At 67.5% G+C, this 109961-nt stretch carries 115 protein-coding genes and 3 pseudogenes (1 of these 118 running past the window's edge); 61 read left to right on the top strand and 57 right to left on the bottom strand.

The features are described from left to right. The 16 genes from AB7E83_RS04155 to AB7E83_RS04080 all read right to left on the bottom strand — a co-directional run. Positions 1-123: the 5' portion of a TraU family protein gene (locus AB7E83_RS04155; protein ID WP_428565661.1), read on the bottom strand. It extends 900 nt beyond the left edge of the window; only the first 123 of its 1023 coding nucleotides appear in the window; it begins with the start codon at positions 121-123; the stop codon falls past the left edge of the window. Further along, complete coding sequence (gene traW, locus AB7E83_RS04150; RefSeq protein WP_428565659.1) at positions 120-728, bottom strand: type-F conjugative transfer system protein TraW; 609 nt, start codon at positions 726-728, stop codon at positions 120-122. The genes AB7E83_RS04155 and traW overlap by 4 nt, the downstream gene beginning before the upstream one ends. A gap of 17 nt (positions 729-745) precedes the next feature. Continuing rightward, complete coding sequence (locus tag AB7E83_RS04145) at positions 746-997, bottom strand: hypothetical protein (protein ID WP_428565657.1); 252 nt, start codon at positions 995-997, stop codon at positions 746-748. A gap of 135 nt (positions 998-1132) precedes the next feature. After that, positions 1133-1684, bottom strand: coding sequence for a conjugative transfer signal peptidase TraF (gene traF / locus AB7E83_RS04140; protein WP_428565655.1), 552 nt, complete (start codon positions 1682-1684; stop codon positions 1133-1135). After that, positions 1681-2049: a hypothetical protein gene (locus tag AB7E83_RS04135; protein WP_428565653.1), complete on the bottom strand. Its 369-nt coding sequence runs from the start codon at positions 2047-2049 to the stop codon at positions 1681-1683. Before AB7E83_RS04135 ends, traF begins: the two co-directional genes overlap by 4 nt. Further along, on the bottom strand, positions 2046-4598 hold the full coding sequence (traC, locus tag AB7E83_RS04130) for a type IV secretion system protein TraC (RefSeq protein ID WP_428565651.1): 2553 nt from the start codon (positions 4596-4598) through the stop codon (positions 2046-2048). The genes AB7E83_RS04135 and traC overlap by 4 nt, the downstream gene beginning before the upstream one ends. 7 nt (positions 4599-4605) lie before the next feature. Next, entirely contained in the window at positions 4606-5196 is a 591-nt protein-coding gene (locus AB7E83_RS04125) for a TraV family lipoprotein (protein WP_428565649.1), read from the bottom strand. Continuing rightward, a complete protein-coding gene (locus AB7E83_RS04120; RefSeq protein ID WP_428565647.1) occupies positions 5193-6005 on the bottom strand; it encodes a DsbC family protein in 813 nt (270 codons plus the stop codon). Before AB7E83_RS04120 ends, AB7E83_RS04125 begins: the two co-directional genes overlap by 4 nt. Continuing rightward, positions 5992-7338 (bottom strand): TraB/VirB10 family protein, encoded by a 1347-nt coding sequence (locus tag AB7E83_RS04115; protein ID WP_428565645.1) that lies wholly within the window; start codon positions 7336-7338, stop codon positions 5992-5994. Before AB7E83_RS04115 ends, AB7E83_RS04120 begins: the two co-directional genes overlap by 14 nt. Continuing rightward, positions 7335-8204 (bottom strand): type-F conjugative transfer system secretin TraK, encoded by an 870-nt coding sequence (locus tag AB7E83_RS04110; RefSeq protein WP_428565643.1) that lies wholly within the window; start codon positions 8202-8204, stop codon positions 7335-7337. Before AB7E83_RS04110 ends, AB7E83_RS04115 begins: the two co-directional genes overlap by 4 nt. Further along, the gene (gene traE / locus AB7E83_RS04105; protein ID WP_112184188.1) at positions 8191-8757 is read right to left on the bottom strand and encodes a type IV conjugative transfer system protein TraE; all 567 of its coding nucleotides are present in this window, start codon (positions 8755-8757) and stop codon (positions 8191-8193) included. The genes AB7E83_RS04110 and traE overlap by 14 nt, the downstream gene beginning before the upstream one ends. 19 nt (positions 8758-8776) lie before the next feature. After that, positions 8777-9076, bottom strand: coding sequence for a type IV conjugative transfer system protein TraL (traL, locus tag AB7E83_RS04100; RefSeq protein WP_112184186.1), 300 nt, complete (start codon positions 9074-9076; stop codon positions 8777-8779). Positions 9077-9115: 39 nt separating this feature from the next. Beyond that, positions 9116-9472 (bottom strand): hypothetical protein, encoded by a 357-nt coding sequence (locus AB7E83_RS04095; protein WP_295637437.1) that lies wholly within the window; start codon positions 9470-9472, stop codon positions 9116-9118. 147 nt (positions 9473-9619) lie between these two features. Further along, a complete protein-coding gene (locus AB7E83_RS04090) occupies positions 9620-10330 on the bottom strand; it encodes an OmpA family protein (RefSeq protein ID WP_428565640.1) in 711 nt (236 codons plus the stop codon). Next, positions 10327-10851 carry a lytic transglycosylase domain-containing protein gene (locus AB7E83_RS04085; protein ID WP_428565638.1) on the bottom strand — a complete coding sequence of 175 codons (525 nt, stop codon included), beginning with the start codon at positions 10849-10851 and terminating at the stop codon, positions 10327-10329. Before AB7E83_RS04085 ends, AB7E83_RS04090 begins: the two co-directional genes overlap by 4 nt. A gap of 148 nt (positions 10852-10999) precedes the next feature. Then, positions 11000-11494, bottom strand: coding sequence for a hypothetical protein (locus AB7E83_RS04080; protein ID WP_428565636.1), 495 nt, complete (start codon positions 11492-11494; stop codon positions 11000-11002). Between the two features lie 326 nt (positions 11495-11820). On the opposite strand from AB7E83_RS04080, the gene AB7E83_RS04075 reads away from it, so the two are divergent. Genes AB7E83_RS04075 through AB7E83_RS04050 form a run of 6 tightly spaced genes read left to right on the top strand, consistent with a single transcriptional unit; the run spans position 11821 to position 21947 of the window. After that, positions 11821-14781 carry an SNF2-related protein gene (locus AB7E83_RS04075; protein ID WP_428565635.1) on the top strand — a complete coding sequence of 987 codons (2961 nt, stop codon included), beginning with the start codon at positions 11821-11823 and terminating at the stop codon, positions 14779-14781. Beyond that, complete coding sequence (locus tag AB7E83_RS04070; protein WP_428565633.1) at positions 14778-15377, top strand: hypothetical protein; 600 nt, start codon at positions 14778-14780, stop codon at positions 15375-15377. Before AB7E83_RS04075 ends, AB7E83_RS04070 begins: the two co-directional genes overlap by 4 nt. After that, complete coding sequence (locus AB7E83_RS04065) at positions 15367-16320, top strand: Kiwa anti-phage protein KwaB-like domain-containing protein (RefSeq protein ID WP_428565631.1); 954 nt, start codon at positions 15367-15369, stop codon at positions 16318-16320. Before AB7E83_RS04070 ends, AB7E83_RS04065 begins: the two co-directional genes overlap by 11 nt. Beyond that, the gene (locus tag AB7E83_RS04060) at positions 16317-17993 is read left to right on the top strand and encodes a site-specific DNA-methyltransferase (RefSeq protein ID WP_428565629.1); all 1677 of its coding nucleotides are present in this window, start codon (positions 16317-16319) and stop codon (positions 17991-17993) included. The genes AB7E83_RS04065 and AB7E83_RS04060 overlap by 4 nt, the downstream gene beginning before the upstream one ends. Then, positions 17953-19167, top strand: coding sequence for a PDDEXK nuclease domain-containing protein (locus AB7E83_RS04055; RefSeq protein ID WP_428565628.1), 1215 nt, complete (start codon positions 17953-17955; stop codon positions 19165-19167). Before AB7E83_RS04060 ends, AB7E83_RS04055 begins: the two co-directional genes overlap by 41 nt. After that, on the top strand, positions 19164-21947 hold the full coding sequence (locus AB7E83_RS04050) for a DEAD/DEAH box helicase (protein ID WP_428565626.1): 2784 nt from the start codon (positions 19164-19166) through the stop codon (positions 21945-21947). Before AB7E83_RS04055 ends, AB7E83_RS04050 begins: the two co-directional genes overlap by 4 nt. A 31-nt stretch (positions 21948-21978) precedes the next feature. Here AB7E83_RS04050 and AB7E83_RS04045 read toward each other — a convergent pair whose 3' ends face one another. From AB7E83_RS04045 to AB7E83_RS04030, 4 genes are all read right to left on the bottom strand, one after another. Next, positions 21979-22602, bottom strand: coding sequence for a DUF4400 domain-containing protein (locus AB7E83_RS04045; RefSeq protein ID WP_428565624.1), 624 nt, complete (start codon positions 22600-22602; stop codon positions 21979-21981). Next, the gene (traD, locus tag AB7E83_RS04040) at positions 22599-24518 is read right to left on the bottom strand and encodes a conjugative transfer system coupling protein TraD (protein WP_428565622.1); all 1920 of its coding nucleotides are present in this window, start codon (positions 24516-24518) and stop codon (positions 22599-22601) included. The genes AB7E83_RS04045 and traD overlap by 4 nt, the downstream gene beginning before the upstream one ends. Positions 24519-24520: 2 nt before the next feature. Then, positions 24521-26107 carry a MobH family relaxase gene (gene mobH, locus AB7E83_RS04035; RefSeq protein ID WP_428565620.1) on the bottom strand — a complete coding sequence of 529 codons (1587 nt, stop codon included), beginning with the start codon at positions 26105-26107 and terminating at the stop codon, positions 24521-24523. Between the two features lie 286 nt (positions 26108-26393). Then, complete coding sequence (locus AB7E83_RS04030) at positions 26394-27839, bottom strand: RES domain-containing protein (RefSeq protein ID WP_428565618.1); 1446 nt, start codon at positions 27837-27839, stop codon at positions 26394-26396. Between the two features lie 140 nt (positions 27840-27979). On the opposite strand from AB7E83_RS04030, the gene AB7E83_RS04025 reads away from it, so the two are divergent. The 5 genes from AB7E83_RS04025 (at position 27980) to AB7E83_RS04005 (ending at position 33064) form a co-directional block, all read left to right on the top strand. Then, the gene (locus AB7E83_RS04025; protein ID WP_428565616.1) at positions 27980-28555 is read left to right on the top strand and encodes a hypothetical protein; all 576 of its coding nucleotides are present in this window, start codon (positions 27980-27982) and stop codon (positions 28553-28555) included. Continuing rightward, complete coding sequence (locus AB7E83_RS04020; RefSeq protein WP_428565614.1) at positions 28552-29934, top strand: 7-cyano-7-deazaguanine synthase; 1383 nt, start codon at positions 28552-28554, stop codon at positions 29932-29934. Before AB7E83_RS04025 ends, AB7E83_RS04020 begins: the two co-directional genes overlap by 4 nt. Then, positions 29931-31118 (top strand): ImmA/IrrE family metallo-endopeptidase, encoded by a 1188-nt coding sequence (locus AB7E83_RS04015; protein WP_428565612.1) that lies wholly within the window; start codon positions 29931-29933, stop codon positions 31116-31118. Before AB7E83_RS04020 ends, AB7E83_RS04015 begins: the two co-directional genes overlap by 4 nt. Continuing rightward, entirely contained in the window at positions 31093-31749 is a 657-nt protein-coding gene (locus AB7E83_RS04010; protein ID WP_428565610.1) for a hypothetical protein, read from the top strand. The genes AB7E83_RS04015 and AB7E83_RS04010 overlap by 26 nt, the downstream gene beginning before the upstream one ends. Positions 31750-31819: 70 nt before the next feature. Beyond that, complete coding sequence (locus AB7E83_RS04005) at positions 31820-33064, top strand: hypothetical protein (protein ID WP_428565608.1); 1245 nt, start codon at positions 31820-31822, stop codon at positions 33062-33064. 348 nt (positions 33065-33412) lie between these two features. Here the strand turns inward: AB7E83_RS04005 and AB7E83_RS04000 are convergent, their stop codons facing one another. The 8 genes from AB7E83_RS04000 to AB7E83_RS03965 all read right to left on the bottom strand — a co-directional run bounded on the left by AB7E83_RS04000 (position 33413) and on the right by AB7E83_RS03965 (position 39909). Beyond that, positions 33413-34042 (bottom strand): FlhC family transcriptional regulator, encoded by a 630-nt coding sequence (locus tag AB7E83_RS04000; protein WP_428565606.1) that lies wholly within the window; start codon positions 34040-34042, stop codon positions 33413-33415. Positions 34043-34062: 20 nt separating this feature from the next. Continuing rightward, complete coding sequence (locus AB7E83_RS03995; RefSeq protein ID WP_112184160.1) at positions 34063-34356, bottom strand: hypothetical protein; 294 nt, start codon at positions 34354-34356, stop codon at positions 34063-34065. 235 nt (positions 34357-34591) lie between these two features. Then, positions 34592-35656: a DUF932 domain-containing protein gene (locus AB7E83_RS03990; protein WP_428565604.1), complete on the bottom strand. Its 1065-nt coding sequence runs from the start codon at positions 35654-35656 to the stop codon at positions 34592-34594. A 207-nt stretch (positions 35657-35863) separates the two neighbouring features. Next, on the bottom strand, positions 35864-36880 hold the full coding sequence (locus tag AB7E83_RS03985; protein ID WP_428565602.1) for a DUF7146 domain-containing protein: 1017 nt from the start codon (positions 36878-36880) through the stop codon (positions 35864-35866). 289 nt (positions 36881-37169) lie between these two features. Further along, positions 37170-38762 (bottom strand): ATP-binding protein, encoded by a 1593-nt coding sequence (locus AB7E83_RS03980; protein ID WP_428565601.1) that lies wholly within the window; start codon positions 38760-38762, stop codon positions 37170-37172. A 71-nt stretch (positions 38763-38833) separates the two neighbouring features. Next, positions 38834-39160, bottom strand: coding sequence for a hypothetical protein (locus tag AB7E83_RS03975; protein WP_428565599.1), 327 nt, complete (start codon positions 39158-39160; stop codon positions 38834-38836). Between the two features lie 9 nt (positions 39161-39169). Beyond that, the gene (locus AB7E83_RS03970) at positions 39170-39313 is read right to left on the bottom strand and encodes a hypothetical protein (protein ID WP_428565597.1); all 144 of its coding nucleotides are present in this window, start codon (positions 39311-39313) and stop codon (positions 39170-39172) included. Between the two features lie 53 nt (positions 39314-39366). Then, positions 39367-39909 (bottom strand): hypothetical protein, encoded by a 543-nt coding sequence (locus AB7E83_RS03965; protein WP_428565595.1) that lies wholly within the window; start codon positions 39907-39909, stop codon positions 39367-39369. A gap of 477 nt (positions 39910-40386) precedes the next feature. Between AB7E83_RS03965 and AB7E83_RS03960 the strand changes: the two genes are divergently transcribed. Together AB7E83_RS03960 and AB7E83_RS03955 are read left to right on the top strand one after the other, a co-directional pair. Beyond that, positions 40387-41181: a DUF1845 domain-containing protein gene (locus AB7E83_RS03960; protein WP_428565593.1), complete on the top strand. Its 795-nt coding sequence runs from the start codon at positions 40387-40389 to the stop codon at positions 41179-41181. 382 nt (positions 41182-41563) lie between these two features. Continuing rightward, complete coding sequence (locus tag AB7E83_RS03955) at positions 41564-41839, top strand: helix-turn-helix transcriptional regulator (protein ID WP_428565591.1); 276 nt, start codon at positions 41564-41566, stop codon at positions 41837-41839. Here AB7E83_RS03955 and AB7E83_RS03950 read toward each other — a convergent pair. Continuing rightward, the gene (locus AB7E83_RS03950) at positions 41836-42258 is read right to left on the bottom strand and encodes an ACT domain-containing protein (RefSeq protein WP_428565589.1); all 423 of its coding nucleotides are present in this window, start codon (positions 42256-42258) and stop codon (positions 41836-41838) included. The genes AB7E83_RS03955 and AB7E83_RS03950 overlap by 4 nt on opposite strands. Before the next feature lie 247 nt (positions 42259-42505). Between AB7E83_RS03950 and AB7E83_RS03945 the strand changes: the two genes are divergently transcribed. Both AB7E83_RS03945 and AB7E83_RS03940 read left to right on the top strand, forming a co-directional pair. Further along, positions 42506-43450, top strand: coding sequence for a fatty acid desaturase (locus AB7E83_RS03945; protein ID WP_428565587.1), 945 nt, complete (start codon positions 42506-42508; stop codon positions 43448-43450). Continuing rightward, a complete protein-coding gene (locus AB7E83_RS03940) occupies positions 43447-44715 on the top strand; it encodes a hypothetical protein (RefSeq protein ID WP_428565585.1) in 1269 nt (422 codons plus the stop codon). The genes AB7E83_RS03945 and AB7E83_RS03940 overlap by 4 nt, the downstream gene beginning before the upstream one ends. Here AB7E83_RS03940 and AB7E83_RS03935 read toward each other — a convergent pair. Continuing rightward, entirely contained in the window at positions 44686-45639 is a 954-nt protein-coding gene (locus tag AB7E83_RS03935) for an HTH-type transcriptional regulator ArgP (protein ID WP_428565584.1), read from the bottom strand. The two genes, AB7E83_RS03940 and AB7E83_RS03935, sit on opposite strands and share 30 nt — an antisense overlap. Before the next feature lie 325 nt (positions 45640-45964). Between AB7E83_RS03935 and AB7E83_RS03930 the strand changes: the two genes are divergently transcribed. After that, on the top strand, positions 45965-46903 hold the full coding sequence (locus AB7E83_RS03930) for a site-specific integrase (RefSeq protein WP_428565583.1): 939 nt from the start codon (positions 45965-45967) through the stop codon (positions 46901-46903). A 472-nt stretch (positions 46904-47375) separates the two neighbouring features. Here the strand turns inward: AB7E83_RS03930 and AB7E83_RS03925 are convergent, their stop codons facing one another. Further along, on the bottom strand, positions 47376-48014 hold the full coding sequence (locus tag AB7E83_RS03925) for a thiol:disulfide interchange protein DsbA/DsbL (protein ID WP_295637335.1): 639 nt from the start codon (positions 48012-48014) through the stop codon (positions 47376-47378). A gap of 430 nt (positions 48015-48444) precedes the next feature. Beyond that, a complete protein-coding gene (gene cadR / locus AB7E83_RS03920) occupies positions 48445-48945 on the bottom strand; it encodes a Cd(II)/Pb(II)-responsive transcriptional regulator (RefSeq protein WP_295637331.1) in 501 nt (166 codons plus the stop codon). 132 nt (positions 48946-49077) lie between these two features. Between cadR (AB7E83_RS03920) and AB7E83_RS03915 the strand changes: the two genes are divergently transcribed. From AB7E83_RS03915 to AB7E83_RS03890, 6 genes are all read left to right on the top strand, one after another. Next, entirely contained in the window at positions 49078-49308 is a 231-nt protein-coding gene (locus AB7E83_RS03915; protein WP_295637328.1) for a hypothetical protein, read from the top strand. 320 nt (positions 49309-49628) lie between these two features. Further along, entirely contained in the window at positions 49629-50195 is a 567-nt protein-coding gene (locus AB7E83_RS03910; protein ID WP_295637304.1) for a TRAP transporter small permease subunit, read from the top strand. 16 nt (positions 50196-50211) lie between these two features. Then, on the top strand, positions 50212-51576 hold the full coding sequence (locus tag AB7E83_RS03905; protein ID WP_428565580.1) for a TRAP transporter large permease: 1365 nt from the start codon (positions 50212-50214) through the stop codon (positions 51574-51576). Positions 51577-51583: 7 nt separating this feature from the next. Continuing rightward, positions 51584-52159, top strand: a complete 576-nt coding sequence (locus AB7E83_RS03900) for a TlpA family protein disulfide reductase (protein WP_295637296.1) — start codon at positions 51584-51586, stop codon at positions 52157-52159. After that, positions 52156-54306: a protein-disulfide reductase DsbD family protein gene (locus AB7E83_RS03895; RefSeq protein WP_428565577.1), complete on the top strand. Its 2151-nt coding sequence runs from the start codon at positions 52156-52158 to the stop codon at positions 54304-54306. Before AB7E83_RS03900 ends, AB7E83_RS03895 begins: the two co-directional genes overlap by 4 nt. After that, the gene (locus AB7E83_RS03890) at positions 54303-54827 is read left to right on the top strand and encodes a DsbE family thiol:disulfide interchange protein (RefSeq protein ID WP_295637290.1); all 525 of its coding nucleotides are present in this window, start codon (positions 54303-54305) and stop codon (positions 54825-54827) included. The genes AB7E83_RS03895 and AB7E83_RS03890 overlap by 4 nt, the downstream gene beginning before the upstream one ends. Positions 54828-54956: 129 nt before the next feature. On the opposite strand, the gene AB7E83_RS03885 is transcribed toward AB7E83_RS03890, so the two are convergent. The 7 genes and pseudogenes from AB7E83_RS03885 to AB7E83_RS03855 all read right to left on the bottom strand — a co-directional run bounded on the left by AB7E83_RS03885 (position 54957) and on the right by AB7E83_RS03855 (position 61448). Continuing rightward, positions 54957-55463 (bottom strand): TlpA family protein disulfide reductase, encoded by a 507-nt coding sequence (locus AB7E83_RS03885; protein ID WP_428565575.1) that lies wholly within the window; start codon positions 55461-55463, stop codon positions 54957-54959. Positions 55464-55601: 138 nt separating this feature from the next. Next, positions 55602-56447, bottom strand: a complete 846-nt coding sequence (locus tag AB7E83_RS03880; protein WP_295637285.1) for an undecaprenyl-diphosphate phosphatase — start codon at positions 56445-56447, stop codon at positions 55602-55604. Between the two features lie 18 nt (positions 56448-56465). After that, entirely contained in the window at positions 56466-57248 is a 783-nt protein-coding gene (locus AB7E83_RS03875) for a helix-turn-helix transcriptional regulator (RefSeq protein ID WP_295637281.1), read from the bottom strand. Then, positions 57241-57735 (bottom strand): signal peptidase II, encoded by a 495-nt coding sequence (gene lspA / locus AB7E83_RS03870; RefSeq protein ID WP_428565572.1) that lies wholly within the window; start codon positions 57733-57735, stop codon positions 57241-57243. The genes AB7E83_RS03875 and lspA (AB7E83_RS03870) overlap by 8 nt, the downstream gene beginning before the upstream one ends. Beyond that, complete coding sequence (locus AB7E83_RS03865; RefSeq protein ID WP_428566147.1) at positions 57725-60391, bottom strand: heavy metal translocating P-type ATPase; 2667 nt, start codon at positions 60389-60391, stop codon at positions 57725-57727. The genes lspA (AB7E83_RS03870) and AB7E83_RS03865 overlap by 11 nt, the downstream gene beginning before the upstream one ends. A gap of 138 nt (positions 60392-60529) precedes the next feature. Further along, a pseudogene (locus tag AB7E83_RS03860) lies at positions 60530-60742 on the bottom strand (heavy-metal-associated domain-containing protein); the annotation flags it as partial. 85 nt (positions 60743-60827) lie between these two features. Next, on the bottom strand, positions 60828-61448 hold the full coding sequence (locus AB7E83_RS03855) for a cation transporter (protein WP_295637270.1): 621 nt from the start codon (positions 61446-61448) through the stop codon (positions 60828-60830). Between the two features lie 166 nt (positions 61449-61614). Between AB7E83_RS03855 and AB7E83_RS03850 the strand changes: the two genes are divergently transcribed. The 10 genes from AB7E83_RS03850 (at position 61615) to AB7E83_RS03805 (ending at position 68920) form a co-directional block, all read left to right on the top strand. Further along, positions 61615-62475 carry a sterol desaturase family protein gene (locus tag AB7E83_RS03850; RefSeq protein ID WP_428565570.1) on the top strand — a complete coding sequence of 287 codons (861 nt, stop codon included), beginning with the start codon at positions 61615-61617 and terminating at the stop codon, positions 62473-62475. A gap of 15 nt (positions 62476-62490) precedes the next feature. Further along, positions 62491-62652 (top strand): DUF3703 domain-containing protein, encoded by a 162-nt coding sequence (locus AB7E83_RS03845; protein WP_428565568.1) that lies wholly within the window; start codon positions 62491-62493, stop codon positions 62650-62652. 55 nt (positions 62653-62707) lie between these two features. Beyond that, positions 62708-62869, top strand: coding sequence for a DUF3703 domain-containing protein (locus tag AB7E83_RS03840; protein ID WP_428565566.1), 162 nt, complete (start codon positions 62708-62710; stop codon positions 62867-62869). Between the two features lie 99 nt (positions 62870-62968). Further along, positions 62969-64963 carry a heme lyase CcmF/NrfE family subunit gene (locus AB7E83_RS03835; protein WP_295637264.1) on the top strand — a complete coding sequence of 665 codons (1995 nt, stop codon included), beginning with the start codon at positions 62969-62971 and terminating at the stop codon, positions 64961-64963. Continuing rightward, positions 64960-65481, top strand: coding sequence for a cytochrome c-type biogenesis protein (locus AB7E83_RS03830; RefSeq protein WP_428565563.1), 522 nt, complete (start codon positions 64960-64962; stop codon positions 65479-65481). The genes AB7E83_RS03835 and AB7E83_RS03830 overlap by 4 nt, the downstream gene beginning before the upstream one ends. Then, on the top strand, positions 65478-66755 hold the full coding sequence (gene ccmI, locus AB7E83_RS03825) for a c-type cytochrome biogenesis protein CcmI (RefSeq protein WP_428565561.1): 1278 nt from the start codon (positions 65478-65480) through the stop codon (positions 66753-66755). Before AB7E83_RS03830 ends, ccmI begins: the two co-directional genes overlap by 4 nt. Positions 66756-66894: 139 nt before the next feature. Next, complete coding sequence (locus AB7E83_RS03820) at positions 66895-67533, top strand: thiol:disulfide interchange protein DsbA/DsbL (protein WP_428566144.1); 639 nt, start codon at positions 66895-66897, stop codon at positions 67531-67533. Positions 67534-67749: 216 nt separating this feature from the next. Then, entirely contained in the window at positions 67750-67926 is a 177-nt protein-coding gene (locus AB7E83_RS03815) for a hypothetical protein (protein WP_428565559.1), read from the top strand. A 238-nt stretch (positions 67927-68164) separates the two neighbouring features. Beyond that, on the top strand, positions 68165-68506 hold the full coding sequence (locus tag AB7E83_RS03810; RefSeq protein WP_295637251.1) for a DUF411 domain-containing protein: 342 nt from the start codon (positions 68165-68167) through the stop codon (positions 68504-68506). Positions 68507-68623: 117 nt separating this feature from the next. After that, positions 68624-68920 carry a hypothetical protein gene (locus AB7E83_RS03805; protein ID WP_428565557.1) on the top strand — a complete coding sequence of 99 codons (297 nt, stop codon included), beginning with the start codon at positions 68624-68626 and terminating at the stop codon, positions 68918-68920. Positions 68921-68940: 20 nt separating this feature from the next. Here the strand turns inward: AB7E83_RS03805 and AB7E83_RS03800 are convergent, their stop codons facing one another. Together AB7E83_RS03800 and cadR (AB7E83_RS03795) are read right to left on the bottom strand one after the other, a co-directional pair. Continuing rightward, positions 68941-69285, bottom strand: coding sequence for a CzcE family metal-binding protein (locus AB7E83_RS03800; protein ID WP_428565556.1), 345 nt, complete (start codon positions 69283-69285; stop codon positions 68941-68943). A 142-nt stretch (positions 69286-69427) separates the two neighbouring features. Then, positions 69428-69871 (bottom strand): Cd(II)/Pb(II)-responsive transcriptional regulator, encoded by a 444-nt coding sequence (cadR, locus tag AB7E83_RS03795; protein WP_428565555.1) that lies wholly within the window; start codon positions 69869-69871, stop codon positions 69428-69430. Between the two features lie 85 nt (positions 69872-69956). On the opposite strand from cadR (AB7E83_RS03795), the gene AB7E83_RS03790 reads away from it, so the two are divergent. The 6 genes from AB7E83_RS03790 (at position 69957) to AB7E83_RS03765 (ending at position 74738) form a co-directional block, all read left to right on the top strand. Further along, the gene (locus tag AB7E83_RS03790; protein WP_428565554.1) at positions 69957-72218 is read left to right on the top strand and encodes a heavy metal translocating P-type ATPase; all 2262 of its coding nucleotides are present in this window, start codon (positions 69957-69959) and stop codon (positions 72216-72218) included. Then, positions 72215-72577, top strand: coding sequence for a DUF3703 domain-containing protein (locus AB7E83_RS03785; RefSeq protein ID WP_428565553.1), 363 nt, complete (start codon positions 72215-72217; stop codon positions 72575-72577). The genes AB7E83_RS03790 and AB7E83_RS03785 overlap by 4 nt, the downstream gene beginning before the upstream one ends. Further along, on the top strand, positions 72574-73125 hold the full coding sequence (gene lspA, locus AB7E83_RS03780) for a signal peptidase II (protein ID WP_428565551.1): 552 nt from the start codon (positions 72574-72576) through the stop codon (positions 73123-73125). The genes AB7E83_RS03785 and lspA (AB7E83_RS03780) overlap by 4 nt, the downstream gene beginning before the upstream one ends. Before the next feature lie 70 nt (positions 73126-73195). Further along, positions 73196-73630 carry a copper chaperone PCu(A)C gene (locus AB7E83_RS03775; protein ID WP_428565549.1) on the top strand — a complete coding sequence of 145 codons (435 nt, stop codon included), beginning with the start codon at positions 73196-73198 and terminating at the stop codon, positions 73628-73630. Beyond that, positions 73627-74085 (top strand): disulfide bond formation protein B, encoded by a 459-nt coding sequence (locus AB7E83_RS03770; protein WP_428565548.1) that lies wholly within the window; start codon positions 73627-73629, stop codon positions 74083-74085. The genes AB7E83_RS03775 and AB7E83_RS03770 overlap by 4 nt, the downstream gene beginning before the upstream one ends. Then, the gene (locus AB7E83_RS03765; protein ID WP_428565546.1) at positions 74082-74738 is read left to right on the top strand and encodes a DsbA family protein; all 657 of its coding nucleotides are present in this window, start codon (positions 74082-74084) and stop codon (positions 74736-74738) included. Before AB7E83_RS03770 ends, AB7E83_RS03765 begins: the two co-directional genes overlap by 4 nt. 12 nt (positions 74739-74750) lie before the next feature. Here the strand turns inward: AB7E83_RS03765 and AB7E83_RS03760 are convergent, their stop codons facing one another. Genes AB7E83_RS03760 through AB7E83_RS03750 form a run of 3 tightly spaced genes read right to left on the bottom strand, consistent with a single transcriptional unit; the run spans position 74751 to position 77295 of the window. Beyond that, on the bottom strand, positions 74751-75215 hold the full coding sequence (locus AB7E83_RS03760; RefSeq protein ID WP_428565545.1) for a hypothetical protein: 465 nt from the start codon (positions 75213-75215) through the stop codon (positions 74751-74753). Continuing rightward, positions 75212-76612 carry a heavy metal sensor histidine kinase gene (locus AB7E83_RS03755; protein WP_428565543.1) on the bottom strand — a complete coding sequence of 467 codons (1401 nt, stop codon included), beginning with the start codon at positions 76610-76612 and terminating at the stop codon, positions 75212-75214. Before AB7E83_RS03755 ends, AB7E83_RS03760 begins: the two co-directional genes overlap by 4 nt. Then, complete coding sequence (locus AB7E83_RS03750) at positions 76609-77295, bottom strand: heavy metal response regulator transcription factor (protein ID WP_428565541.1); 687 nt, start codon at positions 77293-77295, stop codon at positions 76609-76611. Before AB7E83_RS03750 ends, AB7E83_RS03755 begins: the two co-directional genes overlap by 4 nt. Positions 77296-77452: 157 nt before the next feature. On the opposite strand from AB7E83_RS03750, the gene AB7E83_RS03745 reads away from it, so the two are divergent. Beyond that, positions 77453-77791, top strand: coding sequence for a DUF4148 domain-containing protein (locus AB7E83_RS03745; protein ID WP_428565540.1), 339 nt, complete (start codon positions 77453-77455; stop codon positions 77789-77791). 10 nt (positions 77792-77801) lie between these two features. On the opposite strand, the gene AB7E83_RS03740 is transcribed toward AB7E83_RS03745, so the two are convergent. The 10 genes from AB7E83_RS03740 to AB7E83_RS03695 all read right to left on the bottom strand — a co-directional run bounded on the left by AB7E83_RS03740 (position 77802) and on the right by AB7E83_RS03695 (position 86666). Then, positions 77802-78002 carry a hypothetical protein gene (locus AB7E83_RS03740; RefSeq protein WP_428565538.1) on the bottom strand — a complete coding sequence of 67 codons (201 nt, stop codon included), beginning with the start codon at positions 78000-78002 and terminating at the stop codon, positions 77802-77804. A 116-nt stretch (positions 78003-78118) separates the two neighbouring features. Further along, complete coding sequence (locus AB7E83_RS03735; RefSeq protein ID WP_428565537.1) at positions 78119-78661, bottom strand: hypothetical protein; 543 nt, start codon at positions 78659-78661, stop codon at positions 78119-78121. Positions 78662-78699: 38 nt separating this feature from the next. Then, complete coding sequence (locus AB7E83_RS03730) at positions 78700-79251, bottom strand: hypothetical protein (RefSeq protein WP_428565536.1); 552 nt, start codon at positions 79249-79251, stop codon at positions 78700-78702. 78 nt (positions 79252-79329) lie between these two features. Further along, the gene (locus AB7E83_RS03725) at positions 79330-79698 is read right to left on the bottom strand and encodes a hypothetical protein (protein WP_428565534.1); all 369 of its coding nucleotides are present in this window, start codon (positions 79696-79698) and stop codon (positions 79330-79332) included. A 35-nt stretch (positions 79699-79733) separates the two neighbouring features. Further along, positions 79734-80072: a P-II family nitrogen regulator gene (locus AB7E83_RS03720; protein WP_287984500.1), complete on the bottom strand. Its 339-nt coding sequence runs from the start codon at positions 80070-80072 to the stop codon at positions 79734-79736. Continuing rightward, the gene (locus AB7E83_RS03715) at positions 80069-83233 is read right to left on the bottom strand and encodes an efflux RND transporter permease subunit (protein ID WP_428565532.1); all 3165 of its coding nucleotides are present in this window, start codon (positions 83231-83233) and stop codon (positions 80069-80071) included. Before AB7E83_RS03715 ends, AB7E83_RS03720 begins: the two co-directional genes overlap by 4 nt. Before the next feature lie 15 nt (positions 83234-83248). Then, the gene (locus AB7E83_RS03710) at positions 83249-84481 is read right to left on the bottom strand and encodes an efflux RND transporter periplasmic adaptor subunit (RefSeq protein ID WP_428565530.1); all 1233 of its coding nucleotides are present in this window, start codon (positions 84479-84481) and stop codon (positions 83249-83251) included. Then, the gene (locus AB7E83_RS03705; RefSeq protein WP_428565528.1) at positions 84478-85752 is read right to left on the bottom strand and encodes a TolC family protein; all 1275 of its coding nucleotides are present in this window, start codon (positions 85750-85752) and stop codon (positions 84478-84480) included. Before AB7E83_RS03705 ends, AB7E83_RS03710 begins: the two co-directional genes overlap by 4 nt. 61 nt (positions 85753-85813) lie before the next feature. Continuing rightward, positions 85814-86224, bottom strand: a complete 411-nt coding sequence (czcI, locus tag AB7E83_RS03700; RefSeq protein ID WP_428565526.1) for a cation efflux protein, CzcI family — start codon at positions 86222-86224, stop codon at positions 85814-85816. 148 nt (positions 86225-86372) lie between these two features. Continuing rightward, on the bottom strand, positions 86373-86666 hold the full coding sequence (locus AB7E83_RS03695; RefSeq protein WP_428565524.1) for a hypothetical protein: 294 nt from the start codon (positions 86664-86666) through the stop codon (positions 86373-86375). A gap of 246 nt (positions 86667-86912) precedes the next feature. On the opposite strand from AB7E83_RS03695, the gene AB7E83_RS03690 reads away from it, so the two are divergent. The 9 genes from AB7E83_RS03690 to AB7E83_RS03650 all read left to right on the top strand — a co-directional run bounded on the left by AB7E83_RS03690 (position 86913) and on the right by AB7E83_RS03650 (position 93135). Beyond that, positions 86913-87353 (top strand): hypothetical protein, encoded by a 441-nt coding sequence (locus AB7E83_RS03690; RefSeq protein ID WP_428565522.1) that lies wholly within the window; start codon positions 86913-86915, stop codon positions 87351-87353. Between the two features lie 164 nt (positions 87354-87517). Beyond that, a complete protein-coding gene (locus AB7E83_RS03685) occupies positions 87518-87856 on the top strand; it encodes a hypothetical protein (protein WP_428565520.1) in 339 nt (112 codons plus the stop codon). 11 nt (positions 87857-87867) lie between these two features. Beyond that, positions 87868-89310, top strand: coding sequence for a TolC family protein (locus tag AB7E83_RS03680; RefSeq protein ID WP_428565518.1), 1443 nt, complete (start codon positions 87868-87870; stop codon positions 89308-89310). A 17-nt stretch (positions 89311-89327) separates the two neighbouring features. Further along, on the top strand, positions 89328-90752 hold the full coding sequence (locus AB7E83_RS03675; RefSeq protein ID WP_428565516.1) for a multicopper oxidase family protein: 1425 nt from the start codon (positions 89328-89330) through the stop codon (positions 90750-90752). A 155-nt stretch (positions 90753-90907) separates the two neighbouring features. Beyond that, entirely contained in the window at positions 90908-91366 is a 459-nt protein-coding gene (locus tag AB7E83_RS03670; RefSeq protein ID WP_428566141.1) for a cupredoxin domain-containing protein, read from the top strand. Next, complete coding sequence (locus tag AB7E83_RS03665) at positions 91363-91845, top strand: DUF411 domain-containing protein (RefSeq protein ID WP_428565514.1); 483 nt, start codon at positions 91363-91365, stop codon at positions 91843-91845. The genes AB7E83_RS03670 and AB7E83_RS03665 overlap by 4 nt, the downstream gene beginning before the upstream one ends. Next, the gene (locus tag AB7E83_RS03660; RefSeq protein WP_428565512.1) at positions 91842-92195 is read left to right on the top strand and encodes a copper-binding protein; all 354 of its coding nucleotides are present in this window, start codon (positions 91842-91844) and stop codon (positions 92193-92195) included. Before AB7E83_RS03665 ends, AB7E83_RS03660 begins: the two co-directional genes overlap by 4 nt. Before the next feature lie 21 nt (positions 92196-92216). Next, complete coding sequence (locus tag AB7E83_RS03655) at positions 92217-92720, top strand: hypothetical protein (protein ID WP_428565510.1); 504 nt, start codon at positions 92217-92219, stop codon at positions 92718-92720. Positions 92721-92754: 34 nt separating this feature from the next. After that, positions 92755-93135 carry a hypothetical protein gene (locus tag AB7E83_RS03650; RefSeq protein ID WP_428565508.1) on the top strand — a complete coding sequence of 127 codons (381 nt, stop codon included), beginning with the start codon at positions 92755-92757 and terminating at the stop codon, positions 93133-93135. A gap of 29 nt (positions 93136-93164) precedes the next feature. Here the strand turns inward: AB7E83_RS03650 and cueR are convergent, their stop codons facing one another. Further along, a complete protein-coding gene (gene cueR / locus AB7E83_RS03645) occupies positions 93165-93638 on the bottom strand; it encodes a Cu(I)-responsive transcriptional regulator (protein WP_428566139.1) in 474 nt (157 codons plus the stop codon). A 2-nt stretch (positions 93639-93640) separates the two neighbouring features. Continuing rightward, a complete protein-coding gene (locus AB7E83_RS03640; RefSeq protein ID WP_428565506.1) occupies positions 93641-96094 on the bottom strand; it encodes a heavy metal translocating P-type ATPase in 2454 nt (817 codons plus the stop codon). Here AB7E83_RS03640 and AB7E83_RS03635 point away from each other — a divergent pair. The 9 genes and pseudogenes from AB7E83_RS03635 (at position 96006) to AB7E83_RS03595 (ending at position 105176) form a co-directional block, all read left to right on the top strand. Then, positions 96006-96191, top strand: coding sequence for a hypothetical protein (locus AB7E83_RS03635; protein WP_428566173.1), 186 nt, complete (start codon positions 96006-96008; stop codon positions 96189-96191). The two genes, AB7E83_RS03640 and AB7E83_RS03635, sit on opposite strands and share 89 nt — an antisense overlap. Before the next feature lie 77 nt (positions 96192-96268). Continuing rightward, positions 96269-96481 carry a heavy-metal-associated domain-containing protein gene (locus AB7E83_RS03630; RefSeq protein WP_428565504.1) on the top strand — a complete coding sequence of 71 codons (213 nt, stop codon included), beginning with the start codon at positions 96269-96271 and terminating at the stop codon, positions 96479-96481. A 637-nt stretch (positions 96482-97118) separates the two neighbouring features. Further along, entirely contained in the window at positions 97119-97448 is a 330-nt protein-coding gene (locus AB7E83_RS03625) for a four-helix bundle copper-binding protein (RefSeq protein WP_428565502.1), read from the top strand. 79 nt (positions 97449-97527) lie between these two features. Next, positions 97528-97884: a DUF305 domain-containing protein gene (locus tag AB7E83_RS03620; protein ID WP_428565501.1), complete on the top strand. Its 357-nt coding sequence runs from the start codon at positions 97528-97530 to the stop codon at positions 97882-97884. A gap of 170 nt (positions 97885-98054) precedes the next feature. Further along, positions 98055-98301 (top strand): annotated as a pseudogene (locus tag AB7E83_RS03615) (hypothetical protein); the annotation flags it as partial. Positions 98302-98456: 155 nt separating this feature from the next. Continuing rightward, on the top strand, positions 98457-98864 hold the full coding sequence (locus AB7E83_RS03610; protein WP_428565499.1) for a hypothetical protein: 408 nt from the start codon (positions 98457-98459) through the stop codon (positions 98862-98864). A 140-nt stretch (positions 98865-99004) separates the two neighbouring features. Further along, positions 99005-100372, top strand: coding sequence for a TolC family protein (locus AB7E83_RS03605; RefSeq protein ID WP_428565497.1), 1368 nt, complete (start codon positions 99005-99007; stop codon positions 100370-100372). Continuing rightward, entirely contained in the window at positions 100369-102018 is a 1650-nt protein-coding gene (locus AB7E83_RS03600) for an efflux RND transporter periplasmic adaptor subunit (RefSeq protein ID WP_428565495.1), read from the top strand. The genes AB7E83_RS03605 and AB7E83_RS03600 overlap by 4 nt, the downstream gene beginning before the upstream one ends. Next, a pseudogene (locus AB7E83_RS03595) lies at positions 102015-105176 on the top strand (efflux RND transporter permease subunit). Before AB7E83_RS03600 ends, AB7E83_RS03595 begins: the two are co-directional and overlap by 4 nt. A 52-nt stretch (positions 105177-105228) precedes the next feature. Here the strand turns inward: AB7E83_RS03595 and AB7E83_RS03590 are convergent. Next, on the bottom strand, positions 105229-105624 hold the full coding sequence (locus tag AB7E83_RS03590) for a YkvA family protein (protein WP_428565493.1): 396 nt from the start codon (positions 105622-105624) through the stop codon (positions 105229-105231). Between the two features lie 119 nt (positions 105625-105743). Between AB7E83_RS03590 and AB7E83_RS03585 the strand changes: the two genes are divergently transcribed. The 4 genes from AB7E83_RS03585 to AB7E83_RS03570 all read left to right on the top strand — a co-directional run bounded on the left by AB7E83_RS03585 (position 105744) and on the right by AB7E83_RS03570 (position 109843). Further along, positions 105744-106952 (top strand): DUF1173 family protein, encoded by a 1209-nt coding sequence (locus AB7E83_RS03585; RefSeq protein ID WP_428565491.1) that lies wholly within the window; start codon positions 105744-105746, stop codon positions 106950-106952. A gap of 100 nt (positions 106953-107052) precedes the next feature. Then, the gene (locus AB7E83_RS03580; protein WP_428565489.1) at positions 107053-108321 is read left to right on the top strand and encodes a hypothetical protein; all 1269 of its coding nucleotides are present in this window, start codon (positions 107053-107055) and stop codon (positions 108319-108321) included. Further along, positions 108318-109670 (top strand): metallophosphoesterase family protein, encoded by a 1353-nt coding sequence (locus AB7E83_RS03575; RefSeq protein WP_428565487.1) that lies wholly within the window; start codon positions 108318-108320, stop codon positions 109668-109670. The genes AB7E83_RS03580 and AB7E83_RS03575 overlap by 4 nt, the downstream gene beginning before the upstream one ends. Beyond that, positions 109667-109843: a hypothetical protein gene (locus AB7E83_RS03570; RefSeq protein ID WP_428565485.1), complete on the top strand. Its 177-nt coding sequence runs from the start codon at positions 109667-109669 to the stop codon at positions 109841-109843. Before AB7E83_RS03575 ends, AB7E83_RS03570 begins: the two co-directional genes overlap by 4 nt. Positions 109844-109961 lie beyond the last annotated feature (118 nt).

Raw genomic sequence — 109961 nt, 5'->3', positions numbered from 1 at the left:
GTCGGTGATGGGGTTCGGGAACCGGCCGGTGCAAGTCAGGCTGTCGCCGGCCATGGCGGGTGCGGTTGCGAACACGGCGGCCAGCGTCGCAGTCCATGCGCGCAGGTGTCGGCCGAGGTTCATGGCAGCCCCAGTTCGTCGATGCGCAGGCGCAGCCCGTCCTGCGAAACCAGCGCGGGCACCTGGCGGATGCCGAAGCGGCGGGTCAGAGTCCCGGCCTGGTCGTAGTACACGGGCACACGCCAGGCCTTCATCAGGTCGAGGTAGGAGCCTCCCGTCAGGATCGGCTTGATGCGGCCCGCATAGCGCCCGCTGAGCTCGCGGGCGTGCTTCACCTGCCGCGGATCGCGAGCGTCGAAGAACAGCAGATGCCGTGACAGCGACACCACTTCGAGCGGATTCTTGCGCGTGCCTGCTGCGAACATCAGGCGGCCCTGCGGGTCGATGATGTTGCGATCGAGCGTGAAGCTCGGATCGACGTAGAAGGTGCGCGGGCGCTCGGTGGTGCGCAAGCCTTCGACCGGCGGCGGCTGGCGGACGGTGTCGATGCCGCGAGTCCGCGCCGCTTCCGCGAGCCGCTGCAGCTCACCTCTGCGCTCCTTCTCGCGAAGCCGCCGCTCGATAAAGGCCAGCAAGTGCGGCTCGGCGATCTCGTATGTTGGCCCGATCGTGCCGAGGTCGACCGCGCCGGCCTTGCTACCGACGATCAACAAGGCCGCGACCAGCAACGACGTGGCGGCCCGACTCATCGCGCACCCCGCGTGCAGTCGATCTGGGAGGCCAGAGCGGCAAGTGCCGCAGGGTCACGCAGATGGCTCGCCCGGATCATCCCCATCAGCACCGGGTTGCCGTCTCCCACCGCCATCGCCACGCGCAGTTCCGCGGTCGTCAACGAACGGCCGCAGCGCTGCAACCAGGCCTGCCGGTACGCACGCGCACCGTCATGAGCGGCCGGCGCGATGCGCGCCAGCAGTGCCAGGTAGTCCTCGATCGGCATCTCGCCGGTCCCGGGAGTACCTGGCTGTGCGGGTGAGGTTTGAGCGCGTACAGAACCGAGTCCAGCCGCTGCGAGAGCGAACAGGGCCACCAGGGTGACGGCAAGGTGTCGAGCGTGTTGCATCGCCGTGCCTCGTCAGAACAGCGGGATCACAGTGCCGAGCACTTGGTCTGCGCGCACGAGGCCACTGGCCCGGTAGCGCGAGTCGAAGGAGTCCGGACTGGTGCCCTGCACGTAGTAGTGGCCGGCGGGAATCACGGCGGCAAGGATCGGCTCGAGCGCTTGCCGGTCGTGGGTGTGGGTCTTGGCCTGGCCGACGATCTCGCCGTTGATCGCGACGGCGCGACCCTCGACGGTGATGCGGTCGCCGGGCAAGCCGCGCACGATCTTGAAGAAAGGCTGCCCGCGCAGACCCGGATAGCGCGCCTGGGCCTCGCCGTCGAAAGCGAACACCACGTAGTCGCCGCGCTTGAGCGCATTCGGGCCGTACTGCAGCAGCGCCACCCGGCAGGGCAGGCTCGGTGTCCAGTTGAAGAGCACCGGCAGCCGCGGCGTCGGGTCGATGAACAGGCGCGTGTAGGCGAAGCCCCAGATCGCGAAGACCGGCAGGTACAGGTACCAGCGCTGGCGCAGGTGCGCGCCGAAGTCGCGGGCGCTTGCGCGGAGGCGGTCGATATGGCGGGTCATGGCGCCTCCACCTTGCGACGCAGGTGCGCCGTCAGGTCGACGGTCCGCGGCGCGGGCGCAGCGACGGCGGTCTTCAGAACCACCAGGCAGCCACAGTCGCGCGGCAGTTCCTCCAGCGCCAGCGGCAGGCGCTGCGCGAAGCTGCGTGCCATGCGCATCGCCTGTTCGCGCTCGCCGTCGCTCGCGGCGCGCGTCAGGATCAGCGTGAACTCGGCTTCCTTCTGCCGGTAGACCTCGGCGACATCGACCACGCCGATCAGCTGCGCCGGTCGCACCACGACGCGGTCATAGGCGGCCAGCGTGCCGAGCACGATCGCGCAGGCCATGCCCGCGTTCAGCAGCGCAGACTTCAGGCCCGGGCTCATGACGCATGACCCCGGCGACGCAGCAGCTCCGCGATCGCCTCGTCGATCGACAAGCCCTGTGCACGCAGTTCGTCGATCGGTGCGTTGTCCTCGAGCTTGTTCGAGAACAGCAGGTGGGTCGCCGGATCGAGGATGTTGCGCGCCACACCCTCGCCAACGGGCGACGAGATGTAGACCTCGGAGAACACGCCCGGCTCGGTGCGCAGCGAGTTCAGCAGCCGCTTCTTCGGCTCGTCCATCGACAGCCGCCCCTGGCGGTCCAGCATCTCGATCGACTCGGGTTTCTGGCGCAGCAGGAACACCCAGTCCGAGCAGTTGAAGGCCGCTTCCATCTGCGCCGAGCCGTAGTAGTCGTCGGCGCTCTGCGTCGCGGTGCCCAGCGAGCCGCCGTACTTGCGGGCGCGCCGCGCGGCCTCTTCGACGACGGCGGCCTTGACCGGGTCGTCGGCACCGATGTCGCCCAGCTGCTGTTTCAGCTCGTCGATGAAGAGCACCTTGCGCCGGTTGCGTGTCAGGTACATCTCGCCGGTGATCTGGTGCAGCAGCAGGATGTTGACCACCGCGTGCAGGTCGGGCCGGCGCTTGAGCTCCTCGTTTTCGATGACGACGAAGTCGTTCTCGAAGTCGATGCTGTTGCGGCCCTCGAAGAAGCGCTCGTACTGGCCGCCCCGCGCATAGGGGTTCAGCATGATCGCGAGGTCCTTGATGCGCGGGTCCTCGCGCACGCCCAGCTCCTCGATCGTGCCGGCCTTGAAGGCGTCGCGCAGCGCGGTGACGGTCAGCTCGTTGCCATGTGCGCGGAACAGCTTGAGCACCATCGCCGAGATGGCCTTGTACTGAACCTCGTCCAGAGGTCGCGACATCGAGGCCATCTTCGAGATGGCCGGCACCAGCATGTCGATGTCTTCGTTGATGTCGACGATGTGGGTGAAGGGGTTCAGGCAGATGGCGACATCGGGCTTGAACTCGATGTAGGTGCCCTTGGCCTTGCGGCACAGCTTCTCGAACGAGCGGCCCAGGTCCAGCATCCAGACCTTGGCGTCGATGGCGCGGTAGGACCAGGCCATCTCGTTCATCAGCACCGACTTGCCCGAACCCGGCGCGCCGATGATCGCGAAGTTGTAGTTGCCGAGGTCGTTGTCGAAGATGTCCAGCGTCATCAGCTGGCCGCGCCGGCCGCCGAACACCAGCGCCGGCGTGCGCGTGCCGCGCCACTCGGCGATCAGCGGCGCGAGGTGGATGGCATTGGCCATCGTCTTGCGCGAGACGCGGCGCATCTTGGCCAGGTCGCGGTGGAAGCGCTCGGACAGCGTCATCGGCAGGCTGGCCAGCAGCGCCTGCCGGTGCATGTAGACATCCGCGTTGAGCTGGAAGCCGCGGCCGCGCCAGATCGCGTTCGCCGTCTCCTGCGCGGCGACCGACTTGCCGGGTGGCGAGAAGATCGCGAGCTGGTGGTACAGGCTCACCAGGCTGCTGCCGACGTCGATCGCGTTGGCCGCAGCGGTCCAGTCTTGCAGCTTCTTGCCCACGTCGGGCATCACCTCGGCCATCTTGCTGCGTGCGTTCTGTGTCGCGCGCACATGGTTGGCCGTGACCACCGACTTGGTGACGTTCGGGTCGAGCACGTGCACACCCATCGTCAGCAGGAAGGGCGCGCTGTACTGCAGCGCCGGCTGCATCAGGTCGCCGATCAACGAGCCCATCTGCCAGAGCGCAAAGCGTTCGGGGAAGGACTTGATCGAGTAGAAGCGCGCTTCGAGCCGATGCTCGCTGCCTTCCTTCCACAGCATCAGGCCGCCGGGCTGCGGGTCCTGGATGGTGTCGAAGTCGACAATCTGGTCGCGGATCTCGCGGCCGTCGTCGTAATGCAGGTTCGGTGCGTCGGCCTGCGAGATGCGGTCCGGGTTGGTGAACAGCGCGCACCAGTTGATCAGGTCGGCAGCGTCGCACACACGGTTCGGCAGCGAGGCCGAGCGCAGCGTGGAAGCCATCGACTCGCGCAGCGCCACCAGTTCGTCGCGGCGGTTCAGCTGACCGGCATCGCCCGGCAGCGCCACGCTCATCATCAGTCGGAAGTCGCGGATCGTGTAGTGGAAGCCCGACGTCAGCGACCGCTGGGCGCCGCCCAGCAGATGGCCGACGCGCTGGCGCGCCAGGCGGTGGAACAGGTTGTCGTTGCGCGCGGGCCGGCCCCAATGCTTGGCCTTCTCGGCCTGGTCCGTGTCCTCGAGGCGCAGGTTGGCATAGCGGCACAACTGCTCGCGGATGTGAGGTGAGGCAAACAGGTGAAACTGAACCCCGGTACCCGGCGGGAGGGTCGCGTAGAGCGACACCAGCACCTCGGCCATGCGTTCGTCGGCGCCTGACTGCGGCATCAGCTCCAGCAGGAAGCCGAGGCCGTCGCGGTTGACGAACAGCTTCTCGTCGGTCAGATAGGCCGAGTAGGGCAGCCAGGCGGCGAATTGTTCGGCGGGCGAGTCGGCTTCGGCGCCGAAGGGTAGCCAGTCCGCGAGGCCGGCGCGTTCGACATGGGGGAGGCGGGCGTTCATCGCGGCCTCAGTCGAGGTTGTCGCCACTGGCTGGCGCGGCGGGCCGCAGTCCAGGGATCAACTGGTCGAGACCGGGCGGACGCTGGACACCCGCGGCGGGCGCTCGGGGTGCGGGGTCCGCGGCTGCGCGTCCGGCGGGTGCGCGTACGGGTGCGTAGGCTTCGCGGATCGCCCGCTGGGCGTGGTCGACGAGCCAACGGCCGCCATCGACCTGCACATACACATAGCCCTGGTCGTAGAGATCGCGGTCGGCGTCCTCCCAGGGCTTGAACCACAGCCGCAGGATGCGCGGTGCGGAGCGCAACGGGAATACCTGCGCGGCGACGGCTGGTGCGTTGCGCGCGGTCGGTGTGCTGGCTGCCGCCGCAGGGGGTGCCAAGTCGGGCGCAGCGGCAGGCGTGGCGCGAGCACGCTGTGCCGGCAGGTTGTTCGCCACCGCGTTGGCATAGGTGCCGGACACGGACTGGCAGGTCACGCCGTCCGGGGCCTTGCAGGCGTAGCTGGAATTGCCGCTCAGGCCGGACAGGCTCATGCAACCCGAGAGCGACGCCACGCCGCCGAGCAGGGCCGCCAGGCGACTCATGTGGTGGGCATTCATGGCCTGGCCTCCGGCGAGGTGCGCGCCAGATGGTCCTCGATCACCGGCCGGGTGACGAAACCTTCGGTGCGCGTCCCGTCGGCCCAGAAGAGGGTCGGCGTTCCGTTGACGCCCAACTGGCGGGCGAGTGCGAGGTTGCGGTCGATCGGGTGCTCGCAGGAGGACGCTGATGCAGCAGTCGGCGCAACGCCGTCGTGCATCGCCTGCCGCCACGCCTGTGTCCTATCCGGCGCGCACCAGATCGCGACCGGTCGCGCCATGCCCTGGAAGGGCAGCAGGAAGGTGTGGATCGTGACGTCGTCGAGGCCGTCGAGTTCGGGCTCGAGCCGGCGGCAGAAGCCGCAGCCCGGGTCACTGAAGACCGCGAGCTGGCGGCGGCCATTACCGCGCACCGTCGTGATCGCATCCGCGACGGGCAGCGAACCGAATGCGATGGTCGCCGTGGAAGTGGCCTCGGCCGTCACCGGCTCGGCGCGCGCAGCCGCTAGCAGGCGCGGCCCGGTCAGGTCGGTCATCGTGCGCGTGTCGAAGAGGCGACCGAAGATGAAGTAGCGCGGGTCGCGGGCGGCGACGAAGGCGACGTTGCCGTTCATCCAGACCTCGTAGACGCCGGGCACCGGCGAGCGCGCGACCTCGGTGAAGCGCGTGCCGGGGTGGGCCTTGCGCAGTGCACCGAGCAGTCGGGCTTCGTCGGCGGTCGGTCCGGCCGCCACCGCCGAGGCCAGCGGCGACAGCAGCGCAATGCACAGCGTAGCGAGTGCCGCGGGCCGTATCAGCGGCCTGCAGCGGAGCGGGTCAGTAGGAGCCATCGTCGTCGGCCTCCGTGCTGCGGTTGGTTGAAGACGGATTCGCTCCGGCGCGCTGCTCGGAGCCGGACGGCGGCAGGTCGATGCGCACGCCCTTGGTGATGACGACGTCGATCTCGCGGCCGGCATCGACCTCGATCACCGGAAAGGTGTTCTCGGCGAGCTTGATGTAGTACTGCGCCAGCCGGTCGAGGGCGCGCCCGACGCCGGTGCCCAGGCCGGCGCGGTAGGCGTCGGCACCCGAGGCGGTGGCGATGGTGCCGAGGGCCGAGGTGCTGTAGCTGGTCGACGAGGTGGCCAGGCCTTGGCCGATGCCGCTGACCACGCCGGCCAGCAGCGCGTTGGCCAACATCTGCCCCTGCTTGGTGACCAGGCGGCCGCGCATGCCGACCTTGCCGTCTTCGCCGTACACGCTGCCCTGGATGCGAACCTCCAGCGCCGCGCCGTCGGCGCGCACGCAAGAGAGGTTCTCGGTGCGCAGGTAGGCGCGTTCGGAACTGATGTCGCCATAGCCCGCCGCGATCACGAAGCAGTCGCGGTACTCGCCGCGGAAGCGGTTGGGCAGCACCGAGTTGTCCGAGAGGCGGATCAGCACCGGGTGCGGGTTGGATTGCGACTGGCCGCCGGTGGGCGCGTCCAGGCCGCCGAGCAGCGTGCCGCGCGTGAAGCTCACGGGCAGGAAGGTCGACACCGTGCGTGCGTCCGCGGTCGCGGGAGGCTGCGCGCTGGTGGCAGCGCGATCGGCCACCGCGATGTGCATCAGGACCGGCGCGGCCGGTGCCTGAAGCGGCAGTGCCGAAGAGAGCGGCGCCGGCGGCACGCCGGGCGGCATCGCCGGCACCGCCCCCGCAGTTGGCCCGCGTGGCGCGGGGGGCGGCGGAGGCAGGGCCGAAGGCGGCGGCAGCGACGGTGCCGGCGCAGCCGGAGCGTGCGCCGGCACAGGTGTTTGCACCGCCTGCGTGGTTGCGGTGAGCCGCTGCTCGAGTTCCGCGAAGCGCTGCATCGTGCGCGCCTCGAAAGCCTGGCGGTCCTTGTTGAGCCGGCCCTGCTCTTCGCGCTCGCTCTCGTACTGTGCGAGCTTGCTGCCGGCGGTACCGACCCACTGGTCCACCGGGTTGACCTGCTGGCCTGGCGGCATCACGCCGATGTTGGTGACCGGGCCGGGCGCCGCGCCGTTGGCCTTGCCGGCCTGGCTCGAGGGCGCGCTTTCGGCGAAGGCGAAGACCAGCCACAGCAGGCCCACGCCGCCGAGCAGGATCGCGCCGAGCATGGCGTACTGGCGCTGCCGGGGCGTCAGGCGCTCGACAAGCGAGCGCATCGGGGCGGGCAGGTTCATCGTTCGCCTCCGCGGCGGATCACGTAGACGCTGGTGCTCTCGCCGGGCCGCAGCTGGTGATGCTCGACCGCGACGCCCAGCACCTGGCCGCCGGCCTTGCTGTCGGGGCGGTCGAACTCCTGTTCGGCGAGCACCATCACGGCCCCGCTGACGTTCTGCAGCAGGTACTTCTCGCCGGTCAGGCCGCGGCCTTCGTAGCGGCGCATCAGCGCGAAGCGCGCCTCGGCCCACAGTTGCACCGGCTGGTTGAGTTCGTCCACGCGCACGTCCGGTGGCACGCGGTCCGACGCCATCGCGACCAGCAACGCCTTCATGGCGCGCACGTGGTGGGCCGAAGGGCCCGACGGGCTTGACGGGGCGCGGCCATCCACGGGTGCCGACGGGACGCTGCGATCTCGGATCAGGATGGTGTCGGCCGGCGTGTCGGCCCGGCGCAGGATCAGCGTGTAGGTGGCGTGCGCCGACGAGATGAACAGGTTGACCGGCTTGCCCGCGGCGGCGCTGCCATCGCTGGCGGTGGCGACAGGCCGCACGTAGATCTCGCCCTTGTCGCGGTCGCACTCGACGACGATCTCGCCGGCGGGGTTGACCACCGGTGAGAGTGGTGCCACCGGTGAGCCGGGCGAGCCGGACGTACCAGCGGCCATGCCGCCGCAAGCGCTGGAGTGGATGTTGCCGAAGACATCCGTGATCGGCGCACCCTCGATGCGGATGCGCGTCGGCTCCTTGACCGACAGGATGGCTTCCACCGCCACGCCATCGCGCGCGTCGACGATCTGCAGCGCGTGGCTCGCCGAAGTGCAGGCCAGCACGATCAGCGCAGCCGCGACGTGTCTCCGCGTGCCGGTGAGGCTACGAGGCCGCATGGGGCAGCTCCTTGAAGGTCTTGAGATGCACGCGGCCACCGGCGTAACTGAACTCCACCAGGTAGGCCTTCAGGTCGTTCGCGGTCTCGACGCCGTTGACGAGCGTGCGCAGCCGTCCGCGCACGACCACCGACTGGCCTTCCTCGCTGGGCACCAGCTGCTGCGGTGCGAACGCAGTGCTGGCGTTGATGCGCTTGAGCCGCGCCGCCTCGAGCTCTTGCCGGGTCTTCAGGCCGCCGTGCTGCTCGGGCTCGACGTAGCCGAGCAGGATGTCTTTCTTCCAGTCGATGGACGCGGGTGTCACGTCGAGCACCAGCCAGGCGACGAAGCTGCCCATCTGTTCCAGGTACTCGCCGCTGGCCTTGTCGCGCGTGACCCAGAACGACTTGTTGATCGACGGCGGCACGACCACCGTGCGCACGGCACCCAGCAGGTTCAGCACCACGGCCAGCGCCAGCACATGGCCGGCCGCCAGCAGGCCGACGGCCGCGCCGAGCGTGCGGTTGCGGCGCCGCAGTTCCTTGAGGTCGCCGCTGAGTCGTTCGAAGTCCATGGTGGGCGCGCTCCGGCTGTCAGCCGACCATGCGGCGGATGTGCGAGGGCGGGGTCGCGCGCATCGCGGTCAGCGGGCTGGTCGGCAGGTGCCAGTAGAGCCAGTGGATCGCGAAGGCCGGGTGCTTGTCGGCCTTGATGCGAGCGATCCAGCGCGAGGTGAAGAGCCCCGCGGCGAAGCACAGCGCAAACGAAAGCTTCGAGCCCGACATGTAGCCCATGAACAGGCCCAGCAGCGCAGGCGCAGCGACGTCGACGTCCCAGAAACCGATCTTCCATTGGTCGTCGAGACGCCGCGGGATGTAGGTGTCGGCGTGCATGGAGCCTCCGGGCGGTGCGTGCAGCGGGGCCGCGGCGGCTCAGACAACCGCGCCCATGATGGCGCCAGCGATCACCAGGCCGACGGCGGCGAAGATGGCCAGGCCGACGTAGAACAGCACCGGCCCGAAGTTGCGCAGCGCCGCCAGCGAGATCAGCGCGACGACGAAGCCCACGAAGCCGACCAGCGCCTTGATGCCGGGGCCGAGGCTCGCGATGGCGGTGAGCGCGGAAGTCAGCGGGCCGGTGATGCCGGTGAAGGCGACCAGGTCGAGCGCATGGCCGGGGAAGGCGATGCCCAGGCCGAGCGCGATTAGGCACAGCAGGGCGGCGATGGTCCACGGCCGGCGTGCTGCGCGGCGGGTGAGCGGGGGAACGGCAAGGGTGGTGGTGGTCATGGAAACCTCATCGGTTGAGCGTGGAAAGAGGAACGCGGGTTGGCGGATGACGTGACGGCTTGGGCGTGCGAGCGCCGGCCGGCGGTGCCCGGCAGCTGGACCAGCGCCATGCGGGCCGGACTGCGCCGCAGGAGAGCACCCTCGGCCTCACAACACGCCTCCGTCACGTTCAAAGATGACCTCGACACGCCGGTTGGCTGCCCGGCCCGAAGCGCTGTCGTTGCCGGCGGCGTAGCAGCACGTCCCTTGCGACTGCACGCGCATTTCGGCGCCGGCCAGCAGGCGCGAGTGGCGCGCCGTCAAGTAGCGCTGCACCGCCTCGGCGCGGGCCTGCGCCAGGTACTCGTTCGCTGCAGCGGATCCGATGCTGTCGGTGCGGCCGGCGATGAGCACGCGGCGAACCGGCAGCGGCTGCGTGGCCGCGAGGTCGAGTGCGTCTCGGCCAGCGGCGTCGAGGTCCGAGCGACCGAAGCCGAAGTGCACGACGACCTTCAGCGGCGCCGGGTCTTCGATCACCTCGGACTTCGAAGCTCGCAGTGACCTGTGCGAGACCGTCGGCGTCAGCGCGAATGCGTCTTGCGCGAGGGGCGCGCGCGAAGGCGACGGTTCCCCGGCGACTGGGGTCGAAGCGGGAGCAGGGAGCGACTTGGCACTGGGGCGTGGGCAGGCTGGCGGCTGGCACAGCGCGAAGCGGGCGTCGCCACCGAAGCCGGACTGCGCGATACGTGCTGCGCCCATGCCGGCCGCCGCAGGTGCCGGTGACACCGACGGATTGGGCCCAGCCAGTTTGATCGAACTGCAGGCCGCCAAGCTGAACGCAATCCACGTCAGCAGCGAGCGAACGGCAGGGTGCTTCACGGCCTGACTCCCACAGCCGCTGGCAGCTTGCGAAAGACCTGCCAGGCATAGCGCGACCGGGCTTCGGCGCAGCGGGCACCCTTCAACTGCGAGCAGGCGGCGTTGTAGGCACCGACCCCATTCCAGGTGGCGCCATGACGCGAGAACGTGTCCGCGAGCAGCCAGGCGCCGACCTGGATGTTGGTGCAGGGGTCGAACAGGTGCGCTTCGGCGATGCCGTGGCGGGCAAGCCGCGGCAGGTGCGAGCTGTTGATCTGCATGAGGCCGATGTCGTAGGAGCCCGTGCGTGCCACGTGCGACCGGTTGACTGCGCGCGGATTGAGGTTCGACTCGACGCGGGCGATCGCATAGAGCAGTTCGGCGGCGACGCCGTAGCGCTGCGCCGCTTGTTCCCAGCAGGCCTTCGCCGGCAGGGCCCCGAGCGCCACGAGCCCGAGCGCAGCCCACTGCACGACACGCGCCAAAGCCGACCGCGAGGCGGACGAGGCGCAAGTCAGCGGGGTGTGCAGAGTGGCGGACATAACAGCTCCGAAGACAGGTCGGCACGCTCGCTGGCCAGCAGGCCGCGAGGCAAGGCTGGCGATGCCAGCGAGGGTCGGGTTCGGGTGGGCCGGCGTTGGGGCCGGCAGGGTGCTCAGCGGGTCGGCGCGCTCGCGAGCGAGGGCCGCATCACCCGGGGCGTGGCAGTCGCCATCGGGACGAGCGATCGGCCATGTTCAGCCGGGCCTGGCGCAGCACGCGCGTGTCGGCGTCGTCGATCTGGCGGGCGAGGGCGACGCAGGCGGTCGTCAGCTGGTCGAGCTGGAACTTGGGGTTCGGGTGCCGGTTGGCCGGCGAGCGCTGCACGGCCTGCAGCAGCTCGTACTGCGGACGCCACATCGACTCGCGCCGGCGCGGCGTGTTCGGTGCGCGCAACACGAGCTGGGTGCCGAGGAAGCCGAAGATGCGACCGGGCGCGTCGTCCGCCTCGAAGACCAGCGACACGCAGGCGCTGATCAGATCCGGGAAGCGGAAGGTGGGCGACGTGTTGTCGTCACTGCGCAGCAGGCCGTACAGCCACTCGTGCTCGTCGAGGAAGAGCCGTGTCTCGACGGTGTCTGCGTGCTCGCCGGGCGAGCTGCCGTGGGCACTGGCGTCGGGGGCGTTGTGCGAAGCGGAGATCATGGGCGCATCCCTGGGTCATCGACTGCGGGCGGTGCTCTTTGGAGCGGGTGACCGGAAGGGTAGGCAGGGTGCGGCGATGCGGCCGGCGGGAATGCCGCCAATGAGAGGGGGGTTTCGGCACTGAAAGCCCGCACCCTGCAAGGCCGGTCGTTCTTTAGCGCGGCGCGACCCGCAATGCCGCGCGGCTGATGTTTTATACAGTATGCTGCTTCGGTCCATTTAGTCGGCAGCAGACGCCGCGGCATGGTCGATCGACACCTCGATGTTGTTGACGATCTGGTGCTGACGGCCCAGCGCCGACAATCAAACTGGAAACACCTGACGCCATGACCTACAGCCCCCATCAACTCGCCTATTTCGCGCATCGGCTCACGCTGCGCGGCGCGGCGGGCTCGATGGATCGCATGGCGGGCGCGCTCTTCGACGCCCAGGTCGATCTGAATCCGCACCAGGTGGACGCGGCGCTTTTCGCCGCAGGAAACCCTTTGTCCAAGGGCGTGATCCTGGCTGACGAAGTGGGCCTGGGAAAGACCATCGAGGCGGGCCTGTTGCTGGCACAGCGATGGGCCGAGCGCCGACGCCGCCTGCTGATCATTGCGCCCGCAAATCTGCGAAAGCAGTGGCACCAGGAACTGGCCGACAAGTTCGCCTTGCCGGCCATCATCCTGGAGGCCCGCTCATTCCGTTTGGCCTTGAAAGAAGGTTGCACCAACCCGTTCGATGTCGCGGCAGGCCGTGATGGCAACGGCCCGGGCGCCGCGAGCATCGTCATCTGCTCCTACCAGTTCGCCGCAGGCAAGGCGCGCGAGCTGGCCGCGGTGCCTTGGGATCTGGTGGTCATTGACGAGGCGCACCGGCTGCGCAACGTCTACAAGCCTGAAAACAAGACTGCCAACGTGCTGCGCGACGCACTCGCGGCATCGCGCAAGGTGCTGCTCACGGCCACACCGCTGCAGAACACGCTGCTGGAGCTGTACGGGCTCGTCAGCTTCATCGACGACCGCGTGTTCGGTGATCTGGACAGCTTCCGCCAACAGTTCGGCGCGTTGCGGGACGAAGCCAGCTTCGCGGCGCTGAAGCATCGCATCGGGCCGGTCTGCAAACGCACCCTGCGCCGGCAGGTCGAGGCCTATGTCAAGTACACGCGGCGCATTCCGCTGCTCGAGGAATTTAAGCCCGGCGCCGACGAGGTGCGCCTGTACGAACTGGTATCCGAGTACCTGCAGCGCGACCACCTCTACGCCCTGCCCAACGCTCAGCGGCAGCTCATCACCCTGGTGTTGCGCAAGCTGCTGGCATCCAGTTCATTCGCCATTGGCGGGGCGCTCGACACGCTCATCCGCCGGCTGAAGGAATCTCTGCACGACCAGCCGGCGGCACCCCAGTCCGAGACCCTGAGCGAAGCGCTCGACGCCGACTACGAAAGCCTGGACGAGACAGCCGACGAAACAGCAGCCTCTGAATCGGCAGAAGATGCCGGCATCGCAGCCGAACGTGCCAAGACGGCGCAGGAGCGCGCTGCCGTCCAAGCCGAGATTGCCGATCTCGAAGGGTTTCGCGACCTGGCCTTATCGATCACCGACAACGCCAAGGGCCAGGCCTTGCTGAAAGCGCTCGACGTGGCCTTCGGCCGGCTGCAAGAGCTGGGCGCAGCGCAGAAGGCCATCATCTTCACCGAGTCGCGCCGCACACAGGACTACTTGCTTGCCCTGTTGGGGCAAACCGAACACGCCGACGGGGTGGTGCTCTTCAACGGCAGCAACAGCGACCCGCTGGCGCGCCGCCTGCATGCCGAGTGGGTGGAGCAGCACCGCGGCACCAGCCGCATCACCGGCTCGCGCGCAGCAGACACCCGCGCTGCACTGGTGGACCACTTCCGCGACAACGGCAAGATCATGATCGCCACCGAGGCCGGCGCCGAGGGCATTAACCTGCAGTTCTGCTCGCTGGTCATCAACTACGACCTGCCGTGGAACCCGCAACGCATCGAGCAGCGCATCGGCCGCTGTCACCGCTACGGCCAGAAGCACGACGTGGTGGTGGTGAACTTCGTCAACCGCGACAACGAAGCCGACCGCCGTGTTTTCCAGCTGCTGGACCAGAAGTTCAAGCTCTTCGACGGCGTGTTCGGCGCCAGCGACGAGGTGCTCGGTGCGCTGGAGTCGGGCGTGGACTTCGAACGCCGCATCGCCGACATCTACCAGAACTGCCGCCACCCCAACGAGATTCACACCGCATTCGAGCAGTTGCAGCTGGACCTGGCCGGCGAGATCAGCGATGCGATGCTCGGCGCGCGGCGCGCGCTGTTGGAGAACTTCGACGAAGAGGTGCAGGAGCGCCTGAAGGTGGCCCAGGCTGACGCGACCGCGGCGCTCGGTCGGATGGAACGGCTGCTGATGCGCCTGACCCGCGGCATGCTCGGCAGCCACGCGCAGTTCGATCCGGAGGGCAACGGGTTCACCTTGCACGCCTTGCCGGGCGGGCAGGTGGGCGATGCAAGCCAGACGGGCATCGCTGGCACCGAGGCAGCAATCCCGCTCGGGCGCTACGAGTTGCCGCGCCGCAGCGAAGAGGCCCATGTCTACCGCCTGCAGCATCCGCTGGCACAGCACCTGATCGACCTTGCCAAGCGGTCCTCCCTGGCGCCGCAGCGCCTTCGGCTGGACTACGCGGCCTACAACGCCAAGGTGTCGGTGCTGGAAGCGCTGCGTGGCGAGCAGGGGCACTGCGTGGTGCAGTGCCTGCGGGTGGAGTCCCTGGGCAGCGCCGAAGAGCACCTTCTGGTGGCTGCCACGGTTGGCGGCACGGTGTTGGAACCGGATGTCGCCGACCGACTGCTGGCGCTGCCGGGCGCGGCCGAACCGTGCCTGTCCCAGGACTCCGCCCTCACTGAAGCACTGACGGCCGAGCTGGCGCGCCAGCAGGCCCAGGTCTTGGGGGTCGTGGAGGCGCGCAACCTGAAGCTCTTCACGGCCGAGACCGAAAAGCTGGACGCCTGGGCCGACGACCAGCGCGCCAGTCTCGAGCAACAACTGGCTGACTTGCAGCGGCGCATCAAGGAGGTGCGCACGCGCAGCAAGGGGGCGGCGACGCTGGCGGAAAAGCTGGCCGTGCAGCGTGAGCAGCGCGACCTGGAGGCGGCCCGCGACAGGCGCCGCCGTGAACTGTTTGCGCGGCAGGACGAAATCCAGGCCAAACGCGACGGGCTCATCGACGCACTGGAACTGCAGCTCGAGCAACAGGTGAGCACCCAGACACTGCTGCGCTGCGAGTGGGCCATGCAATGAGCACGCCGGATCCGTCGCTGCGGCTGCGCCCCTGGGTGGCGTTGGTGGTGTTCATCAGTGCCTATGCGCCGCTGCTGCTGATCTTGGCCATCAAAGACCTGGACGTCAGCGGCAACCTGCCGGTGCCCAAGAACCCCTGGTGGTTCGGCGGGCTTCTGGTGATGGCGGTCTTGAGTTGCGTGGTGGTATTGCGAACCATGAGCAGCGTTCGCGAGGGCCTGCAGGTGCAGGTGAGCAAGGCCGCCAACAAGTCGGGCGAGATGTTCGGCTACACCATTCCCTATGTGCTTTCCGTGGTGCGCATCGACCTCGCCGACTGGCCCATCGTGGCCAGCCTGTTGATCTTCATGGGCATGATGTTCGTGATGGCCTACCGCACGCAGACGGTGCTGGTCAACCCCGTGCTGGCGATGGCGGGCTACATGCTGATCGACGCCACCTTCAAACGCGGCACCACGGAATTGCAGGCGATGGTGATCACGCGCATTCCGTTGAAAATAGGTGGCACATATACGTTCGAGCGGCTGGCCCATTACCTTTATGTGGCGGCCGAGCCCGAAACCGCAGGTGAGGCAGGGAGTGAGCATGAGCGGTAAAGAAGCCCAACGGCTCAAGAAGCTGAAGGCGACAGACCTGGCGCCTTGGGCCACCAGCTTCTGGGTGGTGCACCGCAAGCCGGCGCAGGCCCCGTTTGTCTACAACGTGTTGCGGGTCAGCATCGACAAGAAGCTGGAGCGGCGGCTGAAGCGCTACGTGAAGACCCAGGTGCAGGACCGCGAGTTCCGCCTGGAGCCCTACGACTTCAGCAACGCCGACCCCGGCGAATCATTGCTGACCCTGGATGCCGACACCACCGACTTCACGAAGGTTCGCGACGCCATCGGCCAGGGCTTCGACAACCCGCGCGCCAAGAGCCACGCCGAGTTGCTGGGCTCGTTTGCCTACGTGGTGCTGTTCGAGAAGGACGGCGAGCACCTCTACGCGTGGAGCAAGATCAACACGCTGAACAGCCCGCGCAAGGCTGTCAGGACCAAGACGCTGTACTTCCAGGATCAGAAGCTCGTCGATGTCGAAGACGAAGAGGTCTTCATGATCGACCCGCGCTTCGATTTCTTCGTCTTCGCGGGCACCACCTTCATCGCCAGCAAGTCGGCCTTCGAATCGTCGATGAACTTCCGCGAGGGCATGAAGGCCAAGAGCCGCGAACTGCTGGAAGAGTTTGCGTCGATGGCATTTCTGAGCGACGTGGAACCCATCCGGGCCTACGTCGGCGAGAACCAGCACCACCTGCGCAAGCTGGCGGCGATCAAGAGCGCCGGCTACTACAGCAGCCCCACCTACATCGAGCGCCTGATGCGCGTGTGTCGCGACGAGGGCTGGAACCTCAAGATCGAAGGCGGCAAGATCGTCGTCGAAGAAGAAACCATGGACCTGTTGCTGAAACTGCTGAACAACGACCGCCTGCGCTCGCCCATCAACGACGAGGTGTTCGATTCATCGGCCAAGAAGGCCGTGTCTCAGCCGGGCGCCGGCGCATGAGCAAGAAGCAGCGGCTGGAACTGACCTGGATTGGCAAGGATGCGCGCCCGAAGCTGGAGCCGCGTGTCCTGCTCGAAGACCCGGCCCGCAGCCACCACGCTGCGCAGCGGGTGACCGACCACGACATCTTCGACAACCGCCTGATCTTCGGCGACAACCTGCTGGCGCTCAAGGCGTTGGAGCAGGAGTTTTCGGGCAAGGTGAAGTGCGTCTTCATCGATCCGCCGTACAACACAGGTAGCGCGTTCACGCACTACGACGATGGCTTGGAGCACTCGATCTGGTTGGGTTTGATGCGTGATCGCCTAGAACTCATACGCCGCCTCCTGTCTGCTGACGGTTCTTTGTGGATAACGATTGACGATAACGAAGCGCACTACTTGAAGGTTTTGTGCGATGAGGTGTTCGGTCGACGAAACTTCATTGCCAGCGCTGTTTGGCAAAAGGTCCTGTCCGTCAAGAACTCGGCACGGCACTTCTCGGTGGACCACGACTACATCTTGGTGTATGCGCAGGATGCGGACAAGTGGGTCCCCAACCGAGTCCCCGCAAGCGACAAGCAGAGGGCGGCATACAAGAATCCTGACAGCGATCCGCGCGGAGCATGGCAGTCAGTTTCGCTTTCGGCGAGGAACTACTACAGCAAGGGAACGTACGCCATCGCCACGCCGGGTGGCCGCGTTATTGAGGGGCCGCCAGCCGGTCGCTACTGGTCAATCTCGGAAGAGTCACTTCGCGAGCTATCGCGCGAGAACAGAATCTGGTGGGGCAAGGACGGTGACGGTGTTCCGCGCAGAAAGGTCTTCCTCAGCGAGCAAGGTGAATTGACCAAGGTTCCACAGACGTTGTGGTTCTTTGACGATGTGGGGCATACGCAAGACGCGAAGAAGGAAGCGATAGCGTTCAACGCGGAGAGTGTGTTCCCAACGCCGAAGCCAGAGCGATTGATGCAGCGAGTTCTTGAAATTGCGTCAAATGCCGGCGACTTGATCTTGGACTCTTTCGCCGGTTCTGGCACCACCGGCGCCGTCGCTCACAAAATGGGCCGACGTTGGATCATGGTCGAACTGGGTGAGCACTGCCATACCCATGTCATTCCGCGCCTAAAGAAGGTCATTGACGGCGACGACCACGGCGGCGTCTCCGAGTCAAATGACTGGAAGGGCGGCGGCGGCTTCCGCTACTACCGCTTGGCGCCAAGCCTGTTGCAGCAGGATCGCTTCGGCCAGTGGGTGATCAACCGCGAGTACAACGCCGAGATGCTGGCTGCGGCCGTGGCGAAGCTCGAAGGCTTTACCTACGCGCCGAGCGCCGATGCCTACTGGCAGCATGGTCACAGCACCGAGACCGATTTCATCTACGTCACAACGCAGACGCTCAGTGCCGAGGCCTTGCAGGCCCTGTCCGATGAGGTCGGCCCGAAGCGCACGCTGCTGGTGTGTTGCGGCGCATTCCGCTTGAGTGCCGAAGCCATCGCCAACCGCTTCCCGAACCTGACGGTGAAGAAGATTCCGAAGATGGTGCTGCAGAAGTGCGAGTGGGGGCACGACGACTACAGCCTGAACGTCGAGAACCTGCCGCAAGCTCGCCAGGAAGCCGGCCGGCCTGCCGGCGCACGGGCCGGCAAGGTGGATGCGCGGCAGACCGGCCTGTTCGACCCGGCCGACAGCTGACATGCCGCAAGCCCCAGGCGACCCGAAGGCAAACAAGGCGACGCCGGCCCTGTATGGCCGCGTGCGCGAGATTCTGGATGCCGCCCGTACGGGCATCGCGCGCACCGTCAACACCACGCAGGTGCTGGCCAATTGGCTGGTGGGCCGCGAGATCGTCGAAGAGGAGCAGCGTGGCCAGCGCCGCGCGGGCTACGGTGCCCGCTTGCTGGCCCAGCTGTCGTTGCGTTTGACGCGCAACTACGGGCGCGGCTATTCCGTAGACAACCTCGAAGCCTTTCGGCAGTTCTACCTGGCCTACCCGCAACTCATTTCCGAGACAGTGCTTCGGAAATCGGCACTGCCGGCCATTTCCGAGACGGTGTCTCGGAAATCGGCTGCCACGAGCGGGGCAGCACCGCCGCGGCCGGGCCGCTTGCACCCCGATCTTTCATGGAGCCACTACCGCTGCCTGCTGCGCGTGGGCCACCAGGGCGCGCGCGACTTCTACGAGATCGAAGCCCTCAAGCAGGGCTGGTCGGTGCGTGAACTGTCGCGGCAGGCGGGCAGCCTGTTGTTCGAACGCTTGGCCAAGAGCCGCGACAAGGCCGGTGTGCTGCGACTGGCAAGCCGCGGGCACGAAGTGACGAAGCCTCTGGATGTGCTGCGCGACCCGCTGGTGATGGAGTTCCTGGGGTTGCCGGAGTCGCACCGGCTTGTCGAGTCGCAGCTCGAGCAGGCGCTGATCGAGAACCTGCAGCAGTTTCTGCTGGAGCTGGGTACGGGCTTCGCATTCGTCGCGCGGCAGCAGCGCATCACGCTCGACGGCGACCACTTCTTCATCGACCTGGTTTTCTATCACGCAGTGCTGAAGTGCTACGTGCTGGTCGACCTGAAGGTGGGCAAGCTGACGCACGCCGACCTAGGGCAGATCCAGTTCTACGTCAACTACTACGACCGCGAGCGCCGCACCGAGGGCGACAACCCGACCGTCGGCCTGGTGCTGTGCCCCGACAAGAACGACGCCGTCGTGAAGTACACCCTGGGTGAACAGCAGGAGCGCAACATCTTCGCCACCCGCTACCAACTGCACCTGCCGACCGAGAAGCAGCTGCAGCAGGAACTGAAGCGCGAGCTGCGGCAGTTGTTGCCCGCGGCAGCGCCCGCCAAGAAGAAGCCGAGGGAAGGGAAAGAATGAGTCTGGAGCAAACCCTGCGAGCGGTGGCCGGCCGCCTGAGCCTGCGTGAGCCCCAGGCCGAGAGCCTGCGCCGGCTGGCTGCGGCCCTGGATGCCGTGCCGGCGTTGCGTGACCACAAGGCGCGCGATGCCAGCGACCTGGCCGCGATGGTCGAAGCGCTGAAGGGCCGGTTTCCTAACCTGAGCGACTTCGAACGCGACTTCCCGTCGCTGTGCTTCGCGCTGGCCACGGGCGTGGGCAAGACGCGGCTGATGGGTGCCTTCATCAGCTACTTGAATGCGGCCTATGGCTACAAGCACTTCTTCGTGCTGGCGCCCAACCTGACGATCTACGACAAGCTGATCCGCGACTTCACGCCGGGCACACCGAAGTACGTGTTCAAGGGCATCGCCGAGTTCTCGGTCGCGGCGCCGGAGGTGATCACCGGCGAAACCTACGAGCAGCGCGGCGACCTGGTCTCGCAGGCCATCGACGCGCCGGTGCAGATCAACATCTTCAACATCTCGAAGATCAACACCGAGGTGCGCGGCGGCCGGGCGCCGCGCATCAAGCGCTTGTCAGAGTACCTGGGCCAAAGCTACTTCGACTACCTGGCGAGCCTGCCCGACCTGGTGCTGCTGATGGACGAGTCGCACCGCTACCGCGCCAGTGCCGGTGTGCGCGCGTTGAACGAGCTGAAGCCACTGCTGGCCATGGAGTTGACGGCCACGCCGTTCACCGAAGGCGGGTCGGGCAACAAGGGCCCGGTGCCGTTCAAGAACGTGGTGATGGACTACCCGCTGGCGCAGGCCATCGAGGACGGCTTCGTCAAGGAGCCGGCTGTTGTGACGCAGCAGAACTTCGACGCCGCGGCGCACAGCGCCGAGCAGTTGGAGCGCATCAAGTTGATGGACGGTGTTCGGGTGCACGAAGAGACCAAGGTGCACCTGCTGACCTATGCCCAGCAGAAGGGCGCCTCTGGTGAAGTGAAGCCGGTGAAGCCCTTCATGCTGGTGATTGCGCGCGACACCACGCATGCCGCCGCGCTGAGCAAGCTGCTGTCGACCGAGCTGTTTGACGGGCGCTACGCCGGCAAGGTGATCCAGGTGGACAGCGGCACCACCAGCGGCGCCGAGGGCGACGAGATCGTGCAAAGGCTGCTGGCGGTGGAGAGCTACGACGAGCCGACCGAGATCGTCATCCACGTCAACATGCTCAAGGAAGGCTGGGACGTCACCAACCTCTACACCATCGTGCCGTTGCGGGCGGCCAATGCGCGCACGCTGATCGAGCAGTCCATCGGCCGTGGCCTGCGGCTGCCGTATGGGCGCAAGACCGGTGTCGAGGCCGTGGACCGGCTGAACATCATCGCGCACGACAAGTTCCAGGAGGTGGTGGACGAGGCCGGGCGCGGCGATTCGCCGATCCGGCTGAAGCAGCTCAAGCTGGCGCCGCCAGAAGGTGCAGGGCCTGGCCTTCGCAGCGTGGCGGTCACGCCCACGCTGCACACGATGCTGGGTATCACTGCGCCGGTGGCCCCGGCCGCTGGCACGCCTTACGTTGCGCCGCCGGCTGCGACGGTGCTGTACACCGGTGAACAGGCACAGGTGGCGGCCATCGCGATGGATGTCATCAACGACATGAGCCGGTTGGCCACCTCGCCTGGCGTGCCCGGCGCGCCGGCAGTTGCGGCGCCGGCCGGTGGAGTGACGGCCCCCACCACGGCGTCTTTGGCCTTGCCGGAGGTGCAGGCCGAACTGGTGCGGCGGGTGCAGGCGAGGGTGACGCCGGCCCAGGGCCAGCTGCTGCCGCCCGCCGGCCCCAGTGTCGAAGAAATCGTCAAGCAGACGGCAGCCTTGGTGGCACAGCACACCATCGACATACCTCGCATACTGGTCAAACCCAAGGGCGCGGTGAGCAGCGGCTACCGGGTGTTCAGCCTGGACGTGAGCCGCATGAACTTTCAGCCGCAGGACCAGCAGTTGGTGGGGCGTGGGCTGCAGACGGGCAAGGAGCTGCTGTACGGACAATCGTCGTTCGTGGCCGAACGACGACCCGAGGACTACATCGTCCGCGAGCTGATCGGCTTCGACGACATCGCTTACGACCAACACGGCGAGCTGCTGTACGAGCTGGCAGCCCAGGCGGTGGTGCACTTCCGCAGCTACCTGGGCGACGACGAGAAGCTGCACAACGTGCTGGCCAACCAGGGCAGGGCCATCGCCGACAACATCCACGCGCAGATGACGTTGCACTACTTCGAGGACCCGGGTGAGTCAGAAGTGGTGGTCAGCCAGGGCTTTACGCCGCTGAAGCCCGGCGCCGTGACTGCCGACGGTGACGTGCTGCCGCTGCACCAGGCGCCACCGGACAAGAGCCGGATTGCGACCTTGGTCTATGGTGGCTTTACCAAGTGCGCCTACAGCTACCAGAAGTTCCAGTCCGACACCGAGAGGGTGCTGGCCGTCATCCTCGAACGTGACGCGCGCAAGTGGCTGCGCCCCGTGGCCGGCCAGTTCAACATCTACTACCGGCGAGGTGCGGACCAGCCGGAGTACGTACCGGACTTCGTGGCGGCGACCGACGGTCTGAACCTGCTCATCGAGACCAAGAAGGCCGCCGACATGCAGACCGACGAAGTGCAGGCAAAGGCAAGAGCGGCGGCCGCATGGTGCGAGCATGCATCCGCGTTCGCCGCGGCGAACGGGTCAGAGGGCTGGAAGTACCTGCTCATTCCTCACGACGCGGTGACGGTTAGCGCCACCTTGTCTGCGTTGACCGCGACCTATTGGTTCAGGTGAGTTGGCCGACGCAGGGCGCAGGGAAGTCGATCTACGCTCTTCGATGAAAGCTCGCCAGCGCGAGTCCGAGCATCAGGCTGGCTGTCAGTGGCAGCAGAGGAAGCACTGCCGGATGCAGCGTGATCGGTACGACGAACGCGACCATGGCGCCGCACGCCACGACGATTGCACCGCAGATGGCGAGAGCGAACACTTCGGGATCGTGGTGCCGGAATTCCTTCGCCTTCACGGCGCGAACGATGTAGCCGTCGACCAGCGTCGCCGCTGTGAAGGCCAGTAGCCACGGCAGCCACTCGGCCAGCAGCGCTAGCCGAAACATGGCAAGCAGCAGAAGCGCATCGATCGCGCGGAAGTAAGCGTTGTCGAACAGCCGCCGATTCACCGACGCCATCTCGTGCGCCACGGCGCTGTCGACAGCGCTGGTCGACGGTGCGCTCGCCGGCGATGGAAGCGGCGCGGCTTCTCGCGCCGTGTCCTGCATCGTGAGTGCGCGCGCGAGCATCCGCGCTGCGGCGTCCGCGCCCCAGTAGGCCGCGGTGGCTGCATGTTCCATGCGCAATTGCGCCAAGAACCGCTCGGGTGGATGCGCCGAGGGCAGCCAGAGCACCAGTACCAGTAAGCCCAGCAACGACACGATGGCCACCGCACGGATCATGTCGTCAACTCCGCCGGCCGGCGAGCACTCGATGTCGTGCTGGGGCAATCCGGATCCAGGATCGGAAACCGCCCCTTGATGATCCGCCCGCCCGACACCGACGCGAAGTACTGCAGGTTCGGCAGCTTGCCCAGCACGTCGGCCGGCACCATCTCCTCGAAGCTCTCGGTGAGCAGCGTCGAGTAGCTCGACGAGAAGTCGCCCAGGTGCGCGTCGGCGCCGCTGCTCAGGCCCACGCGCACGGTGTGGATGGCGGTCTTGCCGAAGGTCTCGACCACGAAGTCCTGCGTCGGCCGGTCCTTCGAGCGCAGCGCGATCAGGTTGTTGAGGTTGCCCAGCGCCATGCGCGCGGCGTCCTCGCTGCCCAGGCGCTTGGCCAGGTCGGCCAGCGTCTGCATGGCGCAGGTGGTGAAGATGCCGCCCTCGGCGCCCTTGTTGAGGATCTCGATCAACGGCTGGTTGATGACGTTCGAGACCTCGTCGACAAAAAGCGAGATGCGTCGGTAGCCGCCGAGGTTGTATCGCATGCCGGCACGCGCGGCCAAGTCGGCGAGGGCCAGCGCGCCGATGGCCGTGGCCACCGACGGGTCGGGCAGCGAGTCCAGGCACATGTAGAGCACGTGGCCGGCGCGCTCGATCTTCTCGAAGTTCATGATCGGGCGCGTGTCGTCGGCATCAAACGGCTCTGGCGACAGGCTAGGGCCGAGGTCGCCCGATGTGAGCATGGACAGCACGGGCAGCAGGTTGGCGGTGATCTTCTGGTAGTGCTCGCGGTTGTGGCGGAAGGTGCGCACCTGCGCATCGAGCACCTTGTTGCGCTGCGACTGCGCGACGTGGTGCTCGTAGTAGGCGACGAAGGCCAGCAGGTCGGCGCTGGCCGCTTCCGACGGGCGCTTGAGGTTGCCGCGGTGCGCGTCGTGCAGCAGCTTCTTCATCTCGGGCAGCTCGCGCCAGTTGGCGCCCAGGGCGCGCTCATAGTGGCGGCGCAGCGTGCCTTCGAGCACCGGCTCGATACCGCCTTCGATGTACTTGGTCAGCTTCACGAGGTTGGGCCGCTCCTCAAGCTCGATCAGGCCCTGGACGACGACGTTGACCGCGTCCCAGCCGAAGGCCGAGAACGCGCCGGCCGTGTCGGGCGGCATGATCGACTGGATGCGCGAGGCGATCTCGGTCGGCTTCTGCCAGTTGAAAGTGAAGTCCAGCCGCACGCCGGTCTCGGGGAAGGCGGGGTGGAACTCAAGGAAGGTGTCGGGCGCGCGCCAGTCTTCGCAGGCGCGCTGCGTCACTCGCTTCAGTCGGCGGCTGTTCTTCGGGTCGATGACGATGACCACGTCACCGCGCCGCACCGCCTGCGTGATGAGGTTGGCCAGCGCCACGCCTTTGCCCGACTGCGTGGTGCCGACGAGCAGCGTGCCGCCCTCGAAGTTCTGCAGCGGCCGGTGCAGCGGTACTTCCGTCGGCTCGACGCCATGGATGTAAGGCAGGCCGATCTCCGCGTCGGGCTGCGGGTGGCTGTCGTAGCCCAGCCAGGCCAGCAGGCGTGGAGAGACGGTGAACTGCCGGTAGTCCACCTTGGCCAGCTCGTACAGGCGCTGGGCGTGGACCGGCCGCCAGTCGAAGCCGAAGCCGAGAAACACCTGGTCGGGCTGTTGGCACCAGCGCGCCAGCTCAGCGGTGGTGATGGTCTGCACGCCGCGCCCACCGAGCGAGGCGCGCAGCACCAGGGTCCGCAGCGCTTGGGCGCCTCGGAAGATGCCCCAGACGAAGCAGCAGAGCGCAAGCGGCAGCGCCAGACGGCGTGGCAGATGCCCGAGGACGCCGACCGTTGCGAAGAATGCTGTTGCCAGCAGCCAGGTTGCCGCGGCATAGGCTTCGTAGGCCGGCCGCCAGGGCATTTCGTACTGGCGGACCAGCATGCTCAGGCCTGCGGCGATTCCGGGATCGCAAAGGTGGCGAGGTCGAGGCCGGCGACGAAGCGCGGATCGAGGATCAAGCCCACGGTGGTGACGCCGCCGAAGTCCCTCGATGTGGTGGGTGGCCGATTTGCATCGGCCTGGACCAGCATGCGCAAGTCGCCGAGCGCCCGCATCGCGAGCGCGGGCTGCAGACCGCGACGTTCCAGTTCGGCGAGCGGCACGAAGATGCCGTTCGCCACCGTACACGCGGCCGCGGAGCGCGCGTCGCCGTTCAGCGTGGTCACGATGGAGCCCAGCGCGTCGCGCACGGCGGGGTTCAAGCGCATGGGAGCCTTCAGCGCGATCGACGCGGCCGCGGCTTCTTCGGTTGCGGGCGAGACTCTCGCCGGTGCGTTCGGCGGCGGCGACACGACTGCTGCAGTGTCTGGGGCGACGGCTTCGAGCAGCGACAACTGGCCCCGCGGGGATGGCGGCGGTGCGGGTGCAGCCGCGGCGGCCATCGCTCTTGCCGGCTCGAGACTCGTCACCAGCGTGCCGTCGAGCGCATGCGGGCTTGCCTCCGGGCCGGACCAGAGGATTGCAGCAGAGGTCAGCTTGATGGCGTCCAACGGGCCCTTGGCGCCGGGGGGCTGGATCAGCCACGTGTTGTGAGAACTGTCGCGGGGCTCCGCCACGCCCGCAGCGAGTAGCAGATCGAGGACGGTATCGGCTGATTTCGGTATGCCGGGCAACTGGTCGGCCTCCAGCAAGGCCTGTGCGTCGGCAGCGCATTGCGGCCAGAGCAGGAACAGACCGTCGCTGCTGTACCAGACGCGCGACTTCTCGCGGTTGGGCACCCAGGCCGACTCGGCCGAGGCCAGACGACGCAGCGCATCCACCAGATAGCGTTCAAGGTGCGAGCCGAACTGCGGCGATCCGTAGCGGTCGGCGCTGGCCTTGAGGTTACGGTCAATGACCAGGGCGAGCGAGCGGCGGACAAGGCTGTCGAGGACATTGGGCTCGCGATACACCGGGAGGCCGCCGACGCTGGCAAGCAGGTGCGGAACGATGACCGTGTTGCCGGCGCTGAGGTTCTGCAGCACGGCGGACTGCACGACGTGAGGCAGCGCGAACAGCCCAAGGCTGCGGGCCTCGGGTGCTTGGGCGCGCCAGCGCACGAAGTAGCGCTCCACGCGGCGTTCGGCGAGCCAGGTGGCCAAGGGCGTGAGGTAGGCGGGCCATTCGTTGCCGTCGGCGTCGACGACGATCAATGACGCCAAGGCCCGGTGCAGTTCACAGCACAAGCCACCGATGAAGGTAGCGTGCCGCCATCGCGGCTCGAGCTGACGGCGCGTGCTGATGGTCGATTGGCCGGAGAAGATGTGCGCGTCCGTGCCCTGCAGGGCATAGAAGGCCACCTCAAGCCCCAACTGCAGCAAGCCGCCGGGCTGACGGAAGTAGTTGTCGGGTGTGGCGGGGAGCAGGTGAACATAGCCGGCGTAAGCTTCGATCAGTGCCAATGCGTCGCGCGCAAACATCTCTTGGTCCACGCCGAAGCACAGGCGGATGCGGGCGAGCAGGTTGTCGTGGTCGGCGAGGATGTCGCTCACGGTTGCACAGACGAACCCGGGATCCGCCGATGGATAGGGATGTCCGGATGACTCGGCGCGCGGCGATGGGGCGAGGCCATGCATGGCCGCACTTTCCGGGGCGAGACCAAGCAAGGCGACCTTGAAAGATCAGCAAGATCGAGGGGTTTCGGCGTTGTCTCGATGGATCAACTCCTAGGGTGGCGCCGCTGCGACGTGGCCCGGCGCCGAAATGCATGGAGCCCGGCCCTCGGTGCGCAGAACGGAGGTTCGCCCGCCCTTTTGGTCGACCCTGCCAGTGACAGGGTCAGAACTTCCAATCCTGCTTCTCGTGCCGGTGACGGCTCACGGCAAAGCCCTTGCTGTTCACCTTCACCCACTCGACGTGGTGCACCTCGACTGAACTTCCATCGACGCGCAAGGCAGCGTCCCGAAAGTCGCCGTCTGACCTATAGGGTTCGTATGGCTGCGGCAAGAGTCCAGCCAACAGGCCGTCATCCTTCGGGGGTGCAGGAGCCTTTGGTTTTGGCACCTCTTCACTGACCCCGTAGTCGATCTCCCAGCCCTCTTCGGTGTCGTAGCCCGTGTGTGCCGTTAGGTCAGTCCCTAGCGGGAGCTGCATCTCTTCCACGCGCGCGGCCTTGTGGAAGAGGACGACGTTGCGCCCGGTCTTGGCTTGCGCGGAACCGAAGATGATTCCGTCCAGGCGGGGCTCGTTCTCCGTCGCCAGGAAGTCGGCGACAGCCTGCGTCGCGAGGTAGTCGAAGGCCTCATCGTCCGGCATGACGGGACGGGTCATGCGCTCGCGCAGGGTCTGGAGGAACGCGACCCGTTCGAGTCGACCTTTGAGGCTGGGATCGAAGATGCTGCCGCCGTCCTGCACGCCATCGAGTGCGGTGAGATCGAGAAGACGCAAGCGGCGCGTGATCTCGAAGTTCGCGATGGCGACCTTGCTTCCCACCGGCGGACGCACTTCGGCGAGGGCGACGGCAGCATTGGTCGCCCCATAGAACACGGAGATTCCGCGCGCGTTCATGCGGCCGGCGCTTGCAAGACGGGCTGGGGGTGATCCCAGATGCAAGTCGGGGCGACATAGTGCCTCTTCGAGCCTGCCTTCCGACTGGAACACGCGGGCGCGGTAGAGATGAGTCAGCTTGCGGCCCGGACCGACTTCAACGACAAGGGGATGACGCGGCTTGGTCTTGAGGGTATCGACCTGACCGAACACCCGTGCGAGAAGCTCCGCCGCAGAGCGACTGAAGAACCGCGCCTCGGTCTTGAGGGACTGCTCGAAGTTGCGCCACTCCTCGTGCCAGGCCTGCGCGCTGGCGCCCTTCTCCTCATAGTAGGTTTCGCCGGAGAACTCGGTCTCCTCGCCCATGGCGGCAGAGTCGAAGTCGCCGTACCGGTTGTCGAGAATCTCTAGAACGTCGGCGACGGCTTCGCTCGGGATCGAAGTGGCCGCCTCGACGGCGTCGTGCACAGGCTGGCCCTCGCGTTCCCACACGTAGCTGGACTCGCGATCAGCCATGGCCCGCTCCTGCCAGGATTCCGGGTAGTTCGCCGTTCGCACGTAGTGATCGGCGAAGGCTGTCTCGATGCGGTCCGCAAGCTCCTCGATGGGGATGGAGGCCAGCGTCTCACCGCAGTAGGAGCACTCTCCTGCTTGCCCTTCCTTCTCGATCTGCTTCGACAGGAAGGCCTCTCTGACGCATTCGCAGCAGATGCGCTTATGTTCGTCGTCCTCGCTCATGGTGTCCCCTGTCTGCTGTTTCCTCTCGCCAACGACTTGAGCATTGCCAGCGCTGGCCCTCAAGGGCGGTCGTGGGCTTGACAGCTACTTGTTGACATTGTCAGTCTCAGGATGCAGTATATCTGACATTGGAGATGCCCATGAGCGACGGCCCATACAGAAGCCTGCCCATGCCGCGGGGATGGAAGCGACTGGCGGAGTACGCGGAGAACGCGAACTTCGACGGTGCTGACGCCTGCGCGGCGGCAAGCCATGCACTGGGGACCACGTGGCGCGATGAGGTCCCAGCGGTAGTCGTCAACGGTCTCCGGGACGTGTTCCTGGACCGGGAGCCCGGCCTCTTTCCCGACGCGCGCCTCGCAAAGATCGATGCGGTGGCCGCGGCAGCAGCGGGCTACGGGCTTGGACGCCAGCTCGCTGGACATGCCTCCTCTGTACTGGCTGAGGGCCTCACCGGCGAGGCGGGCCTTGCGGAAGCGACGAGGCGGGCGCTCGATGCATACGCAGCGCGCGCCGCGCGGCAGATCGAGGAGCACTACTGCCGCAGGGCATCGACCAAGCTCACTCAGCAGGTGCGCAACCGGATCTCCAGCGCCATCGGTGCTGCCGACTTCGACACGCTGGCGCGGCAGTGCTCTGGGCTGGAGCCGCGCGCCGGGAGGCGCGGCGGGGTGCGCAAGCACGTCGACATCGACGATGGAGTGCCACTGTCATGAGGCGCGACGAACATCGGCTTGCTGCAACGTCCTTGCGTGTTGATGTCGTCGAGGCCGGGAGCCGCGCGCGACGTGGCTGCCGTCCCTGCGAGATCGGCTCGGACCTGACGTTCTCGACGAGCCATCTGGAGAGCTACTGCCTGGCGCAGTGGGAGCCGGTCATCTTTGACGCGATGGTCGTCGCGGCGGCAGTCGAGTTCTGCGACCGCATTCAGCGGCGGCAGACGCAGCACTGGGGCCGCAACATCGAGTTGCGCCTCCCCGTCCACGATCCGGAGCGCTGGAGTGCGCCCGCGGTCGGCGGGTCCCTCAAGGATGCGCTCGACTTTCTGACTGGGGACTGCTGGCTGATCTCCTTTGCAGCGCGGAAAGCGCCAGCCTACGTCCCTCACCAGTTTCCGTTCGACCTGCCCAGCGATGCACGGGCTGTCATCCCGTTCAGCGAGGGGCTTGATTCGCGCGCGGTTGCGGGCCTCATGCATCGCGAACTGGGGGATGGGTTGATCCGCGTGCGTCTCGGCACGAAAGAGTTCCTGCCTGCCATAGAGCCCTCCGGGAAGAAGCAACCCTTCACGTCCGTGCCCTACCGGGTCAAGCCGAAGACGGGCGAGTTCGTCGAATCGAGCGCCCGCTCGCGCGGCTTCAAGTTCGCAACGACCAGCGGGATCGCCGCGTACATGGTTAGGGCTGAGCGGGTCATCGTGACCGAGAGCGGCCAGGGCTCCATCGGGCCGGTGCTGGTACCGGTGGGCCAAGGCTACGAGGACTACCGTTCCTACCCGCTCTTTACGGACCGCATGGAGACCTTTCTCCACGCGCTGTTCGGCCACCGTGTGCGCTTCGACTTCCCCCGTCTGTGGAGCACGAAGGGGGAGACGCTCGCGGCCTTCGTCAAGGAGTGCACCGACGGCGCTTCATGGAAGACCACGTGGTCGTGCTGGCAGCAGAACCGGCACTCGTCGGTAGCCGGACACAAGCGCCAGTGCGGCATCTGCGCGGCCTGCATGCTCCGGCGCTTGAGTGTTCATGCCGCTGGGCTGACCGAAGCGCCGGACACCTACGTCTGGGAGAACCTCGCGGCGTCCACCTTCGAGGGTGGCGCCTGCCCGGACTTCGAGCGCATCACCATGGCGCAGCGCGAGTACGCGATCGCGGGCGCGCTGCATCTCGACCATCTGGCGACCCTCCAGAAGTCGCCGATGAACAAGGGAACGATTGACCTGGCCATCGCGCAGCTCAGCCGTTCCCGCGGTGTCCCGCAGGACACGATCCGGACCTCGATGAACCGTCTACTGAATCAGCATGAAAGTGAATGGATGAATTTTCTTGATGCCCTCGGGCCTGCCTCGTTCATCGCAAACTGGGTTGCTCGGCCATGAGCGACTCCTCTTTGAGCCAGACCTCGCCTGTCGACATCGGTGAGCGGCTCCGTCTTGCACGCGAAAACGCGAACATCACGCAGAAGCACGCCGCCGACGCGATCTCGGTCGCGCGCACGACCCTCGTTGCGATCGAGCAAGGACAACGGCGCTTGCGGATCGAGGAGTTGCAGCAGCTCGCGAAGCTCTACCGTGTGTCGGTGAACGCCGTCCTGCGCCGCGAAGCGGTGCATGTGGACCTGATCCCGCGCTTCCGCAAGCTCGTCGACGCCAAGGACTATGCAGCGGCGGCAGCGACCGAGCTGCTCGCGAACCTCGCGCGCGCAGAAGTCGAGCTAGAGAACTTGCTCGGCGTCAAGCGCGCGCGCAACTACCCGCCCGAGCGCCCGATCCTGCCGGGCGATGTCCGGATGCAGGCAGAACAGGATGCGCTGGAGCTGCGCCAGCGCCTCGGGCTCGGGTTCGCGCCAATCGCCGACATCGTGACCCTGCTCGAAATGGAGCTTGGCATACGGGTGTATGTGCGGCGCTTTGACGGATCGGTCTCTGGTGTGTTCGCCTATGACGACACGCTCGGCGCCTGCATGCTTCTCAACGCCAACCACCCGCGCGAACGCCGCAATCAGACCGGTGGACATGAGGTAGGACACTTCGTCTCCGTCCGGCATGAGCCGGAGGTCCTTCACGCGGATGAGCCCGAGAACTCACGCCAGGAGCGCTACGCCAATGCATTCGGACGTTCGTTCCTGACGCCCGCCGGTGCGATCCGGCAGAAGTTCCAGGAGGTGACGGCGGGCTCCACCCACCTCACGCGCCGTCACATCATCGTGATGGCGCACTTCTTCGGTGTCTCGCGTGAAGCGATGGTACGGCGCCTTGAAGAGCTCGGCCTGACGAAGAAGGGCACGTGGGACTGGTTCACCGCCAATGGCGGCATCACCGACGAGCAAGCCGCGCAGGTGCTCGGCGACCTGCGCACGCCCGATCGCCACAAGCAGGAGGCCGACAAACCCACGACGATCAGGCTCAACCTGCTGGCCGCCGAAGCGTACCGGCGGGAACTCTTGAGCGAGGGACAGCTCGCGCGCCTTCTTCATCTCGATCGCATTGAGCTGCGCGAGATGCTGCAAGACATCGATCTGCAGGAGGACGAGGCCGATGGCGCTCCCACCCTCCTTGTCTGAAGAACCTGCCCTGCTGATCGCCGACACCAGCGTCGTGATCAACCTGAATGCGACGGGGTGCGCAGAAGCGATTCTCAGGGCGCTGCCGCACCGCGTCGCGGTTGTCGACGTTGTGGTCGATGAGATCAAGAGCGGCGTGCGCAAGGGCCGCCAGGACGCGCTCAAGCTGAACGCGTTGATCGGGGCAAACATTGTCGAGGTCGTGAAGCTCGGGGCGCAAGGACTCCTTCGCTTCGAGAGTCTCGTCGTGGGCTCTGCTGGTGAGACGCTCGATGACGGCGAGGCAGCCACGATTGCCTATGCCGAAGAAACGGGCGCGCGCGCCCTCATCGATGAGCGAAAGGCAAGGCGCCTGGCTGCGGGGCGGCACGCCGCCATGCCGCTGGGCTGCACAGCCGATCTTCTGGCCTACGGTGAAGTCGAGCGCGCCATTGGGACGGCAGGGGTCGCAGAAGCGGTCCATAACGCTTTGATCGGTGCGCGTATGCGCGTGCTGGGCCAGCACATGGACTGGGTCGTGCGGCTGATTGGCGACGAACGCGCGGCCGTTTGCGCGTCCCTGCCCGAGCGCACGAGGCAACAAGCGCGGGCACGACTGTTGCGATCATCGACCTTGCCACAAGACGTGTGAGTTAGCGGGCAGCCGCCGGATGCCGATCCCTTGATCCGGGGTGCGACAACAGCCAGAGGAGGCATCCACCATGTTTGGCAGCATCGACAAGAGCAAGGGCTTGCTGTTCGTCACCCACGATCTCGACTACTCGATCCGGCTCACCATGCAGAACATGCAGAAGGAGGTCGACGAGTTCGACGAGAACCGACTTCTCAATACGCCGCCCGAAGACCTGAAGCGCTACCTGGTCGAGAAGCACGGGATCACGCCGATCACGCTCCTTCGCGACCAGTGGTATGCCAATCATCGCGACGCCCCTGTCGATGTCCGCCATGACCGCATGCGCTGGATCGAAGATCGGAGCCGCCCCGCCATGGTGGCGGGCGAGCGCGTCGAGGTCCGAGTCCCCTTCGAGGGTGAGAGCGAGCTGTTCTATACGAAGGCCAACACCTTCAACATGAACCCGCCCCGCGCCGTCATCGAGAAGAACGAAGTCGTCCTGCGCTACGACACGCCTGTCGACCAGCCGCGCGACATCCGCGCGCTGGTCGATCAGACCTTGAAAGAGATCGAGCAGCATCTGGGCTGGCAGCGCCAGATGATCGACGCGCACAACCAAGGCCTGCCTGCCGCAGCGGAGCAGGCGATCCGCCTGCGGCGCGAGCGCGTGCTAGCGCAGTCGCAGCGCGCGGAGGCGCTCGGTATCCCGATCCGGCGGCGCGCCAACGCGCCGACGACCTATGCGGTTCCTACCGTGAAGCGCAAGGCGGTGCCGACTCTGCCGCCAGCCACGACGGCGCAGTTCAAGCCCGAACCGGCGCTCGCCATGGAGTTGTACGAGCACATCCTGAAGGTCGTGCAGGACATGGCGCTCGTGATGGAGCGCAGCCCCGATGCCTTCAAGGCCATGAACGAGGAAGCGCTGCGCCAGCACTTCCTCGTCCAGCTCAACGGCCAGTTCGAGGGCAAGGCGACGGGCGAGACTTTCAACATGGCGGGGAAGACCGACATCCTGTTGCGCGAGGGCGACCGCAACGTCTTCATTGCCGAGTGCAAGTTCTGGAAGGGGCCGAAGGGCTTCACCGAAGCTATCGACCAGCTTCTCGGCTACGCCACCTGGCGCGATGGCAAGGCGGCGATCCTCGTCTTCAACCGCGGTACCGAGACCTCAACGGTCCTGACCGGCATCGACGCTGTCGCGAAGGCGCACGGGAACTTCAAACGTGCCTGCAACTGGCCGCACGAAAGCGGCTTTCGGTATGTCCTGCACAGCAACGGCGACAAGAACCGAGAGCTGATCCTGACCGTGCTCGTGTTCCATGTGCCGCAGTAGGAAGAACGACGATGCTGGATCACGACCCAATAAGCCAGACGGTATGCCGCGCTGCTCATTGTTAGCGCCGGTCAGGAGATGCAGCAGGACGTTCTCGTCTCGCGATCGCTCTTTGCGGGAAGGACGGGTCATGGCGGACACCGGCCTGCGCCGTTCCCGGCTGCGACCGCTCTTCGCCAGGAGCGCGAGTTCGCATGTGGATACCCGCAGTCGCCTTTCGCTGCGTTGCTGACCTCGCGTTGGCTCGTTTTAGGGCGCCGAACGACAGTCGAAAGTCGGGGGGCGACTCTATGGTGAAGGTGAGTGTGACGGCGTAGGCGAGGATCCAGTTCGGACTTCGGACCATCGTCAGCGTTCCTGCCGCCGGTTCAGCAACCGATGCGCGCCAAGCTCGAGTTCCGAGAGATCCGGCAACGGCCGCACCGGAAACGACGCCTGCACCCGCTGGTCCGTGCCGTAGCGCTGTACCAGCTTGCAGAACGGGCACTCGTCGTTGGACCGTGGCGCCGAGCCGTAGGCGGCCAGGTACTCGCTGTGGCAGGTGGGGCAGGCAACCAGCGAGAAGCTCTGCACGCTGGTCAGCCACAGCCCGTCGGTGTGCGCGGCGAGGTCGAAGGCGCGGTCGAAGCTGATGCGCTGCGGTGGTTCGCAGATGCTGCCGTAGTGGCGGTAGGCGGCAACGAGCGCTTCGGCCGCCGCGAAGCCGCCGTCGCGCAGGCGCCGGTATAGCGACACGACGATCGAGGCCTCCGCGCGGTAGAGCAGGTTCGCGCCGTGGTACCACTCGGGGGAGTCGGGTGGTCGGCCACGCGGTACCTGCTCGCGGTCGGGGAACAGCAGGCGCAGCAACTCGCGTGGTGGCAGGCCAGTGAGGTGGCCGATCGTGCGCACGCGGGCGCCCAGGGCCGCGCAATCCTTGGCCAGCTGCAGTGCTCGCAGCTGCCGGTCGACCCGCAGCGGGGGACGGGGCTCGCCCATGGCGATGCCAGCGGCGGCAGTCAGGCGGCGAGGTGCTGGGCGGCGTGTACCGCGGCGAGCGGCCGGGCCAGCGGCAGCGGCGCTTCGAGCAGCGCCAGCAGGTCGCGGCGCGCCGGGAAGAGCGTGGCGTCGCCGACGTTGGCGACGATGGCCATGATCTGCTGGACGCCCAGGCCGGCGATGCGGTCCGCCTGCGCGGCATCGAGCGCGTACTTGCAGCAGGTGGCGGGGCGGTCCTGCAGGACGCCGTCGCGGATGGTGAGCAGCAAAGTCAGGTTGGTGAGCTGGACGTCGGAGAGCTGCGCCTGGTTCATGGTGCTGTCCTCGGGTAGGCCCTGGCCGGGCACGGTGGATGGGTGGGATTGGGATGTTTCGGGTGGCGGTCGGGTGTCGATCGGTGTGCGCCACAGGATAGGGTTCGGCATTGAGCTTGCGATGGCACGCCGCCCCGTCGGGGCCGCATTGCCACGCACAACCGCCCGGACTCGCGGGTGAATCCGTGCAGCCCGGACCCGCGAGGGGTCCGGGCTGCTGCGGCTCGTACCGCACTCAGGCGGCTTCGGCGAGGCTCTTCCACTCGTTCTGCGGCAGCTCGATGAGCCGGCCGCCCAGGGCCTCGAACTCGGTCGCACGGTCGTAGTCTTCGACCTCCTGCGAGAAGTGCGTCACCGCGTTGACCAGGCCGTAGCCGGTCAGGTCGGCGTCGGCGATCAGGTGCCGCAGCACGCCGGCACGCTCCTGCTCGTTGAGGGCATAGCGGTTGGCCAGCACCTCGACGGTCTTCACCGGGTCACCGGTCAGCGGGATGCGCAGCGTCTTCTGCAGCTTCTGCGCGGCCTGCAGGAAGGTCGCCTCGGACACCGCCGCCTCGACCACGTCGCGCACCTTCAGGAAGAAGGCCTTGTCGTCCGCCTGCAGCGTGTCGTCCTTGAACACCGTGATGGTGTCAGCGACGTTGCCAATGCTGCGGCCGACGTGGGTCTTGTGCAGCGAGAAGTCGGGCACGATCAGCCCGTTGAGGCAGCGCAGCCGATAGATCAGCGGTTGCACCGAGAGCGTGCCGTGGCCGACCTCGGAATTGCTCACGACCACGCCGGCCTGCACGACATCGCCGGGCGACATCTCGTGCTTCAGCTGCGGCGTGACCACCTTCAGGTACATGCGCGTCTCGGTCAGCTCGACCGATTCGAAGCGCACCTCGGGCAGGCGCTGCAGGATCGGCAGCACGCTTTCGGCGAGGTCGTAGTTGTCGAGCCGGCGGTAGCGGTCCGACAGCACGGCGCGGACGTTGCCGTCCAGCGTGCGCAGCATGCGGCGGTCGTCGTCGCTCTGCAGCCAGGTGTTGACGTTGCGGTCCAGCAGCACCGGCTGCTCGCTGCGCATGCGTTCGAAGTACGCATACGGAATCTTCAACTTGTCCGCGAGCTGGCGGCGCGCCAGCGGCGTCACGCCGTAGCGCGCCGGGCCGCCGGTCTCCTCGACGACGAGCCGCGTCTGGCCCGTGTCGTCGGTGTCGTGGCGCATCAGCGCCGACGGGACCACCAGGTCCTTCTTCGAGTTCAGCTGGCGTTCGAGTTCCTGCGCCAGGCTCACGAGGGTGCGTCCGTTCTTCATCACAAGCTCCGATCGGAAATGCGGGGCGCCGTGCCCCCGTGGGGCTGGGCCCCGCGGGGTGGGTGATAGATCCGGCCCTGTGCCGGATCCGCGATGGCGCGGGTTCATCCGCGCCGACTGCATGCAGTTCAAGGTCTGCCTTCGCCCTGCGTCATCGACGCAGGGCCCGGTGTGGCAGCGACCGGTGGGGTTCATGTCGTCGGTCCGCTATGCGGCCTGGGCTTCGGCGGCCCCGCTGCGCATGCGCCACACGTCGGCCCAGTCGTGGCCGGGCTGGCGCGGCAGGAACACGCGGACCTGGCGAGCGTCGTTGCCGGGCGAACTGCGGGTGAGGCGACGAGCCAGCGCGTAGGCGCAGGCCTGACCTTCGAAGCCGCCATCGGCGTCGTTGTCGGCATAGATGCAGACCTGGCGCACGCCCTCGGGCAGCCAGAGCTTCTCGAGGTTGCCGGCGCTAACGGCAGCCCACGCCGGCTTGCCGGTCGCGAGGTGCACCGCCAGTGCGGTCTCGATGCCTTCGGCCACGGCGAGCTCATGCGCCGGTTCGCACAGTCGGACGGCGGCGCCGTTGATGCCGGCCGAGAGCACCTTGCGTGCGTCAGGCACCGGCGCCTTCTCGCCATCCTTCAGGTAGGTACGGTGGAGCGTCACCGCGTGGCCGTCCGGGCCCTGGATGCAGGCCAGCATGGCCGGGTAGTCGGCTACCTTGCAGGAGCGGCCGGCGGCGTTCTTCTCGTAGTAGCCCAGCGCCGGGTGACGGCGCAGGACACCCGGCGCTTGGCGCAGGTGCAGCCCACGGCGGCGCAGGTAGCAATCGACCTCGTCGCCGGGCTGGACGGGCAGGGCTTCGTCCCACAGGCGTTGCGCCAGGCGGCGCATGCGCTGTGCGGACGGTTCGGCCGCCGCCGGTGGGGCATTCGGCGCAGGGGTCGGCGCGCCGACGCAGGACTCCACCTGCCGCAACGCGGTCGCGAAATCCAAGCCGAGCGCGGCCTGCAGCAGCTTGAAGCCGCCACCCGCGCCGCAGTGGCGGCAGTGGTAGTTGCCTTCGCCGAACTTGTCGGTGTACTGGAAGCGGTCGGTACCGCCGCATGACGGGCAGGGGCCGTTGCGCCTGCCCAGGATGCGATCGTCGACGCCCAGGCTGCGCAAAATCTCGGTCCAGCGGCCGTGTGCGCGGCGTTTGGCTTCGTCGATGCGGTGCTCGAAGACTGTGTCATTCATGGTGGCCTCCGCGGCCACCGCGGCGGCCTTCGGAAACGGGCATGGCTTGTTGTCGGTTCATGACTTCTCCTTGACGGGTGAACCCGCCATGCCGGGCCTGCGCCCGGTTGAGGGCAAGGCTCCGCGGCAATGGCGGGCGGGCCGGCGCTGGGCGCCGGATGGACTTCGGGGCCGGCTTCGGAGCAATGCGCTCCAGGTGTGCCTGCGACCTGCGGGAAAACCTCTCCGCAGCGCGCACGCGAGGTGCTGCGCTGGGGAGAGGAGGCCCGAAGGCCTCCAACCCATGGACTCAATCGGCCAGTTCGACGGCATGGCCATCCGATCCGTTGCCGACGCTCACGCGGAACTGCCTGCCATGCAGCACCGGGTAGCGCTCGAGCTTCAGCTCACGCAGCAGCGAGTCGAGCGTGTCCTTCGGATCGACGGAGCGCAGCCGACGGATGAGGTCGGCCAGTGCTTCGCGGTCCGCGCCCAGATCGGACTCTTGGAACTGCTCGTTCTCATCGGTGAAGTTCGACACCTGCCGCACCGGCTCACCCGACGATTCGCCATCCGGGATGTAGAGCACCCCGTCGTGGTGGACCCCTTCGTCGGCGATGTCCACGCCGTTGCTGCCCACGCCGACGCGAACGGCGGCGCACAGCACCACGTCCGGCCAGATCCAGCGGCCTTCCAGCGTGCCGCGAACAGGTTCGCCGAGCGGTTCGACGGTGACCGGCTCGTCGTCCAGCCAGCGCACATGGGCTTGCACCCAATGCTCGTGATGCAGGCCGCCCAGGTTGAAGAGCAGGCACCCCGTGGCACGCGCGAACATCCAGCGGCCGGCGTTGCTGTCGTCGAACGAGTCGATCGAGCACAGCTTGACCGAGCCGGCCTCGATGGCCGCCCGTGCCGGTGCGACGGCCACCGTCTGCAGGTAGTCCCGGTCACCCGAGCCCTCCTGGTAGGGGTAGCCGCAGATCTCGTCGAGCACCGCGGCGGGCAGGATGTCGATGTCGTTGAGCAGGTCCAGGTGACCCCAGCCGCGCAGGGCCGGATAAAACCTGTCGACGAACTCCTCGGCGGGCAGGGCGCGCTTGGCGTCCTCGAGCACGCGGCGCCATTCGGCGCGCAGCGCGGTGTCGATGCGCTTGCGCTGCCGGTCTTCGTCGATCAGCTTGTCGCGATCGGGCAGCCGGGCCATGAACTGGCGCGCATCGAGGTGCAGCACGTTCGCGCGCTCCGACCGGTGGTAGATCGGACGCAGCACGCAGAAGCCCTGCAGATAAACCAGGGTGTCGTGGCTGTGCTCGCCATCGCGCGTGCCGCACAAGTGCAGGCCGCCGACGGGCGTCGCGGTGAGCGCCAGGCGCTCGGGGGCATGCGGGCGTTCGAGTGGCTTGCCGTTGAAGCACACCGGCACGGGGAAGCCCGCGCACAGCGTGGCGATGCGCGAGGCCAGGTCGGGCAGGTCGACGCCGTGCAGCTCGATCTGCGTACCCTCGGTCGACGCTTCGGCCGACTCGGGGACGTCGATCGGCGTTCGTGCCAGCGCCGAGGCGGTGTCGAAGTCAGCGCACTGGCCGCGCGACCGCACGATGCAGCGCGAAGCGGCGTAGAGGCACTTCGAGAATCCGATGCCGAACGGGTTCTCGGCGTCGCAGGTGGGTTCATCCCAGCCTGACTCGTTGAAGGTCAGCAGCTTCTGGAAGTCGTCGATGCCGCGGCCGTTGTCGCGGACGGTCAGCGTCCTGGTCTCGGCGTCGTGGTCGACGGTGATGGACGTGGCGCCTGCGCGCCGGGCGTTCTGGAGCAGTTCCGACACGAGGGTGAATCGGTCGGTGAAGGCGAAGCGCTGGTTGCGCAGCGCGCCTTCCTCGTTGATGCGGACTTGAATCTGCATGGTGGTTCTCCGGTACGGCGGGTGCCCCCGAAAGGACGCCCGCCTGTTGGGGTGAATTGGGGGTGGGTGGGTCAGCCGCGCGGCGAGTCGAACTCGATCGGCGCGGTGAAGAGCTGGCCGGCATGCAAGGCCTCCAGCAGCGGGTGGTCGAGGAACTCGAACAGCAGCAGTTGCTGCCTGTGCAGCGCGCGGCCGCGGCTGTCGAGCCGCTCGACCTGGAAGCCGAGTGGATGCCACTGCAGCCGGTAGGCAAGGCGGTCGGCGCCGGCGATCACGAAGGTGCGGCCGGGCCGGCCGGTGACGATCTCGCTCTCCTTGACGAGGTACTCGAGATCCTCCGGCGCGCGCACGGGTAGCAGCAGCGCCGCGACACGCCCGGTTTGGGAAACGATGTGCATGGCGGCTCCTCAGCGGACCGGCGTGGCGCCGGGCAGGCGATGGCCTTCGGCGCGCGAGGGCGGCGAAGGCGAATCGGTGGCGTCCAGGTGGGCGCCGAGTGCGTGCAATGCGAGAACGGCCAGCACGCCGGCCGCGCGATGGAAGCGGGACATGGTGTGTTCCTTGAGGTGGTGGTCGCCGCGCTGCGGCGGCGGCCGGGAAGGGCTCAGGCGAACAGGTCGCCCTGCAGAGCGACCGCGCGGACCTGTTGGTTGATCCACTGCGGATTGCGGGCCAGTTGCAACTCGACCCACTCCGGGTTGCGGGCGACGGCTTCGCGCACCCACTCGGGGTAGCGCGTCAACGTGGCTTCCAGCCAGCGCTTCACGCCGTGCCGGATGCGGCTGCGGATCTCTTCGGCGTCGACGAGGCCGCAGTAGGCAATCGGCGACAGCGGGCTGCAGCCGACGACGCGCAGGCAGTTCACGAACGAGAACGGCCGTGAGTCCTTCTCGCGCTCGGTGAACACCCAGCGCAGCGTGTCGAGCTTGGCTTCGAGGGGCGTCTCGGGGTCCGACAGCGCCTCGACTTCCTGCAGCAGGCGCCAGTGCAGGAACACGACGTCCTGCTCGGTCCAGTCGATGGACTCGGCGCCGGCTTGGGCGGTGTCGTCGTCCTCGGTCAGGAAATCGACGGACGAATCACAGAGTGCGCCGGCCGTGAACAGCGGTGCGCGGGAACGTTCGAGCGATGCTCGGGGTTGCGGCATGTTGGCCTCCATGGGGAACTCGGAGGCCATGACCGCCCGCGGGGCGATGGCCCCACGGGGTGACGAATGCCGGCTCGGAGCCGGCGGCTGACTTCAAAGGGCTGGCTGGACGCGGCGCATACCGCGTGATCGGATGCCAGCAACCGATCGAAGCGCGCGTTGCAGCCGTTGGCCGCACGAGGCCCGTGCAATCAACGGCTCGAAAGCGCGCTCAGGGTGCGAAGCGGTCGAAGCGTTCCAGACGCCCGCATGCGCACGAGGATCAACAGGGCTTGCCGAGGTGGACGCAGGGCCAGCTACTGCGTGTGCGAAAGGTAGCGAGGCGAACGCCGTCGGTCAACGGGGGTGGCGCCGAGTGGCGCGGGCTGATGGCGAAACCACCGCCGCCGCGCGGCCGTTTCGCGTGGCGATGGGTGTCGGCCGCGGCGAACACTGGCCGCCATCGCGTCCTCAGTGTGATTGTTGCGGGAGATGCCCATGCACAACGATGTCCTGCCGACGACCACCAGCCTGCAGATCGTGCGGGTGGACCAGGGTGGCGTCAACGAGCGCATTCTCGCGCGCGAGGCCAAGGTCGACTACCGGCGTGTCGAGGCGGCGAGCGTGAAGATGCCGGCCTGCTTCACCAGTGCCGAGGGAAAGCGCCTGTTCGTGCGCATGTTCGCCACGCTGCAGCTCAACGCGCACTTCATCTCGGTGATCGCACGCACGCGCCTGGACCCCGAGGACGTTGCGCGCGTCGAGACCGCGCTGCGTGAGCGCCTGGATGCCGTCTCGGCTGCGCTCGACCGCGCCATCGACGGCGCCGAAGCGCTCTTCAAGGCGCACGGGATCACGCGGGTGGCAACCTACGACACCCGAGCGCTGGAGATCGAGGTGGGCGTGCTGTCGTCGAGCGGCCGGCGGTATCTGGAACTGCTCGGCAAGCTCGACCAGCTGATGCCCTTGCTGCAGACGCTGGAGATTCACGAGGTCATCACCACGCGCGAGGTCGACAAGCAGCGTGCGCTGGTGAAGCGCCAGGTGCGCGGCGTCGCCACCGCGGCACGCAACTTCGCGTCGGGGTTGCGGCGACGCATGAACGCACCCGAGGTCGAGATCGAGGGGCAGGGTGACTCGGTCGAAGAGACGACACCGGATGGCGCGAGTGTCTTGACCGGCGAGGACACGACGATCTCCGCCTTGCCGCCCGCCGCGCCGGTGGCCGAGGCTGGCGCGTCTGGCGAAGGCGAGAACGATGAAACCTCGGCGCAGCGAGTCGCCACCATGTAGCGCCCGCGCAAGGCCGCCGTTTCGCAGGCGCGTGCTTCGCCCGACGTGCGTTCACTGATCGCCGGCGCTACGGTCTCACGCAGGCGCATGGCGGCTCCGCGGGTCGCAGCGCTTCTCCCATCGAAGGTCGATGGCGTCGCAGTCGACACCTGCCTTGACTCCGCTTGAGGCGACCAGCGGCAACGCTGGCATCCCGCCATCAGCAACCACCTTTTCAGGGCCGGGCATCAGCGCCGGTTCGCATGAACCGCCAGCTGGGAACGCACTGGCGGTGGACCTGGAGTCTTCGCGTTCCTGTCCGCAGCGATCCGACCGTGACCCTTCGCTGCCGCAACGAGCTGGTCATGCCTTCCGGCGGAGCCGTCCGCCGCGGAGACCGAACATGCCCATGCGAACCTCCTTGCCCGGCAGCGCCACTGCTGCCAAGCCCTTGCACGCGACCGAGTCCGGCGCGGCAACCAACCCCTCACCCTGCTTGCCTGACACGGGCTTCCTGCGCCAACGTCAAGTGCTCGCGTTCGTGCCGATCTCGAAGTCCACGCTGTGGCGACAGGTCCGTGCGCGCTCGTTTCCAAGTCCAGTGAAGCTGTCGGCAGGGGTCACGGCCTGGCGCGCCGAAGATGTACGGCGATGGATCACCGAGCAGGGCGGCAGCTAGACGGCGGGCCGCGCCGAGGGGCGCGGCGGTGCCGAAATCGACGCCAGCACCTTCAGTGCCTGCTGCGAGTGACGCGTCGGCACGAACAGGTGATCGTGGTGGTAGCCCGCGACGACGTTGCAGGGGATGTCGGCGTCGGCCAGCCTGCCGGCCAGCGTCGCAATGAAACCCACGGCGTCGAGGGCGGAGTGCACCGTGAGGGTGATGAGGTGCGACTCGAAGACGTAGGGCACGGCCGAGTGGTCGGCCTGCGCCTTCTCCACGATCGCGGTGACTCCCTCGGCCTCACGGAAGGTGCAGATCGGCTCCAGGCCGGGTGGGATGCGGAAGTCCGGAAAACTGCAGTAGACGAAGGTCTCGGGGTGCAACTGCGGGGCCATCTCGCGCCGCAAGGTATCGAGGTCGCGTTCGCCACTCATCCGGGGCTCTCCTGTGCGTGTGTGGGAAGGCTGGTTTCTGTAACTGATTATGAGGACTCGGCGAGGCTTCTCGCGGTTCGACAGCGCGGTTTAGCGAAGCTCACCGAGGGCCAAAGTTGCTAAACGTCCTCCGCGCGCCGTAGTGCGCTGCTAGCGTCGATACCCGGGCCTTTGCAGAGGCGTTTCCACTGGCGTGAAGCCGGTGGGGCGCGCGATGCGTTGCCGCCCGGGGAAGGAGTTTCCGGACATGTTGACGCATTCGGAAGTCCTCGGGGACCAGTCGGCGTTGCGCGCGCAGCTGCATCGCGACGGCGACGCGCACCGCGAGCTGCTGCGGCTGAACTGGGCGCGGCCACTCGGCGACATTGCCTTCGATTGGGCTGCCATCCTGGCCGCGACGGCGGCGGTGGCGTGGATCGGGCTCGAGACGCTGCCGCTGGCACTGCTCGTCGTCGCGAACCGGCAGCGCGCCCTGGGCAACATCCTGCACGATGCCGGTCATCGCAACCTCTGCCGAACGCTGCGCGTGAACGATGCCGTCGCGGGACTGCTCGTCGCGCCTTTGGTGTTCGCGTCGCTCGACAGCTATCGAGCGGACCACTTCAAGCACCACATGCGACTGGGGGCGGCGGGCGGAGATCCCGACCTGATGGATCCGCCGGAGACACTGCCAGGTTGTTGGCTGGCGAGCTATCTGCGCCAGGTGTTCTCGCTGCGAGCCTGGTGGGGCAACTTCCTCGGGCACCTTGGGGCCGTGGGCGTGCCATTGTCGGCTCGGGTCGGAATCGTGGCCTGGTGGATCGGGGCGCTGACACTGCTGGTCGAGTTCACGGGCGCGCAGTTCACGCTGACGTTCGTCGGGCTGTGGCTGCTGGCGCGGGCCACGGTCTTTCACCTGATCACGACACTGCGCGAGATGTGCGACCACTTCGGCCTGCGGCCGGGCGGCATCCTGAGCTTCACGCGCGACATGGCCGTGCGCGGCCCCGCGCGTTGGCTGATCCACCCGCGCAACAACGGCTATCACCTGACCCATCACCTGCTGCCGGCTGTTCCCTACTACCACCTGCCGCGAGCGCATGCGCTCTTCCGGCGCCTGCCCGCGTACCTGGAGCATGGGACGGTCTGCAACGCGTACTTCGCCGGTCGCGCCGCAGTCGTCCGAGCCTGGGAGCGGGAGGCCAGATCATGACGACGCGGGTGCTCGGCACGCTGCAAGTAGCGGCGTTGCTGGTGTCGGCGAGCTATGGCATCGGCTTCCTGTTCGGGTCGGGCGAGATGGCGCTGTCGCACGGCATGGCGGGCGGTCTGTACGGTGTCGCGACCGCGCTGGGCATGCTGGCGCTTGCGACCTTCGCGGGCAGGCTGTGGAAGCTCGGCGTACCGGTCTGGGAACTGTTCGGGCAAGCCTTCGGCCAGCCGATCCAGCGCGCCGTCGCGTTCCTGTCCCTGGTCTGGATGAGCGGCGTGCTGGCGGCCCAGATCGCGGGCGGCGTCGCCATCGCGCGGGTGATCGGTCTGCCTGGGTACTTGTCCCACGCGCTGGTGCTGGCGCTGATCCTCGGGGCATCCAGGCTCGACCTGCGTGTCGCGTCGCGCCTCTTCGCCGCCTGCCTGCTGGCGAGCGCGCTGGTGCTGCTCTACGCGCTGGCCGATGCGGGCGGCCTGGCGCTGTACGCGCAGGCGCCGCCGTTGTTCGTGCGCGATCTGGGCGGGTTCAGCACGTCCCGGCTGGTGTCCATCGTGCTGGCGGTCGGGCTGCTCGTGTGCCTGGGCGCGGACTACCACCAGTTCGTGTTGGCCGCTCGCCGTCCGCTGGTTGCCGCCGCGGGCTGCGCACTCGCGGGCGTGGTCCTGATCGCCGTCGCCTTCCTGCCGCCGACCCTGGTGCTGGCGCTGCGCGGCTCGGGCGAACTGGACGGGCTGCCGGACGCGAAACAAGTGATCCCGTTTGCGCTGGGGCGCGCGGCGGATGGGCTGTGGCCGGGATCGCAGGCGCTGCTGCTTGCCGCGCTGTCGACGGCAGCGCTGGGTTCGGGCGCGGCGATCGTGCGTGCCATGGCCAGCGCGATGGCGGCCGCGGCGCCCGGCGCGCGCGACACGAACCACGTGGGCTGGTCGCTCGCCGCACTCGCCGCCGGTGGCCTGCTGGCCGCGCGCGGACAAGGCATCGTCGAGACCATGGTGTCGGTGAACGTGGTCTACCTCGCCAGCGTCGGTTGGCTCTTCGTGCTGCTGTTGCGCGGAGCGACCCTTCCAGCGGGCCAGGCAGGCCTCGTGATGGGATCTGGATTGGCAGCGTCGGGGGCTGTCTACCTGGCAGGATGGACGGGCTGGATCAAGGGCGACGCCGACACCGTGTCGCTGGTCGCAGGACTCGGTGTGTCGGGCCTCGTGGGCTTGATCTGCGCGCTGGGTGGGCCAAGGTCAATCGGCGTCGGCGGCCTTCGGCGCTGACGCTGCCGCCTCAGGCGGCTCCTGCGCCGCGCGCGGCAGCAGTTGGGCGTGTGCATGGCCGACGACGAGGTTCGTGATCTCGCGCGAGAGAGGCGGCTCCAGTTCCCAGTGATGCCAGTGCAGGTTGACGAGCACCGGTTCATCGGGCGCGAGGTCAACGAGTTCGCCGCGCCCGGCCGCCGCGGCAGCCTGCAGGCTCGGCACCAGCCCATAGCCGATCCCGGCGGCAACACCCTCCATCAGGATCATCGGCGAGGGCAGGTAGTGGCGCGGGTAGCGCTCCACCGCGAAGCTGAACCGTCGCTTGAGGAAGTCGTCGTGCAGTGAATCCTTCCGGTTGAACAGGATCGCCGGCGCGGCGAGCACGGCCTGCACGTTGAGTCCGTTCGGAAAGTATTCGGCTGCAAAGGCCGGCGTGGCGTAGCAGCGGTACTCCATCGCGCCGAGGCACTCGGCCAGAAAGCCGCCCGCGGGCTTGGCGTCGGTGGAGACGCAGCCGATGACCTCGCCGCGTGCCAGGCGGCCCGACGTGTGGTCCTGGTCGTCGGTGACGATCTCCAGCGCCACCTGCCTTCGCAGCAGCAACTCCCACAAGGCGCGCGGAAACCAGGTCGCGAGCGAGTCGGCATTGACCGCGATGGCCAGCGGCACGGGCAGATGCGGGCCGGCCTGGGGCTTGAGTTCGTTCAACGTCGCGCCCTCGAGCAGGCGCAGTGCCTTGACGTGGCGCAGCAGGACCTCGCCCGCGGCAGTCGGAACGACGGGCTTCTCGCGAACCAGCAGCACCGTCGTCAGCGACTCCTCGAGGGCCTTGATGCGCTGTGACACCGCGCCTCGCGTGATGTTGAGCAATGCCGCGGCGCGTTCGAAGCTGTGCGCTTCGGCCACCGTCGCGAAGGTTTCCAGTTGATCGCGATCGAGCATTCTTCTTGCCCCCTGTTCAGCGTTTCTGCGCGCCGACGAAACTCCCTAAACGCCGATCAACCGTGGCGCCTTCAACCTAGCATTTCGATACCGACGTTCCCATGGAGTGGCTCGGTGATATTGGCGCAGGAAACGGCGCGTTGTGCGCGCTCGGGTTGCACCCGGTAACTAAACCGCTAATTGCTTGCCCTGGAGATTGACGGACAGCGGTCGCCGTTGAATGAGCCAGTGCCGATACCTCTGGCCGGGCCGCGTGGTTTTGGCTGTCCGCGCAGGGATCTCTTGGGAACGATGGACATGTTCGACAGCAGTCGGAGGGCATGCCATGGAAGACGATGAACCAGGTTCCACGGGGGCCGCCGCGACACCGGCGGTGGCCATGCTGCGTGCGGTGATCGACGGCCGCACCTACGAATCGGTGGCCGCGGACTTCGGCATCACGCGCACCGCCGTGGAGCGGCGAGTCAAGGCGGTGGCAATTCGCCTGTGCAGGGAGGTGGGCATCGAAGGCATGAACGACGGTGCCACCGCTTTCGTGCGGCGCCTGCGCGAGCGGCGCGAGGCCATCCTGCACGCCCTGGAACGTTTCGAGCCGGCGGCCGGCCACGCTCCGAAAGGGGATCGGGTCGTGAGCGCGGACGAGATTGCCCGGGCGGTGTTGCGCATCCGTGGCCGCAGCGCCCAGCCCGCGCGCGACGTGGCCTTGTTCTATACGCTGTTCGTCACCGGCGCGCGCCCGTTGGAGATCGTGCGGCTGCGCGTGCGTGACTACCTGCAGGCCGGTGGTGAGGTGCGCCGAGAGTCGGAACTGCCGGCGAGCGCCAGCATTTCCGGGAAGTCAAGACCGCTCTACTTCGCCAGCCGGAAGTTGGACGACGCACTGGACGCCTACCTCGCGGAACGAGTGGCTCGGGGCCATGGCATCGCTGACGGCGGCGCCTACCGAGGTCTCGATCCGGGCGGCCCCTTGTTCCTGAGTGCAACGGGCGAGGGCTTCCGCATCACGCAGTACGGCGCCGAGGGTCGGCGGCGCTGCCTGTGCCGCCCGATCCTCGAGACCTACCGCAAGCTGTTCCGCTACGCGGAGCTGGAGTGGGCGACACCGCTGTCGATCCGCCGCACGGTGGTGGCGCGCCTGTACGACCGCGGCGCCGACGAGGAGCAGGTCGGCTTGGTGCTGGGCATCAGCGAACGCAGCGCGGTGCGCGAGCAGTTTCCGCGCGCCCGACCCACCATGGCGAGCCTTGTGCAGGAACTGGTCTGAGCGCCGCGCGCCTCCGCTTATCGGCGGTTGGACGGGTTGCGGCCGACGTACACGACGAAGGCCTTGCTGACGAGCTGACGAAGCCAACCGGAGCGATCTGACGGACATCGACGGGACCCCTGTCGAGCCCGTCGAAGGTCCACAAGATGCTACTTAGGGAGGGCTGAGATAGCGGCCGTCAATCTGGCGCTAGTGAGGATCCGAAGTTGTGTGTTCCGTGGTGACGACGCTGCGGCCAGCTGACTCGTTCCACGGCAAGTGGGCTTGAGCGACGGCGGCCCAGATGCCGACGACGATGGCGGCGGTCGCTCGTAGAAGGGATATGACATAGATGGAACCAGTTCGTCTCACGCGTTCCTGTGATGCTCTCGACCGCTCCCGCTCCCGCTCCGGATCAAGCCGATCAGCGCGCGCTCCTCATTCGGGGCTGTCGCGCCTTGCCCTTGACCGAGGTCGCCGCTGACAACGCGCTCTAAGCGCTCTGCTTCGCAAGACCGATGAGGTGTTCGGCAACGGCCAACGACTTTTCATTGGAACCGGCCATCAAGCCGGAAGTGAGCCATCGGCCATTGACACCGATCGACGGCGTTCCTTGGAACTTGTACCCCGTAGCCAGCAAGGTGGCCTCCTTTGCCTTGGTGGCAGCCGAGAAGGAGTTCAGCGCGCCTACCAAGACTGCAGGGTCGACTCCATTCTTGGCTCCGAAGTCGGCGACATCTTCGGGCGTCTGAAAGCGCCGGCGCTCGAGATGCATGGCGGTGAACACCTTGCCGTGCAGTTGCTGCACTAGGCCGAGCGTTTCGATAGCGAAGAACAGCTTCTGGTGCATCACCATGGGGCCTTCCCGGAACGCCACTGGGATGCGTCGGAACCGCACGTCGGCAGGCAACTTCTTCTGCCAAGCGTCGATCGTCGGCTCGAATGCATGGCAGTGTTCGCAGCCGTAGGCGAAGAACTCGAGCACCTCGACCTGCTTAGGGTCAAGAGTGGGTTGGCGCGGCAACACGGCAACGTAGTGCTTGCGTTCGACCGGCCGCTCCCGCGCGGCAGCAAGTGCAGGCGGGGCGGCAAGCGAAACGGCAGTGATTTTGGAGAACTGGCGGCGGTCCATGGTGAACGCTGGAGGTGATGGTCACCTCGAATTCTTGGGCATGAAGTTGCTACAGAGTCAAGCGCCGGCCAAGTGCGGTGTGACTGCGGGAGTGAGCTCAGTACGGCGCCGACTGTCGCCGGCGTTTTGCGACGCAATCCTCGAGACCTACTGCAAGCTGTTTCGCTAAGCCGAGCTCGAGTGGGCGACACCGCCGTCGATCCGCCGATCCGCCGCACGGTGGTCGCTTGCATCTACGACGCGGCGCCGACGAGGAACAGGTCGGCCCGATGCTCGGCATCAGCCAGTGCGGTGCGTGAGCAGGTTCCGCGTGCCAAGCCGAGCATGGCAAGCCTGGTGAACGAACTGGGCTACGGAGCGGCACTCGAGTCCGCGCGGCCGCAAGTCAGCACGACTGGCCGTGGCAGTTGGCGGGGCAACGCACTTCGATTCAAGGTGAGGTGACGAGTCGCCCACGAGGCCGCTTCTCTCGGGCCGAGCTGGGCGGCCGGGACGATCCATGCGATGCTTGGCGCTCCGTGGGTTGGAGTGCGGTCGTGACGGTCTTCGCGAGGCCTTCGAGAATCCCGCAGTCTTTCGCCTGTCGGGAGAGGCCGCACTGGCCGCGGAGTTGCTTGAGGCCGTGCTCCAGTGCCTTCAGCTCCCGGACGCGGTAAGCGACGTGCGCGATGTGCGCTTCAAGCAATCCATTGACGTCGTCGCAGTCCGCTTGTGGTGCGTCTTTGAAGCGCAGCAGCACGCGGATCTCGTCCAGCGTCATGTCCAGGGACCTGCATTGCCGGATGAATGCCAGACGCTCGAGATGCTCGGGCGCGTAGACGCGGTAGTTTCCTGAGGACCGTGCCGGGGACGGCAACAGTTCCTCCCGCTCGTAGAAGCGGATGGTCTCCACGCCGGTCGCCGTCGCTTGAGCCAGTTCGCCGATCTTCATGCTTGCTCCTCAGCCATTTCGGTGTTGACTCTAAACCCATTGCAGGGTTTCCAATACTGAAGGGGATTGGCGGGCGCGTAAGGCGCGGTTGCGAGGAGATATCGGATATCGCGCCCGCGAGGGGGTCACACCATGAAGCTGGGCACGCCACAACCGTGGCTCACCATGATGATGCTCTGCATCTGGGTGGCGATCGTGCTCGCCGGCGTTGTCGCATACCGGCTGTTCCGCTGGTGGCGCAAGCAGCATCCGCTGCCGAAGCCCCCGCCGGAACGCTCGTACAGCGAGTCGCTTCAGCAACGACTGGCCGCTGCGCGCCGCGCAGGCGACGCGACGTCGCGCAGACGCAGCCGGAGGCCATGATGGCGCTGAAGAAGACGCTCGCGCTGTCCCGGCTGACCGTCTGGGCGCCGGCACCATCATTGGTGGTGCCATCCATTCTGTCATCGGGCCCGCGCTGAGGCCAAGGCAGGTGCGAGGCAGGCGGTCATCTCCGCGGTCTCTGCCGTTTTGTACTCGGAGCTGGCCTCGGCGCCGCCCAGCACTGGCCGCAGAGCACAAACTCGTGCGCGCCTTGTTCGTGAGCCGTTTCGGTGTTGACTCTAAACCCACTGCAGGGTTTCCAATGCGGGGATGAGCAGATTGATCCGACCTAGTCCCGGACACGATGGCTTTGATGCCTCATGAGGCACTGGCTGGTTGCGGCCGGTTGGATCGATCGCACGACGCGCCTGGTCGCGTCCGCGGTGGCTTGGGGGCTGCTCATCAACGCGTTGCTCATCGCGGGCAACGCCATCATGCGCAAGCTCTTCGCCATCGGCTGGCCCGTGCTGTTCGATCTGCAATGGCACTTCTTCGCGGCGGCGGTGATGTTGATGGCTGCGTACACGCTGCAGGTCGACCAGCACGTCCGAGTGGACGTGCTGTCTTCTTGGCTGGGCGAGCGCCGCCGCTTGTGGGTCGACCTGATCGGCTTGCTGGGAGTCCTGCTGCCGGTCTGCGCCGTGGTCATCTGGCTAACGCTGCCGCCGGCCCTCCATGCCCTCGTTGCCAGTGAAACCCGCGCCAGCCGGGACAACCTGTCCGATCTGCCTGCCTGGGTGATCAAGGGCTTCTTCCCGGCGGGATTCCTGCTTCTGGCGCTGCAGGGTCTGGCCGAAGCGATCCGCTGTGTCGCGGCGTTGTCGGGTTTCGCCGCGCGACCGACGCGCGCGGGTCTGCTCGCGGAGGACGAAAGCCGTGTCGGCTGAGGTGCTTGCACCGGCGATGTTCGCGGCGCTCGCCGTCGCGCTGCTGCTGGGGTTTCCGGTTGCGTTCTCGGTTGCCGCGGTGGCGGCGGTCTTCGGTGTGCTGGGTATCGCAGGGGGTCACTTCCAGCCGGCCTTCCTGCTGGCCGGCACGCTGCGCATCGAAGGCTTCTTCCACAACGACAACCTGCTCGCGATCCCCTTGTTCGTCTTCATGGGGTTGTTGCTCGAGCGCACGGGGCTTGCCGCCGACATGCTGCGCGCGCTCGACGAACTGCTCGCCGCCGTGCGTGGCGGGATGGCATACACCGTGGTCCTGGTCGGCGCCAGCCTGTCGGCCCTCACGGGGTTCGTCTCGGCGGCCGTCATCGGCCTCGGGCTGATCGCGCTGCCCGCCATGCTGCGCCAAGGCTACGACGCGCGCCTGGCGACCGGCGTAGTGGCTGCGTCAGGGACGCTCGCGCAGATCCTGCCGCCGAGCCTGGTTCTGATCGTGCTCGCCGAGCAGCTCGAAGTGCCGCTGATGGACATTTTTCGTGGTGCGATGTTGCCAAGCGCCTTGCTGGTGCTGATGTACCTGCTGTACATCTTCTTCGCCGCGCGCTGGTGGCCGTCGCGAGTGCCCCCGCTGCCGAGCCGGGAACTCCTGCGCCCCATCGGTCAGCGCGGGAGGGCGGCACTGGTCGCTGCCGGCTTTCCGATCGGTCTCATTCTTCTCGTGCTCGCATCGGTGTACTTCGGCTGGGCCACGCCCAGCGAGGGCGGCGCCGTGGGCGTGACCGGTGCCTTCGTGTTGGGGCTCGTGCGTCGCAAGCTGGATCTGGCGCGGCTGCGACAAGCCATGATGGCGGCCGGCGTGCTGTGTTCGGGGTTGCTGTTCCTGCTGTTCGGCGCGTCGTTCTTCACGCTCGTTTTCCGAGGCATCGACGGCCAAGTGTGGATCGAGTCGATGTTCCAGCACCTGCCGGCGGGACAGCTCGGATTCCTCGTCTTCATCAACATCGCGATCTTCTTCATCGCGTTCTTCCTCGACTTCTTCGAGATCGCGTTCATCGTCCTGCCGCTTATCGCTCCCGTCGCTCTCAAGCTGCGCATCGACATGACCTGGCTCGCAGTGCTGCTCGCGGTGAACCTGCAGACGTCGTTCATGCACCCGCCGTTCGGCATCGCGCTCTACAACCTGCGCAGCGTGACGCCGGTGGCCGTGCCGACGTCGCAGATCTACCGGGGCGCGATTCCCTTCTTGCTCCTGCAGCTGGCCCTCGTGGCGCTGCTGATCGCCTTCCCTTCTATCGTGCTGAAGACGCCGACCGCCCCGGTGAACATTGACAACGTCGAGATCCCAATGCCGCCGAAGGACGATGGAGCCCTCGAGCGCAAGTGATGGACGCATGGCCGTGACAACCAGACGCCAACGGTGGGCCGTGCTCGCGGTTGTGGTCGCCGCGCTGGCCGCAGGCGCCGTCCTCCGCGGACTCCTAGACGGACCGGGCAGCGCCGCCATCGGCCAGAAGCGGTTCGTCTTGCACGCTCAACCGAAGCAGACGCCCCCCGTTTCGTTCGTCGACAGCAACGGTGCTCCGATGCAACTCGACCACCTCCGGGGCAAGGTGTTGCTGCTGAACATCTGGGCGACCTGGTGTGCGCCTTGCAGGGAAGAGATGCCCTCGCTCGATCGCTTGCAAGCCCGGCTCGGCGGGCCCGATTTCGAGGTGGTGGCGTTGTCCATCGACAATGACGCCAAGGGCCTTGCCCAGGTCAAGGCGTTCTATTCGCAGGTCGGCATCCGTCACCTGCGCATTTTCCAGGATCCGACCGCGAGCGCCGGCTTCAATCTCGGAACGGCCGGCGTGCCGACGACCCTGTTGATCGATCGGCAAGGTCGCGAACTCGGGCGTCTCGCCGGCGCGGCCGAGTGGGACAGCGAGGATGCGATCAAGCTTGTCCGCAGGACCATTTCTCCATGACACATCGATCTCTGCTTCACGCGATCCCCGCGATCGCCCTCGGTTTCTGCGCAACCATCGCTCAAGCTCAGCTGTTCAAAAGTGCTGCGGATACCTCGAGCGTCGTCACCACCGAGCGCACGCGCGCGGAACTGCTGGCGCACGCTCCGGATGGGCTAGGACCGGACAAGCAGGTCTGGCTGGGACTGCGGCTGACGCATCAACGCGGGTGGAAGTCGTACTGGCTTAACCCCGGCGACGCCGGCCTGCCGACGCGCCTGGAGTGGAGCCTTCCCCGCGGCGTGACGGCCGGCGAGATTCGCTGGCCGGTGCCGAGCAAGTTCCTGTTGGGCCCGCTCGTCAACTACGGCTACGCGGGCAGCGTGCTGCTTCCGGCCCCGGTGAGCTTCTCACCCGAGTTCTCGCTCGACGACTACGCGCGTTCCGACCTCGAGGTGAAGCTGAAGGCCCAATGGCTCGTGTGCAGCGATGTTTGCATACCCGAAGAGGGTGAGTTCAGTTTGCGCATCGCCGCCCGCAGCAGCCATGCATCGAACGCCGGCGCGTTCGAGGCAAGCCGGGCCGCGCAACCGCGTGAGCACACGGGCAGCAGCCGCATCGACATCGATAGCACTTCGCTCGTCGTCCGTGTCACCGGGCTGGCCGCTTCGCTCGTCGGGCAGAAGCTCGACTTCTTTCCGGAGACAGCGGGCGTCATCGATGCCTCGGCACCCTGGTCCCAGAAGTGGGACGGCGGCGACTGGACGGCGCGGGTGCCGTTGTCGCCGCAACGCCTGGAGAGTCCGCAGACCTTGCCGATCGTGCTGACCAGCCCTCAAGGCGCTTGGCGCACGGAGGCCAGGGTCTCCGGTGTCTGGCCCGCGGTGACGCCGAACGCGGGCAGCACCGCAGCACCTGCGCTTGGCGAAGCCGAGGTCGCGCCGCAGCCCGGGGGGCCGCGCCTGACCTTCGGCCTGGCGCTCCTCGGAGCGTTCCTGGGTGGGCTCATCCTCAACCTGATGCCTTGCGTGTTTCCCGTGCTCGCGATCAAGGTGTTCGGCTTCGCCCGGCATGGCCAGGATGCAACGGGACGGCGCTTTGATGGCGTGGCCTATGCGGCGGGCGTCATCTTGTCCTTCGTCGCACTCGGTGGTCTGCTCGTCGCGCTGCGCGCGGCCGGAGAGCAGGTCGGCTGGGGCTTCCAACTCCAGAGCCCGCCTACGGTAGCCGCGTTGGCAGTGCTGTTCACGATCATCGGCTTGAACCTGGCGGGCGTGGTCACCTTCGGGCGCTTGCTGCCGGCGTCATGGCTGGCGTATCAGGCCCGTCACCGGTCGGTCAACGCGTTCCTCTCCGGCGTCCTGGCCGTGGCAGTCGCGTCGCCGTGCACGGCGCCGTTCATGGGGGCGGCACTGGGCTTCGCAGTTGCCATGCCCACCCCGCAAGCTCTCGCCACTTTCGCCGCTCTGGGGTTCGGGATGGCGATGCCCTATCTAGTTGCCAGTTGGACGCCGGCGGCGGCAAGGCTGCTGCCCCGGCCAGGCGCCTGGATGGACACGTTCCAGCGGCTGCTGGCATTCCCGATGTTCGCCACCGTCGTGTGGCTGCTCTGGGTGCTGGGCAAGCAGACCGGCGTCGATGCGCTGATCGCCACCTTGGCGCTGCTGGTCGCGACGAGCCTACTGGCGTGGGCGGCAAGTCTGCGCGGCACCGCGCGCGCGAGCGTCGGGCTGCTCGCCGTGGCAGCCCTCGCATCGACGGCGACGCTGGCGTTTCGCGAGATCCAGGCAGGCGTGGTCGTTCCGCAGGTAGACGCTCAAGTCGCTGGCTGGGAAGCCTGGAACGCCGGCAAGGTCGACTCGATCCTGGCCACGGGCAGGCCGGTGTTCGTCGACTTCACGGCGGCGTGGTGCGTCACCTGCCAGTACAACAAGAAGATGACGCTTTCCGACCCGGCCGTACTGGCGTCGTTTCAGGCGCGGAACGTCGCGCTGTTGCGCGCCGACTGGACCCGGCGCGACGCGAGCATCACGGCGGCGCTGGCCAGCTTCGGCAGGACCGGCGTGCCGTTGTACGTGCTGTACTCGCCTGGCAAGCCTCCGCAGGTGCTGTCCGAGCTGCTGACCAGCGCCGAGCTGACCTCCGCCCTCTCGGGCCTGCCGCAATGAAGCGGTACCTCGTTCCGCTGTTCACTTTCGTGGTGATGGCCGGCTTCCTCGCCGTGGGTCTGCAGCGCAATCCGCGTGAGGTGCCTTCGCCGCTCGTCGACAAGCCGGCACCGGCGTTCGACCTGCCGCAGTTGCACGACCCGGCGGCGAGGCTCACGGCCGAGCAGATGAAGGGTCGGGTCTGGGTGCTCAATGTCTTCGCGTCGTGGTGCACGCCCTGCCTGGCGGAGCACCCGTATGTGACGCAGCTGGCCAGGCAGCCCGGCATCACGGTGATCGGGCTCAACTACAAGGACCGGCCGGAGGATGCCAAGGGCTGGCTGCGCAAGCACGGCGACCCCTACGCGAAGATCGCTGTCGATGCCGAAGGCCGCGTCGGCATCGACTACGGCGTCTACGGCGTGCCTGAAACCTATCTGATCGACAAGCAAGGCGTCATCCGCCACAAGCAGATCGGACCGATCACGCCGCAGACGCTGACGGAGACGATCCTGCCGACGCTGAGCAAGCTCAACCAGTGAAGTGGATCGCGCGCCGAGCGTTCATGTCCGACGTCGACGGGAGGCAGTGACAGGCTGCCGGCAGCTCCGGTCGGCCCCACTGGCGAAGACGCAGCGAGGACCGCACGACGCGCGTTCATTAGCCGCTGCCTATCTGCGAGCAACACCAAGGGCCGCCCGAATCTCCTTTTCGATCTTTTCACGATCGTCCTGGCGAAAGCCAACGTGAACGGCGCGGACCTTGCCGTCGGTCCCGATCAGGTAGGACGTTGGCATGCCCTTCGGCTGGTACGACTGCGCGACCTTGTTTTCCGGGTCGTATGCGATGAGGAACTTGGCGGGCGTCGACCTCAGGAACCTGTCGGCATCCTCGCGTTTGCGGTCGAGCGAAATCGCGACGATCGTCAAGCCCGACGAACGGTACTTGGCATGCATTTCGTTCATGAACGGGAACGACAACTTGCACGGTACGCACCATGAGGCCCAAAAGTCGACGTACACGACTTGACCCTTCAGGTCGGCCAGACGGACCGGCTTGTCGTCGGTGGGCAGCTCGAAGGCGGGCGCGCTGCTTCCGACTTCCTGCGCCCCGGCGCCGGACGCAGCCATCAGCGCACAGAAACCAAGTGCAACTACAAACGTACGCGTCACTGACATTCGGCCTCCTGGCGGCGAAAGAGTTTGTTGGTAAAGCGTTCTGCCCTGCGTGCCGGACGCACAACATGCGCTGCGCGACGGCCCGCTGCTGCGAGCAACACCATGCCCGTCTGGAACTCGTGCTGGCAAGCGTCCACATCAGGCAGGCCAGGACATCCAGCCGGTGCCCGAGCTCAGCAGGATCAGCGCACCGAAGGCAATCCGGTACCAGCCGAAGGGGCTGAAGTCGTGCGTCGAGACATAACGGATGAGCCAGCGGATGCACGTGAGCGCACTGACAAAGGCCACCACGGTACCCGTGGCGAACAGCGGCGCGTCCTCGATCCTCAGCGCGCCGCGGTGCTGCCATGTCGAGTAGGCAGCCGCCGCGAACAGGGTGGGGATGCCGAGGTAGAAGCTGAACTCGGTGGCCACGTGCCTCGGCAGCCCGAGCATCATCGAACCGATGATCGTCGCTCCCGATCGGCTGGTGCCCGGAACCAGTGCCGCACATTGGACTAGACCGATGCGCAGCGCGTCTTTCGGAGTCAGATCGTCCACCGTGCCGATATCCGGGCGGCGACAGGTGCCCGGAGAACGCTTTCGCTGCGAACGCTCGACCAGCAGGATCACCACGCCTCCGAGCAGGAACGCGACGGCGACTGTGGTGGGGTTGAACAGGTGGGCCTTGATGAACGAACCGGACAGCAGACCGAGCATCGCCGCGGGCACGAAGGCCACCAACAAGTTCAGCGCGAACCGTTGACGCGCCGGATCGGAGGTGAGGCCGAGAACTGTGGCCGCCAACGGCGTCCGGTAGTGCCAGACGACCGCGAGCATGGCGCCGGCCTGAATCGTGATCTCGAACACCTGCGCGGCATGGTGATCAAAGCGCAGCAACGACGACGCGAGGATCAGATGACCGGTCGAAGAGATTGGAAGGAACTCGGTCAGACCTTCCACGATGCCGAGCACGATCGCCTTGGCCAACAGCATCACATCCATGTTCAGTTCGAGCGATGCTCAGGAGGTTTCGACAAGTGCCAGCCCGTGCGGCGTGAGCGGCGGCGTGACGTGGTCCGCGCAAACGATGCGTGCCCCGCGCAATGGCGCCGGGCGCACGCCAAACGTGGCGACGAAGGTGCGTGTCAGATGGGCGCTGTCGGCGAAGCCGGCCAAGTGCGCTGCTTCGGTGAGTGTTGACCCATCGGAGAGGGTGCGCACGGCACGTTGCAGGCGCAGCCAACGTATGTAGGCGCGAAACGTGAGGCCGGAAGCTTCGGCGAACCAGTGCATGAAACGCGAGGACGACAGGCCCACCGCTTCGGCTGCGTCCTCGACGCGCACTGACGTGTCGAGCGCCTGCTCGAGCCAAGCGAGGATGGTCGCCCAGCGCGGATCGTCGTCGGTGCGAGAGTCCGGCGGCTGGTGCACGCCGGCCAAGTCCTCGCCTTCCAACCAGCGGTCAAGCGCGTCTTCCAGGACGTCGACCTGCAGGGCGGTCAGCGACGCCGCGCCTGCGGGGAGGCTCCGGGCAGGCTCGTGCCCCAGCACGGTCGGATCGAGGAACACCATGCGCAAGGGCTGGGCGGCCACGAGCCGATGCGGTACGGAGGCGGGCAGGAAGTGCCCCGGGGCGTCCAGCACACCCCACGCGCCTTCCAGCCTCAAGGTGCCGTGCGAACACCATGCCAGCTGCGTCGCCCGGTGCCGGTGCAGCCGGCCGGGCTCCACCGGGCCGGCGTAGACGGCCCAACCTCGGCCCATGACCAACAACGGCCGGCTGGATGCGTCGAGTTCATCCATTCGCTTCGCGCAGCCGCTTCCTGCCGAAGACCTCGTGGACCACGATCAACACCGCGCCGATGCTGATGCCGACGTCCGCAATGTTGAACGCCGGCCAGTGATGCGGACCCCAGTGCACGTCGATCCAATCCACCACGGCGCCGCGCACGAGGCGGTCGACCATGTTCGCCAAAGCGCCGCCAAGGATGAGTCCGAAGCTCGTCCGCTCCATCATCGACATCCCGGGGCGCCGGATCATGACGACCAGGAAGACCGACGCAGCCAGGGCGATCGCGATGAAGAAGTAGCGCTGCCAGCCGCCCGCATCGTGCAGGAAGCTGAACGCCGCGCCGCGGTTGAGCACGTGCACGATGTTGAGAATCGGCAGCCACTCGTGAGCCGTGCCGTACTCGACCCACGCGACGATCGCGGCCTTCGTCGCCACGTCGGCTGCCAGAACCAGGCCCGCCAGCGCGAAGCCCAGGCGCACGCCGCGCTCAGTCGGCATGACGGCCATCGGTGGGTGCCGTACGGCCCAGCAGGCGCAGCCCGTTGAAGACGACGACCAGACTCGCGCCCATGTCCGCGAGGATGGCCAGCCACAGGCTCGCATGGCCCGTGAACGCGAGCACCATGAACAATGCCTTGGTGCCGATGGCGAACGCGATGTTGGCCTTCAGGATGCCGCCGACCCGGCGCGACAGCGTGATGAACTCGGGCAGCTTGCGCAGGTCGTCCTGCATCAGCGCCACGTCGGCAGTCTCGATCGCGGTGTCGGTGCCGGCAGCGCCCATGGCGAACCCGATGTTCGACTTCGCCAGCGCCGGTGCGTCGTTGACGCCGTCGCCGACCATGCCCACGGCGCCCCGGGCCGCCAGCTTCTCGATGGCGTCCAGCTTGTCGTGCGGCAGCAGGTCACCGCGCGCGTCCGTGATGCCGACCTGCGCCGCCACGGCCTGCGCCGTCTTGCTGTTGTCGCCGGTCAGCATCACCGGCTCGACGCCGAGACGCTTCAGCTCGGCCACCGCCAGCTTGCTGCTGTCGCGCACCGTGTCGGCCACCGCCAGCACGGCCAGCGCCTGCTGGCCCGTGGCAAGGACCACGGCGGTCTTGGCCTGCGCTTCGAACTGCTCCAGCAGCGCGCGCACCGGCTCGCTCGCAACGCCCAGTTCGGTAGCCAGCCGCTGGTTTCCGATGTAGTAGGTCTGGCCGTCGATGTCGCCCTTGACGCCACGCCCGGCCAAGGCTTCGAAGCGCTGCACGGTGGCGTGCGGCCGGTCGCCGTAGCCGTTGACGATGGCGGTCGCAACCGGGTGCTCCGACAATGCGTCGAGGCTCGCTGCGACCCGCAGAACCTCTTCGCGTGACATCGAGGCCACGGGCACCGTCTCGGTCAGTGCCGGTCGGCCGTGTGTCAATGTGCCGGTCTTGTCCAGCGCCACCGCGCGCAGCATGCGCCCCTGTTCCAGGTACAGGCCACCCTTGACGAGGATGCCGCGCCGTGCCGCTGCGGCCAGGCCGCTGACCACGGTGACCGGCGTCGAGATCACCAGCGCGCAGGGGCACGCGATCACCAGCATCACCAGCGCCTTGTAGACCCAATCGAACCAGGCGCCGCCGAAGAACAGCGGCGGGATCACGGCGATGCCGATCGCCAGCGCGAAGACGACGGGTGTGTAGACGCTGGCGAAGCGGTCCACGAAGCGCTGCGTCGGCGCGCGCTGGCCCTGCGCGTCCTGCACCGAGCGGGCGATGCGGTCAAGCGTGGTCTCGCCCTTGCGCGAGCGCACTTCGAACTCGAGCGTGCCGCGCTCGTTGATCGTGCCGGCAAAGACCGTGTCGCCCGGGTTCTTCTCCACCGGCATGCTTTCGCCGGTGATGGGCGCCTGGTTGACCGCCGAGGCACCGGAGACGACCACGCCGTCGAGCGCGATGCGTTCGCCGGGCCGCACGCGGACCAGGGCGCCGAGCGGCACTGTCTCCGCCTTGACCTCGTCCCAGCGTCCGTCGGCCTGTTTCACGAGTGCCGTTTCCGGCGCCAGGTCCATCAGCTTGCGGATCGCGTTGCGGGCGCGGTCCAGGCTCAGCGCCTCGATCATTTCGGCGATGCCGAACAGCCAGATCACCACCGCGGCCTCCGGCCATTGGCCGATCAGCGCGGCGCCGATGACGGCGACCGTCATCAGCAGGTTCATGTTGAGCGACCGCGTGCGCAGCGCGATCCAGCCCTTCTTTAGCGTCTCGATCCCGCCCAGAGCGATGGCCGCGAGCGAGGCGCCCACCACCGGCAGCGACGATTCGCCCATGCCGGAGAACGCCATCACTTCGGCTCCGATCGCCAGCACGCCCGCGGCCGCCATGCGCAGCCACTGGCTCTTCGAGATGCCGCTACCGAACTCGCGGGTCACCGCCGGCACGGGCTGGCTGCTGTCCCGCAGGACCGGCGCCATGCCAAGGCGCTCGATCGCCGCGGTGATCGGCGACACGTCGTGCAGCGAGTGGCTGACGGTCAGCGTGCGGCTCATCAGGTCGAACTGCAGCGCTGCGACGCCGGGCAGGCCCTCGAGGGCCTTGCGCAGCAGCGCCTCCTCCGTGGGGCAGTCCATCTTCTCGATCAGGTAGGTCGCCTGTCCCTGGGGGCTCGCCCCGGCCTCGCGCTCAACGGTAGCTTTCATGCCGATCTCGCGCAGCGCATCGAGCACGGGTGCCGGATCGCCCAGGCGGTGCTGCACGGCCAGGCGGCGGTTCATCAGGTCGAAGTCGAGTCGGTCGATCGCGTCGACCTTGCCCAGGCGCTTGCGGATCAGCGCTTCCTCCGTCGGGCAGTCCATGTTCGTAATCAGGAACTGTGTGGTGTTGCCGCTCTCCGCCTGCGCCAGCGATATCTCGGGCTTGCCGCAGGGGCCGCAGCTGGCGTCCGCGTCGGGTCTCGCGGGTGGTGCCGCCTTCATCGCGTCGCCAAGGTGCGCCGGCATCCCGATCGCCTGCAACTCCTGCAGGATCGGATCAACTGACGGCAAGGTGTGCACGACCGACAGCCGGTGCGCGCGCAGGTCGAATGCCAGCGAGTTCACCCCGTCCAGCGGCTCGAGACGGGCACGGATGGCCGCCTCTTCGTTGCGGCAGTCCATGTCGGGGATGGTGAAGACGTCGGTCGACGGCACGCTCTTGCTGCCGCTACAGGCCGAAGAACACGCGGATCCGCATGCGGCGCCGTCCGCGCCTGGGCCGTCAGCTTCCAACGACGCAGACATGCCGATCTCGGTCAAGGCTTGAAGCAGCGGTTGGGGATCGGGCAACTGGTGTTCGACCAGGAGTCGCCGAGCGGGCAGGTCGAACGAGAGCGACCCGACCTGGGAAACTTGGGACAACCGGGACCGGATCGCCGCTTCCTCGTTGCGGCAGTCCATGTTGGCGATGCGGAAGGCCGACCTTTGCAAAGTCAGCGGGGACGTGGGATCGCGATCGTCGGCGCGTGGTGGCGCACCTGTGTCATGAGGGTGGTTGGTTTGCACGTTTCACCTTTGCTATACGCCGATTTGACGGCCTGTAGTGGGTACGGGGTCAAGCGCGACTCAGGTTGCCGGGTCCGTGCGAGGGTCAGGTCGTTTCGGAGTTCGCCTTTTCCGCGGCCTCGCGGGCCTCGGCCAGGATCTCTCGGCCGCCGTTGCCGGCGATGCCGGCCACCATCAGGCCGAGGACGAGGTCCGGCAGGTTCGAGCCCCACCACATCACGAGCGCGCCCGATAGCACGATCGCCAGGTTCACGATCGAATCGTTGTTGGTAAAGATGGCAGATGCCTTGAAGTTCACGTCTTCCGCGCGGTGACGCTTGAGCAGGCGCAGGCAGACTATGTTCAGCGCGGCGTTGATGGCAGCCATGGCCATCATGGCGGGGCCCACCGGCGCTTCGCCGCCAAAAAAGCGGCGCAGCACCTCCACTGCCAGCATCGCTGCCAGCCCGATGAGGAGCCATCCTGACAGGCGGGCGGCCCGCACCTTGATCGACGCCGCGCGGCCGACCGCGTAGAGGCTGACCCCGTAGACCGACGCGTCAGCCAGGTTGTCGAGCGCGGCGCCGATCACTGCGGTGGACGCCGCCCAGAGGCCCACAACCGCGCCAACCAGGCATTGGCCGACATTGATCAGCAGCACCAGCCACAGGATGCGGCGATCAGCGGCCTGGCTGGCGTCGAGGTCGTGTGTTTCGTCGTCGCTCATTCGGTTCCCTCAATCGCCTGCAGACGGCAGACCATATCCCAGTGCGTATTGAAAACCCTGCAACCAGTACAGAGTCAAGCTCTCGACTTTCTCGGCCAACAGCACGTTTGTTCAAGCGCGCCCGTGAGCGCTTCGCAACACTGAGGTCAACAAGTACGGAGTTGCGATGACAGTACCTTCTCTGGTCCGGTACGGGACCTTTCCGGCAGTGATGGCGTTGGTGATCAGCGGCGTCGCGTGGGCGCCGTCCCGGAGCATGCCTCTGGCGTGGCTGGCTGGGCTGGTGGCCTGCGGGCTGGCGGCCGTGGCACTGCTCGAGCGCTGGTTCCCGTTCAATCCGCGCTGGCAGGCGCCGGACCGCGACTTTCCGGCCGACGTTGCCCACGCAGTTGTCAATCTCCTGGTCATGCACGCGGCGGTGCTCGGCTTCGTCTTCTTGCGCGGCTGGGTGGGCTGGGAGGGCGTGTGGTGGCCCAGCGACTGGCCCTTCCTCGCACAGGTGTTCTTGGCAGGGGTGCCGCTGGACCTGTCGCTGTACGCCGTGCACCGAATGAGCCACCGTTACGACTTTCTGTGGCGGCTGCACAGCATCCACCACTCATCGCGGCGGCTCTATTGGCTGAACGGGGAGCGTCGGCATCCGGTCCACGCGGTGCTGATGGCCGGTCCCGGGCTGGTGGCGCTCGGCGTGCTCGGCACGCCCGCGGACGTAGTGGGCGGGTGGTTCGTGATCCTCGCCGTCCACTTAGCGTTCCAGCATGCGAATCTCGATTACCGGTTGGGGCCGCTACGCTACCTCGTCGGTGTCGCGGAAGTCCACCGCTGGCACCACCGGGAGCGCTTTGCGGATGCCCAGGTGAACTTCGGCGAGTTCTGGATGTTGTGGGATCACTGGTTCGGCACGTTCCATCGACCCAGTGCGCTGCTCGGGCCGATCGGCATCGAGGGCGACCCGGTCCCACACCGCTACCGTGAACAACTCGTGTACCCGTTCCTCCCGGACCCACCCCACGCGGACCGTGCATGAATGAGGAGACAGTCGATGCCGTCCTTCAACCAGACAATCCGCCCGTACGTCAGCGCCGAGCTGACCGAGGCTTGGTGCGCCCTGCGCAGAGGCGAGCGCGCGAGCAGTTTCCTTCATCTTGAACGGGCCTATGTTCTGGGCCAATCATCGACACTCCATCACGCCGCGTTCATCTAAGCATGCTGGCTTGGGCGCTGCGCACCCGCGTTCCTCGCGAAGTGGCCGCGGCCAGTTGCTCCGCATCGTCGGTGCGGCGACGAGATCGCCGTTCGATTTGGTGCCCACCGGCAACACCGCCGGCTCCAACGTGAGCCCGGCCAAGCCCCTGCCCATTCCGGCTGATCTGGCGGAGTCGATCGCAAGCGCGCGGCAAATCGCTCAACGAAAGGTCTGACCCCAGCGCACAGAACTGGTCGTCGCGGCGCTTGACTCTGTACCCACTTTAGGCCCGAGACTCCTCCGCGTTGACTTCCAACGCGCAGGGCACGCCCAAATGATTCCAGAGATCGGCCACTTCGCATTGATCCTGGCGCTCGCGGTGGTGATGCTCGCGCAAAGCGTGCTGCCACTTGCGGGCTCGTTCAACGGCCAAGCCTCCTGGGTAGCGCTGGCGCGGCCCGCGGCGCTGGTGCAGTTTGCGCTCGTGCTGCTGGCCTACGGCGCGCTGACTTCGGCCTTCATCGACAACGACTTCTCGGTTCAACTGGTCGCGGAGAACTCGAACACTGCGCTGCCCCTGCCGCTTCGCGTGGCAGCGACCTGGGGCAACCACGAGGGTTCGATCCTGCTGTGGACGTTGATCCTGGCAGGCTGGACGGTGGCGGTGGCGCTGTTCTCCCGCCAATTGCCCACGGTCATGGTGGCCCGCGTGATCGCGGTGATGGGGCTCGTCTCCACCGGCTTTCTGCTGTTCACGCTGTTCACGAGCAACCCGTTCGAGCGGCTGCTGCCCGCGGCCGAGAACGGGCGTGACCTCAACCCGCTGCTTCAGGACCCAGGGATGATCTTCCACCCGCCGTTGCTCTACATGGGCTACGTCGGTTTCTCGGTCGCTTTCGCCTTCGCCATCGCCGCGCTCATCTCCGGGCGACTCGACAGCACGTGGGCCCGATGGTCCCGCCCGTGGACTACAGTGGCGTGGGTCTTTCTCACGTTGGGCATCGCGCTGGGCAGCGCCTGGGCCTACTACGAACTCGGCTGGGGCGGCTGGTGGTTCTGGGATCCTGTGGAGAACGCGTCGTTCATGCCGTGGCTCGTCGGCACGGCGCTCATCCACTCGCTGGCGGTCACGGAAAAGCGCGGCGGCTTCAAGATGTGGACGGTGCTGCTGGCGATTCTGGCTTTCGCGTTGAGCCTGCTGGGCACCTTCCTCGTTCGCTCCGGCGTGCTGACCTCGGTGCACGCCTTTGCCACCGACCCGACGCGCGGTGTCTTCATTCTCGGCTTTCTCGTGCTCGTCGTCGGCGGCTCGCTCGCCCTGTTTGCCTGGCGCGGCCCACGCGTGGGCATCGGCGGCGCCTTCGAGCCGGTCTCACGCGAAGGCATGCTCCTGGCCAACAACCTGCTGCTGATGGTGGCGACCGCGGCGGTGATGCTCGGCACGCTGTACCCGCTGGCGCTTGATGCGCTCAACCTGGGCAAGATCTCGGTCGGTCCGGCGTACTACAACGCCGTGTTCGTACCGTTGATGGTGCCGGCGCTGTTCCTGATGGGCGTCGGCCCGATCTCGCGCTGGAAGAAAGCGACGCTGCCTGAGTTGGCGGTGCAACTGCGCTGGGCGGCAGCGGCGGCGTTTGTCGCCGCAGTGATCGCGCCTTTCGTGCTCGGCAAGTTCACGCCGCTGATCGGCTTCTTCCTCTTCGTTGCCGCATGGATCCTGGCCACGACTGCGAACACGCTGTGGCTGCGTGTGCAGGGGCAGCCGCTGGCGCTGTGGGGCCAGCGGCTCGCCACGCAGACCGGGAGCTGGTACGGAATGCTGCTCGCTCATGCCGGCGTGGCGGTGTTCGTGATCGGCGTGACCATCGTCGGCGGCTTCCAGACCGAGCAGGATTTGCGCATGGAGGTGGGCAGCACGGCGCGCGTCGGCGGCTACGACTTCAAGCTCGTCGGCTTGCGCGAGTTGCCCGGCCCGAACTACCAGGCGGTACAGGCGACCTTCGAAGTGTCGAAGGACGGCCGGCTGGTCGACAAGCTGTACCCCGACAAGCGCCTCTACAGCGTGAGTCGCAGTCCGACGACCGAAGTGGCGATCGACCGCGGCGTCACGCGCGACCTCTATGTCTCGATGGGGGAGCCGCTCGACGACGGCCGTGCCTGGGTCGTGCGGCTGTACGTCAAGCCCTTCGTCAACTGGATCTGGGGCGGTTGCGTGCTGATGGCCTTGGGCGGGTTGCTCGCGGTGGCGGACCGTCGCTATCGCGTGACGAGCAGGCAGCATCAGAACGAAGGTGCGTCCGCCGGCGGCGCTCGCTCAGCCAGCGCATGACCATTGGATTTTTCGTCACCGGACTCTTGGCCGGCTCGACGCGCTCGCTGGCTGGCTCATTCGTCAGCTTGGTCGCGGTGTTCGCGGCGGCATCGATACACGCCCAGGAAGCCCGCCCCTTGGCCGCCGACCCGGCGATCGAGGCGCGCGTGCAGGCCGTCGCCGCCAACCTGCGCTGCTTGGTCTGCCAAAACGAAACCATCGCCGCGTCCAACGCCGGCCTGGCCAAAGACCTGCGCAACCAGGTGCGCGAGCAGTTGCGCGCCGGCCGCAGCGAGCGCGAGATCCTCGACTTCATGGTGCAGCGCTACGGCGACTTTGTGCTCTACACCCCGCCGGTCAAGCCGACGACCTGGCTGCTGTGGGCCGGGCCGTTCGTGATGCTGGCGGTGATGGCGTTCGTGCTGGCACGCGTGCTGCGGCAACGCCGCGCGCTGACCCTGCCCGCGCCGCTGACCGAGGCCGAGCACGAGCGCGCACGCAAGCTTCTGGGCGAGGATGGGGAGCCGCCGCGATGACCGGTCAACTCGCGGCGTTTGTCGTCGTTGCGGCGCTGCTCGTCGTCATGGCACTCGGGGTGCTGCTACGGTCGCTGTTGCGCGGCGGCAGTGCTGCGCCACTGGCCGACGACTCTGTGCAGAGCAATCTGCACATCCTTCGCGCGCAGCTGCGCGAGCTCGACGACGAACTGGCCGCCGGCAGCCTCGACACACCGCAGCATGCCGCGGCGCGCACCGAGCTCGAGCGGCGCGTGCTCGACGAGACCGCCGTGCCTTCGACTGCGCCGCGCGCCACGCGTGGCCGCAAGAGCGCGATTGCGCTGGCGCTCGCGTTGCCGCTCGCGGCCACGGTGCTGTATGCGCATCTGGGCAGCCGCGACGCACTGAACCCCGCCGTTGTTGCCGGCAGCGCCGCGCCGACGCCAGCGATGCCAGCCTTGCCGGTCGACATGGAGGCCGCGCTGCAAACCCTGGCTGAGCGCTTGAAGGCCGAGCCGGACAACGTCGAGGGCTGGGCGCTGCTTGGTAGATCGCTGCTGCAGCTCGATCGGGCCGAGCCCGCGCGCGACGCATTCGCGCAAGCGCTGCGGCACCGCGGCAACGATGCCGGTCTGCTCGTCGACTATGCCGACGCGCTCGCGCGCGTGCAGGGCCGCAACCTCGCCGGTGAGCCGGAGACGCTGCTGCAGCGCGCGCTCGCGATCGATCCCGACCACGGCAAGGCATTGGCCTTGGCTGGTGCGGCGGCGATGGCGCGGAAGGACCATGACGCCGCGCTCGCGCACTGGACGCGACTGCGTGCGCGCCTGCCGCCGGACACGCCGATGGTTCAAGACCTCGATACAGCGATCGACCGTGCTCGTGCGGCCAAGGGCTTGCCACCGCTGGCAGAACAGTCCGCGTCAAGAGCGCCGGCGGCACCGGCCGCGGCCGCCGCCGACCGCGGCGCGCTGCGCGTCACCGTCACCGTCGCGCCTGAACTCGCCGCCAAAGTGCATAGCGGCGACACGCTGTTCGTTTTCGCGCGTGCCGCAGAAGGCCCACGGGTGCCGCTGGCCGTGTCGCGTCAGACGCTGTCGTCAGCGCCGAAAGCGCCGATCCAGGTGCAGCTCGACGATTCACTGGCGATGACGCCGCAGGCGAAGCTGTCGACGGCGAGCCGCGTCGTCGTCGCCGCGCGCATTTCACGTTCGGGCACTGCCGCACCCGATTCCGGTGACCTTGAAGCGCGAGACGTGCCGGCGCCGCCGCACGGCGAGCTCGCTGTCGTGATCGATCGCGTGCGCCCTTGAGGTCGAGGCGGCGGCGCTGCTACGGCGGCGCAGCGAGAGCGATGGGCCCGTCAGACAGGGTCCGTCCATGTTGGGGCACTTGACTCTGTAGTTGGTGCAGGCTCAAGAATGTCGGTTCACCGAACTTCTGTTGTTCATCATGGATCGCCGCCATTTCGTCAAGATCGCCGCCGCTTCGCTTGCCACCTCGCCGTTGCTCGCCGCTGCGCAGGAGAGATTCACGGAGGGCAAGCACTTCGTGACGATCTCGCCGCGTCAGCCTACCCGCGATCCTAAGCAGGTCGAGGTGCTTGAGTTCTTCGCCTACGGTTGCTCGCACTGCAACGCATTCGAACCGGCGATCGACGCCTGGCAGAAGAAGCTGCCCTCCGACGTGCTGTTCCGTCGCATACCGGTTGCCTTCCGCGAAGTCCCGTTCGTGATGCACCAGAAGGTGTATTTCGCGATCGAAACGCTCGGTCTGGTCGAGCAGCTGCACCGCAAGGTTTTCGCGGCCCTTCACGCTGAGCGCCAGCGCCTGGAGAAAGCCGAGGAGATCGCCGACTTCGCGGCAAGGAACGGCGTTGACCGGACCCGCTTCCTGGACGCGCTCAACTCCTTCGCGGTTGCCACCAAAGCGAAGCAAGCCACCGCGCTGGCCACTGGGTACAAGATCGAAGGCACACCTTCGATCGGTGTCGACGGCAGCTGGCTGACCACTGGCTCGATGGCGGGGACGAACGAACGCTCGTTGGTGGTGACGGAGTACCTGGTGGGTTTAGCTCGAAGGGGCGCCTGAGCGACCCGCAACCGCCGCGCGGCGTTGGCAACCAGCAGCCGCTGTGCTGGCCATCGGCTAGCCTAGACACATGACGCGGACGCATCCACACGACGATGGCCCGCAGCCTTGGCCGCTGCTTGCCAGCTGTTCGCGCAGATGGCTCGCGCGGCCTATGCCTGTCCGGTAGAAGCGGCCGCCCTCGCCAGCGCTCCCATGCCGTGCGAGGAAGGAGTGATGACGCCGGGCGCCGGCATGGATCCCGACCAGCCAGCGCTCTGTGCCGAGTACTGCCAACGCGAAGCGGCGCAGCCGGTACCGGACCTGACGCCGTCTTCTGCCGCTGTCGCTCCGGCCTTGGCACTGTTGTTCGTGCTGGTGCCCGTCGGCCGTGTACCTTCTGTTGCGCCGTGACCGCCTATCGGCCAACCTCGATCGGTAAGATGAGAAGCACCGCCCGAGCCCCGGGGCGCCACGAAAGGGACGACAAATGGATCGGATGAGCGTCAATCGAAACGTGTTTTTGACGAGACGTTCGGTTCTGTCGCTGGCCCTGGCCTCGCCGCTAGTCACACAGGCGCAGGATTCGCCTATCGGAATGCAAGTGTGGAAGGGTGCCCGATGCGATTGCTGCCAGGATTGGTTGGACCACATGGAGAAGAACGGCTTCGTCGTCGTGCGGGTACATAACGAAGGCAACAAAGAGGCACGTCGGCGGCTGAAGATGCCGGAATCGGTGGGCGCATGCCACACGGCGGTCGTGCGTGGCTTCGTGATCGAAGGCCACGTTCCGGCCGCTGACGTGCACCGGGTCATCAAGCTGCGCACCGACGCCGTGGGGCTGGCGGTGCCCGGCATGCCGGTGGGTTCGCCTGGCATGGACGGCCCGAAGTACGGCAAGCAGAGGGAGGCCTACGACGTGCTCCTGGTTGGCGCAGATGGCACGACCACGGTCTTCTCGCGCTACGCTTCGAGCGAATCGGATCGGAAGTAGAGGGCGCGCGGCATGAGATAGCGCTGCGCCCATGGCGCCTATCTCGCGGAACGAGTGGCTCGAGGCCATGGCATCGCCGACGGCAGCGCCTACCGCCGTCTTGATCCGGACAGCCCCTTGTTCCTGAGTGCCACGGGCGAGGGCTTCTGCATCACGCAGTACGGCGCCGAGGGTCGGCGGCGCTGCCTTTGCCGCCCGATTCTCGAGACCTACCGCAAGCTGTTCCGCTACGCGGAGCTTGAGGGGGCTACACCGCTGTCGATCCGCCGCACCGTGGTGGCGCGCCTGTACGACCGCGGAGCGGATGAGGAGCAGGTCGGCCTGGTGCTGGGCATCAGCGAACGCAGCGCGGTACGCGAGCAGTTTCCGCGAGCCCGACCCACCATGGCGAGCCTGGTGCAGGAACTGGTCTGAGCGTCGGCGGGCGCTGCTGCCTATCGGCGATTCGATGGGTTGCGGCCGACGTACACGACCACGGGCTTCCCGGCAAAGCCTGCCGGCGCGATCTGGTTCACATCGACGGACCTGCGGTCGAGCCCGTCGAAGGTCCACGAGAACTGCCTGGCACCGCTGCGGAAGGTCACGCTCTCGCCATAGGCGACGTTGAGCCGGTCGGTGGACGCCAGGTCGACAACGCGGACCGGCGCACCCTGCGCCGCCGGCTGCCCATAGATCGACTGGCCGTTCATGAACGTGTTGCCGCTGGCGGCGAAGCCCGCGAGGGGAAGCACGCCCAAGGCAACGAGAGCGGCGGTGCGGAGTCGATGGGTCGATTGCATGTTCAGTCCTTTCGATGTGGGAGGGGTGCCGGCGGCGCGCGATCACGCGCTGGGCTGGCATCGAAAGGGACTGTAGAAACCGCATTCCAACAGCCGCTGAACGGGAACATGACAGCTTCGTCATGTTCGCCGCGGCAGGGGCTCAGTGCGTACCGCGGATGTGGCGATGTGGTGACGCGGAGGTCGACTGGGCGGCCGCGGTGTCGAGCTCGTTGAGGATGTCGCACTGCTCGATCGCATGCGGCGTGCCGCACCTCGCGCGCAGAGCCTTCAGCTCCTTTTGCAGCGTCCGCAGTTCGTGGATGCGGTGGGTGACGTGCCCGATGTGCTCGTCAAGCAGTGCGTTGACCTCGCCGCAGTCCTGCGAGGGCGCATCGCGCAGCCGCAGCAGCGTCCGGATCTCGTCCAGCGTCATGTCCAGGTTGCGGCAATGGCGGATGAACGCCAGCCGCTCGGCGTGGGCGGCCGTGTACATGCGGTAGTTGTTGTCGGCGCGCTGAGCTGCGGGGATCAGGCCCTCGCGCTCGTAGAAGCGGATGGTCTCGACCGCGGTGCCGGTCGATTCAGCCAGGTCGCCGATGCGCATCGTCTTTTCCGTGGTGGATCGAGGGCCTTGACTCTACACCGACTTCAGGGTTTTCAATGGCGGCCATGAGTCAAGGAACGCACCCGTGAGCACCACCCATGCCCACGCCAAATCCGCTGCCGCCAGCGAGCCCGCCGACGCCTGTGGCGCCTGCCACGGGCCCTCGTGCGCCGCGCCAGTGCCGCCGGGCGCCGCCGCACCCGCCGGTTGGGCCCGGTTCCGCGTGCCGACGATGGACTGTGCCAGCGAGGAGTCGGAGATCCGACGCGCGGTCGAGCACATCGCCGACATCCGCGCGATGAGCTTTCAGCTCGGTCAGCGCACGCTGGCCATCGACGCGCCGCTTGCGTCCGTCGAACAGGCTGTGGCCGCGATCCGCAAGGCCGGCTTCGATCCGCAGCCGGTGTCGGAGAAGGGCGCTGGCTCGACCGGCGAAGCGAGAACCGAATCGGAGGACCATGAGCACGGCGCCGGATCGGAAGGGGCGTGGCGGCTCGGTGGTGCCCTGCTGCTGGCCCTCGGCGCGGAGGTGCTCGGCTTCTTCGCCCCGGACACGCAGGTCTGGAAGGCCGCGGGCCTCGCCGTGGCGGCCGCGGCGATCTGGCTGGCCGGCTTCGACGTCTACAAGAAGGGCCTGACCGCGCTGCGCCATGGGCGGTTGAACATCAATGCGCTGATGACCGTGGCCGTCACGGGCGCGTTCGTCATCGGCCAGTGGCCGGAGGCCGCCATGGTGATGGCGCTCTACGCCATTGCGGAGGCGATCGAGGCGCGTGCTGTCGATCGTGCCCGCAACGCGATCAAGGGCTTGCTGGCCATGGCGCCCGAGGAAGCCTCGGTGCGGCAGGCCGACGGCAGCTGGGCGACCGTGCCGGTCGCATCCGTCGCGCTGGGCGCCGTCGCGCGGGTGCGGCCTGGCGAGCGCGTGCCGATGGACGGCGTGGTATCCGCCGGCAGTTCCAGCATCAACCAGGCGCCGGTCACCGGCGAAAGCATCCCGGTGGACAAAGCGGTCGGCGATCCGGTGTTCGCCGGCACGATCAACGAGACTGGCACCTTCGAGTTCGAGGTTAACGCGCTGGCGTCGAACTCGACGCTGGCGCGCATCATCCACGCCGTGGAGGAAGCGCAGGGCACGCGCGCGCCCACGCAGGGCTTCGTCGACCGCTTCGCTGCCGTCTACACGCCGGCGGTCTTCGTCATCGCGCTGGCCGTGGCGCTGCTCGGCCCCTGGCTGCTCGGCTGGACCTGGATGCAGGCGGTCTACAAGGCGCTGGTGCTGTTGGTCATCGCCTGCCCCTGCGCGCTGGTGATCTCGACCCCCGTGACGATCGTCAGCGGCTTGGCGGCCGCGGCGCGGCGCGGCATTCTGATCAAGGGCGGGATCTATCTGGAAGAGTCGCGCAAGCTCAAGGCCATCGCGCTGGACAAGACCGGCACGATCACCGAGGGCAAGCCCAAGCTGGTGGCCTGGGAGGTGCTCGGTCCGGGGACCGATGCCGCCGTCGCCGAGCACATCGCCGCGGCGCTGGCAGGGCACTCCGACCATCCGGTGTCGCGTGCCATCGCGGCGGGCCTGCGCCCCAACGGCGTCGAAGCGAAGGACTTCAAGGCCATCGCCGGTCGCGGTGTCCAGGCCGACATCGGCGGAACCGTCTATGTGCTGGGCAACCATCGGCTTATCGAGGAGCGTGGCCAATGCTCACCGGCGCTGGAGGCCACCTTGCGCACACACGAGGAAGCGGGCCGCACCGTCAGCGTGCTGGCCTCCGACGCGGGCCCCGTCGCCTTGTTCGCTGTCGCCGACACCATCAAGCCGTCGTCGCGCGATGCGGTGGCATCGCTCAAGGCACTCGGCATCACGCCGGTGATGCTGACCGGCGACAACCAGGCCACGGCCACCGCGATTGCGCACGAGGCCGGGATCGACGTGGCGCGCGGGAACCTGCTGCCCGAGGACAAGCTCGAAGCGATCAAGGGGCTGCAGGCAGAACATGGCCCAACCGCGATGACCGGTGACGGTATCAACGACGCTCCGGCGCTGGCGCAGGCCGACATCGGCGTGGCGATGGGCGCCGCCGGCACCGACACCGCGATGGAAGCGGCCGACGTGGTGGTGATGAACGACGATCTGCGCCGCATCGCCGAGACGGTGCGGCTGTCGCGGTCCACGCATGCCGTGCTGTGGCAGAACATCACGCTGGCGCTGGGCATCAAGGCCGTGTTCCTGGTGCTGGCGGTGTTCGGCAACGCGTCGATGTGGATGGCGGTATTCGCCGACATGGGCGCGAGCCTGCTGGTCGTGGTGAACGGCCTGCGCTTGTTGAAGAAGGGGGAGGGCAAGTGACGACAACGACGGGATCACGGCGCATCGAGGCCTTCGAGGCCTCAATGGCCGAGGCCGCCCGGCATCGCTCCGCCGGCGACGCCAAGAGCGCGTTCGCGGCCCTCGAGCGCGCGCATGTGCTCGGGCAACTCGACTTCGTGCCGCATGTGCGGGTGCACTGGCAGATGCTTCTGGCAGGCTGGGCGGCGGGCGACCGGCGCGAAGTGGCGGGCCAGCTGATGCGCATCGCGCTGGTGCCGGTGGGCCATCTGGTCGGCCGCCTGCCGGTCGGCAACACCGGCGGTTCGAGCGTCAGTGCGTTCAAGCCGATGGCAATCCCGCCCGATCTCGAGCGGCTGATCGAGGACCGCGACCGATGACGCCCGCATCCGTCGGCCTTGTCGAACCACGCGCGGCGGCCGCGGCGTCGCGGGGCCACTGGCGGCTGCTGATGGGCGTCGCCGCCTTGCTCCTCGTGCTGGATCAGGGCATCAAGTGGGTGGTCGCCGCGAATCTGCCTCTGGGCGAAGGCATCACCGTCACCGCTTGGTTCAATTTGGTCCATGTCCTCAACCCCGGCGCGTCGTTCTCGTTCCTCGCCGACGCGGGGGGCTGGCAGCGCCACGCGCTCACCGCGTTCGGCCTGGCCGTCAGCGTGGCACTCGCCGTGCTGCTGTGGCGCGGCGTTCGCAGCCGACTCGAAACGGCCGCCTACGTGGGCCTGATCGGCGGCGCGCTCGGCAATGTCGTCGACCGGCTGCGCATCGGCGCCGTGGTCGACTACCTCGACCTGCATTGGCGCGACATGCACTGGCCCGCCTTCAATCTGGCGGACATCTTCATCGTCGGCAGCGCGGTGCTGCTCGTGCTGGCCTCGTTCCGGCCAAGGGCCGATTCGCGCGAAGCCGGCCGAGGAGGTGCGACGTGAGTCCGCAAGCGCCAGCAACGGATCCCGGGGCGAGAATGTCGAGATGAGCTTGCCTCTTCTGAGTCGTGTGATGTCCCACTGCCTCGCTGCGCTGCTGGCTGCGGGTGCGGCGTCGGCGGTCAATGCGCAGGTGACCGTCGATGGCGCCTGGGCGCGCGCCACCGTGCCGAACCAGTCGGCCACCGGCGCCTTCATGCTGCTGACCGCGCAGAAAGACGTCGTGCTGACGGGCGCCAGTTCGCCGGTCGCCGACATCGTCGAAGTGCACGAGATGTGGCTGGACAAGGACATCATGCGGATGCGGCCCGCCGATCGCGTGCCCTTGAAGGCCGGCCAGACCATCGAGCTGAAGTCGGGCGGCCTGCACGTCATGATGATGGACCTGAAGAAGCAGCTCAAGGCGGGCGAGCGCGTGCCCCTGACGCTCTCGTTCACGGCGGCCGACGGCAGCGTGTCGAAGGTCGAGGTGAACGCGATGGCGGGCTTCGCGCCACCGACACGATGAGCGAAGAACAGCCGGTTGCCCGGCATGGCAACAGCCGGAACGCCGCGTTCTGGACGCCGCTGTTCCTGGCCTGGCTGCTGGCGCTGCTGGCCACGGCCGGCGCGTTGTTCCTGGGCGAGGTGATGGGCAAGACGCCCTGCGTGCTGTGCTGGTACCAGCGCATCGCGATGTTCCCGCTGGTGCTGGTGCTCGGCATGGGCCTGTTCGCGTCGGATACACGCAGTGTTCGCTACGCACTGCCGCTGGCCGGCGTGGGATGGGGGATCGCCGCGTACCACCTGCTGGTCTTCTGGGGCGTGGTGTCCGAAGGGCTGGCGCCGTGCGGCAAGGGATCGTCCTGCGCCGACGCCGACGTCCAGGTGGCCGGCGTGGTGCCGATTCCTTTGCTGTCGCTGGCGGCGTTCACGGGAGTCCTGGTTGCGTTGTGGGTGGCAAGAGCGAGGGCAAGAATATGAGCAGGAAATGGATCGTGCTGGGCACCGTCGCGGCGGTGGTTCTGGCTTTCGTGGCCGGCGTCGTGGTCTTCACGAACCGCTCGAACCAGGAAGTGAAGCAGGCGGCGCAGGCGAACAGCGATGCACTGGTCAGGCCGCACTCGCCCGTCTTCGGCAATCCGGCGGCCAAGGTGACGATCGTCGAGTTCTTCGATCCGTCCTGCGAGACCTGCCGGGCCTTCTATCCGATCGTCAAGCAGATGGTCAACGCGAGCTTCGGCCAGGTCAGGCTGGTGGTGCGCTATGCACCGCTGCACCACGGGTCCGACACGGCAGTCAAGATCCTCGAGGCGGCGCGGCAGCAGGGCAAGTACTGGGAGGCGCTCGAGCGCGCCCTGGCTGCACAGCCGCAGTGGGCCGCGCATGATCGCCCGCAGCCGCAGATGATCTGGGACCTCATCGGTGACATCGGTCTCGACATGGCGAAGGCCAGGGCGGATGCCGACGGCCCGGCCGTGGCCCAGGTGTTGCGGCAGGACGTTGCCGACATGCAAGCGCTGAAGGTCGACCGGACGCCCGGCTTCTTCGTCAACGGCACACCGCTGCGTGAGTTCGGCGAGGCGCAGTTGAAGGCGCTCGTCGAGCAGGAGCTCAAGAAGGCTGGTGCGCCCTGAAAAGTCGACGGTTCAAGGGGTGATCCGCACCTGGATGTTCACGGGCTCGGCACCAGGGTTGGACCACAACCAGCAGTAGTCATGGCTCGCGCTCGGCGCGAGGCGGCCCCTTGCCGCCATGATCGCCGAGAGGCTTTCCGGGTACTTCACCGCGCCGCCCTCGTGGAAGTGGGTGTTGAATGCGACGGGCGCTTCGGATTCGAAGGCCCAGTCGAGCGCTCGTCCGGGCCGCAGCCTGGTGCACATTTCGACGAACTCGCCCGGCGGCGCCGTCAACTGGCGGACCAGAGGGCGGTCGTTCGGCAGCGTCACCTCGACGAGTTGCCGCTGCGCCGGACTGGCCTCCGCCATGCACGCAAGGACGGCGACGGACAGCAGGCGCGCTGAGCACGGCATCGAAGACTCCTCAACTCCGGCCAGTCCGATTTGGCGGCCGAGCATCGGCACTTGGATGCCGGATCGGGCCGCGGCGTTCAATGCCCCGGAGAGACGGTTGTTGCTGCGGCAGCGGCGGCTGGCGTCGACAAGGCCGGCTCGTTGGACGCCGTGTCCCGCAAGCTCATGCCGATCGACGAAATCCCGCCCGACGACGTTGCCAAGGGCCGCCCTCCGTGCATGCGCGCGATGGCTGCAACGATGGACAGTCCGAGCCCGTGGTTGCGATCGGCGTCGCTGCGCGCGGAGTCGCCGCGGTAGAAGCGATCGAACAAGCGCGGAAGATCGTCGGGCCCGATGGTGACGCCGTCGTTCACCACCTTCAGTTGCACCTCGCCTGCCGGGTCGCCAGCGATCTCCACGCGCACGGTCGATCCGCGCCGCGCGTAGCGCGTGGCGTTGCCGATCAGGTTGGACAGGGCGCGTTGCAGCAACGGGGTGTCGAAGCTGCCCTCGGCGTCGCCGACGATCTCCAGCGCCAGGCTAGCATCGACGAGTGCTGCCTCGTGGTAGTTGCACACCTGTCGCGCCAACGCGGCCAGGCTCGCCGTCGGGACGCGTCGCGCCGAGGCACCGCGATCGGCCTGCGACAGGAACAGCATGTCGTGCACGATGCCGGCGACGCGCTGCAGTTCCTCCAGGTTCGAGCCGAGCACATCGCGCAGCTCGTCGGCATCGCGGGCCTTGCGCAAGGCCAGCTCGGTGCTGCCGATCAGCGTCGCCAGCGGCGTGCAAAGCTCGTGGGCCACGTCGGCGTTGAAGCCCTCCAACTGCGCATAGGCCATCTCCAGCCTGCCGAGCAAGTCGTTGAACTGCGCGATCAGGGGCTCGAGCTCTTCCGGCTGGGCCGAGCCGTCCAGGCGGCGGTGCAGGGTGTCGGCGGCGAGCTGCCGGGTCTGGTTCACCAGATCGCGCAGTGGGCGCAGGCCCAGGCGCACGAGCAGGAAGCCGCCGGCCGATACCAGCAGCGCGCCGGCGAGCGCGGCCACCGCGAGCGTGAAGCCGATGCGGCGCAACAGCGCGGCGTCTTCGCGGATGTCCAGCGCCAGTACGGCATCGAGCGAGCCTTGCTCCGGCGCCGGCGCGGGCAGTGCGAACCGTGCGACGCGCACGTCGCCTGTCGGTACGGGCGAGGAGCGTCGATAGAACTCCGATCCATCGGTGGCGCGCGTCAAGGCCAGAGCCATGTCGGGATGGCCGATGAAGAAGTCGTCGAGCTTGTGCTTCAGCGTGACCACGTCACCGTCGTGCGACGACTCCGCGAGCAGATGCCGAAGCTGCACCTGCTTCTGCACCAGTTCCTCCGACTGGCGGGCCTGGAAGCCCAGATGCGTGGCGCCGTAGACCGCCGCGCACACCACGACCAGGCCGGCCAGGCTCTGCAAGGCCAGCCAGTAAGACAGCCGGCGGCCGAGCGACCCGATGCGGCTGCGGCTCATTCGTCGCGCGACTCCAGCACGTAGCCCATGCCACGCACGGTGTGCAGCAAGGTGCGCTCGAAGGGGGCATCGAGCTTGTTGCGCAGGCGGCGGATGGCGACGTCGATGACGTTCGTCGCGCTGTCGAAGTTCATGTCCCACACCTGCTCGGCGATCTCGGTGCGCGACAGCACCTCGCCCTGCCGGCGCACGAACAGCGCGAGCAGGCCGAACTCCTGCGCGGTGAGTTCGAGCCTGCGTCCGGCCCGGACCGCCTTGCGGCGGATCAGGTCGATCTCGAGATCGGCCAGCCCGAGCACGGTCGCGCCGTCGGTGGCGCGGGCCGGGCGTGCGCGGCGCAGCAGCACCTGGATGCGTGCCAGCAGTTCGGAGAAAGCGAAGGGCTTGACGAGGTAGTCGTCGGCGCCGCCCTGCAGCCCGCGCACGCGGTCCTCGACCCGCACGCGGGCCGTGAGCATCAGCACCGGCGTCTGCTTGCTCTGCCGCAGCGCCGCGAGCAGGCCCAGGCCGTCGATGCCGGGCAGCATGCCGTCCAGCACGATCAGTTCGTAGTCGGACTCCATCGCGAGGTGCAGGCCATCGACACCGTTGTGGGCGAGGTCCACCACGAAGCCTTCCTCGGTCAGCCCCTTGCGCAGGTACTCGGCCAGCTTGACCTCGTCGTCGATCACCAGCAGCTTCATGCGCGCGGAACCTTGATGCGGCAGCGCGGCCAGCCTGTCCAAACTGTCATCGGTTCGACCCGTTTCTGTTGGTGCGCGGTTTCTAGATTGGCGGTCATGCCGTCAGGCATCCCGCGGCAGCTTGCTTGCGGGAACCCCCAGCCAAGGAATAGACACCATGCGCTTCGACAAGTTCGCCCTCGCCACCGTCGCCGTCATCTCCACCCTCGCGCTGCCCGGGCTGGCACAGGCTGCCTCGATCTATCACGCCACCGGCGGCGAGGCGGGGTTCACGTACCACCCGGATCACGCCACGAACGGCAAGGCACGCGCCGAAGTGCTGGCCGAACTCGAGGCCGCGCGCAAGGACGGCACGCTGGCACTGATCCAGCGCGGTGCGCCCCTGCCGATCAAGAACGCCGGCCCCGCCAAGACGCGCCAACAGGTCATTGACGAGATGCGCAACGAGTCGCCCGAACAGCGCCGGGCGCGCATGGAACTGACGGCCGGCGGCTGAGCATCGGGCCTCATCCGCGGCGGCGGGGAGGACTCTTGACGGAGCCACCGCGCCGCTTGCGCTTCGCGGCGCCCTGGTTCTTCGCGAGTCGCTGTTCCAGGCGCTGGCTGTAGCTGCGCTCGGGCTCGGGGACCGGGGGCGGATGGCGCTTGCGCCAGTACCGGTAGGCAAACCACGCCACGACACCGGCGACGAGAAAGCCCAGCCACACCAGGCGATCGTCTGGGCCAGGGCGGTGTCGAGATACTTTCGACCCATGCCAGGTCATCGAACGGGAATCGAAGGAACTGCGGGAACGCAACCGACAGCCGCCCGACGCGCCGTCCCTCATCCGACATCGGCCACGAGCCGCAGCGACATCGCACGTTGGCGGGATTCCGCGGCGTCGCCGCGTTCGAGTCGGTAGTTGCTGCCCCACACCCAGACGCTGCCGATCACCTCGACAAAGACCACTTCCCCGGCGGCGCCGGCGATGTCCAGGGTGGCAGAGCCCTCCGGCCACGTGACTGCGAGGCGGTGACTGCCTGCAGGCAAGCGCCAGCGCGCGAAGGACTCAGGCACCGTATCGACTGCCGATGCACCACCGCTGTCGACCCTCACCACGTTCTTGGCATCGCCCCAGCGTTTGCGAACCAGGTAGACCGTCAGCTTGCCCGGTGCGGGTTCAAAGCGCTTCGCATCGGCCTCGATCGATTCCGAAGGGATCGGCACCGGCGTGCAAGTCAGCGTCGGGCGATAGCTCTTGCCGATGCGGAAGCAGTACGTGCCGTCGGCATTCGCCGGCCGCAAGGGCTTGGTCATGCAGCCTGCCGTCAGCAGCGCGGAGCCGCCCACGGCGAAGAGCAGGGCGCGGCGGCGTGCGAGATTCATAGTGCTTCCCCTTCGGTTCAGTTGAGCGGGTGCCGTTTTCAGCGCGGCGCAGAGCTGGTCCAATGCGCGTCCGCGACCAGCCTTGTCGTGCGCGCGCGCAGCTTCGCCCCGGCGGGATCAGCGTCCGACCAGTGGTAGGGACGATCCAGTGGCACTGACGATCCCGCGAGTTCGACGATGCGCAGTTCGCCAGCCTCACCAGTGACGGCGAAGCCGTGAACCCGCTCGTTCCACTCGAAAGCGAGTTGGTGCGTGCCGGGCGCCAGGCGGAGCCGGATGAGCGAGCGCGGCAGCGTCCCGATCTGCGAGTCCCCATCGACGCTGACGGTGAGCGGCCGAACCGCGTCCACCCAGGCGGATCGCACCACGTACACCGTGAGCACGCCGGGCGTCGCCTCGAAACGCTTGGCGTCGGCTTCCGCCGCCGCCGAGGGCACGGGCTCGGGCGTGCAGACCGTGCGCTTCGTGCGCAGCGTCGACATGCAGTAGGTGCGGCCGTCGGCGGGGCGCGGTTCGGGTGCGCTGGCGCAGCCTGTCAAGATTCCTGACGAGGCAAGGGCTCCCAGCAAGAGTTGTCTGCGCGAGACCATCGGGTTCTCCTGATCAGTACTTGTGCGTGGTGCGGGGCGCCGCCGGAGCGACTCGGCGCCGATGCCGGGGAACGCGGCCTACTTCAACGTGAACCGCGCAGCCACGGCTGGCTTCCCGTTCAAGGCCACGTCTGCAAGCACCTTGGTGCCGGCGCCGACCTTGAAGCTGCCCTTGGCTTCGAGCTTGTCGCCGGCCAGCGCCAGTGGCGCCTCGGTCTTCTCGTTGCCGTTGAACACCGTGACCTTGCCGGTGGCGCTGGTCAGCTTCATCGCCTTGCCGTGGTCGCTGACGTGGATGACGATCGAGTCGGCCTTGGCGACGAGTTCCATGTCACCAGCCTTGGTTTCGACGACGACGCCGCCATGCTTGGGCTTGTGGTCTTCGGCGGCGAAGGCAGGCGCCGCAGCGACGGCGGCGAACAGGAGGGTCGCGAAGAAGTGCTTCATGGTGCTTCCTTGGTGGGTTGAATGAACAGTGGGCTTCAGTGAATGGGCGTCGCGCTGACCACGTCGATGACGGTGATCCAGCCCGCGACGGACTGGCCGGTCCGGGCTGCGGCCATGAGTGCGGCCGAGAGGGATTCGACCTCGCCGTCCTCGCACAGCAGTTCCAGCTTGTATTCATTGATGACCTCGTCGCCGAGGTCCATCGAGTAGTGCTTCTCGTCGCTGTCCAGCGCCAGCAGCGAGCCCTTGACGACGTAGACGGCGAGGTTGTGGCGGCGGCCACTGCGCTCGCCGCCCCAGGCCGGGCTGTCCTTGAGTGCCGCTATCACGTCGGCGATGCGGCTTGCGTGCACGTAGGCCTTGATTTCCTTCATGGCGTCTCCTGGGTGGGTTGCGGTGCGGCGATGGCTTGCGGTGGTTCGGCGTCCTCGGCCGCGTCACGCGCGCGCTGCTTCGCTTCGGCGCGCGACTCGGACCATTCGTAGATCAGCGGCAGCAGCAGCAGCGTCAGCAGCGTCGAGGTGATCAGGCCGCCGATCACCACGGTGGCCAGCGGCCGCTGGGTCTCGGCGCCGACGCCTGTGGACAGCAGCATCGGCACGAGGCCAAGAATTGCCACCGACGCCGTCATCAGCACCGGCCGCAGGCGCAGCGCGGCGCCTTGGCGCACGGCGTCGCGGATCGACAGGCCGTGCTTGCGCTGGTCGTTGAGGAACGAGACCAGCACGATGCCGTTCAGCATCGCCACCCCGAACACCGCGATGAAGCCGATCGCCGACGGCACCGACAGGTACTGCCCGGTGATGAACAGCCCGACGATGCCGCCGATGATCGCGAACGGCACGTTGGCGATGATCAGCGTGGCATGGCGTACCGAGTTGAACGCCGTGTACAGCAGGATGAAGATCAGACCGATGGTCAGCGGCACGATCACGCCCAGGCGTTCCATCGCGCGCTGCTGGTTGTCGAAGGCACCACCCCATTCCACCCAGTAGCCGGTGGGCATCTTCACCTTCGCCTGGATCGCGGCATTGGCGTCCTTGACGAAGCTGTCCACGTCGCGGCCCTGCACGTCCATCTGCAGCACCGCATAGCGCTGCAGCGCTTCGCGCCGGACGAAGGTGTAGCCCTCGGCGAGCTCGATCTTCGCCACCTGGGCAAAGGGCACGATCGCGCCTTCGGACGTGCGGATCGGGATCGCCGCGATGGCCGACGGGCTGTTGCGGAACTCCTCGGGCAGCCGCACCGCGATCTCGAAGCGGCGCGTGCCGTCGATCAGCGTCGAGACCGCTTCGCCGCCGATACCAGCCTGCACGATGGCGAGGATGTCGTCGGCGTTCAGGCCATAGCGGGCCGCCGCCTGGCGGTCCACCTTGATGACCATCTGCGGCTTGCCCTTGTTGGCCTCGGCCGACAGGTCCGCCACGCCGGGCACTGCCCCGACCACGCCCTTGAGCTGCGCGGACAGTTCCTCGAGCTTGTCCAGGTCCTCGCCGTAGACCTTCAGCGCCAGCGTCGCGCGAACGCCGGAGATCAGTTCCTCCACGCGCATCTGGATCGGCTGGGTGGCGCCGAACACCGCGGTCTGCACCTCGCCTTCGAGGAACTCCTGCATCTCCCGGCCGAGCGCGGCATATGACTGTTTCGTCGGCCACTCGTCCTTGGGCTTCATGTCCAGCAGGACTTCCATGTAGTTCACGTCGGCCGTCTCGCCCTTCTCGGCGCGGCCGATGGTGGCCAGCACCGAGTTCACCTGCGGGTACTTCTTGCGCAGGGCGGCGTCCATGACATTGGCCACGCGGATCGACTCGTCCAGCGAGGTCGACGGGATGCCAACGACGCGGAACATGATCGCGTCTTCCTGCAGCGTCGGCATGAACTCCTTGCCGAGCAGCGGGAAGAGGGCGAGCGCGCCGACGAGCAACGCGATCGCCGCGCCGATCACCGTCTTCTTGCGGTCGAGCGCCCAGTCCAGCAGCGGCAGGTAGAGCTTCTTCGCGCCGCGCACCAGCCAGGTGTCCTTCTCCTCTTTGGGCTTGAGGATCAGCGCCGCCAGCACCGGCACCAGCGTCAGCGACAGCAGCAACGAGCCGGCCATCGCGAAGGTGATGGTCAAGGCCATCGGCTTGAACAGCTTGCCTTCCAGCCCCGTCAGCGAGAACAGCGGCAGGAACACGACGATGATGATCATGATCGCGAAGGCGATCGGGTTCGCCACCTCGCGCGCCGCTTCGAGCACCACATGGGTCCGGTTGATCGGCCGGCCCGACTCGCGGGCATGCGCGAGCAGACGGAAGGCGTTCTCGACCATCACCACCGCACCGTCGACCATCATGCCGATGCCGATGGCCAGCCCGGCCAGCGACATCAGGTTGGCCGACATGCCGAAGCGCTGCATGCAGATGAACGCGAACAGCATCGCCAGCGGCAACGTGACGATCACGACGATGGCTGAGCGGAACTCGCCGAGAAAGAGGAACAGGATCACCGCGACCAGGATCGAGCCTTCGATCAGCGCGTTGGTCGAGGTCGCCAGCGCCTTGTCGACGATCTCGGTGCGGTCGTAGACCGCCTTCAGCTCGATGCCCTTGGGCAGCGCGGCTTGCGCGATGGCCAGTTTCTCTTTGACCGCCTGGACCACCGTTGCGGCGTTTTCGTTGATGCGCGCCAGCGCGATGCCAAGCACCGTCTCCTGACCGTTGCGCGTGACGGCGCCGAAGCGCACCGCCGGCGCCTCCTTCACGTCGGCGATGTCGCGCACGTAGATCGGCGCGCCGTTGCGCTCGGCCACGACGATGGTGCCGATGTCGGCCGCGTTGCTGACCAGGCCCAGACCGCGCACCAGGTACTGCTCGACGCCGATGTTGAGGAACTGGCCGCCGACCTGCTTGTTGTTGGCGGCCAGCCGCTCCATCACCTCCTTGAAGGACAGCCCGTACTTGACCAGGCGCCGAGGGTCGATCTGCACCTGGTACTGCTTCTCCAGTCCGCCCCAGGTCGTCACGTCGTCGACGCCCGCCGCCGTGCGAAGGATCAGCCGCACGGTCCAGTCCTGCAGCGTGCGCAGGTCCATCGCGCTGAGCTTCTTGTCGGCGTCCTCGATCGTGTACCAGAACACCTGGCCCAGGCCCGAGCTGTTGGGGCCGAGCTCCGGCTCGCCGTAGCCCTCGGGCAGGCGGCCTTTCACCTCCTGCAGCTTCTCGCCCACCAGGCGGCGCGCGAAGTAGATGTCGACGTTGTCCTTGAAGTACACGCCGACGTAGGACAGTCCGAACAGCGACACCGAGCGCACGACTTCCACGTCCGCGAGGCCCGCCATCGCGGCTTCGATCGGAACGGTGAGCAGCTTCTCGATGTCCTCGGCGGCGACGCCGGGGGACTCGGTATAGATGTTCACCTGGGCCGGCGTCACGTCGGGGAAGGCGTCCACCGGCACCTGCCGGTAGGCCATGGCCCCGAGGCCGACCAGCACGGCGAAGGCCACCAGCACCAGCACCTTGTAGCGCAGGCTGGCATCAACGATTGCATTGAGCATGGTCCGTGGTCCTTCTCAATGCCCGTGGCCGAGCTGGGATTTCAGCTTGCGTGCCTTGAGCGCGTAGGCCCCGGAGGTGACGACCTGGTCGCCGGCCTTGATGCCCGACTTGAGCAACGTGCGGCCACCGACACGCTCGCCCGGCTCGACCTGGCGCGCCTCGTACGCCCCCTGCTCATAGACGAAGACAGTCGGCTGGCCCTCCAGCAGCACGATGGCCGCATCCGGCAAGCTGATGACATCGCGCTTGTCGCCGCCCGCCTCGATGGTCGCGGTGGCGAACATCTCGGGCTTCAGGCGGCCATCCGCATTGGCGACCTCGATGCGGGCCGCGATCGTGCGGGTGTCCTTGTCGAGCATCGCGCCGATGTGGCCCACGCGCCCGCTGAAGGTCTCGCCAGGGTAGGCCGGCACCGTCACCTTGGCGTTGGCCCCCAGCCGGACCTTGGCCAGCGCAGCCTCGGGCAGGTCGGCCTGGATCCAGACGCGGCTCAGATCGGCGATGGTGAACATCGCCTCGCTCGGGCTGCCCAGTTCGCCCAGCGTCACCTTTTTCTCGATCACGGTGCCGGCAAACGGCGCGGTGACGGCGAAGCCGGCAACGCCGCTGCTGCTGGCCGCCTGTGCGCCGCCGAGCAGGCGCAGCCGGTCGGCGGCGTTGCGCACCGCGGCGGCCGCCTTGTCGCGGTCGGCCTGGGCGCGCAGGAAGTCCTTGCGCGGGATGATCTCCTCGGCATTCAGCGACTCGGCGCGCTTGAAATCGGCCTCGGCGATGCGCAGCTCGGCCTGGGACTGAACCCAGGTGGCGTGCGCCTCGGCGACATCGACGCTGTCGAGCGTGGCCAGCGTCTGCCCGGCGCGCACGCGGTCACCCAGCTTCGCCGGCGCCGAGGTGATGCGGCCTTCGATGCGCGGCGCGACGCGGGCCAGACGGTCCTGGTCGGGCCGGATCGTCGCGGTCACCTGGATCGTCTCGCCGAGCGCTTCGGCCTTGATCGCCTCGACCTTCACGCCGGCGCGTTCCGCCTCCTCGGCGGTGAGGGTCAGTTCCTCGGCGCCTTCCTTGTGCTCGTCCTTCTTTTCGCCGGCATGCTCGGCATGCTTGTCGCCTTCGGCGGCATGTTCGTCCTTGGCTCCGCCCTTGCCGCAGGCGGCGAGCGAGAGAGCGACGGCCAGCGCCAGGGCGACATTCGTCGCCAGCCCGGCCAGGCGCTTCGGACGCCCCGCGTCGTCTTGCAGCGTGATCATCGTGCGCTTCCTTCCTGCGACCAGCCGGCCGCGTTTTCGAGTTCGATTCGGGTGGTGTGGAATTCGGCCAGCGCGTCGTTCAGATCGCGTTCGGCGTCGAGCGCCTGGCGATTGACGAGCAGCTGGTCGAGCAGGCCGATCTGGCCGGCCTGCCGCGACTTCGCGGCGAGCTGCTGGTTGTCGGCCGAGGCGGCGACCATCGCGCGCTGCAGGCGCGCCACGCGCTCGCGCTGGCTGTCCAGGCGGCTCCAGAGGCGGCGCACCTGGGCCTGGCCGTCGCGCGTCGCGGCGGCACGTTCGATCTCTGCCTGCGTCGCATCGCTCATGGCCTGGCCGATGGCCGCGTCGTTGCGCTTGAAGAGTGGCAGCGGCACGGAGAGCGTCAGCGTCGTGACGCGCTCGCGGCCGTCGGCCGGGCCCTCGCGGCCGACGTTCAGCCCGACCGTCACGTCCGGGTAGCGGCTGGCCCGTTCGACGCCGATCCGGGCCCGGGCAGCGTCTTCGCGTGCGGCCAGCGCGCGCTGCCTGGGCAAGGCCTGCGCCGATGCCAGCAGTTGATCGAGGCCGTAGGGCAGGGGCGCGCCATTCGGCACGCCAAGGTCACCGACCACCTCCGGCACGGCCGACGGCGGCAACTGCAGGGCGGTGGCGAGTTCGGCCTTGGCGTCCTGCAGATGCTCCTGCGACACCGCCAGCGCGTTGCGGGCGCGTTCGGCCTCGATCAGGGCGACGTTGGCATCCAGGCGCGTGTCCTCGCCGGCGCTGCGCCGCTTGGCCACCGCCTGCGCGGTGCCGTCGAACAGCTCGACCGAACGTTGTTCGAGCCGCACCCGCCGCTGCGCGGCAAGCACCGCGTGGAACCGCAGGGACGCTTCGGCGCGTGCCTGGCGCCGTGCATCCTCGATCTCGGCGCGCAAGGCCTCCAGCGATGCGGATGCGGCCTCGCGGCGCCGCGCCTGCTGGCCCCCGATCTCGATCGGCTGCGCGATGCCCAGGCCCCACTCGCGGGCGTTGCCATCGGGAGTCGCGGCGCTGCGTCGCGTGCGCTCGACGCTGAGTTCGGGGTTGTTGAAGAGCAGTGACGCCGCTTCGCGGCGGCTGCCTTCGGCGGCCGCCAATTGGGCCTCGCGCGCACGTACGGCGGGACTGGCGGTTTCGGCCAGCCGCAGCGCCTCGGCAAGCGTCAGCGGGCCTGAGCCCGCGGTCTGCGCACTCGCGGGAACGGTCGAGGCAGCCAGCACGAAGGCCAGCGCCAGGAGTGGGAATCGCATCGAATCATCCTTCTGGTCTCACGACAGAAGCGATTCGCCGGCGATGTGGAGGTGTCGTCAGTCAGTCCGCGAGCGAGACCATCACCACGTCGCCGCCGGATCGCGCGGCGGGGGTGGCATGGGCTCGATCCGGGCGCAGGGGGCTGGCCGGAATGTGGGAGTCGTAACGAGGTTCCGGCTGTCTCATGACGTCGCCGTGGGGCAGAGCGTCGACAGCGGAGGTTGCAGCAGGCATGAACGCGGAACAGCCCAGATGGCAGGTTTCGCAGTCCGTGTGATATGCGCCCGCAGTGTCGTCAGCATCCTCGGTGGCCGATGCGATCTCGCCATCGGCCTGATGCTTGTGTTCATGGTGGCCGAAGTGCTTCTTGGTCGAGACACCGGTTTCGTGCGCGCAATACGGTGCCGCCGCGCCCCAGACCAACTGGAACGGCACGACGAACAACAGAAAAGCGAACACCCAACGACGCATGATTCAGATTCTAGACTGGCAGTGTCGGGCCCGGCCCACGGCACTGGCAGGGCAAACCGCGACATTTTCCGATTCAGCATGGACTGCTGCTTCGAGCTTGATTGAGCCGAGCGGTCCGAAGCCGGTCAGGCGGAGGGGCGGCCGTGGTTCACAGGCGCTTGGCGAACGCCATCGGGATGCCGGACAACGCGCGATCGGGCCCTGATGTCCGTTCGGACCGCGTCGAAACGCCGTGACGTGTTGCCGTCGCCATCGGCACCCCCGACAGCGTCGTCGGCTGCATCAGGGTGTTGGAAGGCGTGCGGGCGTCGAGCCGTTTGGCGACGTTCATCGAGACGCCAGTGAACGGCGCGTCCGACGCCGCAGGCGCCGCGTGCGCGTAGGTACCCAGCGCCAGCGTCAGGGGCAGGGCAAGGGTCAGAATGAGGGCAGTGGATTGCATGGTGATCGGTCCGGCAGGACGGGGCGCCGACACGCGACGGTGCCGAACCCGCGTCGGGTTTGGAGACCGGCCGCAATCTACGGAGCGGTACTCAACAGAACTCTGTCGGGAACATGACAGGCCTGTCATCTTTCGTCGCCGCACGTTTGAGTCGATGACACGGTATCGTGCGAACTCGCGGCTTTTGACCTTCTGGCGATTTGGCCGCCGTGCTCCAAGAATGACGGGCTGCTGTAAAATTCAAGTATGGGTTTGTTGGTCAGAACGCTTCTGATTTGGTTGCTGGTGTTGGCAGTTCCTGCGCAAGGGGCTGCCGCCGCGACCATGGCGTTCTGCGGCCCGAATCACCATGGTGGCGAGTCGGCGTCGACTCGCTCCGAGCTGAGTTGGAACGCTTCCGAGCATTCGCATCATGGCGATGCCGCGCCTGCGCAGGTGGTCGATGCTGACGCAGCGGCCGATGCGGCCATCGCCGACGATGCGTCGGTGATGGTGAAGGTCAGCCATGCGGCCAAGCAGAAGTGCAGTGCCTGCGCCTCCTGCTGCTCGCTGGGTGCCATCCTGACCACGGTGCCGGTCATTCCGGCCACCGACTCGGCCCCGACGGTGTTCACCACCGTCGTGCCCACCGTCGACGCGTTCGCCGCCGACGGCCCTGACCGCCCCCCTCGAAACGTCCTCGCGTAACTGGCCCGGGCTGACGCGCGTGTAGCGACGCGCGGCCCTGCGCCAGGTGCCGTTCCGTCCCCGCCGCGGCTGCGGCAGGGGGCGTCCCCAGACGTTCACGCGAGGATTTCATGGTCCCAATCCCCACGCTCCGACGCAGGCCGCGCGCCCTGCCGAGCCTGCTTTTGACGGCGCTCCTGGCCGCGCAGGCACAGGCGCAGCCCACCACCACTACCGCCGCCCGCCCTGATCCGCTGGACCCGAAGGCCCAAGTGCCCGCGATGCGCTATGAGTCGTCGCTCGGGCAGTCTCGTCGCAGCGGCGATGACAAGCCCTTGGCCTGGCGCGATGCCAACGATGCGGTTGCACGCATCGGTGGCTGGCGGGTCTATGCCCGGGAGGCGCAGCAACCCGATGCCCCTCCATCGACGCCGCCGGCCGTAGCACCGGCGCAGTCCCCGGCCTCGACACCAGCGGCCGCCACCAAGCCGGCGCCTGCCGGTCATGGCGGTCACAAGCCATGAAGGGCGGCACAATGAACGACGACATTCACGGCCCTTCGAAGCCGAGACGCGAACGCCGCCCGCTCCGTTTGTTGGCACTCCTGACCTCTGCCGCCGTGCTGGGCGGCTGCGCCAGTTTCAGCCCGGATGGTGGCTTCGGCGCAGTGGAACAGACCGCAAAGGAACGGATCGGCAAGGACCTGCGCTGGGCTCGTACCGATGTCGACCGGGATGGCATCGACAAGCGTGTCGCTGAGTTGCTGGCCAGGCCTCTTGCGGTGGATGACGCCGTGCAGGTCGCCTTGCTCAACAACCGCGGGCTGCAGGCCGACTTTCAGGAACTCGGCATCACCGAGGCCGAGGTCGTGCAGGCCGGGCGTCTGCCGAACCCGGGCTTCAGCTTCGGGCGCATGAGCCGGGGCGACGAACGGGAGATCGAGCGCGGACTCCACTTCAACCTCGCGCGCCTGGTCGCGATGCCGCTGATCGGAAAGATGGAAGCGCGGCGTTTCGAGCAGACGAAGGCTCGTGTGGCGATGAGCGTGCTGGCATTGGCCGCCGACACGCGCAAGGCCTACTTCACCGCCCTGGCGGCGGAGGAGTCCGTTCGCTACATGCGGCAGGTGAAGCAGGCGGCCGATGCGAGTGCCGAACTGGCCCGGCGCATGGAGCAGGTCGGCAACTTCAACAAGCTGCAGCGCGCGCGGGAGCAGGCGTTCTACGCCAACGCCGCCTTGCGCCTGGCCCAGGCGGAGCAGACGCAGCGGTCGACGCGCGAACGGCTGGTGCGCTTGCTCGGCGTCTGGGGGCCGCAGACCCAGTTCGCGTTGCCCGAGCGCCTGCCGGATCTGCCGTCCTCACCACTCGAACTGCCGGACATCGAGCAGGTGGCCCTGGCGCAGCGCCTGGACGTGCAGGGCGCCAAACTGGCGGCGCAGCAAACGGCCAGCAACCTCGGCCTGACGAAGACGACCCGTTTCGTCAACGTGCTGGAACTCGGCGTCCTGCGCAACAGCTCGAACGAGGCACCCACGCAGCGCGGCTGGGAGATCGGCCTCGAGTTGCCGCTGTTCGACTGGGGCGGCGCGCGCGTCGCGCGTGCCGAGGCGGTGTACATGCAGACGCTGCACCGCGCGGCCGAGACCGCGATCAACGCGCGGTCCGAGGTGCGCGAGGCCTACACGGGCTATCGCTCGGCCTACGACATCGCGCGCCACCACCGCGACGAGATCGTCCCGCTGAACCAGCGCATCGCCGAGGAGAACGTGCTTCGCTACAACGGCATGTTGATCGGCGTCTTCGAACTGCTCGCCGATGCCCGCACGCAAATCGCCAGCGTCAACGCATCCATCGAAGCACTACGTGACTTCTGGATCGCGCAGGCCGACCTCGACATGGCCCTGATCGGCAAGCCGAGCCTGACAGCAGCCGCCGGCCCCGCGATGGCTGCTGAAGCCGCCGGCGCTGGTCATTGAACATGAAGGACTCTCATATGCTTTCCCGACGCAAGATGCTCGGCGGTGCTGGTGCGATCACCGCTGCCGCTGCCGCCGCCTCCGTCAGCAAAGTGGCCATGGCCGCGCTGCCGGAGCCGGTCATCCAGACCAAACCCGACACCATGCCGCCGCTGGTGCCCAACTCGGGGCGGCCCTACAACCCCGTCGTCACGCTCAACGGCTGGACGCTGCCCTGGCGCATGAACAACGGCGTCAAGGAGTTCCATCTTGTCGCGGAGCCGGTGGTGCGCGAGATGAGCCCGGGCTTCAAGGCCCATCTGTGGGGCTACAACGGCCAGAGCCCGGGACCGACGATCGAAGTGGTCGAAGGCGACCGAGTGCGGATCTTCGTCACCAACAAGCTCGGCGAGCTTACCAGCATCCACTGGCACGGTCAGCGCCTGCCCAACGGCATGGACGGGGTGACCGGGCTGAACCAGCCGGGTATCGCACCGGGCAAGACCTACGTCTATGAGTTCGTCGCGCGCCGCCCCGGCACCTTCATGTACCACCCGCACGCCGACGAGATGGTGCAGATGGCGATGGGGATGATGGGCTTCTGGATCACGCATCCAAAGGCCAAGCATCCGCTCATCGACGAGGTCGACCGCGACTTCGTGTTCCTGCTCAACGCCTACGACATCGATCCCGGCGCCTACACGCCCAAGATCATGACGATGCTCGACTTCAACCTGTGGAGCTGGAACAGCCGCATCTTTCCGGGGATCGATCCACTCGTCGTGCGACACATGGACAAGGTGCGCATCCGCATCGGCAACCTGACGATGACCAACCACCCGATCCATCTGCATGGGCACGAGTTTCTGGTCACCGGCACCGATGGTGGGCCGACGCCGAAGTCCGGCCGGCAGTACGAGGTGACGACGGACATCGCGGTCGGCCAGATGCGCCAGATCGACTTTCTCGCGGACGAAGAGGGCGACTGGGCCTTCCACTGCCACAAGAGCCACCACACGATGAACGCGATGGGCCACGACGTCCCGACCATGATCGGCGTGGACCACCGCGGCGTGGCCAAGCAGATCACGAAGCTGATACCCGACTACATGGTGATGGGCGAGCGCGGCATGAAAGACATGACCGAGATGGAGATGCCGCTGCCCGACAACACGGCCGCGATGATGACCGGCACCGGGCCTTTTGGCGCCGTCGGCATGGGCGGCATGTTCAGTGTCGTCAAGGTGCGCAAGGGCCAGAAACCAGGTGACTACGCCGACCCGGGCTGGTTCAAGCACCCGCCGGGCACGGTGGCCTACGAGTACACCGGCGCGCTGCCCGACCCCGCGCGCTTCAAGGCCGACGCCAGCCCCGGGCCTGGCTCCATGCCACCGGTGGCCAAGCCCTCCAAGGAGGTTGAGGTCAAGGTGCGCAAGCCTGCGGGCGGCCACTCGGGTCACTGAAGCGCCGCGGAACCCGTACCGCCCGCACCACCAACACCACTGCTGATCGTTACATCCCCAAGGAGATCCACATGAAACAACCTACCGCAAGACCCATACCCCGCCGCGCCGCCATCGCGCACCTGGCGGCAACGGCCGCTGCCGCGACACTTCCGATGCTGGCTGCACCCGCTCGCGCCCACGGCGACGAAGTGCACGCGAAGAAGGGGCCGGTGCGCAAGGAGCAGAAGGACTGGGGCATCGCCGGCGATGCCAAAAGCGCCAAGCGCAGCATCGAGGTCGGCATGGCCGACAACATGCGATTCACTCCGGACAAGATCGCGGTGCGACAGGGCGAGACGGTGAAGTTCGTTGCGCGCAACACCGGCAAGGTGATGCACGAGTTCGTCATAGGCACCAAGGCCGAAAACGGCAAACACGCTGAGATGATGGTGAAGTTCCCGACCATGGAACACGACGAGCCGTACATGGCCCATGTGCCGCCCGGCAAGACCGGCGAGATCGTCTGGACCTTTAACCGCGCCGGCGAATTCGAGTTCGCCTGCTTGATCGCCGGTCACTACCAGGCCGGGATGGTGGGATCGATCACGGTGGCGGCGGGGGGCAAGGCATGAAGCGGCGTCGCGCACTGGCTTCGCTGCTGGGCGCTGCCGGATGGCTGTCGATTCCCGTTGCCCTGCATGCGAAGAGTTCCGGGGTGCAGGTCGAGGTCTGGAAGAGTCCGACCTGCGGGTGTTGCAAGGACTGGATCACCCACCTCGAAGGCAACGGCTTCCAGGTCAAGGTCAACGATGTCGGCAACACCGCGGCCCGCGCTCGGCTCAAGGTGCCAGCCAAGCTCGGTTCCTGCCATACCGCCCTTGTCGGACGCTACGCCATCGAGGGGCACGTACCGGCGGCCGACATCCACCGTCTGCTCAAAGAGCGCCCCGATGCGGTCGGCCTGGCCGTGCCGGGCATGCCGGTCGGCTCCCCAGGAATGGACGGTCCCGCCTACGACAACCGGCAGGACCCCTACGACGTGCTGCTGGTCGCCCACGACGGCAGCACCAAGGTCTTCAACAGCTACTTCAAGCAAAAGGAACGTTCATGAACAACCAACGACTCTTCTTCCGCGCTGCGGGCCTCGCGCTCGCGTTTTCGGCCTCGGCCGCGATGCCGGCCTGGGCGGCAGGTGACGCCAGCGCGCCCGGCACGGTGATCGCGCAAGCCTCGACCACCGACATGACCGACGGCGAGGTGCGCAAGGTGAACAAGGAAGGCGGCACCCTGACCCTCAAGCACGGCGACATCAAGAACCTGGATATGCCGGGGATGACGATGGTGTTCGCGGTCAAGGACAAGGCGATGCTCGACAAGGTGAAGGCCGGCGACAAGATCAAGTTCAAGGCCATCAACGATGCGGGCAAGTTCACCGTCACCGAGGTGCAGGTGGTGCAGTAGTCCGCCATGGGCCCGCCCGCCATGGCGCTGGCCCTCGTCGTCGCGCTGGCCGCTGCGGGCCTGGCGTGGCACGAGTGCCTGCTGTTGGTGACCGCGGCACTGGCGGCGCAGCGGCTCGAGCTGTTGCGCATGGAACGCGCCGGTCCGCTCGACGCGTGGCGCATCGGCGCTCGCTGCCTCTTGGCGGGCAGCGCAGGCCTGTTCTGCTCGGTGGTTCTCGCAGTGGTGTTGCTGGCCGCTGCGGCCGGCTGGTGGCGACCGAGCCACGACCAGCCCGTGCTCACGGTCGGACTGATCGCAACGGTCGGCGCCGTCATCACCGCCATGCAGATGCGCGTCGATCGAGTCTTCGCGGAGGGCGGGCGTTGGCTGCTGTCGGTGCTCGGCGCGACGACGGGCATCCTCGTGGCAACTGGCGGCGGCAGCGCCTGGACCTGCCTGGTGTCGGGTGCCGGCGTGGCGTACCTGGCATGGACGAGTTGGCAGCTCGCAGCGGCCGGCGCATCGTTCCTGCGAACCGATTGAAGATCACTGCAACCACGGACACGAAAGCAAGCACATGAAGCACATCCGGACCTGCGGCGCACTGGCCGCGGCAACGCTCTCCGGCGCTGCCCTTGGCGCAACCCACATCGTGGACATCGCCTGGCCGCCCGACGGCCGCTTCGCGCACAAGGCGCAGATCGCCGCGGGCAAGTTCGTCGAGGTCTGCGGCAAGCTGGCGGTCGGGGACGGCGTGCGCTGGAGCTTCACTGCCGCAGCGCCGGTGGACTTCAACATCCACTACCACGTCGGCAAGGAGGCCGTGTTCCCGGCCAAGCAGACTCAGGTCACCAGCGGCCGCGACACGCTGAACGTCGCCGTGGCGCAGGACTACTGCTGGATGTGGACGAACAAGGGCCGTGACGCGGTGAGCTTGACGGTCGACCTGGCGCGTTGATCTCTGGGCGTGGCAGCCGGCGCCGTCGATCAGGTGGCCCGGCGACGCGCTCGGCCCGGCTGGAGTCCGACGGTCCTGCCGAGCGGGTGATGCGCCGGGGCCGCCTTCGTGGCGCTCTCGTGGGCGAGCGTGTCGATGATCGGGCAGTCGGGCCGGTCGTCACCGTGGCAGCAGTGCACGAGGTGCTCGAGCGTCGCCTTCATCGACTGCAGTTCCTTGAGCTTCTCGTCCAGTTCCTCGATGTGCGCCTGGGCCAGCGCACGCACCTGCCGGCTCGGCCGCTTGCGGTCCTGCCACAGGCCGAGCAACTCGCGAATCTGTTCGATGGAGAAGCCCAGGTCGCGCGACTGGCGGATGAAGCGCAGCGTGCTGACTTCCTTGGTGGCGTACTGCCGGTAGCCTGACTCGGTGCGAACGGCCTCCGGAAACAGGCCGACGCTCTCGTAGTGGCGAATCATCTTCGCCGACACGCCCGAGGCTTTGGCGGCTTCTCCAATGTTCATGCTCATCGCAATTCTCCCAAGGCTGCCACGGTTCGAGGCTGCTGATTCGTCGGCTCTGCCGCGCGCCCGTCAGCGACGCCGCGCCAGCGGCGCAGGGTCAGCGCGTTCAGTACCACGCTGACGCTGCTGAAGGCCATCGCGGCACCGGCGATGACCGGGTTCAGCAGGCCCAGCGCCGCGAGCGGGATGCCGAGCACGTTGTAGCCGAAGGCCCAGAAAAGGCCTTGCTTGATCTTCGAGTAGGTGCGGCGCGAGATGTCCAGCGAGTCCGCCACCAGCCGCGGGTCGCCGCGCATCAGCGTGATGCCGGCGGTCTCGGTCGCCACGTCGGCACCGCCGGCCATCGCGTACGACACCGAAGCTGCGGCGAGCGCCGGTCCGTCGTTGAGGCCATCACCGACAAAGGCCACCACCTCGCCGGCGTCGCGCAGTTCCTTGACGATCGCCGCCTTGTCGCCGGGCAGCACTTCCGCGCGCACGTCGGTGATGCGCAGTTCCTTCGCGACGGCTTCGGCCGCGCCGCGGTTGTCTCCGGTCAACATCACGGTGCGGATGCCGAGCTGGTGCAGGCGCGACACCGCCTCCGCCGCAGCCGGCTTGACCGTATCGCCGAAGGCCAGCAGGCCGAGCAAACGCTGCTGACCGGCATCGGACTGGACCAGCCACGACACGGTCCTGCCCTGCCGCTCCAGCCGCAGCGCTTCGGCGTGCAAGCCACCTTCTTGGAGACCCAGCTCGCGCAGCAGGCGCGTGCTGCCCAGGGCCAGCGTCTGCCCGCGCACGACGCCCTGGACTCCGCGCCCCGGCAGGGCCTGGGCCTCGTGCGCCTCAGGCACAGGCAGGCGCTCATGGCGAACCTGGTCCATGACGGCTACGGCCAGAGGATGGCTGCTCGACTTCTGCAGCGCGGCGGCCAGCCGCAGCACGTCGTCCCGCGTCGAACCATCTGCAGCCACCACGGCGGCGAGCGACGGCTTGCCTTCGGTGAGTGTGCCGGTCTTGTCGAACGCGACCACGGTGACGGCGTGCGCGACTTCCAGTGCTTCGGCGTCCTTGATGAGGATGCCGTGGCGCGCAGCGACACCCGTGCCGGCCATGATGGCCGTCGGCGTGGCCAGACCCAGCGCACACGGGCAGGCGATGACCAGCACCGCGACGGCGTTGATGAGCGCCTGCTCCCAGTCACCCGTGAAGCCGAACCAGCCCAGGAAGGTCCCCAGCGCGATGACCAGCACTACCGGCACGAACACTGCACTGACGCGGTCGACGATACGCTGGATCGGCGCCTTCGCGGCCTGCGCCGACTCGACCATGCGGATGATTCGGGCCAGCGTCGTCTCGGCGCCGACGGCCGTCGTGCGCACGGTCAGAGCGCCTTCGGCGTTGATGGCGCCGCCGGTCACCTTGTCGCCGACGCCCTTGGCCACCGGCAGGCTTTCACCGGTGATGAGCGATTCGTCGATGTGGCTACGGCCTTCGACGATGTCGCCGTCGACGGCCACGCGGTCGCCGGGACGAACGATGACCAGGTCGCCGACCACAACCTGCTCCACCGGCACGTCGAGCTCGACATCACCGCGGCGCACACGCGCTGTGGTCGGCCGCAGCGCGTTCAGCGCCCGGATGGCATCGGCCGTCTGCCGCTTGGCGCGCTGCTCGAGCCATTTGCCCAGCAGCACCAGCGTGATGACGGCCGCGGAGGCCTCGAAGTACAGGTGCGGCATGCCATGTGCCGCATGCTTGAAGAGCAGGTAGACCGAGAGCCCGTAGGCCGCCGAAGTGCCCAAGGCCACCAGCAGATCCATGTTGCCGGTCTTGGCGAGCACGGCCTTCCAGCCGGCGCGGTAGAAGCGCCAGCCGAGCCAGAACTGCACCGGGGTTGCGAGGGCCAGCTGCAGCCAGCCGTCCAGCATCCAGTCAATGCCGAAGAGCTGCAGCAGCATCGGCAGAACCAGCGGCAGCGTCAACGCGCCGCTCACGGCCACGGGCCACCAGGCCGGGAGGTGCGCCGCCGGCTGCGACTTCGCGTCCTGAACGTCCTTCGCGGTGTAGCCGGCCTTCTCGATCGCGGCTTTCAGCACTGCGACTGGAACGGTCGACAACGCCTGGATGCTCGCCTTCTCGGTGGCGAGATTCACCGTGGCGCCGGATACGCCGGGGATCTCTCGCAGCGCCTTCTCGACGCGAGACACGCACGAGGCGCAGGTCATGCCCTCGACCACCAGCGTGACGTCGGTCGTTGCCACGTCGTAGCCGGCCTTGCGCACCGCAGCGGCCAGCGTGTCGGCCGTCACTGCAGGGTCGGCGCTCACGACGGCTTGTTCGGTTGCCAGGTTGATGCTGGCTTGCCTGACGCCGGGGACCGCCTTGAGCGACTTCTCTACGCGCATGACGCAGGAGGCGCAGGTCATTCCGGTGACCTGCAGCTTGATGTCGGGCAGTGCGGCGGTGTTCATGGGATGTCTCGAGAAGTGGTTCGATCCTGGGCATCGTCAAGGTTCTAACGATGGCAAGGTCAACACCCACCGGCGATTCTGCCTGCTGCGAATGTGAACTTGCGCCATGACCGCTTGACCTTCCCACAGTAGGAGGGGGAAGAGTCGACCCATCAACAACCCACTGGACTCACCATGATTGCTTTCGAAGTCAACGACATTACCTGCGGCCACTGCGTCAGCACCATCACCAAGGCGCTGAAGGCGACCGACAAGGACGGCAAGGTGCAGATCGACCTGGCCACGCACCGGGTGCAGGTGGAGCCGGTGTCGGCTGACGCCGAGGAACTGGCAGAAGCCATCAAGGACGCTGGCTACACGCCGGTGCCGGTGAATGCGGCGAGATAACCGAAGCGCCCCTGCGACTGGGGCGCGGTCACCTGCGGAGCCTAAGACGTAGCACCCGGGCAGCGGTCGAGCGCACCCAGCGTGGCGTCAGGAACACGGTTTGCCGTCCCCCTGGGGGTCGCTCAACCCGCCATGCTCGCCTCGCCTGCCTTCCGATGTTCCACCGTCTTCCGCCTGCAGCCCGAAGCGGTCGCACGAAGGCGTTTTTGGTTCATTCATATCGTTGCCGCGGCCGGGTTGCTCGTCTTCGTGTCGGCGGTCAGCGCCGCGCAGATATGTGACGTTCATTGCCTCACGCAGTCGTTGACGCACGGTGAGGGTGGCGGCCCGCATCAACCAGACAGCGAACCGGTCGGCTTACCGGGCAACCACACGGCCGCTCAAGGACACGATTCCGGCCTCTGCCATCCATCGATGGCCTCTATCCCAGCCGCTGGCGCGCAGACCGCTGCGCACGGAAGCCCGTTCGGCGACCGATGGCGCTCGAACAGGGGCTTGTGGTTCGCCTCGCTCTTCTGGCCACCGCCGCAACCGCGGCCCAAGAGCGCTCACTCCTGAACCCTCACCGAGCCGCATCGACGCGGCTCAACCGCTTCAGGCCGGTTGCAATCGCGGCCCGCCTTTCAGTAGATTCTTGATGACTCACCAGAAAATTCAGGCCTGTCTCGAGGCCTGCGACGCGTGCGCGACGGCGTGCGACCACTGTGCCGGCGCCTGTCTTCAGGAGCCGGACATGCAGATGATGGCGCGATGCATCGCGCTGGACATCGACTGCGCCGCTATATGCCGGCTTGCTGCCGGATACATGGCGCGGGACAGCGCCTTTGCCAAGCACATCTGCCGGCAATGCGCGGAAATCTGCCAAGCCTGCGGCGATGAGTGCGCCAAGCACTCGATGGACCACTGCCGGGCGTGCGCCGAGGCCTGCCACCGCTGCGCGCAAGAGTGTCGCGGGATGGCGGCTTGAGTCGGCGTAAAAGCCAGGCGAGCAATGGTCGGGGCTGTCGGAACGGCGGTCTCCGCAAGCTTTCAATCAAGGAGTTCATATGCAATACCGATCAATGCGCCAGCTCGGCGCCTCTGTCCTTTTGGCGCTGGTCACCGTCTCCGTGTCGGCTCAGAACGCCGGCGCGATGGCCGGACACGCGGGTCCTGGCTCACAGAAGATGCACCAGCAAATGATGAGCGGCATGCAGAAGATGCAGTCGATGCCGATGAGCGGCGATGTCGATAAAGACTTCGCGATGATGATGCGGGAGCATCACCTCCAAGCCGTGGAAATGGCCAAGGTTCAACTCGAGCAGGGCAAGTCGGCTGAGCTGAAAGCGATGGCGCGCAAGATCATCGCCGACCAGCAGAAGGAGATTGCGCAGTTCGACAAGTGGCTCGGCGCAAACAAGTAGTTCGGGCGGCGCAAAGGTCCGGGCGTCTTGCGTGACGTGAGGCGCTCGGCCCTGCTCGTTGAAGGCCGACGCTGAGCACGAAAGGCCCCTGATGCGCTTCTGCAGTCGCCGCAGGGGGCCTTGACCTTGTCACGATGGCAAAGGTTCATCCTTGAGCCGGTGGCGGTCCAAGCACCGGCGATTGCCTCACCACGCCGCGCGCGGTGGGCTCGCGAATCGGCATCGACGATTGCACGGCGAGTTCAAGCCGGACGACAAGCTGGCTTGGTGCGGCGGCGCCTGACCAACAGTCGCATGGTGACCATGGCGGGCGACGGCATCAACGATGCGCCGGCGCTGACCCAGGCGGATGTCGGCATCGCGATGGGCACGATGACCGACATGGCCATGGACAGCGCGCGGGCGGTGCGGCTGCGCAGGTCGAGGGCGTGAGTGCAGGTGCCCTTGCGACGCCGCCGCCCTAGAATACGAACGCAGGAGCCCAATGCGATGACCTTCCACGACGCCACGATTTCCACTTGTGCCAAATGGCACGGTGCGGCGTCGTCTCGCTTGCGAAGGAGTTTCTTCGCATGACACGTGGTCTCCTGCGCGGCTTGGCTCGTGGCCTGATCGGCGTGTTGCTGCTCGCGCAGTTGGCGGTGGCCGCCTACGCCTGCCCGGGGCTGGCCGCCAAGGCTTCCGACACAGCCACGGCGTCCGCTGGCGCGGCCATGGACGCGCAGATGCCCGGTTGCGACGACATGGTCGGGGCGATGGACTCGGAGTCGGCCAATCTGTGTGCCGAGCACTGCAAGCAAGGCAACCAAAGCGACCAGGCGTCCACGCTGACCGTGCCCGTGGCGCTGCTCACGGCGCTGTACACGACGACGCCGGCGCTGCCCGGCAAGGCACCGCCGCGCCCCGCGGCGGCCACGCTGAGTGCACTGGTTGCGGCTTCACCGCCGCACGCCATCCTGCACTGCGTCTACCGAATCTGATCCTCCCGACGACGCTGCGCTGACGACCCTTCGCGGGTCGGCTCGGCGCACCGGTCGCGCCTGTCCGCCTTTGCGAGCCTCGCTCGCGCGAGGCCGAACGGGCCCGGCACGAAGCCTTGATTCGTTGTCTGGAGAGTTCCATGTTCACTGCTTCTTCACGACGCGCGCCGCGCTGGTCGTGGCTGCCTCGCCGCCGTGTGGCCGGGTCGGTGTTGGCGCTGCTGATCAGCGCAGCAAGCCTTGGCGCCCAGGCCCAGCCGGCGCTGAGTCTCGAGCAGGCGCTGCGCCTGGCGCAGGACCGTTCGCGCCAGCTCTCGGCCCAGGAGTTCGCGGCGGCTGCGGCGCGCGAGATGTCCGCCGCCGCCGGCCAATTGCCCGATCCGACCTTGAAGGCGGGCGTCAACAACCTGCCGGTCGACGGGGCCGACCGCTTCAGCCTGACGCGCGACTTCATGACCATGCGCTCGATCGCCGTGATGCAGGAACTGACGCGCGACGACAAGCGCAAGGCGCGTTCGGCGCGCTTCGACCGCGAAGCGGAACTGGCCGAGGCGGGCCGATCCGCTGCGCTGGCCGACCTGCGGCGCGACACCGCAATGGCCTGGCTGGACACGCACTTCCAGCAGCGCATGCGCGACCTGCTGCGGGACCAGCGTGCCGAAGCGGCGCTGCAGATCGAGGCCGCGGAGGCCGCCTATCGCGGCGGGCGAGGCACGCAGGCCGACCTGTTCGCGGCCCGCTCAGCCGTGGCACAGATCGACAACCGGCTGCGCGAGATCGAAGGCCAGCTCGCCAGCGCCCGCACGCGGCTCGCACGCTGGGTCGGTGCCGCTGCTGAACAGGACCTGGCCGCGCCGCCGTCGCTCGACGCCGCGCCGCTCGACGCGGCCGGCCTCGAAGCCCGGCTCGACCATCATCCACAGATCGCGGTGCTCGCCCGCCAGGAAGCCGCGGCGCGTGCCGATGTGGACGTCGCCAACAGCGCCAAGCGCCCGGACTGGAGCGTGGAGCTGATGTTCAGCCAGCGCGGTTCGGCGTACTCCAACATGGTGTCGCTCAACGTCTCGGTTCCGCTGCAGTGGGACCAGAAGAACCGGCAAGACCGCGAAGTCACCGCGCGGCTGGCGCTGGCCGAGCAGCTGCGGGCGCAGCGCGAGGAAGCCACGCGCGAGCACGCCGCCGAGACACGCATCTGGCTGCTGCAGTGGCAGTCCGGCCGCGAGCGGCTGGTCCAGTACGACAGTGCCCTCATCCCGCTGGCGACCGAACGCACGCGCGCCGCGCTGGCCGCGTACCGCGGTGGCAGCAGCCCGCTCGCCGCGGTGCTCGAAGCGCGCCGCATGGAGATCGACACGCGCATGGAGCGCCTGCGCCTGGAGATGGACGCCGCCGGACTGTGGGCGCGGCTCCAGTACCTCATTCCGCCCGAGCAGCCGCCCGTACCAACGAACAGCGCGACGAACGGCGTCGCGAACGGCACCACGGCATCCAAGGAGTCCCAGCGATGAACACCAAACCCCTGTTGATCGCCCTCGGCGGCGTGGTCGCGGCAAGCGTGCTCGGCGCGGCTGGCTACGCGCTCTATGCGATGGGCATGGACCGCGGTATGGGCATGGCCGCTGCGCCGGTCGCTGCCAGCGCCAGCGCTGTGGATGCCGCGCCGCTGCAAGCCCTGCCGCAAGGCATCGCCGAAGGCGAGGACGCGACGCGCCGCCACATCAAGGCGGGCCTCAAGGCCGGCGAGGTGGACCCGGCCACCGGCAAGAAGATCCTTTACTACCACGACCCGATGGTGCCGGGGAACAAGTTCGAGAAGCCGGCGAAGTCACCCTTCATGGACATGATGCTGGTGCCGGTGTACGCGGACAGTGATGCCGACGGCAGCAAAGTGACCGTGAGCCCGCGCATCCAGCAGAACCTGGGCGTGCGCACGGCGCCGGTGGTCGAAGGCACGCTGTCACCGGCGGTGGCTGCAGTCGGCAGCATCGCGTGGAACGAACGCGACCAGGCCGTGGTGCAGGCCCGCGCCACCGGCTTCGTCGAGCGCCTGCAGGTGCGCGCGACGCTCGACCGCGTCGCCAAGGGGCAGGCGCTGGCCGAGCTGTACGTGCCCGACTGGATCGCGGCGCAGGAGGAGTTCCTGTCGGTGCGGCGCATGCAGGGTTCCGACATGGCCGCGCTGGTCGACGGCGCGCGCCAGCGCATGCGCCAGGCCGGCATGGGCGAAGCGCTGATCGAGCTGGTTGAGCGCAGCGGCCGCACTCAGCCGCGTTTCACGGTGATGGCACCGATCAGTGGCGTCGTCACCGAGCTGATGGTGCGCGAGGGCATGACAGTGATGGCAGGAGCCACGCTGTTCCGCGTCAACGGCACCGCCACGGTCTGGGCCAACGCCGAGGTGCCGGAGAGCCAGGCCGCGTTGCTGCGGCCCGGGGCCAAGGTGCAGGCCCGCAGCCCGGCCGCGCCGGGCGCGAGCTTCGAGGGCAGGGTGCAGGCGCTGTTGCCGGAGGTCAATCCGACCACGCGAACGCTGAAGGCGCGCCTCGAACTCGGCAACCCGGGCGGGCGCCTGGTGCCCGGCATGTTCGTGCAGATGCAGTTCATGGACATGCGCACGGAGAAGGCGCTGCTGATCCCGACCGAGGCGGTCATCCAGACCGGCCGGCGCACGGTGGTGATGCTCGCCGAGGAGGGCGGCCGCTTCCGCCCGGTCGATGTCGAGATCGGCATTGAGAGTGGGGGCCAGACCGAGGTCAAGCGCGGCCTGCAGGCGGGCCAGCGCGTGGTGGTCTCGTCGCAGTTCCTGATCGATTCGGAAGCCAGCCTGAAGGGGGTCGAGGCACGGCTCAACGACGAGCCGAAGCCCGCGTCCGCCAGTGCCGCGCCCAGGCATTCGGGCACGGCCACGATCGAGGCCATCGGCCGCGACGCGATGACGCTGTCGCACGGTCCCATTCCGTCGCTGAAGTGGGGGTCGATGACGATGGATTTCAAGCTGCCGAAGGGCGGCGCGCCGCGTGGGCTGGAAGCGGGCGACCGCGTGGACTTCGAGTTCACCATGGAGGCCGATGGCACCCCGCAGCTCACGAGAACCACGCTGCTGCCGCCTGAAGCCAAGGCTCCTGCGTCCGCAGCTTCCGGAGCCTCGCGATGATCGCCGGGCTGATCCGCTGGTCGATCGTCAACCGCTTCCTGGTGCTGCTGGCCACGCTGATGCTCAGCGCCTGGGGCGTGTACTCGGTGCTGCGCACGCCGCTGGATGCGCTGCCCGACCTGTCCGACGTGCAGGTCATCATCCGCACCACCTATCCGGGGCAGGCGCCACGCATCGTCGAGAACCAGATCACCTACCCGCTGACGACGACGATGCTGTCGGTGCCGGGGGCGAAGACGGTGCGTGGCTATTCGTTCTTCGGTGACAGCTTCGTCTATGTGCTGTTCGAGGATGGCACCGACCTCTACTGGGCCCGTTCGCGCGTGCTGGAATATCTGAACCAGGTGCAGGCACGCTTGCCACCCGGCGCGACCGCCTCGCTCGGACCGGACGCCACCGGCGTTGGCTGGATCTACCAGTATTCGTTGGTGGACCGCAGCGGTCAGATGGATGCCGGTCAGTTGCGCGCGCTGCAGGACTGGTTCCTCAAGTACGAACTGAAGACGGTACCCAACGTCGCCGAGGTCGCGTCGGTGGGTGGCATGGTGCGCCAGTACCAGGTGCTGCTCGACCCGGACAAGCTCGCGGCCTACAACATCCCGCACACCCGGGTTGTCGAGGCGATCCGCAAATCCAACCAGGAGGCCGGTGGCTCGGTGCTAGAGCTCGGCGAGGCCGAGTACGTGGTGCGTGCGTCGGGCTACCTGGCCTCGCTCGACGACTTCCGCAAGGTGCCGCTCGTGACCACTGATGCCGGCGTGTCGGTGCGCCTGGGCGACGTCGCGCGCATCCAGGTCGGCCCCGAGATGCGGCGCGGCATCGGCGAGCTCGACGGCGAGGGCGAGGCCACCGGCGGCGTGATCGTGATGCGCTCCGGCAAGAACGCGCTCGAAACCATCGCCACCGTCAAGGCCAAGCTTGCATCGCTCCAGGGCAGCCTGCCGCAGGGCGTGGAGATCGTGCCGGTGTACGACCGCTCCAGCCTGATCGAACGCGCGGTCCAGAACCTTGGCTTCAAGCTGCTCGAGGAGTTCATCGTCGTCGCGGTGGTATGTTTCGTCTTCCTGTTCCACCTGCGTTCGGCGTTCGTGGCCATCGTCAGCCTGCCGCTGGGCATCCTGATGGCCTTCATCGTGATGCACTACCAGGGCGTCAACGCCAACATCATGTCGCTGGGAGGCATTGCCATCGCCATCGGCGCGATGGTCGATGCCGCGGTGGTGATGATCGAGAACGCGCACAAACACCTCGAGCGCTGGAGTCATGAACATCCCGGCCACGAGCTGCAAGGCGAAGCGCGCTGGAAAGTGATCGGCGATTCGGCCGTCGAGGTCGGGCCGGCGCTGTTCTTCTCGCTGCTGATCATCACGCTGTCGTTCATTCCGGTGTTCACGCTGGAAGCGCAGGAAGGGCGGCTGTTCTCGCCGTTGGCCTTCACCAAGACCTACGCGATGGCCGCCGCAGCCGGCTTGTCGGCCACGCTGATCCCGGTGCTGATGGGCTACCTGATCCGTGGTCGCATTCCGGATGAAGGGAAGAACCCGCTGAACCGGCTGCTGATCGCCGCTTACCGCCCGCTGCTGGACGGGGTGCTGCGCGCGCCGAAGCTCACGCTGGCGCTTGCCGGGGTTGTGCTGGTGGCGAGCCTGTGGCCGCTGCAGCACATCGGCGGTGAATTCATGCCGCGGCTGGACGAAGGCGACCTGCTCTACATGCCCTCGGCGCTGCCCGGCCTGTCGGCCGGCAAGGCGGCCGAGCTGCTGCAGCAGACCGATCGCCTGATCAAGACGGTGCCCGAAGTTGCCAGCGTGTACGGCAAGGCCGGCCGCGCCGAAACGGCTACCGACCCCGCGCCGCTGGAGATGTTCGAGACCACCATCCAGTTCAAGCCGAAGAGCGAGTGGCGGCCCGGCATGACGCAGGACAAGCTGGTCGACGAACTCGACCGCATCGTCAAGGTGCCCGGCCTGGCCAACATCTGGGTGCCGCCGATCCGCAACCGCATCGACATGCTGGCCACCGGCATCAAGAGCCCCGTCGGCGTGAAGGTCGCCGGCGCCGACCTCACGACCATCGACCGCATCACCGGCGAGATCGAGAAGGCGCTGAAGGACGTGCCTGGCGTGAGCAGTGCACTGTCGGAACGGCTGACCGGTGGGCGCTACGTGGACGTGACGATCAACCGCGACGCGGCGGCTCGCTTCGGCATGAACATCGCCGACGTGCAGTCGATCATCACCTCGGCCGTGGGCGGCGACAACATCGGCGAGACCGTCGAAGGCCTGCAGCGCTTCCCCATCAACATGCGGTATCCGAGGGAGACGCGCGATTCGCTGGACAAGCTGCGCAAGCTGCCCATCGTCAGCGAGCGCGGGGCCCGGCTGGTGCTCTCGGACGTGGCCGACATCCGCATCACCGACGGCCCGCCGATGCTGCGCAGCGAAAACGCGCGGCTGTCGGGCTGGGTCTATGTCGACATCCGTGGCCGCGACCTGCGCGGCGCGGTGCAGGACATGCAGCGCGTGGTCGGCCAGAAGGTCAAGCTGCCGCCCGGTTACTCGGTGTCCTGGTCGGGGCAGTTCGAGTTCCTGGAGCGTGCCACGGCCAAGCTCAAGGTCGTCGTGCCGTTCACGCTGCTGATCATCTTCGTGCTGCTGTACCTGACGTTCAGGCGCTTCGGCGAAGCCTTGCTGATCATGGCGACGCTGCCGTTCGCGCTGGTGGGCGGCATCTGGCTGCTGTACCTGCTGGGCTACAACCTGTCGGTGGCAGGCGCCGTGGGTTTCATCGCGCTGGCCGGCGTGTCGGCCGAGTTCGGCGTGATCATGCTGCTCTACCTGAAGCAGTCCTGGGACGCACGTGTGGCCGCTGGCAAGACCGGCGAGGCCGACCTGAGTGATGCGATCCGCGAGGGCGCGGTGCTGCGGGTGCGGCCGTAGGCGATGACCGTGGCCGTGATCCTGGCCGGCCTGTTCCCGATCATGTGGGGCACCGGCACCGGCTCCGAGGTGATGCAGCGCATCGCCGCGCCGATGGTGGGCGGCATGATCACCGCGCCGCTGCTGTCGATGTTCGTGATACCGGCGGCATACCTGCTGATGCGAAGACGGCGCGAGCGACAGGAGATGGTGGTGCGCGAAGAACCGGCAGTCGCGTGAAGGTGACGGCGCGACGTCTCGACTTCGCCCGGGAGTCCGCACCACCTGCGAATCAAGACCCCAGCCAGGGCTTGATGAGCCATTGCCACAGGGCAAGGCTCGCCCCGATCCAGATCGCGACGATGAGGAGCGCGCCAACCTGACTGGTTGGCTTTCTGCCCTGCTGGCTCATCCAGTGGTCCGCCTGCTCGCGGCATTCGCCGAGTACCGGAGCCGGGATCAGCCGGATGGCCGCCCAGATCAAGGCGGGCAGCAGGACCACGTCATCAAGGTAGCCCAGCACGGGAACGAAGTCCGGAATCAGGTCGATGGGACTGAGCGCGTAGGCGACGACGAACACGGCGAGCGCCTTCGCGAGCCAGGGCACCGCGGGATGCCGGGACGCGAACCACAGCGTCACGCCGTCGCGCTTGATCCTCTTTGCCCATGCTTTCAGCCGGTCGAACACGGATACGTTCCCTTTCTCACGGCTCAGCGCCGCACCGCGACGGTTGATGGCGATTGCCCGCCAATCGCGTGGTGTTTCGGGCTGGTGCCATGGGAGCAGGGCCCTGAACGATCGGGCCCATGGACACCCAGCGATTGTCGATCCGCGGCCGCATCCTGGAGCCCGACGACCCCGCGATTCAGGATGCGCTGTCGGCTGTCTACGAAACACCGGAGCGCCCGCGCTGTCTGTGCGTGCCCGGCGGCGTCGAGATGTACGTCGCCTTTCACCGCCGCTACCTCGCCAAGCGCATGCCCGACACCGGCAGCCAGCACCATCCTTCCTGCGTGTCGTTCGACCCTTCACCGCAGCAATCGGGTCTGGGCGAGTTGGTGGGCGACGCGGTACTGGAGTCCGAGGGGGCGGTGGAACTGCGGGTCGACTTCGCGTGGAGCCGTCAGGCCGGCGGCCACGCGCCGGGCGGGCGGACGGAAGAAGAGCCGGGCGAGATCGAGGCGCCGCGGCGGCGCATGAGCCTGCGCGCGTTGACGCACTTCCTGTTCGAGCGAGCGGGCTTCAACCGCTGGTCACCGGCGATGGCTGGCAAACGATCGCAGGGGGTGCTGCACAAGTACCTGCAGCGCGCCGCCGAGCAGGTGAGGGCGAAGGGCGTCGTCCTTGCCGAGCGTCTGTACGTACCCGAGCAGTTCAACGAAGCGACACATGCGGAAGCAGCGCAGCGCCGGCGCGAACGCCTGGGGGTGCTGCGGCCCCACGATGGCGTGGCGCCGCTGGCGGTGGCGCTGGCCGAGTTCAAGGCAGCCGAGGCCTGTCCGGGCGGCTACCGAATCTGGCTGAAGCACATGCCCGACGCGCCGCTGCTGGCGTCGGCGAAAACCTGGGAACGGATCGCGAGGACCTATGCCGCAGTGCTCGAGGCCCGCGATGCCGACCACGGCCAGCGTGTGCGCGCGGTGATCACGGCCTTGATCCGCGCGCGGCGCGAACACACCTACGAGATCGACACCGCGACCCTGCTGCTCGCCAGCGACCAGTGGATCCCGGTCGAGGGCGTGCATGAACTGCCGCTGTTGCAGGCGCTCGTCGATGCGGAGCGGTACTTCGTCAAGCCGCTGCGTTACGACGCGCGCTGCGCAGCCGCGTTTGCCAACGCTCTGCTGCTGGACACGGGTGCCGTGCCGTTGCCGCTGCATGTCCTCAGCCCCTTCATGACCCCACGCGAGCGTGAGGCCAAGGCCGCCACGCTGCGCGCAGCGGGCGGTGGCTGGGTGTGGTCCACCGACGAGCCGATGCCGGTGCTGCCGCCGGCTGCACTGCGGCGCATGTGAGGGCGGCGCGCCTCGACAAGCGCACTTGAAGCGGCGGATTCCGGCGAGAGCATGAACTCGCCGGGATGTCCCGGTGCACGCCTCGCCAAGGAGCGCAGCCATGACCGCCGCATCCGCACTGCCCACCGTCACCTTGCACGGCGGCGCCTCGACCCCGACCACCTTGCTCGGACAGGCGCCCGCACGCATCCCCACCGCCGGGAAGATCCGCGCCGGCATCAAGGTGCTGACCAAGCGCGCCGCGGGCGAGCCGCGCGCCTGCGAAATCTACGAGCGCGGCCTGCGCGACGGCCACTCATTCGACCGCATCGAGCAGGCGCTCGCCGAGGCCCTGCCGCAGCTGAAGAACCCGCTGGTGCCGCGCAACGTGCCCTGGTTCACCGTGCGCGCGCAGGACTTCGGCAACCCGGCGCTGGCGGGCGAACTGATCGAGGCCTACGGCGAGGACCGCGGCGAGGGGCTCCACCTGTACCGCTTCCCGGTGGTGTTCCCGTCGGACCACTGGCAGACCGTGATGCCGCACGAACTGGCGGCCTGGGGGACGCACGACAAGCGCTACTGGTCGGAGTACGCGCCCGATGGCCGCGTGCGCCACTGCATGTGCCACGCCGCGGTGCCTGTGGACGCGCAGGGGCGGCGCGCGGTGCGCCTGTTCGGCGGGCGCAAGACGGTGATGCGCGAGGCGAACGGTGGCGTCTGCGAACCCGAGGCCTGCCGCGAGTACCAGCAGCGCGAATGCAACCTGACAGGCCGCTTCCTGTTCTTCGTGCCGGGCATCCGCTCGCTGAGCGCGTTCGAACTGCACACCACCAGCTTCTACGCGATGAACGCGGCGATCCAGAAGTTCGAGACCGTGGCTTTCCTGCGCGGCGGGCGCATCTCGGGATTTCTCGACCGCCAGCGCACGCCGTTCTTCCTGTCCAAGCGGTTGATGGAAGTGAGCCACATCGACGAGCAGGGCCGGGCGGTGCGGGTGCCGCAGTGGATCATCGACCTCGAGGCGCCCGTGGACGTGAGTGCGCTGCTGCGCGACCGCGAGGACGACGAAGCCGTGGTCGTGCAGGCCCATGCAGCCTGCGGCGTGCTGGAAGGCGAGTCCACCACGCCCGCCATGGCGGCCACCGAGGTCGCAGACGCCGAAGTGGCTCCGTCGCGCGGCGAGCCGACGCTGGACAAGGTCTTGGCCCTGGCCGGCAGGCTCGGTGTCTCCGCCGCCGACTTCGAGGCCTACGCGGCGCGGCGCTGGGGGCCGGGCTGGAAACTCAACCCGCAGGGCCGGCGCCGGGCCTGGGACGAACTGGATCGCCACCGCAACGACGCGCCGGGCTACACCGACAAGGTCGCCGCTGCGCTGCGGGAGACGTCATGACCACGCGCTCGGCGCAGCGGGTGGCGCACTTCTCCGACCTGCACTACGGGCCGCGAACCCTGGCCGAGGCCGACCGGTGCTTTGGCGCGGCGATCGAGCGCGCGGTGGAGGTCGGCGTCAACGTGGCGGTGATCTCCGGCGACAGCACCGATCACGCGCTCGATCTGCACTCACCGTCAGCGCTGGCGCTCGTGTCGCGTGTTCGACGGCTGGCGGATCACTGCCCCGTGCTGATGCTCCAAGGAACCTGGTCGCACGAGCCGCCGGGCACCTTGTCCGTGTTCCGCGAACTGGGCGGGCGCCATGCCGTGCACGTGGCCGATCGGATCGGGCAGGTGGGCCTGACCACCGCGGGCGACTGGGTCGTGTCACCGGGATGGGGCTTCGACGCGCTGCCGAATGGGCTGGCGGCGCTCTTCACATGCCTTCCTTCGGTCAACCGCGCGGCGGTCGCCGCGGCTCTCGGGGCCGCCGACGCCGCCGGTGGAACCGGCGAACATGTCGCGACACTGCTGCGTGGGCTCGCACCGAGCCACGCGATGGCACGTCAGCTTGGTGTGCCGACCTTGCTCGTGTCTCACGGCACGGTGTTCGGCTGCATCACCGAGCACAGCGTGCCGATGGCCGGCTTCGACCATGAGTTCACGACCGGCAGCCTGTTCGATGCGGGCGCGCAGGCGGTGCTGCTGGGGCACATCCACCGCCACCAGTGCTGGCAGCGCGACGATGGCATCGGCCGGCGCTGCATCGCCTACGCAGGGTCGATCGGCCGGTTCCACCACGGCGAGGCTGGCGACAAGGGCTTCCTGCTTTGGCAGGTAGGCCCCGACTCCGCCGCATGCCGCCTGGAAGCGACACCGGCGCGGCGCACGGTCGACATCAGCTTCGACGGCAAGCCCGACCTTGCCGCGTTGCGCGCCGCGCTCGCGGCGCAGCCGTTCGAGGGGGCCTGGGTGCGCCTGCGCTGGAGCGTGCCCGAAGAAGAGCGCAACGACGTCGACCTTGCCGCGATGCGCGAACTGCTGGCAGGCGCGGCGGGCGTGCAGTTCGAAGGGCGCATCTTGCCGGTGGTGCGCGTGCGTTCCGGCGGCATCGGCCAGGCCGGGGCGATGCGAGACAAGGTGGCGGCCTGGGCCGGCGTGGTCGGGGCGCGACCCGAACCGCTGTGGGCGTGTCTCGACGAGCTCGCGGCGCACGAGCCGCAGGAGATCATGGACGCTGCCTTGGCCGAGCTGGAGGCGGCGGCAGAGGTCGATGCGCGGCGACCTGAAGGCGAAGTGGCGAGCGACTTGAAGGAGTTGGAACTGGCAGGAGACTGCCTCGAGGTTTCATCGGGAGCACACGCATGAGAGTCCATTCGCTGATGCTCAAGGGCTTTCGCGGCATCCGCGACGGCATGGGGCAGGACGTGCTGGAACTGGACTTCGAGCGCCTGGCGCCCGGCGCCGCGCTCGTGGCCATCGCGGGCGCCAATGGGCGCGGCAAGACCACCGTGATGGACAACCTGACGCCGTTATGTTGAATTCGCTGCGTCAACAATCGTCCAACACGCGGCGTTTCACTTGTTTCACTGCCTCTGCAGGGTGGTTATCAACGGGCACGACAACTTGCCCCGCATCGAGCAGCAGTCGCGGACGAGG

The organism is Ramlibacter sp. (genome assembly GCF_050250995.1).
Classification (GTDB): domain Bacteria; phylum Pseudomonadota; class Gammaproteobacteria; order Burkholderiales; family Burkholderiaceae_C; genus Ramlibacter.
Note: the sequence above shows the minus strand (reverse complement) of the source record. Positions and strands in the feature narration are given on the sequence as shown.

Coding starts and splice junctions, on each gene's coding strand:
- AB7E83_RS04070 (WP_428565633.1), top strand. CDS start 14,778: ATGAGCACGCCGGATCCGTCGCTGCGGCTGCGCCCCTGGGTGGCGTTG.
- AB7E83_RS04010 (WP_428565610.1), top strand. CDS start 31,093: ATGGCGCTCCCACCCTCCTTGTCTGAAGAACCTGCCCTGCTGATCGCC.
- AB7E83_RS03660 (WP_428565512.1), top strand. CDS start 91,842: ATGAACAACCAACGACTCTTCTTCCGCGCTGCGGGCCTCGCGCTCGCG.
- AB7E83_RS03885 (WP_428565575.1), bottom strand. CDS start 55,463: ATGTCAGTGACGCGTACGTTTGTAGTTGCACTTGGTTTCTGTGCGCTG.
- AB7E83_RS04020 (WP_428565614.1), top strand. CDS start 28,552: ATGAGGCGCGACGAACATCGGCTTGCTGCAACGTCCTTGCGTGTTGAT.
- AB7E83_RS03950 (WP_428565589.1), bottom strand. CDS start 42,258: ATGAGTGGCGAACGCGACCTCGATACCTTGCGGCGCGAGATGGCCCCG.
- AB7E83_RS03940 (WP_428565585.1), top strand. CDS start 43,447: ATGACGACGCGGGTGCTCGGCACGCTGCAAGTAGCGGCGTTGCTGGTG.
- cadR (WP_295637331.1), bottom strand. CDS start 48,945: ATGAAGATCGGCGAACTGGCTCAAGCGACGGCGACCGGCGTGGAGACC.
- AB7E83_RS04085 (WP_428565638.1), bottom strand. CDS start 10,851: ATGTCCGCCACTCTGCACACCCCGCTGACTTGCGCCTCGTCCGCCTCG.
- traL (WP_112184186.1), bottom strand. CDS start 9,076: ATGCACGCCGACACCTACATCCCGCGGCGTCTCGACGACCAATGGAAG.
- AB7E83_RS04095 (WP_295637437.1), bottom strand. CDS start 9,472: ATGACCACCACCACCCTTGCCGTTCCCCCGCTCACCCGCCGCGCAGCA.
- AB7E83_RS03725 (WP_428565534.1), bottom strand. CDS start 79,698: ATGAAGCACTTCTTCGCGACCCTCCTGTTCGCCGCCGTCGCTGCGGCG.
- AB7E83_RS04045 (WP_428565624.1), bottom strand. CDS start 22,602: ATGATCCGTGCGGTGGCCATCGTGTCGTTGCTGGGCTTACTGGTACTG.
- AB7E83_RS03830 (WP_428565563.1), top strand. CDS start 64,960: ATGACCATTGGATTTTTCGTCACCGGACTCTTGGCCGGCTCGACGCGC.
- AB7E83_RS03800 (WP_428565556.1), bottom strand. CDS start 69,285: ATGCAATCGACCCATCGACTCCGCACCGCCGCTCTCGTTGCCTTGGGC.
- AB7E83_RS03575 (WP_428565487.1), top strand. CDS start 108,318: ATGACCACGCGCTCGGCGCAGCGGGTGGCGCACTTCTCCGACCTGCAC.
- AB7E83_RS03630 (WP_428565504.1), top strand. CDS start 96,269: ATGATTGCTTTCGAAGTCAACGACATTACCTGCGGCCACTGCGTCAGC.
- AB7E83_RS04120 (WP_428565647.1), bottom strand. CDS start 6,005: ATGGCTCCTACTGACCCGCTCCGCTGCAGGCCGCTGATACGGCCCGCG.
- cueR (WP_428566139.1), bottom strand. CDS start 93,638: ATGAACATTGGAGAAGCCGCCAAAGCCTCGGGCGTGTCGGCGAAGATG.
- AB7E83_RS03875 (WP_295637281.1), bottom strand. CDS start 57,248: ATGGATGAACTCGACGCATCCAGCCGGCCGTTGTTGGTCATGGGCCGA.
- AB7E83_RS03835 (WP_295637264.1), top strand. CDS start 62,969: ATGATTCCAGAGATCGGCCACTTCGCATTGATCCTGGCGCTCGCGGTG.
- AB7E83_RS03945 (WP_428565587.1), top strand. CDS start 42,506: ATGTTGACGCATTCGGAAGTCCTCGGGGACCAGTCGGCGTTGCGCGCG.
- AB7E83_RS04080 (WP_428565636.1), bottom strand. CDS start 11,494: ATGATCTCCGCTTCGCACAACGCCCCCGACGCCAGTGCCCACGGCAGC.
- AB7E83_RS03895 (WP_428565577.1), top strand. CDS start 52,156: ATGACACATCGATCTCTGCTTCACGCGATCCCCGCGATCGCCCTCGGT.
- AB7E83_RS03960 (WP_428565593.1), top strand. CDS start 40,387: ATGCACAACGATGTCCTGCCGACGACCACCAGCCTGCAGATCGTGCGG.
- AB7E83_RS04000 (WP_428565606.1), bottom strand. CDS start 34,042: ATGGGCGAGCCCCGTCCCCCGCTGCGGGTCGACCGGCAGCTGCGAGCA.
- AB7E83_RS04125 (WP_428565649.1), bottom strand. CDS start 5,196: ATGAATGCCCACCACATGAGTCGCCTGGCGGCCCTGCTCGGCGGCGTG.
- AB7E83_RS03965 (WP_428565595.1), bottom strand. CDS start 39,909: ATGCCGCAACCCCGAGCATCGCTCGAACGTTCCCGCGCACCGCTGTTC.
- AB7E83_RS04030 (WP_428565618.1), bottom strand. CDS start 27,839: ATGAGCGAGGACGACGAACATAAGCGCATCTGCTGCGAATGCGTCAGA.
- AB7E83_RS03640 (WP_428565506.1), bottom strand. CDS start 96,094: ATGAACACCGCCGCACTGCCCGACATCAAGCTGCAGGTCACCGGAATG.
- AB7E83_RS04060 (WP_428565629.1), top strand. CDS start 16,317: ATGAGCAAGAAGCAGCGGCTGGAACTGACCTGGATTGGCAAGGATGCG.
- ccmI (WP_428565561.1), top strand. CDS start 65,478: ATGACCGGTCAACTCGCGGCGTTTGTCGTCGTTGCGGCGCTGCTCGTC.
- AB7E83_RS04055 (WP_428565628.1), top strand. CDS start 17,953: ATGCGCGGCAGACCGGCCTGTTCGACCCGGCCGACAGCTGACATGCCG.
- AB7E83_RS04025 (WP_428565616.1), top strand. CDS start 27,980: ATGAGCGACGGCCCATACAGAAGCCTGCCCATGCCGCGGGGATGGAAG.
- AB7E83_RS03620 (WP_428565501.1), top strand. CDS start 97,528: ATGCAATACCGATCAATGCGCCAGCTCGGCGCCTCTGTCCTTTTGGCG.
- AB7E83_RS03735 (WP_428565537.1), bottom strand. CDS start 78,661: ATGAATCTCGCACGCCGCCGCGCCCTGCTCTTCGCCGTGGGCGGCTCC.
- traD (WP_428565622.1), bottom strand. CDS start 24,518: ATGCTGGTCCGCCAGTACGAAATGCCCTGGCGGCCGGCCTACGAAGCC.
- AB7E83_RS04075 (WP_428565635.1), top strand. CDS start 11,821: ATGACCTACAGCCCCCATCAACTCGCCTATTTCGCGCATCGGCTCACG.
- AB7E83_RS03680 (WP_428565518.1), top strand. CDS start 87,868: ATGAACGACGACATTCACGGCCCTTCGAAGCCGAGACGCGAACGCCGC.
- AB7E83_RS03905 (WP_428565580.1), top strand. CDS start 50,212: ATGTTCGCGGCGCTCGCCGTCGCGCTGCTGCTGGGGTTTCCGGTTGCG.
- AB7E83_RS03695 (WP_428565524.1), bottom strand. CDS start 86,666: ATGCAATCCACTGCCCTCATTCTGACCCTTGCCCTGCCCCTGACGCTG.
- AB7E83_RS03655 (WP_428565510.1), top strand. CDS start 92,217: ATGGCGCTGGCCCTCGTCGTCGCGCTGGCCGCTGCGGGCCTGGCGTGG.
- AB7E83_RS03955 (WP_428565591.1), top strand. CDS start 41,564: ATGCCCATGCGAACCTCCTTGCCCGGCAGCGCCACTGCTGCCAAGCCC.
- lspA (WP_428565551.1), top strand. CDS start 72,574: ATGACGCCCGCATCCGTCGGCCTTGTCGAACCACGCGCGGCGGCCGCG.
- AB7E83_RS03730 (WP_428565536.1), bottom strand. CDS start 79,251: ATGGTCTCGCGCAGACAACTCTTGCTGGGAGCCCTTGCCTCGTCAGGA.
- AB7E83_RS03610 (WP_428565499.1), top strand. CDS start 98,457: ATGACACGTGGTCTCCTGCGCGGCTTGGCTCGTGGCCTGATCGGCGTG.
- AB7E83_RS03880 (WP_295637285.1), bottom strand. CDS start 56,447: ATGGATGTGATGCTGTTGGCCAAGGCGATCGTGCTCGGCATCGTGGAA.
- AB7E83_RS03670 (WP_428566141.1), top strand. CDS start 90,908: ATGCTGGCTGCACCCGCTCGCGCCCACGGCGACGAAGTGCACGCGAAG.
- AB7E83_RS04145 (WP_428565657.1), bottom strand. CDS start 997: ATGCCGATCGAGGACTACCTGGCACTGCTGGCGCGCATCGCGCCGGCC.
- AB7E83_RS03665 (WP_428565514.1), top strand. CDS start 91,363: ATGAAGCGGCGTCGCGCACTGGCTTCGCTGCTGGGCGCTGCCGGATGG.
- traF (WP_428565655.1), bottom strand. CDS start 1,684: ATGACCCGCCATATCGACCGCCTCCGCGCAAGCGCCCGCGACTTCGGC.
- AB7E83_RS04015 (WP_428565612.1), top strand. CDS start 29,931: ATGAGCGACTCCTCTTTGAGCCAGACCTCGCCTGTCGACATCGGTGAG.
- AB7E83_RS03720 (WP_287984500.1), bottom strand. CDS start 80,072: ATGAAGGAAATCAAGGCCTACGTGCACGCAAGCCGCATCGCCGACGTG.
- AB7E83_RS04005 (WP_428565608.1), top strand. CDS start 31,820: ATGTTTGGCAGCATCGACAAGAGCAAGGGCTTGCTGTTCGTCACCCAC.
- cadR (WP_428565555.1), bottom strand. CDS start 69,871: ATGCGCATCGGCGACCTGGCTGAATCGACCGGCACCGCGGTCGAGACC.
- AB7E83_RS03980 (WP_428565601.1), bottom strand. CDS start 38,762: ATGCAGATTCAAGTCCGCATCAACGAGGAAGGCGCGCTGCGCAACCAG.
- AB7E83_RS03910 (WP_295637304.1), top strand. CDS start 49,629: ATGAGGCACTGGCTGGTTGCGGCCGGTTGGATCGATCGCACGACGCGC.
- AB7E83_RS03715 (WP_428565532.1), bottom strand. CDS start 83,233: ATGCTCAATGCAATCGTTGATGCCAGCCTGCGCTACAAGGTGCTGGTG.
- AB7E83_RS03935 (WP_428565584.1), bottom strand. CDS start 45,639: ATGCTCGATCGCGATCAACTGGAAACCTTCGCGACGGTGGCCGAAGCG.
- czcI (WP_428565526.1), bottom strand. CDS start 86,224: ATGCGTCGTTGGGTGTTCGCTTTTCTGTTGTTCGTCGTGCCGTTCCAG.
- AB7E83_RS03990 (WP_428565604.1), bottom strand. CDS start 35,656: ATGAAGAACGGACGCACCCTCGTGAGCCTGGCGCAGGAACTCGAACGC.
- AB7E83_RS04050 (WP_428565626.1), top strand. CDS start 19,164: ATGAGTCTGGAGCAAACCCTGCGAGCGGTGGCCGGCCGCCTGAGCCTG.
- AB7E83_RS03710 (WP_428565530.1), bottom strand. CDS start 84,481: ATGATCACGCTGCAAGACGACGCGGGGCGTCCGAAGCGCCTGGCCGGG.
- AB7E83_RS03890 (WP_295637290.1), top strand. CDS start 54,303: ATGAAGCGGTACCTCGTTCCGCTGTTCACTTTCGTGGTGATGGCCGGC.
- AB7E83_RS03855 (WP_295637270.1), bottom strand. CDS start 61,448: ATGAGCGACGACGAAACACACGACCTCGACGCCAGCCAGGCCGCTGAT.
- AB7E83_RS03850 (WP_428565570.1), top strand. CDS start 61,615: ATGACAGTACCTTCTCTGGTCCGGTACGGGACCTTTCCGGCAGTGATG.
- AB7E83_RS03690 (WP_428565522.1), top strand. CDS start 86,913: ATGGGTTTGTTGGTCAGAACGCTTCTGATTTGGTTGCTGGTGTTGGCA.
- AB7E83_RS03925 (WP_295637335.1), bottom strand. CDS start 48,014: ATGGACCGCCGCCAGTTCTCCAAAATCACTGCCGTTTCGCTTGCCGCC.
- AB7E83_RS03900 (WP_295637296.1), top strand. CDS start 51,584: ATGGCCGTGACAACCAGACGCCAACGGTGGGCCGTGCTCGCGGTTGTG.
- AB7E83_RS03815 (WP_428565559.1), top strand. CDS start 67,750: ATGACGCCGGGCGCCGGCATGGATCCCGACCAGCCAGCGCTCTGTGCC.
- traC (WP_428565651.1), bottom strand. CDS start 4,598: ATGAACGCCCGCCTCCCCCATGTCGAACGCGCCGGCCTCGCGGACTGG.
- AB7E83_RS03705 (WP_428565528.1), bottom strand. CDS start 85,752: ATGCGATTCCCACTCCTGGCGCTGGCCTTCGTGCTGGCTGCCTCGACC.
- AB7E83_RS03675 (WP_428565516.1), top strand. CDS start 89,328: ATGCTTTCCCGACGCAAGATGCTCGGCGGTGCTGGTGCGATCACCGCT.
- AB7E83_RS03820 (WP_428566144.1), top strand. CDS start 66,895: ATGGATCGCCGCCATTTCGTCAAGATCGCCGCCGCTTCGCTTGCCACC.
- AB7E83_RS04110 (WP_428565643.1), bottom strand. CDS start 8,204: ATGCGGCCTCGTAGCCTCACCGGCACGCGGAGACACGTCGCGGCTGCG.
- AB7E83_RS03775 (WP_428565549.1), top strand. CDS start 73,196: ATGTCCCACTGCCTCGCTGCGCTGCTGGCTGCGGGTGCGGCGTCGGCG.
- AB7E83_RS03770 (WP_428565548.1), top strand. CDS start 73,627: ATGAGCGAAGAACAGCCGGTTGCCCGGCATGGCAACAGCCGGAACGCC.
- AB7E83_RS03600 (WP_428565495.1), top strand. CDS start 100,369: ATGAACACCAAACCCCTGTTGATCGCCCTCGGCGGCGTGGTCGCGGCA.
- AB7E83_RS03970 (WP_428565597.1), bottom strand. CDS start 39,313: ATGTCCCGCTTCCATCGCGCGGCCGGCGTGCTGGCCGTTCTCGCATTG.
- AB7E83_RS03995 (WP_112184160.1), bottom strand. CDS start 34,356: ATGAACCAGGCGCAGCTCTCCGACGTCCAGCTCACCAACCTGACTTTG.
- AB7E83_RS03570 (WP_428565485.1), top strand. CDS start 109,667: ATGAGAGTCCATTCGCTGATGCTCAAGGGCTTTCGCGGCATCCGCGAC.
- AB7E83_RS04135 (WP_428565653.1), bottom strand. CDS start 2,049: ATGAGCCCGGGCCTGAAGTCTGCGCTGCTGAACGCGGGCATGGCCTGC.
- AB7E83_RS03580 (WP_428565489.1), top strand. CDS start 107,053: ATGACCGCCGCATCCGCACTGCCCACCGTCACCTTGCACGGCGGCGCC.
- AB7E83_RS03585 (WP_428565491.1), top strand. CDS start 105,744: ATGGACACCCAGCGATTGTCGATCCGCGGCCGCATCCTGGAGCCCGAC.
- AB7E83_RS03650 (WP_428565508.1), top strand. CDS start 92,755: ATGAAGCACATCCGGACCTGCGGCGCACTGGCCGCGGCAACGCTCTCC.
- AB7E83_RS03745 (WP_428565540.1), top strand. CDS start 77,453: ATGCGCTTCGACAAGTTCGCCCTCGCCACCGTCGCCGTCATCTCCACC.
- AB7E83_RS03765 (WP_428565546.1), top strand. CDS start 74,082: ATGAGCAGGAAATGGATCGTGCTGGGCACCGTCGCGGCGGTGGTTCTG.
- AB7E83_RS03810 (WP_295637251.1), top strand. CDS start 68,165: ATGGAGAAGAACGGCTTCGTCGTCGTGCGGGTACATAACGAAGGCAAC.
- AB7E83_RS04115 (WP_428565645.1), bottom strand. CDS start 7,338: ATGAACCTGCCCGCCCCGATGCGCTCGCTTGTCGAGCGCCTGACGCCC.
- traE (WP_112184188.1), bottom strand. CDS start 8,757: ATGGACTTCGAACGACTCAGCGGCGACCTCAAGGAACTGCGGCGCCGC.
- AB7E83_RS03975 (WP_428565599.1), bottom strand. CDS start 39,160: ATGCACATCGTTTCCCAAACCGGGCGTGTCGCGGCGCTGCTGCTACCC.
- AB7E83_RS04065 (WP_428565631.1), top strand. CDS start 15,367: ATGAGCGGTAAAGAAGCCCAACGGCTCAAGAAGCTGAAGGCGACAGAC.
- AB7E83_RS03930 (WP_428565583.1), top strand. CDS start 45,965: ATGGAAGACGATGAACCAGGTTCCACGGGGGCCGCCGCGACACCGGCG.
- AB7E83_RS03605 (WP_428565497.1), top strand. CDS start 99,005: ATGTTCACTGCTTCTTCACGACGCGCGCCGCGCTGGTCGTGGCTGCCT.
- AB7E83_RS03845 (WP_428565568.1), top strand. CDS start 62,491: ATGCCGTCCTTCAACCAGACAATCCGCCCGTACGTCAGCGCCGAGCTG.
- lspA (WP_428565572.1), bottom strand. CDS start 57,735: ATGCCGACTGAGCGCGGCGTGCGCCTGGGCTTCGCGCTGGCGGGCCTG.
- AB7E83_RS03915 (WP_295637328.1), top strand. CDS start 49,078: ATGAAGCTGGGCACGCCACAACCGTGGCTCACCATGATGATGCTCTGC.
- AB7E83_RS03750 (WP_428565541.1), bottom strand. CDS start 77,295: ATGAAGCTGCTGGTGATCGACGACGAGGTCAAGCTGGCCGAGTACCTG.
- AB7E83_RS03625 (WP_428565502.1), top strand. CDS start 97,119: ATGACTCACCAGAAAATTCAGGCCTGTCTCGAGGCCTGCGACGCGTGC.
- AB7E83_RS03755 (WP_428565543.1), bottom strand. CDS start 76,612: ATGAGCCGCAGCCGCATCGGGTCGCTCGGCCGCCGGCTGTCTTACTGG.
- AB7E83_RS03985 (WP_428565602.1), bottom strand. CDS start 36,880: ATGAATGACACAGTCTTCGAGCACCGCATCGACGAAGCCAAACGCCGC.